96 protein-coding genes and 4 pseudogenes (2 of these 100 running past the window's edge) are annotated in these 115,343 nt (G+C 62.3%); 35 read left to right on the top strand and 65 right to left on the bottom strand.

Features of this window, described 5'->3' with window-relative positions; all coding sequences use genetic code 11:
* Together waaF and glnE are read right to left on the bottom strand one after the other, a co-directional pair.
* Nucleotides 1-795, bottom strand: partial view of a lipopolysaccharide heptosyltransferase II gene (waaF, locus tag G7009_RS07730; RefSeq protein WP_181129352.1) — the 5' portion only. Its footprint begins 255 nt before the window's first position; 795 of the gene's 1,050 nt are visible here — the first part of the coding sequence; it begins with the start codon at nt 793-795; the stop codon falls past the left edge of the window.
* A gap of 308 nt (nt 796-1,103) precedes the next feature.
* A complete protein-coding gene (glnE, locus tag G7009_RS07725; RefSeq protein WP_181129351.1) occupies nt 1,104-4,037 on the bottom strand; it encodes a bifunctional [glutamate--ammonia ligase]-adenylyl-L-tyrosine phosphorylase/[glutamate--ammonia-ligase] adenylyltransferase in 2,934 nt (977 codons plus the stop codon).
* Between the two features lie 382 nt (nt 4,038-4,419).
* On the opposite strand from glnE, the gene aceE reads away from it, so the two are divergent.
* From aceE to G7009_RS07700, 5 genes are all read left to right on the top strand, one after another.
* Nucleotides 4,420-7,065, top strand: coding sequence for a pyruvate dehydrogenase (acetyl-transferring), homodimeric type (gene aceE, locus G7009_RS07720; RefSeq protein ID WP_181129349.1), 2,646 nt, complete (start codon nt 4,420-4,422; stop codon nt 7,063-7,065).
* Between the two features lie 13 nt (nt 7,066-7,078).
* The gene (aceF, locus tag G7009_RS07715; RefSeq protein WP_181129347.1) at nt 7,079-8,719 is read left to right on the top strand and encodes a dihydrolipoyllysine-residue acetyltransferase; all 1,641 of its coding nucleotides are present in this window, start codon (nt 7,079-7,081) and stop codon (nt 8,717-8,719) included.
* Between the two features lie 306 nt (nt 8,720-9,025).
* Complete coding sequence (locus tag G7009_RS07710; protein WP_181129345.1) at nt 9,026-11,719, top strand: sensor domain-containing phosphodiesterase; 2,694 nt, start codon at nt 9,026-9,028, stop codon at nt 11,717-11,719.
* 890 nt (nt 11,720-12,609) lie between these two features.
* The gene (gene msrA, locus G7009_RS07705; RefSeq protein WP_181129343.1) at nt 12,610-13,275 is read left to right on the top strand and encodes a peptide-methionine (S)-S-oxide reductase MsrA; all 666 of its coding nucleotides are present in this window, start codon (nt 12,610-12,612) and stop codon (nt 13,273-13,275) included.
* A gap of 9 nt (nt 13,276-13,284) precedes the next feature.
* Nucleotides 13,285-13,908 (top strand): glutathione S-transferase, encoded by a 624-nt coding sequence (locus tag G7009_RS07700; protein ID WP_181129342.1) that lies wholly within the window; start codon nt 13,285-13,287, stop codon nt 13,906-13,908.
* 110 nt (nt 13,909-14,018) lie between these two features.
* Here G7009_RS07700 and G7009_RS07695 read toward each other — a convergent pair.
* The 3 genes and pseudogenes from G7009_RS07695 to rloA2 form a co-directional block, all read right to left on the bottom strand.
* Nucleotides 14,019-14,628, bottom strand: a pseudogene (locus G7009_RS07695) (inner membrane CreD family protein); the annotation flags it as partial.
* Nucleotides 14,623-14,835 (bottom strand): annotated as a pseudogene (locus G7009_RS07690) (response regulator); the annotation flags it as partial. The pseudogenes G7009_RS07690 and G7009_RS07695, both read right to left, overlap by 6 nt.
* Before the next feature lie 95 nt (nt 14,836-14,930).
* Entirely contained in the window at nt 14,931-15,431 is a 501-nt protein-coding gene (rloA2, locus tag G7009_RS07685; RefSeq protein ID WP_181129340.1) for a retropepsin-like aspartic peptidase RloA2, read from the bottom strand.
* Between the two features lie 179 nt (nt 15,432-15,610).
* On the opposite strand from rloA2, the gene G7009_RS07680 reads away from it, so the two are divergent.
* The 3 genes and pseudogenes from G7009_RS07680 to G7009_RS07670 all read left to right on the top strand — a co-directional run bounded on the left by G7009_RS07680 (nt 15,611) and on the right by G7009_RS07670 (nt 17,109).
* On the top strand, nt 15,611-16,498 hold the full coding sequence (locus tag G7009_RS07680) for an acyltransferase (protein WP_181129338.1): 888 nt from the start codon (nt 15,611-15,613) through the stop codon (nt 16,496-16,498).
* A 97-nt stretch (nt 16,499-16,595) separates the two neighbouring features.
* Nucleotides 16,596-16,832: a type II toxin-antitoxin system prevent-host-death family antitoxin gene (locus G7009_RS07675; protein ID WP_181129336.1), complete on the top strand. Its 237-nt coding sequence runs from the start codon at nt 16,596-16,598 to the stop codon at nt 16,830-16,832.
* Nucleotides 16,829-17,109, top strand: a pseudogene (locus tag G7009_RS07670) (type II toxin-antitoxin system RelE family toxin). The gene G7009_RS07675 and the pseudogene G7009_RS07670 overlap by 4 nt, the downstream one beginning before the upstream one ends.
* 8 nt (nt 17,110-17,117) lie before the next feature.
* On the opposite strand, the gene G7009_RS07665 reads toward G7009_RS07670, so the two are convergent.
* The 3 genes from G7009_RS07665 to G7009_RS07655 form a co-directional block, all read right to left on the bottom strand.
* Nucleotides 17,118-17,696: a DUF2780 domain-containing protein gene (locus G7009_RS07665; protein WP_181129334.1), complete on the bottom strand. Its 579-nt coding sequence runs from the start codon at nt 17,694-17,696 to the stop codon at nt 17,118-17,120.
* A 156-nt stretch (nt 17,697-17,852) separates the two neighbouring features.
* Nucleotides 17,853-18,143, bottom strand: a complete 291-nt coding sequence (locus G7009_RS07660) for a hypothetical protein (RefSeq protein WP_181129332.1) — start codon at nt 18,141-18,143, stop codon at nt 17,853-17,855.
* Between the two features lie 493 nt (nt 18,144-18,636).
* On the bottom strand, nt 18,637-19,650 hold the full coding sequence (locus G7009_RS07655; protein WP_181129330.1) for an RHS repeat-associated core domain-containing protein: 1,014 nt from the start codon (nt 19,648-19,650) through the stop codon (nt 18,637-18,639).
* A gap of 294 nt (nt 19,651-19,944) precedes the next feature.
* On the opposite strand from G7009_RS07655, the gene G7009_RS07650 reads away from it, so the two are divergent.
* Nucleotides 19,945-20,925, top strand: coding sequence for an RHS repeat-associated core domain-containing protein (locus tag G7009_RS07650; RefSeq protein WP_181129328.1), 981 nt, complete (start codon nt 19,945-19,947; stop codon nt 20,923-20,925).
* Nucleotides 20,926-21,183: 258 nt separating this feature from the next.
* Here the strand turns inward: G7009_RS07650 and fdhA are convergent, their stop codons facing one another.
* From fdhA to glyA, 7 genes are all read right to left on the bottom strand, one after another.
* Entirely contained in the window at nt 21,184-22,383 is a 1,200-nt protein-coding gene (gene fdhA, locus G7009_RS07645) for a formaldehyde dehydrogenase, glutathione-independent (protein ID WP_181129326.1), read from the bottom strand.
* A gap of 297 nt (nt 22,384-22,680) precedes the next feature.
* The gene (gene purU, locus G7009_RS07640) at nt 22,681-23,538 is read right to left on the bottom strand and encodes a formyltetrahydrofolate deformylase (protein WP_181129325.1); all 858 of its coding nucleotides are present in this window, start codon (nt 23,536-23,538) and stop codon (nt 22,681-22,683) included.
* A 10-nt stretch (nt 23,539-23,548) separates the two neighbouring features.
* Nucleotides 23,549-24,181, bottom strand: coding sequence for a sarcosine oxidase subunit gamma (locus G7009_RS07635; protein WP_181129323.1), 633 nt, complete (start codon nt 24,179-24,181; stop codon nt 23,549-23,551).
* Nucleotides 24,182-24,378: 197 nt separating this feature from the next.
* Nucleotides 24,379-27,396, bottom strand: coding sequence for a sarcosine oxidase subunit alpha (locus G7009_RS07630; protein WP_181129321.1), 3,018 nt, complete (start codon nt 27,394-27,396; stop codon nt 24,379-24,381).
* Nucleotides 27,393-27,725, bottom strand: coding sequence for a sarcosine oxidase subunit delta (locus tag G7009_RS07625; RefSeq protein WP_181129320.1), 333 nt, complete (start codon nt 27,723-27,725; stop codon nt 27,393-27,395). Before G7009_RS07625 ends, G7009_RS07630 begins: the two co-directional genes overlap by 4 nt.
* Before the next feature lie 14 nt (nt 27,726-27,739).
* The gene (locus G7009_RS07620) at nt 27,740-28,990 is read right to left on the bottom strand and encodes a sarcosine oxidase subunit beta (protein ID WP_181129319.1); all 1,251 of its coding nucleotides are present in this window, start codon (nt 28,988-28,990) and stop codon (nt 27,740-27,742) included.
* A gap of 15 nt (nt 28,991-29,005) precedes the next feature.
* The gene (glyA, locus tag G7009_RS07615) at nt 29,006-30,259 is read right to left on the bottom strand and encodes a serine hydroxymethyltransferase (protein WP_181129317.1); all 1,254 of its coding nucleotides are present in this window, start codon (nt 30,257-30,259) and stop codon (nt 29,006-29,008) included.
* A 339-nt stretch (nt 30,260-30,598) separates the two neighbouring features.
* Here glyA and G7009_RS07610 point away from each other — a divergent pair, with 339 nt between their 5' ends.
* A complete protein-coding gene (locus G7009_RS07610) occupies nt 30,599-31,639 on the top strand; it encodes a threonine aldolase family protein (protein ID WP_181129316.1) in 1,041 nt (346 codons plus the stop codon).
* Nucleotides 31,640-31,692: 53 nt separating this feature from the next.
* Here G7009_RS07610 and G7009_RS07605 read toward each other — a convergent pair whose 3' ends face one another.
* Nucleotides 31,693-31,995: a cell division protein ZapA gene (locus G7009_RS07605; protein WP_181129314.1), complete on the bottom strand. Its 303-nt coding sequence runs from the start codon at nt 31,993-31,995 to the stop codon at nt 31,693-31,695.
* Entirely contained in the window at nt 31,992-32,222 is a 231-nt protein-coding gene (locus tag G7009_RS07600; RefSeq protein ID WP_181129312.1) for a hypothetical protein, read from the bottom strand. The genes G7009_RS07605 and G7009_RS07600 overlap by 4 nt, the downstream gene beginning before the upstream one ends.
* A 518-nt stretch (nt 32,223-32,740) precedes the next feature.
* Here G7009_RS07600 and G7009_RS07595 point away from each other — a divergent pair.
* The gene (locus G7009_RS07595) at nt 32,741-34,366 is read left to right on the top strand and encodes a methyl-accepting chemotaxis protein (protein ID WP_181129311.1); all 1,626 of its coding nucleotides are present in this window, start codon (nt 32,741-32,743) and stop codon (nt 34,364-34,366) included.
* A 1-nt stretch (nt 34,367) separates the two neighbouring features.
* On the opposite strand, the gene gbcB is transcribed toward G7009_RS07595, so the two are convergent.
* A complete protein-coding gene (gene gbcB, locus G7009_RS07590; protein ID WP_181129309.1) occupies nt 34,368-35,468 on the bottom strand; it encodes a glycine-betaine demethylase subunit GbcB in 1,101 nt (366 codons plus the stop codon).
* Here gbcB and G7009_RS07585 point away from each other — a divergent pair.
* Both G7009_RS07585 and gbcA read left to right on the top strand, forming a co-directional pair.
* A complete protein-coding gene (locus G7009_RS07585) occupies nt 35,467-35,718 on the top strand; it encodes a hypothetical protein (RefSeq protein WP_258197889.1) in 252 nt (83 codons plus the stop codon). The two genes, gbcB and G7009_RS07585, sit on opposite strands and share 2 nt — an antisense overlap.
* 40 nt (nt 35,719-35,758) lie before the next feature.
* Nucleotides 35,759-37,051, top strand: a complete 1,293-nt coding sequence (gene gbcA, locus G7009_RS07580) for a glycine-betaine demethylase subunit GbcA (RefSeq protein ID WP_181129307.1) — start codon at nt 35,759-35,761, stop codon at nt 37,049-37,051.
* A gap of 50 nt (nt 37,052-37,101) precedes the next feature.
* Here gbcA and G7009_RS28180 read toward each other — a convergent pair whose 3' ends face one another.
* The 7 genes from G7009_RS28180 to G7009_RS07545 all read right to left on the bottom strand — a co-directional run bounded on the left by G7009_RS28180 (nt 37,102) and on the right by G7009_RS07545 (nt 45,879).
* A complete protein-coding gene (locus tag G7009_RS28180) occupies nt 37,102-37,863 on the bottom strand; it encodes an RHS repeat-associated core domain-containing protein (RefSeq protein WP_181129306.1) in 762 nt (253 codons plus the stop codon).
* A gap of 215 nt (nt 37,864-38,078) precedes the next feature.
* Nucleotides 38,079-38,849 (bottom strand): electron transfer flavoprotein subunit beta, encoded by a 771-nt coding sequence (gene etfB, locus G7009_RS07570; RefSeq protein ID WP_181129304.1) that lies wholly within the window; start codon nt 38,847-38,849, stop codon nt 38,079-38,081.
* Between the two features lie 10 nt (nt 38,850-38,859).
* Nucleotides 38,860-40,086, bottom strand: a complete 1,227-nt coding sequence (gene etfA / locus G7009_RS07565) for an electron transfer flavoprotein subunit alpha (RefSeq protein ID WP_181129303.1) — start codon at nt 40,084-40,086, stop codon at nt 38,860-38,862.
* The gene (gene dgcB / locus G7009_RS07560) at nt 40,086-42,041 is read right to left on the bottom strand and encodes a dimethylglycine demethylation protein DgcB (protein ID WP_181129302.1); all 1,956 of its coding nucleotides are present in this window, start codon (nt 42,039-42,041) and stop codon (nt 40,086-40,088) included. The genes etfA and dgcB overlap by 1 nt, the downstream gene beginning before the upstream one ends.
* A gap of 174 nt (nt 42,042-42,215) precedes the next feature.
* Complete coding sequence (gene dgcA / locus G7009_RS07555; RefSeq protein WP_181129300.1) at nt 42,216-44,276, bottom strand: dimethylglycine demethylation protein DgcA; 2,061 nt, start codon at nt 44,274-44,276, stop codon at nt 42,216-42,218.
* A 15-nt stretch (nt 44,277-44,291) separates the two neighbouring features.
* On the bottom strand, nt 44,292-44,822 hold the full coding sequence (locus G7009_RS07550; RefSeq protein WP_181129298.1) for a 4-vinyl reductase: 531 nt from the start codon (nt 44,820-44,822) through the stop codon (nt 44,292-44,294).
* Nucleotides 44,823-44,901: 79 nt separating this feature from the next.
* Entirely contained in the window at nt 44,902-45,879 is a 978-nt protein-coding gene (locus G7009_RS07545; RefSeq protein ID WP_181129297.1) for a dipeptidase, read from the bottom strand.
* 309 nt (nt 45,880-46,188) lie between these two features.
* Between G7009_RS07545 and G7009_RS07540 the strand changes: the two genes are divergently transcribed.
* Nucleotides 46,189-46,590 (top strand): lysozyme inhibitor LprI family protein, encoded by a 402-nt coding sequence (locus G7009_RS07540; RefSeq protein WP_181129295.1) that lies wholly within the window; start codon nt 46,189-46,191, stop codon nt 46,588-46,590.
* Between the two features lie 26 nt (nt 46,591-46,616).
* Nucleotides 46,617-47,036: a DUF3010 family protein gene (locus tag G7009_RS07535; protein WP_181129294.1), complete on the top strand. Its 420-nt coding sequence runs from the start codon at nt 46,617-46,619 to the stop codon at nt 47,034-47,036.
* Here G7009_RS07535 and G7009_RS07530 read toward each other — a convergent pair.
* Nucleotides 47,016-47,981 (bottom strand): GlxA family transcriptional regulator, encoded by a 966-nt coding sequence (locus G7009_RS07530; RefSeq protein ID WP_181129292.1) that lies wholly within the window; start codon nt 47,979-47,981, stop codon nt 47,016-47,018. The genes G7009_RS07535 and G7009_RS07530 overlap by 21 nt on opposite strands.
* Before the next feature lie 152 nt (nt 47,982-48,133).
* On the opposite strand from G7009_RS07530, the gene choX reads away from it, so the two are divergent.
* The 4 genes from choX to G7009_RS07510 all read left to right on the top strand — a co-directional run bounded on the left by choX (nt 48,134) and on the right by G7009_RS07510 (nt 51,549).
* A complete protein-coding gene (choX, locus tag G7009_RS07525) occupies nt 48,134-49,078 on the top strand; it encodes a choline ABC transporter substrate-binding protein (protein ID WP_181129290.1) in 945 nt (314 codons plus the stop codon).
* A gap of 118 nt (nt 49,079-49,196) precedes the next feature.
* A complete protein-coding gene (locus tag G7009_RS07520; RefSeq protein ID WP_181129288.1) occupies nt 49,197-50,081 on the top strand; it encodes a BKACE family enzyme in 885 nt (294 codons plus the stop codon).
* 18 nt (nt 50,082-50,099) lie between these two features.
* A complete protein-coding gene (locus G7009_RS07515; RefSeq protein ID WP_181129286.1) occupies nt 50,100-51,065 on the top strand; it encodes an L-carnitine dehydrogenase in 966 nt (321 codons plus the stop codon).
* Between the two features lie 10 nt (nt 51,066-51,075).
* On the top strand, nt 51,076-51,549 hold the full coding sequence (locus G7009_RS07510) for a thioesterase family protein (RefSeq protein ID WP_181129284.1): 474 nt from the start codon (nt 51,076-51,078) through the stop codon (nt 51,547-51,549).
* An 81-nt stretch (nt 51,550-51,630) separates the two neighbouring features.
* On the opposite strand, the pseudogene G7009_RS07505 reads toward G7009_RS07510, so the two are convergent.
* Together G7009_RS07505 and G7009_RS07500 are read right to left on the bottom strand one after the other, a co-directional pair.
* Nucleotides 51,631-51,819, bottom strand: a pseudogene (locus tag G7009_RS07505) (DUF3077 domain-containing protein); the annotation flags it as partial.
* A 111-nt stretch (nt 51,820-51,930) separates the two neighbouring features.
* On the bottom strand, nt 51,931-52,206 hold the full coding sequence (locus tag G7009_RS07500) for a hypothetical protein (protein ID WP_181129282.1): 276 nt from the start codon (nt 52,204-52,206) through the stop codon (nt 51,931-51,933).
* A gap of 968 nt (nt 52,207-53,174) precedes the next feature.
* On the opposite strand from G7009_RS07500, the gene ilvD reads away from it, so the two are divergent.
* The 3 genes from ilvD to G7009_RS07485 all read left to right on the top strand — a co-directional run bounded on the left by ilvD (nt 53,175) and on the right by G7009_RS07485 (nt 57,340).
* Nucleotides 53,175-55,016 (top strand): dihydroxy-acid dehydratase, encoded by a 1,842-nt coding sequence (ilvD, locus tag G7009_RS07495; RefSeq protein WP_181129281.1) that lies wholly within the window; start codon nt 53,175-53,177, stop codon nt 55,014-55,016.
* Between the two features lie 119 nt (nt 55,017-55,135).
* Entirely contained in the window at nt 55,136-55,504 is a 369-nt protein-coding gene (locus G7009_RS07490) for a hypothetical protein (protein ID WP_181129279.1), read from the top strand.
* 444 nt (nt 55,505-55,948) lie between these two features.
* Complete coding sequence (locus G7009_RS07485; protein WP_181129278.1) at nt 55,949-57,340, top strand: L-cystine transporter; 1,392 nt, start codon at nt 55,949-55,951, stop codon at nt 57,338-57,340.
* A 59-nt stretch (nt 57,341-57,399) separates the two neighbouring features.
* Here G7009_RS07485 and G7009_RS07480 read toward each other — a convergent pair whose 3' ends face one another.
* Nucleotides 57,400-57,918 carry a dihydrofolate reductase gene (locus G7009_RS07480; protein ID WP_181129277.1) on the bottom strand — a complete coding sequence of 173 codons (519 nt, stop codon included), beginning with the start codon at nt 57,916-57,918 and terminating at the stop codon, nt 57,400-57,402.
* 75 nt (nt 57,919-57,993) lie between these two features.
* On the opposite strand from G7009_RS07480, the gene G7009_RS07475 reads away from it, so the two are divergent.
* Together G7009_RS07475 and G7009_RS07470 are read left to right on the top strand one after the other, a co-directional pair.
* The gene (locus tag G7009_RS07475) at nt 57,994-59,373 is read left to right on the top strand and encodes a DUF2868 domain-containing protein (protein ID WP_181129276.1); all 1,380 of its coding nucleotides are present in this window, start codon (nt 57,994-57,996) and stop codon (nt 59,371-59,373) included.
* Nucleotides 59,366-60,730: a GTPase/DUF3482 domain-containing protein gene (locus tag G7009_RS07470; RefSeq protein ID WP_181129275.1), complete on the top strand. Its 1,365-nt coding sequence runs from the start codon at nt 59,366-59,368 to the stop codon at nt 60,728-60,730. The genes G7009_RS07475 and G7009_RS07470 overlap by 8 nt, the downstream gene beginning before the upstream one ends.
* A gap of 476 nt (nt 60,731-61,206) precedes the next feature.
* Here G7009_RS07470 and G7009_RS07465 read toward each other — a convergent pair whose 3' ends face one another.
* Nucleotides 61,207-63,453 carry a heavy metal translocating P-type ATPase gene (locus tag G7009_RS07465; RefSeq protein WP_181129274.1) on the bottom strand — a complete coding sequence of 749 codons (2,247 nt, stop codon included), beginning with the start codon at nt 63,451-63,453 and terminating at the stop codon, nt 61,207-61,209.
* A gap of 81 nt (nt 63,454-63,534) precedes the next feature.
* Here G7009_RS07465 and cadR point away from each other — a divergent pair, with 81 nt between their 5' ends.
* Complete coding sequence (gene cadR, locus G7009_RS07460) at nt 63,535-63,978, top strand: Cd(II)/Pb(II)-responsive transcriptional regulator (RefSeq protein WP_181129273.1); 444 nt, start codon at nt 63,535-63,537, stop codon at nt 63,976-63,978.
* Between the two features lie 451 nt (nt 63,979-64,429).
* Here cadR and G7009_RS07455 read toward each other — a convergent pair whose 3' ends face one another.
* Genes G7009_RS07455 through G7009_RS07445 form a run of 3 tightly spaced genes read right to left on the bottom strand, consistent with a single transcriptional unit; the run spans nt 64,430 to nt 67,057 of the window.
* Nucleotides 64,430-65,401 (bottom strand): thymidylate synthase, encoded by a 972-nt coding sequence (locus tag G7009_RS07455; RefSeq protein WP_181129272.1) that lies wholly within the window; start codon nt 65,399-65,401, stop codon nt 64,430-64,432.
* Between the two features lie 48 nt (nt 65,402-65,449).
* Nucleotides 65,450-66,259, bottom strand: coding sequence for a prolipoprotein diacylglyceryl transferase (lgt, locus tag G7009_RS07450; protein WP_181129271.1), 810 nt, complete (start codon nt 66,257-66,259; stop codon nt 65,450-65,452).
* A gap of 15 nt (nt 66,260-66,274) precedes the next feature.
* On the bottom strand, nt 66,275-67,057 hold the full coding sequence (locus tag G7009_RS07445; RefSeq protein WP_181129270.1) for a sulfite exporter TauE/SafE family protein: 783 nt from the start codon (nt 67,055-67,057) through the stop codon (nt 66,275-66,277).
* 132 nt (nt 67,058-67,189) lie between these two features.
* Between G7009_RS07445 and G7009_RS07440 the strand changes: the two genes are divergently transcribed.
* Entirely contained in the window at nt 67,190-67,936 is a 747-nt protein-coding gene (locus tag G7009_RS07440) for an NRDE family protein (protein WP_181129269.1), read from the top strand.
* A 30-nt stretch (nt 67,937-67,966) separates the two neighbouring features.
* Here G7009_RS07440 and ptsP read toward each other — a convergent pair whose 3' ends face one another.
* Both ptsP and G7009_RS07430 read right to left on the bottom strand, forming a co-directional pair.
* On the bottom strand, nt 67,967-70,246 hold the full coding sequence (ptsP, locus tag G7009_RS07435; RefSeq protein ID WP_181129268.1) for a phosphoenolpyruvate--protein phosphotransferase: 2,280 nt from the start codon (nt 70,244-70,246) through the stop codon (nt 67,967-67,969).
* A gap of 22 nt (nt 70,247-70,268) precedes the next feature.
* Nucleotides 70,269-70,748, bottom strand: coding sequence for an RNA pyrophosphohydrolase (locus G7009_RS07430; protein ID WP_181129267.1), 480 nt, complete (start codon nt 70,746-70,748; stop codon nt 70,269-70,271).
* Nucleotides 70,749-70,889: 141 nt separating this feature from the next.
* Between G7009_RS07430 and G7009_RS07425 the strand changes: the two genes are divergently transcribed.
* The gene (locus G7009_RS07425; protein WP_181129266.1) at nt 70,890-71,546 is read left to right on the top strand and encodes a histidinol-phosphatase; all 657 of its coding nucleotides are present in this window, start codon (nt 70,890-70,892) and stop codon (nt 71,544-71,546) included.
* Between the two features lie 32 nt (nt 71,547-71,578).
* On the opposite strand, the gene G7009_RS07420 is transcribed toward G7009_RS07425, so the two are convergent.
* Both G7009_RS07420 and ilvA read right to left on the bottom strand, forming a co-directional pair.
* Nucleotides 71,579-72,004: a DUF2269 domain-containing protein gene (locus G7009_RS07420; RefSeq protein ID WP_181129265.1), complete on the bottom strand. Its 426-nt coding sequence runs from the start codon at nt 72,002-72,004 to the stop codon at nt 71,579-71,581.
* 38 nt (nt 72,005-72,042) lie between these two features.
* Nucleotides 72,043-73,557, bottom strand: a complete 1,515-nt coding sequence (ilvA, locus tag G7009_RS07415; protein WP_181129264.1) for a threonine ammonia-lyase, biosynthetic — start codon at nt 73,555-73,557, stop codon at nt 72,043-72,045.
* 145 nt (nt 73,558-73,702) lie between these two features.
* Here ilvA and rpiA point away from each other — a divergent pair, with 145 nt between their 5' ends.
* The gene (rpiA, locus tag G7009_RS07410) at nt 73,703-74,374 is read left to right on the top strand and encodes a ribose-5-phosphate isomerase RpiA (protein WP_181129263.1); all 672 of its coding nucleotides are present in this window, start codon (nt 73,703-73,705) and stop codon (nt 74,372-74,374) included.
* A gap of 33 nt (nt 74,375-74,407) precedes the next feature.
* On the opposite strand, the gene G7009_RS07405 is transcribed toward rpiA, so the two are convergent.
* The 4 genes from G7009_RS07405 to G7009_RS07390 form a co-directional block, all read right to left on the bottom strand.
* A complete protein-coding gene (locus tag G7009_RS07405) occupies nt 74,408-75,319 on the bottom strand; it encodes an SdiA-regulated domain-containing protein (RefSeq protein ID WP_181129262.1) in 912 nt (303 codons plus the stop codon).
* Between the two features lie 89 nt (nt 75,320-75,408).
* The gene (locus tag G7009_RS07400) at nt 75,409-76,335 is read right to left on the bottom strand and encodes an SdiA-regulated domain-containing protein (RefSeq protein ID WP_181129261.1); all 927 of its coding nucleotides are present in this window, start codon (nt 76,333-76,335) and stop codon (nt 75,409-75,411) included.
* A 154-nt stretch (nt 76,336-76,489) separates the two neighbouring features.
* The gene (locus tag G7009_RS07395) at nt 76,490-77,155 is read right to left on the bottom strand and encodes a fumarylacetoacetate hydrolase family protein (RefSeq protein WP_181129260.1); all 666 of its coding nucleotides are present in this window, start codon (nt 77,153-77,155) and stop codon (nt 76,490-76,492) included.
* 29 nt (nt 77,156-77,184) lie between these two features.
* Nucleotides 77,185-78,582, bottom strand: coding sequence for an FAD-binding oxidoreductase (locus tag G7009_RS07390; RefSeq protein ID WP_181129259.1), 1,398 nt, complete (start codon nt 78,580-78,582; stop codon nt 77,185-77,187).
* Between the two features lie 172 nt (nt 78,583-78,754).
* Between G7009_RS07390 and serA the strand changes: the two genes are divergently transcribed.
* Together serA and G7009_RS07380 are read left to right on the top strand one after the other, a co-directional pair.
* Nucleotides 78,755-79,984: a phosphoglycerate dehydrogenase gene (serA, locus tag G7009_RS07385; RefSeq protein ID WP_181129258.1), complete on the top strand. Its 1,230-nt coding sequence runs from the start codon at nt 78,755-78,757 to the stop codon at nt 79,982-79,984.
* An 852-nt stretch (nt 79,985-80,836) separates the two neighbouring features.
* Nucleotides 80,837-81,337 (top strand): transporter substrate-binding domain-containing protein, encoded by a 501-nt coding sequence (locus G7009_RS07380; RefSeq protein WP_181129257.1) that lies wholly within the window; start codon nt 80,837-80,839, stop codon nt 81,335-81,337.
* 64 nt (nt 81,338-81,401) lie between these two features.
* Here G7009_RS07380 and G7009_RS07375 read toward each other — a convergent pair whose 3' ends face one another.
* Together G7009_RS07375 and G7009_RS07370 are read right to left on the bottom strand one after the other, a co-directional pair.
* Nucleotides 81,402-81,908: a DUF523 domain-containing protein gene (locus G7009_RS07375; protein ID WP_181129256.1), complete on the bottom strand. Its 507-nt coding sequence runs from the start codon at nt 81,906-81,908 to the stop codon at nt 81,402-81,404.
* Nucleotides 81,895-82,527 (bottom strand): 2OG-Fe(II) oxygenase, encoded by a 633-nt coding sequence (locus G7009_RS07370; RefSeq protein ID WP_181129500.1) that lies wholly within the window; start codon nt 82,525-82,527, stop codon nt 81,895-81,897. Before G7009_RS07370 ends, G7009_RS07375 begins: the two co-directional genes overlap by 14 nt.
* Nucleotides 82,528-82,641: 114 nt before the next feature.
* On the opposite strand from G7009_RS07370, the gene G7009_RS07365 reads away from it, so the two are divergent.
* The gene (locus G7009_RS07365) at nt 82,642-83,394 is read left to right on the top strand and encodes a DUF2059 domain-containing protein (RefSeq protein ID WP_181129255.1); all 753 of its coding nucleotides are present in this window, start codon (nt 82,642-82,644) and stop codon (nt 83,392-83,394) included.
* On the opposite strand, the gene G7009_RS07360 is transcribed toward G7009_RS07365, so the two are convergent.
* Nucleotides 83,395-84,321: an alpha/beta hydrolase gene (locus tag G7009_RS07360; protein ID WP_181129254.1), complete on the bottom strand. Its 927-nt coding sequence runs from the start codon at nt 84,319-84,321 to the stop codon at nt 83,395-83,397.
* A gap of 108 nt (nt 84,322-84,429) precedes the next feature.
* On the opposite strand from G7009_RS07360, the gene G7009_RS07355 reads away from it, so the two are divergent.
* On the top strand, nt 84,430-84,999 hold the full coding sequence (locus G7009_RS07355) for a DUF6436 domain-containing protein (RefSeq protein ID WP_181129253.1): 570 nt from the start codon (nt 84,430-84,432) through the stop codon (nt 84,997-84,999).
* Here G7009_RS07355 and G7009_RS07350 read toward each other — a convergent pair.
* Nucleotides 84,978-85,544 (bottom strand): sugar O-acetyltransferase, encoded by a 567-nt coding sequence (locus G7009_RS07350; RefSeq protein ID WP_181129252.1) that lies wholly within the window; start codon nt 85,542-85,544, stop codon nt 84,978-84,980. The two genes, G7009_RS07355 and G7009_RS07350, sit on opposite strands and share 22 nt — an antisense overlap.
* 85 nt (nt 85,545-85,629) lie before the next feature.
* On the opposite strand from G7009_RS07350, the gene G7009_RS07345 reads away from it, so the two are divergent.
* Complete coding sequence (locus G7009_RS07345; protein WP_181129251.1) at nt 85,630-87,996, top strand: penicillin acylase family protein; 2,367 nt, start codon at nt 85,630-85,632, stop codon at nt 87,994-87,996.
* Nucleotides 87,997-88,131: 135 nt separating this feature from the next.
* On the opposite strand, the gene G7009_RS07340 is transcribed toward G7009_RS07345, so the two are convergent.
* The 18 genes from G7009_RS07340 to G7009_RS07255 all read right to left on the bottom strand — a co-directional run bounded on the left by G7009_RS07340 (nt 88,132) and on the right by G7009_RS07255 (nt 109,883).
* Nucleotides 88,132-88,917 carry a MetQ/NlpA family ABC transporter substrate-binding protein gene (locus G7009_RS07340; protein ID WP_181129250.1) on the bottom strand — a complete coding sequence of 262 codons (786 nt, stop codon included), beginning with the start codon at nt 88,915-88,917 and terminating at the stop codon, nt 88,132-88,134.
* 186 nt (nt 88,918-89,103) lie between these two features.
* Nucleotides 89,104-89,925 (bottom strand): sigma 54-interacting transcriptional regulator, encoded by an 822-nt coding sequence (locus G7009_RS07335; protein ID WP_181129249.1) that lies wholly within the window; start codon nt 89,923-89,925, stop codon nt 89,104-89,106.
* Between the two features lie 65 nt (nt 89,926-89,990).
* Nucleotides 89,991-90,572, bottom strand: a complete 582-nt coding sequence (locus tag G7009_RS07330; protein WP_181129248.1) for an alpha/beta hydrolase — start codon at nt 90,570-90,572, stop codon at nt 89,991-89,993.
* A 178-nt stretch (nt 90,573-90,750) separates the two neighbouring features.
* A complete protein-coding gene (locus G7009_RS07325; protein WP_181129247.1) occupies nt 90,751-91,740 on the bottom strand; it encodes a sulfate/molybdate ABC transporter ATP-binding protein in 990 nt (329 codons plus the stop codon).
* Nucleotides 91,741-91,743: 3 nt separating this feature from the next.
* Nucleotides 91,744-92,616 (bottom strand): sulfate ABC transporter permease subunit CysW, encoded by an 873-nt coding sequence (gene cysW / locus G7009_RS07320; RefSeq protein ID WP_181129246.1) that lies wholly within the window; start codon nt 92,614-92,616, stop codon nt 91,744-91,746.
* A gap of 13 nt (nt 92,617-92,629) precedes the next feature.
* Nucleotides 92,630-93,448 (bottom strand): sulfate ABC transporter permease subunit CysT, encoded by an 819-nt coding sequence (gene cysT / locus G7009_RS07315; RefSeq protein WP_181129245.1) that lies wholly within the window; start codon nt 93,446-93,448, stop codon nt 92,630-92,632.
* 88 nt (nt 93,449-93,536) lie between these two features.
* Nucleotides 93,537-94,544: a sulfate ABC transporter substrate-binding protein gene (locus G7009_RS07310; protein WP_181129244.1), complete on the bottom strand. Its 1,008-nt coding sequence runs from the start codon at nt 94,542-94,544 to the stop codon at nt 93,537-93,539.
* A gap of 224 nt (nt 94,545-94,768) precedes the next feature.
* Nucleotides 94,769-94,951: a sulfur starvation response protein OscA gene (gene oscA, locus G7009_RS07305; protein WP_016712582.1), complete on the bottom strand. Its 183-nt coding sequence runs from the start codon at nt 94,949-94,951 to the stop codon at nt 94,769-94,771.
* 240 nt (nt 94,952-95,191) lie between these two features.
* Nucleotides 95,192-98,257, bottom strand: coding sequence for an efflux RND transporter permease subunit (locus tag G7009_RS07300; protein WP_181129243.1), 3,066 nt, complete (start codon nt 98,255-98,257; stop codon nt 95,192-95,194).
* Nucleotides 98,254-99,324 carry an efflux RND transporter periplasmic adaptor subunit gene (locus tag G7009_RS07295; protein ID WP_181129242.1) on the bottom strand — a complete coding sequence of 357 codons (1,071 nt, stop codon included), beginning with the start codon at nt 99,322-99,324 and terminating at the stop codon, nt 98,254-98,256. The genes G7009_RS07300 and G7009_RS07295 overlap by 4 nt, the downstream gene beginning before the upstream one ends.
* Nucleotides 99,321-100,409 (bottom strand): efflux RND transporter periplasmic adaptor subunit, encoded by a 1,089-nt coding sequence (locus tag G7009_RS07290; protein ID WP_181129241.1) that lies wholly within the window; start codon nt 100,407-100,409, stop codon nt 99,321-99,323. The genes G7009_RS07295 and G7009_RS07290 overlap by 4 nt, the downstream gene beginning before the upstream one ends.
* Nucleotides 100,410-101,590: 1,181 nt before the next feature.
* Nucleotides 101,591-102,484 carry an ABC transporter permease subunit gene (locus G7009_RS07285; RefSeq protein ID WP_181129240.1) on the bottom strand — a complete coding sequence of 298 codons (894 nt, stop codon included), beginning with the start codon at nt 102,482-102,484 and terminating at the stop codon, nt 101,591-101,593.
* The gene (locus G7009_RS07280; protein WP_181129499.1) at nt 102,481-103,362 is read right to left on the bottom strand and encodes an ABC transporter permease subunit; all 882 of its coding nucleotides are present in this window, start codon (nt 103,360-103,362) and stop codon (nt 102,481-102,483) included. Before G7009_RS07280 ends, G7009_RS07285 begins: the two co-directional genes overlap by 4 nt.
* 35 nt (nt 103,363-103,397) lie before the next feature.
* Nucleotides 103,398-104,540: a polyamine ABC transporter ATP-binding protein gene (potA, locus tag G7009_RS07275; RefSeq protein ID WP_181129239.1), complete on the bottom strand. Its 1,143-nt coding sequence runs from the start codon at nt 104,538-104,540 to the stop codon at nt 103,398-103,400.
* A gap of 55 nt (nt 104,541-104,595) precedes the next feature.
* A complete protein-coding gene (locus G7009_RS07270) occupies nt 104,596-105,690 on the bottom strand; it encodes a polyamine ABC transporter substrate-binding protein (RefSeq protein WP_181129238.1) in 1,095 nt (364 codons plus the stop codon).
* A 158-nt stretch (nt 105,691-105,848) separates the two neighbouring features.
* Nucleotides 105,849-106,946, bottom strand: coding sequence for a polyamine ABC transporter substrate-binding protein (locus tag G7009_RS07265; RefSeq protein WP_181129237.1), 1,098 nt, complete (start codon nt 106,944-106,946; stop codon nt 105,849-105,851).
* Between the two features lie 168 nt (nt 106,947-107,114).
* Nucleotides 107,115-108,476, bottom strand: a complete 1,362-nt coding sequence (locus tag G7009_RS07260) for an aspartate aminotransferase family protein (RefSeq protein WP_181129236.1) — start codon at nt 108,474-108,476, stop codon at nt 107,115-107,117.
* 48 nt (nt 108,477-108,524) lie between these two features.
* Complete coding sequence (locus G7009_RS07255; RefSeq protein ID WP_181129235.1) at nt 108,525-109,883, bottom strand: glutamine synthetase family protein; 1,359 nt, start codon at nt 109,881-109,883, stop codon at nt 108,525-108,527.
* A gap of 668 nt (nt 109,884-110,551) precedes the next feature.
* Here G7009_RS07255 and G7009_RS07250 point away from each other — a divergent pair.
* Nucleotides 110,552-111,928 carry a glutamine synthetase family protein gene (locus G7009_RS07250; protein WP_181129234.1) on the top strand — a complete coding sequence of 459 codons (1,377 nt, stop codon included), beginning with the start codon at nt 110,552-110,554 and terminating at the stop codon, nt 111,926-111,928.
* A gap of 559 nt (nt 111,929-112,487) precedes the next feature.
* Here the strand turns inward: G7009_RS07250 and argA are convergent.
* Both argA and argE read right to left on the bottom strand, forming a co-directional pair.
* Nucleotides 112,488-113,786 carry an amino-acid N-acetyltransferase gene (argA, locus tag G7009_RS07245; protein WP_181129233.1) on the bottom strand — a complete coding sequence of 433 codons (1,299 nt, stop codon included), beginning with the start codon at nt 113,784-113,786 and terminating at the stop codon, nt 112,488-112,490.
* Between the two features lie 115 nt (nt 113,787-113,901).
* Entirely contained in the window at nt 113,902-115,059 is a 1,158-nt protein-coding gene (argE, locus tag G7009_RS07240; RefSeq protein ID WP_181129232.1) for an acetylornithine deacetylase, read from the bottom strand.
* Between the two features lie 126 nt (nt 115,060-115,185).
* Here argE and G7009_RS07235 point away from each other — a divergent pair, with 126 nt between their 5' ends.
* Nucleotides 115,186-115,343, top strand: partial view of a CYTH domain-containing protein gene (locus G7009_RS07235; RefSeq protein WP_181129231.1) — the 5' end (the start) only. It continues 1,222 nt past the right edge of the window; the window shows 158 of its 1,380 coding nt (coding positions 1-158); its start codon is at nt 115,186-115,188; the stop codon falls past the right edge of the window.

Genomic DNA, 115,343 nt, shown 5'->3' with positions numbered 1-115,343 from the left:
ACCGGAATCGTTGGACACCACCGCATCGGCGCAGGACAGCAGGTCGATAGCCTCGGCCAGCGAGGTTTCGCCACTGAGATTGGTGGCCTCTTCACGCAACCCGGGGATCAGCCGCTCACGAATCGTTTCGCCGCCGGGATGATCGTTCTTCGAACCGAACAGCCAGACCTGCCAACCTTCGCGGATCTTTGTCTCCGCGACCTGGGCATAGTGCTCGGCAGGCCAGCGCTTGGCCTCCCCAAACTCGGCGCCGGGGCAAAGCGCCAGCACCGGACGATCGAGCGCAAGGCCGAACTTGGCCAGGGCCGCATCACGACTTTCGGCTTCGATCCGCAGGCTCGGCCGAGGATAGGGCGTCGGCAGCTCGGCACCGGGCTCGTACGCCAGTGCCATGAACCGCTCGATCATCAAGGGATAGCGCGCCTTGTCCAGCGTGCGTACATCGTTGAGCAGGACATAGCGCATCTCGCCGCGCCAGCCGGTGCGTCTGGGGATGCCGGCGAAGAATGGTACCAGGGTCGATTTCAGCGAGTTGGGCAACAGGATCGCCTGGTCGTACTGGCCCGCCAGGGACCTGCCGATGCGCCGACGGGACGCCAGGTCCAGCACGCCATGGCCGAGCGGGAAGCTCAAGGCCTGGCGCACTTCGGGCATGCGTTCGAGGATCGGCCGGCTCCACTCGGGTGCCAGCACATCGATCACGCACGCGGGGTGACGCTGCTTCAGGCACTGGAACAGGGTCTGCGCCATCACCATGTCGCCCACCCAGCTGGGCCCAATGATCAGAATTCTCATGCTTTATCCAGAAACGATCGAGGAGGCTGCAGTCAGTTAAGCCAATGGGGCCGCTTTGCGGCCCTTCGCGGGCAAGCCCGCTCCCACAGAAAGTGCGCAGTTCCTGAGTCCAGCGCTCAACTGTGGGAGCGGGCTTGCCCGCGAAGGGCTGCGAAGCAGCCCCAATGCAGACGGTGTGGCTTAACTGACCTGCAGACTGCCTGAACAGCCTGGCCTCCCCTCTTTATATTCAGGCTATAGGTCGACAAGTGTACGCCACTCGGGCACGACTGTGGCCGCGCAGGCTCCCACCGCCCGCAATGACCGGCTCAATCGAGCCCGAGCTGCGCCCAGATACGCCGTACCTCGCGCCGCTCGTCGCCAAGCTGCGCGGCATCGATGACCCCTGCCTGCTTCTGCAACGCCTGGCGATGCGAGGCCGAGCGAAAGGACTTGTACACTTCACGCAGCAGGATCGCATCGCTGGCGGGCATCAGACCGGCTTCCTCGAGCCCTTCGAGGATACGAATGTTGTCGGTGTAACGCAGCAACGCCGGGTGGTCGTGGGCCCAGGCCAAAGCCGCGTATTGCACCATAAATTCGATATCGACGATACCACCGGCATCCTGCTTGATATCGAACGGCATGCCCGGTTCGAAGGCATTGGCGGCAGTGCCCGCGGCGGTGATCCTGGTGCCGAGGCTGGCGCGCATCTTCGCGCGCATCTCGCTGACCTCGGCGCGCAGCTTCGACAAGTCGCGCGCCTGCCCGAGGACCCGCGCCCTCACACCCTCGAACGCCGCGGCTACCTGCTTGCAGCCTACCAATACCCGCGCCCGTACCAGTGCCTGATGTTCCCAGGTCCAGGCTTCGTTCTGCTGGTAGCGCTCGAAGGCTCCCAGCGAGCTGACCAGCAGCCCCGAGGCCCCCGATGGCCGCAGACGCATGTCCACGTCGTAGAGCTGGCCGGAGTTGGTCTGAGTGGTCAGCAGGTGAATGATGCGCTGGCCCAGCCGCGTGAAGAACTGCGCGCTGTCGATGGGCTTGGCGCCATCGGTCTCCGACTGCAGGTCGCCATCGTGGATGAACACCAGGTCCAGGTCCGAGCCATGTCCCAGCTCGATCCCTCCGACCTTGCCGTAGCCGACGATGACGAACGCCGGATCGCACAGGCTGCCATCGCTGCGCCTGGGCTGGCCGTGACGTGCCACGGACTGCCGCCAGGCCAGGGCCAGCACTTGGTCGAGGATGGCCTCGGCGAGCCAGGTCAGATAGTCGCTGACCTTCATCAACGGCAGGTTGCCGGTGATCTCCGACGCGGCTACCCGCAGGCTGTGCGCCAGCTTGAAGTGGCGTAGGGCTTCCATCTGCTGCTCGAGATCGTCCTCGGGAATTCGCGTGAGCCGCTCGCGCAACTCATTGGCAAGCTCGGGCGCCAGCGGCGGGCTGAACAGGCGTCCCTCGTTGAGCAGTTCATCGAGCAGCAGCGGGAAGCGCGTGATCTGCTCGGCGATCCAGGGGCTGGCCGCGCACAACGTCAGCAGGCGACGCAAGGCCCCGGGGTTTTCGGTCAGCAGCACGAGGTAAGCGGAGCGGCGCGCCACGGCCTCGACCAACGGCAGGACTCGCTCCAGCACCAGGTCCGGATCGGCGTGTTCGACCGCCTGGGCCAGCAGACGCGGAATGAAGGCGTCCAGGCGCTCGCGACCGATACGCTGCATCGAGCGCAACGCTGGCGTGGCACGCAGCCCCGCCAGGCGTCGCAAGGCTTCGGCAGGCTGACGCAGGCCGGCTTCCTGCAGTTGTCGACAGGCAGCTTCCTCGTCCTGGGCCTGTTCCCATAAAGGCGACCACTCACCGCCCACCACCAGCTCGCCTTCACCCTCGTCTTCATCCGGGTCGGCAATGACCTGGCGGAAATGCCAATCGATGCGCGTACGCCACTGCATCAGTTGGTCATGAAAGGCCTGCCAATCGCCGAAGCCGAGGATATAGGCCACGCGAGCCTGATCGAGCTCGTCATCGGGCAGCATCTGGGTCTGCCGATCGGCGATCGCCTGGATCGCATGTTCGGTATAGCGCAGGAATTCATAGCCTTCGCGCAGCTCGGCAATCACCGCCGGTGGTAGATAGCCCTGCCCCTCCAGCGTGGCCAGGACCTTGAGCAAGGGCCGCTGCTGCAGGCTCAGGTCACGTCCACCATGGATCAGCTGGAAGGCCTGGGCGATGAACTCCACCTCACGAATGCCGCCGGCACCGAGCTTGATGTTTTCCGCCATGCCCTTGCGCCGCACCTCCTGCTGGATCAGCTGCTTCATGGTGCGCAACGCCTCGATGGCCGAGAAGTCCAGGTAGCGTCGATAGACGAATGGCCGCAGCAGGTCTTGCAGCTGCGCGCCGGCCACCTGATCACCGGCCACCACCCGCGCCTTGATCATGGCGTAGCGTTCCCAGTCCCGGCCCTGATCCTGGTAATACTGTTCCAGGGCATTGAAGCTCAGCACCAGCGCACCGGCCGACCCATACGGGCGCAGGCGCATGTCGACACGGAAGACGAAGCCGTCGACGGTGACCGGGTCCAGTGCCTTGATCAGACGTTGGCCGAGGCGCGTGAAGAATTCCTGATTGTCGAGCGCGCGCTTGACGCCTTCGGTTTCACCGCCTTCGGGGAAAGCGAAGATCAGGTCGATGTCCGAGGACAGGTTGAGCTCCACCGCGCCCAGCTTGCCCATCCCCAGGACCACCATGTGCTGCGGCTGCCCGCTGCGGTTGCCGATCGGCGTGCCGAACTGTTTGCAGTGCCGTGGATATAACCAATGGTAGGCCTGGTCGATGGCCGCGTCCGCCAGGTCGGAGAGGTCTCGACAGGTTTCGCGCAGATCGGCCCGGCGCGTGATGTCCCGCCAGATGATCCGCACCTGCTGGCGATTGCGCTCGCGGCGCAGGTTACGCGCCAGTTCGTCCTCGGTTTCGGCCGCCTCGACCGCGCAGGCCACCTGAGCACACAGCTGGCCAGGCGCGAAGGATGCATCCAGATCGCCACGACCGATCAGCTCGAACAGCACCGCCGGTTCACGCAGGGCCTGTTCGAGGACGAAGTCACTGGCGGCGGCAACCTGTTCGAACTCATGAAGGAAAGCAGGGCTCCAACGCTCGAGCCGTAGCTCGGGATGGGCCGCAAGCGCCTCGCTCAGAGACTGCAGGTTGCGAGCGACCAGTGGTTCGAGGGCGGCAGGCAGGTCGAGCGGCAAAGGCAGGCGCATGGGCTATCCTTGATCGGCGTGAAAGTGGAGGTATGGACCGTCGACAAGAAGCCGAACATTCGTCGAACTGTCGTACAAAAGTGGGAAATAGCTGAAAAATCAGATTTACTGGTATGAATCCTCTACAAACCTCAACGGCATAACAGTTTTTCACTAACAGTATCGTTTTTCCTCACAAGCCGGAAAGCAGCCAAAAGCCGCTTTCATGTAGTTTTACTACTGCCCTCGCGGAGCAAAAGCATGAAATGCCGCGACATTTGTAGTAAAACTACACAACGCCGGAGCACCTTCCGGCAATCCAAGAATTCATGACGTCTGCCCATAAGGCCAGTCGCAAACTCAGGCTTCCGATTCTGGTTGCCTTTCCGCCCTGGAGCAAGCCATGCAAGACCTCGATCCTATCGAAACCCAGGAATGGCTGGATGCCTTGGACTCGGTCATCGATAAAGAAGGCGAAGACCGCGCTCATTACCTGATGACCCGCATGGGCGAGCTGGCCACCCGCAGTGGCTCTCAGCTGCCGTATGCGATCACCACGCCATACCGCAACACCATCCCTGTCACCCACGAAGCACGCATGCCTGGCGACCTGTTCATGGAACGCCGCATTCGCTCGATGGTGCGTTGGAATGCCCTGGCCATGGTCATGCGCACCAACCTGAAGGATTCGGACCTGGGCGGCCACATTTCGAGCTTCGCCTCCAGTGCCACCCTGTATGACATCGGCTTCAACTACTTCTTCCAGGCACCGACCGAAGAACACGGCGGCGACCTGATCTTCTATCAAGGCCATGCCTCCCCAGGCGTCTACGCCCGCGCCTTCATGGAAGGTCGCATCAGCGAAGACCAGATGAACAACTTCCGCCAGGAAGTGGACGGTCAGGGCCTCTCGTCCTACCCGCACCCGTGGCTGATGCCCGACTTCTGGCAGTTCCCGACCGTCTCGATGGGCCTGGGCCCGATCCAGGCGATCTACCAGGCTCGCTTCATGAAGTACCTGGAAGCGCGCGGCTTCATCCCGGCCGGCAAGCAGAAAGTCTGGTGCTTCATGGGCGACGGCGAGTGCGACGAGCCCGAATCCCTGGGCGCGATCTCCCTGGCCGGCCGCGAGAAGCTGGACAACCTGATCTTCGTCATCAACTGCAACCTGCAGCGCCTCGACGGCCCGGTTCGCGGCAACGGCAAGATCATCCAGGAACTCGAAGGCGTGTTCCGTGGCGGTGGCTGGAACGTCAACAAGGTGGTGTGGGGCCGTTTCTGGGACCCACTGCTGGCCAAGGACATCAACGGCGCCCTGCAACGCCGCATGGACGAAGTCATCGACGGCGAGTACCAGAACTACAAAGCCAAGGACGGCGCGTTCGTCCGTGAGCACTTCTTCAATACCCCAGAGCTCAAGGCCATGGTCGAAGACCTGTCCGACGACGAGATCTGGAAGCTCAACCGTGGCGGTCACGACCCGTACAAGGTCTATGCGGCCTACCACCAGGCGGTCAACCACAAGGAACAGCCTACCGTCATCCTGGCCAAGACCATCAAGGGTTACGGTACCGGTGCCGGCGAAGCCAAGAACACCGCGCACAACACCAAGAAGGTCGACGTCGACAGCCTGCGCAAATTCCGCGACCGTTTCGACATTCCGGTCAAGGACGATCAGCTGGAAAACCTGCCGTTCTTCCGTCCGGAAGAAGGCAGCGCCGAAGCGCGCTATCTGTCCGAGCGCCGTGCCGCGCTGGGTGGCTTCGTGCCGCAGCGCCGCGCCAAGAGCATCAGCATCCCGACTCCGTCGCTGGAAACCTTGAAAGCGATCCTGGACGGCTCGGGCGACCGTGAGATCTCCACCACCATGGCCTTCGTGCGCATCCTGGCGCAGCTGGTCAAGGACAAGGAAATCGGCCAGCGCATCGTTCCGATCATCCCGGACGAAGCCCGTACCTTCGGTATGGAAGGCATGTTCCGCCAGCTGGGCATCTACTCCTCCGTAGGCCAGCTGTACGAGCCGGTCGACAAGGACCAGGTGATGTTCTACCGCGAGGACAAGAAGGGTCAGATCCTCGAGGAAGGCATCAACGAAGCCGGCGCCATGTCGTCGTTCATCGCCGCCGGTACCTCGTACTCGAACCACAACCAGCCGATGCTGCCGTTCTACATCTTCTACTCGATGTTCGGCTTCCAACGTATCGGCGACCTGGCCTGGGCCGCGGGCGACAGCCGCACCCGTGGCTTCCTGATCGGCGGTACCGCCGGCCGCACCACCCTCAACGGTGAAGGCCTGCAGCACGAAGACGGTCACAGCCACCTGCTGGCCGCGACCATCCCGAACTGCCGCACCTTTGATCCTACCTACGGCTACGAGCTGGCGGTGATCATCCAGGACGGCATGAAGAAGATGACCGAGGAGCAACAGGACGTCTTCTACTACATCACCGTGATGAACGAGTCCTACCAGCAGCCAGCCATGCCGGCCGGTGTCGAGGAAGGCATCATCAAGGGCATGTACCTGCTCGAGGAAGATACCCGCGCGGCGGCACACCACGTACAGCTGATGGGCTCCGGCACCATCCTGCGTGAAGTCCGTGAAGCGGCGAAGATCCTGCGTGACGAGTTCAACGTCGGCGCCGACGTCTGGAGCGTCACCAGCTTCAACGAGCTGCGTCGCGACGGCCTGGCCGTGGAACGCGCCAACCGCCTCAAGCCTGGCCAGAAGCCACAGCAGACCTACGTCGAGCAGTGCCTGAGCGGTCGCAAGGGTCCGGTCATCGCATCCACCGACTACATGAAGCTGTTCGCCGAACAGATTCGCCAGTGGGTTCCAAGCAAAGAGTTCAAGGTCCTGGGTACCGATGGTTTCGGTCGCAGCGACAGCCGCAAGAAGCTGCGTCACTTCTTCGAAGTCGACCGCCACTTCGTCGTGCTGGCTGCCCTGGAAGCCTTGGCCGACCGTGGCGAGATCGAACCCAAGGTCGTGGCCGATGCCATCACCAAGTTCGGTATCGACCCGGACAAGCGCAACCCACTGGACTGCTGAGGAGTATTTTTAAGTGAGCGAACTCATTCGCGTACCTGACATCGGCAGCGGTGAAGGTGAAGTCATCGAGCTGTTCGTCAAGGTCGGCGACCGTATCGAAGCCGACCAGAGCCTGCTGACCCTGGAGTCCGACAAGGCCTCCATGGAGATCCCGGCCCCCAAGGCCGGCGTGGTCAAGTCCCTGAAGGTGAAGCTGGGCGACACCCTCAAGGAAGGCGACGAACTGCTGGAACTGGAAGTCGAGGGCGCCGCGGCGTCCGAGGCTCCGGCCCCGGCTGCCCCGGCTGCCGAGGAAAAACCTGCCGCCGCGCCTGCGCCGGCAGAAGCCGCGCCAGCCCCTGCCGCTGCGCCGGTGGCCGCCAGCGTCCAGGACATCCACGTTCCGGATATCGGTTCGTCGGGCAAGGCCAAGATCATCGAAGTGCTGGTCAAGGCTGGTGACACCGTCGAAGCCGACCAGTCGCTGATCACCCTGGAGTCCGACAAGGCCTCCATGGAGATCCCTTCGCCCGCCGCTGGCGTGGTCGAGGAAGTGATTGTCAAACTGGACGACGAAGTCGGCACCGGTGACCTGATCCTCAAGCTGAAGGTCGCGGGCGCCGCGCCTGCCGCCGCTCCGGCCCCAGCCCCTGCCGCCGAGTCGGCGCCTGCCAAGGCCGAGACCGCGCCTGCCGCCACCCCGGCTGCGGCACCCGCTTCGGCTCCGGCTGCGGCCACCGCTCCAGCAGCCGGCAGCAACGCCAAGGTCCATGCCGGCCCGGCCGTGCGTCAGCTGGCCCGTGAGTTCGGCGTCGACCTGGGTGCCGTCGCAGCCAGCGGCCCGCACGGTCGTATCCTCAAGGAAGACGTGCAGGTCTACGTCAAGGCCATGATGCAGAAGGCCAAGGAAGCTCCAGCCGCCGGTGCGACCGGTGGCGCGGGCATCCCGCCGATCCCTGTGGTCGACTTCAGCCGCTTCGGCGAAGTCGAGGAAGTCGCGCTGACCCGCCTGATGCAGGTCGGTGCCGCCAACCTGCACCGCAGCTGGCTCAACGTGCCGCACGTCACCCAGTTCGACTCCGCCGACATCACCGAGCTGGAAGCTTTCCGCGTTGCGCAGAAAGCCGTGGCCGAGAAGGCCGGCGTCAAGCTGACCGTGCTGCCGCTGCTGCTCAAGGCCTGTGCGCACCTGCTCAAGGAGCTGCCGGACTTCAACAGTTCGCTGGCCCCGAGCGGCAAGGCCATCATCCGCAAGAAGTACGTGAACATCGGCTTTGCCGTGGACACTCCGGATGGGCTGCTGGTCCCCGTGATCAAGAACGTCGACCAGAAGAGCCTGCTGCAGCTGGCTGGCGAAGCGGCGGCCCTGGCCGAGAAAGCGCGTACCAAGAAGCTGGCGGCCGACGACATGCAAGGCGCCTGCTTCACCATCTCCAGCCTCGGCCACATCGGCGGCACCGGTTTCACGCCGATCGTCAATGCGCCTGAAGTGGCGATCCTGGGCGTCTCCAAGGCGACCATGCAGCCGGTCTGGGACGGCAAGGCCTTCCAGCCCAAGCTGATGCTGCCTCTGTCGCTGTCCTACGATCACCGCGTGATCAATGGCGCAGCCGCCGCGCGCTTCACCAAGCGCCTGGGCGATCTGCTGACGGATATCCGTACGATGCTGCTGTAATGCTGCACCCTGCCTCCCTTGCGCAGGGAGGCAGGTACCTCTTTCGAGCCACGCTCGTACCTCAACCCCGCCCAACTGGCGGGGCTTTTTTTTGGGCATTTCACGGGTTTTCGCAGAACTGGAAAACCAGACACTGATCACCCGCCCCATTCTTGACCTACAGATTCCAGCCTTCCGGCCGATAACATGATCACATCTGGCCAGCACTGGTGCTTGTCAGGCCAAAGGACATGATGCAACCTTGCGTGAATGCCTCGCTACCGCGTATGCGGCCTGCGCCCACCGCCTTCTTCAAGCGAGCCTTCGATGAAAAGCCAACCCGATGCCAGCAGCCGCGTGGTAGCCGAGGTCGTGACGCAGCTGCCTGTGCCTTCACGGCTCGGCATGCTGCGCTTCGAGCGCTTGAACGAGCCCAACTGGGCCATGCTCTATCTCGATCCGGGTTGCGAACGGCAACTCGGCCTGCCCGCGGCCGAGCTTTGCGCTCTCATCGGTTCGCCCTATGCAAGCCTCATGGAACCCGAGGCGCGTTACCGTCTGCACGATGAAATCCAGCTGCAGCTGGCGCAACGCCCGTATTACCGCGTTCGCTATACCCTGCATGTCGGTCCCATGCCCATGCGCATGCTGGAAATCGGCGAAGCCTACAAACAACACAACAGGCAGTTGTTACGCGGCTACCTGGCGATTCTCGACGACCAGCAAGGCGAGGATCCAGACCCCACTGCCAGTGACCTCGAGACGCGCAACAATCGACTGCAGATCGCCCTCGAGCTCAACCAACGTGCCCAGCAGGAGCAGCTCGAGCACCTGGAACGAGTACGCGCGCAGCAGGACCTGATCCTGCGGCTGGCCCGACAGCGCTACAGCGCCAGCAATTCGTTGTCCGAGGCTGCCGAGCTGATCACTCGTAGCGCGTGCGAGATCTATCGGCTCGACTGCGCCAGCATCTGGCACCTGCAGGACCAGCGTCTCGAGCCGATCGCTGCCTGGCATCGCAACCTCCAGCAATACCAACTGCCCAACCCGATCGACGCCAGCCGCTTTCCCGACTACCTGGATGCCTTGCACGCCAGTCGTGCCATCGACGCCCATAACGCCAGCCATGACCCTCGAACGCGCGACCTGGCCGACAGCCTGTTCGTCACCGAAAACAACGCCATGCTCGACGCCAGCATCCGCGTGGACGGCCAGGTGATCGGCGTCCTGTGCCTGGAGCAGACCGGAGCGCCGCGGGCCTGGCAGTCCGACGAGATCGCTTTCGCCGGCGAGCTGGCCGACCAGTTCGCCCAAGTCATCACCAGCCACAACCGCCGCGCGGCCGCCAGTGCCCTGCACCTGTTCCAGCGCGCCGTAGAGCAGAGCGCCAGCGCTTTCCTGCTGGTCAATTGCGATGGCGTAGTCGAGTACGTGAACCCCAGCTTCACGGCCATCACCCAGTACAGCACCGAGGAGGTCCAGGGCCGTCACCTGGCCGACCTGCCTGCCCTGGAGAACCTCAGCGAACTGCTGTTCGATTCGCCCTCCAGTCTGGCGATGGGTAACAGCTGGCAGGGCGAGTTCAAGAGCAGGCGCAAGAGCTTGGAACCCTACTGGGGGCAGTTGTCGATTTCCAAGGTCTACGGCGACAACCGTGAGTTGACCCACTACATCGGCATCTACGAAGACATCACCCAAAGCAAGCTTGCCCAGCAGCGCATCGAGCGCCTGGCCTACACCGACAACCTGACCAGCCTGGGCAACCGCCCGGCATTCATCCGCAGCCTCGACGAACGCTTTTCCGGCAACGACCAAAAGCCTATCTGCCTGCTGCTGGTGGATATCGACAACTTCAAGCGGATCAACGACAGCCTCGGCCACCATACCGGCGACAAGCTGTTGATCAGCCTGGCCCGACGGCTGCGCAACAGCCTCAATGCCGAAGGCAGCCTGGCACGCTTTGCCAGTAACGAATTTGCCGTGCTGCTCGATGACACGCTGCCCGAAGACGGCCAACTGATCGCCCAGCAATTGCTACAGACGCTCGACAAGCCGATGTTCGTCGACAATCAGCTGATCAACGTCACCGCTTCGGTCGGCCTGGCCTGCGCGCCCTTGCACGGTCGTGACCCTCAGACGCTGATGAAGAACGCCGGGCTGGCCTTGCACAAGGCAAAGGCCAACGGCAAGCATCAGGTCCAGGTGTTCACGGAAGTGCTCAATGCCGAGGCCAGCTACAAGCTGTTCGTCGAGAACAACCTGCGCCGCGCCCTGACCCAGAATGAACTGGAAGTCTTCTACCAGCCCAAGGTCTGCCTGCGCAGCGGTCGCCTGCTTGGCCTCGAAGCACTGCTGCGCTGGAACCACCCCGAACGCGGGATGATCCGTCCCGACCAGTTCATCAGCGTGGCCGAAGAGACCGGCCTGATCATTCCCATCGGCAAGTGGGTGGTGCGCCAGGCCTGTCGCATGAACCAGGTGTTGCACGAGGCTGGGATGAGCGGCCTGCAGGTCGCCATCAATCTCTCGCCCAAGCAGTTCTCCGACCCCGAGCTGGTGTCTTCGATCGGCACGATCATCAAGGAAGAAGGCCTGCCCGCGAACCTGCTGGAGCTGGAACTGACCGAAGGCCTGCTGCTCGAAGCGACCGAGGATACCCACCGTCAACTCGACGAGCTCAAGCAGTTGGGGCTGACGCTGGCCATGGATGACTTCGGCACCGGTTATTCGTCGCTCAGCTACCTGAAGAAATTCCCGATCGACATCCTCAAGATCGATCGCAGCTTCATCAACGAGATCCCGGACAACCAGGACGACATGGAAATCACCTCGGCGGTGGTGGCCATGGCCCACAACCTCAAGCTCAAGGTGGTGGCCGAAGGGATCGAGACCGTCGCGCAACTGGCGTTCCTGCGTCGTCACCGCTGTGACGTGGGCCAGGGTTACCTGTTCGACCGGCCGATCCCTGGACGGGAGCTGGTCGAAAAGCTCAAGCGCTATCCGCGCGGACCGATAGCCTGACAGCGGCGCCCAAGTCGGGCACTATTAGCGACAGCGTCGGCCCATTTGTCTCCCACAAGGACAGAGCTGAACCCTGTGGACGGCAGCGTCGGTCTGATTCGCGGGTAAACCCGCTCCCACAAGAGCGGGGCCGAACCTGTGGACGGCAGCATCGGTCTGATTCGCGGGTAAACTCGCTCCCATAAGGGCGGGGCCGAATCTGTGGACGGCAGCATCGGTCTGATTCGCGGGTAAACTCGCTCCACAAGGGCGGTGCCGAACCTGTGGACGGCAGCGTCGGTCTGATTCGCGGGTAAACCCGCTCCCACAAGAGCGGTGCCGAACCTGTGGACGGCAGCGTCGGTCTGATTCGCGGGTAAACCCGCTCCCACAAGAGCGGTGCCGAACCTGTGGACGGCAGCATCGGTCTGATTCGCGGGTAAACCCGCTCCCACAAGGGCGGGGCCGAACCTGTGGACGGCAGCGTCGGTCTGATTCGCGGTAAACCCGCTCCCACAAGGGCGGTGCTGAACCTGTGGACAGCAGCATCGGTCTGATTCGCGGGTAAACCCGCTCCCACAAGGGCGGTGCCGAACCTGTGGACAGCAGCATCGGTCTGATTCGCGGGTAAACCCGCTCCCACAAGGGCGGGGCCGAACCTGTGGACGGCAGCGTCGGACTGATTCGCGGGTAAACCCGCTCCACAAGGGCGGTGCTGAACCTGTGGACGGCAGCGTCGGTCTGATTCGCGGGTAAACCCGCTCCCACAAGGGCGGTGCCGAATCTGTGGACGGCAGCGTCGGTCTGATTTGCGGGTAAACTCGCTCCACAAGAGCGGGGCCGAACCTGTGGGAGCGGGTTTACCCGCGAAGGGCCTCCACCCATATCGACTAGAAAACAGAGGAACCGCCATGGTGATGCGTTCGGAAATCCTGGTGAACAAAAACGTCCTGCCTACCGCGGAACAGGCCCTGCCTGGCCGCGAGACGCCGATGACCCTGCCTGAGAAGCACTTCGTCTTCGAAGACACGCCGTTGCTCGGCCCCTTCTTCGACAACGTCGACTTCGCCATCTTCGGCCTCGGCTGCTTCTGGGGCGCCGAGCGTCGCTTCTGGCAGCGCGAGGGCGTAGTCAGCACAGTGGTCGGCTATGCCGGTGGTTTCACACCCAACCCCACCTACGAAGAAGTCTGCTCGGGCCTTACCGGCCACACCGAAGTGGTGCTGGTGGTATTCGACAAGGACAAGCTCAGTTACGACGAGTTGCTGACCATGTTCTGGGAGCTGCACAACCCGACCCAGGGCATGCGCCAGGGCAACGATATCGGCACCCAGTACCGCTCGGTGATCTACTGCACCAACCCTGAACAACTGGAGCAGGCCGAGGCCAGCAAGGCGGCCTACCAGGCGGAACTCGACAAGGCCGGCTTCGGCCAGATCACTACGGAGATCGACCAGGCGCCGACCGTCTACTTCGCCGAGGCTTACCACCAGCAGTACCTGGCCAAGAACCCGGAAGGCTACTGTGGCATCGGCGGCACCGGTGTCTGCATGCCACCAAGCCTGCAAGGCAACTGAGGACGCGCCATGACGACGATGACCTTGTTCCATTCGCCGCTGTCACCCTTCGTGCGCAAGGTCATGGTGTTGCTGCACGAGACAGGACAGCAGGATCGGGTGGCCTTGCAGGCCGTCAATATCAGCCCGGTCACGGGCGACGACCAGCTCGACCTGGACAACCCGATCGGCAAGATCCCGGCCCTGCGCCTGCAGGACGGTACCGTCCTCCACGACAGCCGGGTGATCTGCGAGTACCTGGACCAGCAGCACGTCGGCAATCCGCTGATCCCCCGCGAGGGTTCCGCGCGCTGGCGCCGCCTGACCCTGGCCTCGCAGGCCGATGCCATCATGGATTCCGCAGTATCGAGTCGCTATGAAAGCTTCCTGCGTCCCGAAGACAAGCGCTGGGACGGCTGGCTGGAGGCACAAGCCGGGAAGATCCGTCGGTCGCTGGCCAACCTCGAGCAAGAGCACCTGGCCGAGCTGACATCGGTGTTCGATATTGCCGCCATCGGCGTGGCCTGCGCCCTGGGCTATCTCGATCTGCGTCAGCCGGCGTTCGGCTGGCGAGAGCGACAGCCCGGGCTCGCCGCCTGGTACGCCGAGGTATCCAAGCGGCCGTCGCTGGCCGCGACGGCGCCGATGGCCTGATCGGCCCTGATCGCGGCAGGCTCCCTCTACGGAGAGAAGCCTGCCCGCGATTCGACGAACAACGACCTTATCCGCCACGCCAGCCACCTGCCCGCTTCCCGAATCTTCCCTTATTGGCCCCTTCCCACCCGTGCCCAGTCCAGCCGGCGAGTCAGCACCATGAACACCCCGAGCAGCCCGAAGCACAACAGCGAGCCCATCAGCAGGGCATAGTCCTCGGCGCTGAGCAGCCCATAGAGCATGGCGTAGAGCACCGACAACCCGGCGGCGAAGCCGATGCCGATGCCGATGCCGATGCCGATGCCGATGCCGATGCCGCGCCCAGGATTGCGCAGCACATGGCCGAGGGAGAAGCCGATCAGCAGCACGCACGCGGCCGCGGACAGACCATAAGCCAGGCCGAAGCCCAGGTGCTCCGACAACGACAGCAACAACAGGTAGAAAAACGCCAAGGCCACACCCACCTGGGTGTATTGCACCGGGTGCACGCTGAGATTCTTCAGCACTTCGAAGAGGAAGAAGCCGGCGAACGTCAGGGCGATGAACAGCAACGCATATTTGATGGCCCGCTCGCTTTTCAGGTACTGGTCGACCGGGTCGAGGAAGCTGACCCCAAACGCCCGCCCGCGAAACGCATCGCACTGCCCGTCAATGGCGCACTGTCTCAAGGCATCCTCCAGGTTGGTGGCAAAAAAACGAGGTCTGCCAGTGAGCGCTGAAACGGCGTAGTTGACGGCAGGTCTCGAAGCCGCTGATATCAGGCAGACCAATGTCGAGGATCACCAGGTCCGCCGGGCGCAGGCGCTGTCGCTCCAGGGCTACACCACCGAGGGTCACCCATTCGGTGCTGTGGCCATCGGCCTGCAGGGCGTAGATCAGGGTATCGGCAATGGCGGCTTCGTCTTCGACGATAAGAATATGCGGCATGCTGAGCTTCGAGCCTCAAGCGCAAGCTTCCCGTGGAAGCGGATCGCGTGAAACCACACTGAATCGCTCGCTCTTGCAGCTTGCTGCCGATCGAGTCAGCAGCCTGGCTTGCCCGCGGTGTAGCGCTTGGCCGGGTTCACCGCGGCCTTGAACTCGCGCAACGCCTTGGCGCCAATCAGCAGCGGGTAATTGAAGCTGCTGCGGTCGGTGAGGTTGACCTCGACAGTACGCTTCTCGTCGCCCAGGCACAGCTCCAGATCGACCACCGGGCGCTTGGCCATTTCGGCGCCTTCACCGTCGTCGTCCTCGTCGGCGCGGTTCTTGATCTTGCTGATGCGCGCCACCTTGTGCTCATAGACCTTGTCGCCGGCACCCTGGGTGGCGAGGCGGAAACGCACCCACTCCTCCCCGTCGCGGGTAAAGCGCTCGATGTCCTTGGCCGACAGGGAGGCGGTGAGTGCGCCGGTGTCCATCTTCGCCTTGAAGGTTTCGCCAATCTCCGGCAAGCCGATGTATTCGTAGCGTCCATAGAGGGTCGGGTCAGCGGCCATGACCGGCATGGCCAACAACGACAGCAGGGCGAGCAGTGGCTTCACAAGATAGCTTCCTTAAATGGGGACAGTGGTTAGACTGCGGGGGCTGGATAGGTTCGCCGCGAGCGCTGTCCCACATAACATGAAACATTTGACCGGCCCACTCGGCCATCCATGTTTGGCGTAGGACCAAGCCCTCATTATCATTGCCAATTGTTTATTTCCGACAACAAGAGTGTTTTATGCGTCGCCTGCTGACCGGCATCTTCGTGGCCTTCCTGCTGCTGCTCAACACCCTGGTGATGATCGGCCCGCTGTTGATCTTCGCCCTGCTCAAACTGGTGCTCCCTGGCAGATACCGCGACCGCGCCTCCGCGGCGGTGATGTGGATCGCCGAGAGCTGGGCCGAAATCGACAAACTGATCTTCGCCCTGTGCATACCCACTCAGTGGGATATCCGCGGCGTGGGCAACCTGCGCAAGGACACCTCCTACCTGGTGGTGAGCAACCACCAGACCTGGGTCGACATCCCTGCGCTGATCGAAAGCCTCAACCGTCGCACGCCCTTCTTCAAGTTCTTCCTCAAGAAAGAGCTGATCTGGGTGCCGCTGCTGGGCCTGGCCTGGTGGGGCCTGGATTACCCCTTCATGAAGCGCTACAGCAAGGCCTTCCTGGAGAAGAATCAACACCTCAAGGGCCAGGACCTGGAGATCACCAAGGCCGCCTGCGAGCTGTACAAGCGCCAGCCGGTGACCGTGGTCAACTATCTGGAAGGCACGCGATTTACCGAGGCCAAGCGCCGCGCACAGCAATCGCCCTTCCGCCACCTGCTCAAACCCAAGGCCGGCGGCGTGGCCTTCGTGCTCGCGGCCATGGGCGAACAGCTCGATGCCCTGCTCGACGTCACCATCGTCTATCCCGGCGACAAGGCACCCGGATTCTGGGCCCTGCTCAATGGCAGCATCTCGCGAGTCATCGTGGATATTCAGGTGCGCGAGCTGGCACCGGCGCTATGGGCCGGTGACTACGAGAACGACCCTGTGTTTCGTCAGACCGTACAGACCTGGGTGAACCAGCTGTGGCACGAAAAGGATGAGCGGATCGATGTGTTACGCAAAGAAGCACGCTGAGTTCCGAAGCCTTTAAGGGCCAGATGACGTCCTAAGTCGTTGCTTGTGTCAGTTCCAAATTAAGACCAAAATATAGATCTTAATTGAGGACTTTATAGTGCAACGTATTTTTGCGGATGTCGTCGTCAGTGTGTCCGAACTCAAGAAAAACCCCTCTAGCGTACTTGCCAGCGCGGACGGCATGCCGGTTGCGGTGCTTAACCACAACCGCGTAATAGGGTACATGGTTCCTGCCGCGCTTTATGAAGCGATGATTGAGCGACTGGACGACCTCGAGCTCGTCGAGATCGCAAAGGCGCGATCAGTTGGGGGGTGTGCCGGTAAATCTGGATGACCTATAAACTCGAGTTCCATCCAGCTGCGTCGAGGGAATGGGAGAAGCTGGCCACACGGTTCGCGAACAAATCAAGAAAAAGCTCCGAGATCGTCTTGAAACTCCCCGAGTGCAAAGCGACGCGCTGCGGGATCTGGACGACCACTACAAGATCAAGCTGAAGGCCTCAGGTTATCGACTTGTTTATCGTGTAGAGGACGACCGGGTTGTAGTGGTAGTCGTTTCCGTAGGTAAAAGAGAGCGAAGCAAAGCGTACGAAATGGCCCGCAAACGCTAATCTGGCCGTCATATCGATGGCACAGTGGTCGTGGTTGCCGGCGTTCCCCAAAGACTTCCCAGGCTCTGCAGCAATGAGCCACCGATGCCCTGCTGACCCAGATACTGCAGTATCAGCGGGGCGAATTGCCCGATCATCCCCGTATCCATGCCCAGCGCGCTGAACGCGCTATTGAGGTCATTGCGGTCTTCGACATTGCCCAGGACGCTGCTCAGCGCCGACTGGCTGTTACCCTGCTTTCCCAGCAGTTCACCGATACCGTTCAATCCGCCGAGGGCATTGGCGCCGGAGATCATGTCCAGGCCCGGTACCGCCTTGGTCAATTGTTCAAAATCGGCATCGCTCAGGTTGTTTCGCGCCAGCCCCAGCATGGCGCCCGCCCCGCCCACCGCCTGTTCCGGAGTGACCTTGAGCTCGCTGCCCAGGGTGTTGAGCAGATTGGCCGAAGCCGCTGGCGCCTGCACTGCCGCGCCCTGCCCATTCTGGTTCTGTATCGCGGAAACGGCGTTGGCCGCATCGTTCAGATTGAAGGCGAACGCCGGGCTCGCAGCCAGGGTCATGAGGGTTGCCAGGGTAAGAGCTTTCATCGGTAAGACCTCGTCGGCCGGACGGCCAGGGAAACGAGAAGTTGGACTGGGTAGGCGGGGGAATGTTCCGGGATGGACATCGCCGTTGCCATCCGTCCATCGGTCGAGCTACCCATGGATGGGCGGTCGGAGATGCCAGGCCCGGAACACCTCGGCTCAGTCTCGCGCTGTCTTCCAGGTGGCGGGCTCCAGAGCGTCCGCCAATGCATCGGCCTGTCCCCAGGCGAGCGGCAGGGCCTGAAGGCTGGTGGCCAGAAGGTCAAGGACGTCTTCATCGTCGGTGGCATCGAAAGCGCGGTGGCCATCGTTGTAGGCGAAACGCAGGTAGTGACAGAGGTTTCTGAGGGTGCTTTCGAAGGGGACGGTGCCGTCGTAGATGGCTCGGGCCAGGGTCTTGCCGGCAGGTGAATCGAATGCGAGGGGTGGGTCGGGGACGATTTCTTTCATGGGATCTCCTGATTGCGCTGACGTTGCGCTCCTTCGTTTCCACACGAAGGGTGGCAGCTGTACGCGGGGTGGAAAACCGGGTGCAGTCAGGAAAACCCGGCAGGCACAAAGCCTCTCGCGTACAGCCGCCAAACGACAAATCCTGCATGCAACACCTGGTTTCCACGCCCGATCACTGAAATATCAGTGACCTAGGGAGCCTAGTGGGACTGGTTTCCGAGGGCAATCAGAAGGGAGTCGACAGAGTGCGTAGGATATTTCTTGAGGCCAGAGATGACCAGTAAAAATGTGTAGGAAAGAACTCCAATCTCAAGGGAAATGACGAGCTCTCGTCATCACAACCAGGAGCCAAAAACAGTCTTTGCCCAAAGAGCTGCACGTATAAAGCGGCAGATCTCGGCGGCTGGCCACTGATCTGATGATAATAAATCGCCACCCCAATTATTCCAAGGCAGGCCTGCTAGGCGCGGCGGTCCTAATTAAGAGAAACGCCCTAGACACCCTTGCGGAAATTATTTATCCAAAAGGCAATACTTTGCTGCTCATCCATAAACCTATTAAAGTTTGAGGTTACGTCTGCCACTTCAACACGCTCGAATCTCAGCGAAGAATGTACGACCCTGGGTATCTTTAACTGCGGAATGTTCGATTGCTTGACGACGCCTCTCGTGGAACTGGCATGAGCCAACTCAAAATTACCGGTATAGACGGCGAGCACAGCGCCTTCTTTTTGCTTATTTGCGTACTCGCTTGCATTCTCGAATGTATTGGTTATAAAGAAGGAATCACCCTTGCTCTTGCTGCGAACACCTTTTCTCATGATAGCGCGTTCAGCGCTCTTGCTGGTTCCGTGGAAGCCAAGGAAGTGTCGTCCATTTTCTTGGTTGTATTGAACCCTGGAGCTCAATAACGCTGAGGGCTCGGTGGTCTTCGAATTTTTTCTGCTGCCAAACAGGCTTCTCAATCTTTTGAAAGTACCACCTAATGGATAGTGCCCTGACGGATCGTTGTAGTTGATCGGATTCCCCAGACAATAGGCATATGCGTTCAGCCCTCCCTCCCCAAATGGACTCCAATCGTCTGGACTTTTAAATCGCATTAGCACGGAGCTAAAAGCTCGATAGCCATGACCGAGCAGTTGACAGCCAGTTATTTCATCCAGCGACTGCCCATTGAACCCCAACAGACTGTGCATGCTATCAGCGGATGCGCTGTAGCCATACGGCGTATATGACAGCTTAATAAAGGCAGCATCATATATATTCAGCACAGACAGCATTCGATCATGAGCAAGCAAACTCGTATCAACTACGCCATCCCGAACGCGGCATTGCGCCAGCACTTCAGATTCATGCCGAAAAATACAATACGGCGCCAAGTCTTTTATTACAGCATACAGTAACTTGTTCTGGTAAAAATGTTTAGCATTGGACGGCTGCCGTGTGCACGGGCGAGCGACGGGGCTCTCATGCTTGGGATCAATCGAGGTTTCATGCGAGATGGGCATCGAAAGCTCCTTGATTTAACAGTGACTTAAATGTCCACTGTCTACGAAATTGCCAATACTGCCTACTAGCAAAAATGCTAGGCCTCGCGCTTCGAAGCCTAAGATGTGGTCGACACTGACGCTCTCCGAATTCCCCAAATACGGGTATCGCTTCGGCTGTGTCCGTCATTCTGCTTTTTAAGGTAGAAGGGTTCATTGGTAGGTGCATCTGTCATTTCTACCAGTTGTAAGCTCGGTCGCATCGGAGATACTGCTTTTCAGATTTTGCTATTTTCGAACGGGGAAATAGAAGCGATGAAGCCTGAAAACAGTAACCTATATTTCTATCAGGGCGACAAACTCGTCACCGTCAAACAAGGCATACACACCCGCACCCTACTGCGTACTCCTCACATGCTCCTCGCCGAACAGCACACTGGCGTCGAACGAAAGACAGGTCTGCTGTCAACCGACGACAAGGGCTCGGCGCTGCAGGTACAGGCCGAAGATGTTGAAGAATCGCACACATACTCGGCCTATGGACATGATTCGAAATTACCTTCGATAAACTCGACCCCCGGTTTCAACGGAGAGCTCTTCGACCCATTCATGGGCACCTACCAACTTGGCCTGGGGTATCGTACCTATGATCCCGGTCTCATGCGTTTTCAATCACCAGACAGCCTCAGCCCTTTTGGAGCGGGCGGCATCAATGGTTATGCATACTGCACAGGCGACCCAATTAACAACATTGACCCAACTGGCCATGCCTTCGTACATCTGAAAAACGGTCAAACGCTGAGCGTGAGCAAGAATTCGGCGGTAGCGCTTCCACATAGATTTAAGCCTTCTAACCTCAAACGTACCACTTCACACGCCAGTGCTTTGAAACCGGAGTCGCCCCGCTATTCTCCTCCACCGACCCGCCCAGACTACTTCGAAAAAATTGGCGAGCCTGATATTTTTGAATCAATCATAAGCAACCTCCCGCACCAAGACGCCATCGCATTCGCCAATGCTTCATCAACAATCGAAAATTACGTAAGACCGATGCTGGATCGATACATAATGAAGGTAGCTGAAAACGGAGCGACTATGGGTGCCGCGAGAGCTGGCGTGCTTCCTGGGGTACCTAAAATTTTTAGCCAAAGCCTAGATCTGGACCGGCCAGAGTTTCTAAATGACATAAGCCGCATACAACAACTTGGCGGCCCTGCAAATATTTTGAGATTGCTAAGACTGGACCGTGTCAGTCAGGTGCGCCGTGGCAGTGGGGATAGCCTCATGGGGGATTGAAGTTAAAACAGCTGACTTTTCCACTCTCATAACCGCTAATCACACGCGGCTTTTGTCCACTCAAACGGATGCCGGGTTTTATGGAGTATTGGGACTTGCATGACGCGACCAATTGCGTAGCGAGTTGAAACGTCGTCGTCCATCCAAGGGGTGTACTACCGCAAATGCCAGGTATTTAAGCCTGTACCATCGAGGCGCTAATCCAACCTACAGGGCTCACGAAAAAGCCCCTCAAAAAAGGGGCTTCTTCAGAAAAGCTTACGCCGCACTGAACGTCTTATGCGGATCGATCACAAACTTCTTCGGCACCCCGGCATCGAACTCGCCATATCCTTCCGGCGCCTGATCCAGGCTGATCACCTGCACGCCTACGATTTCGGCGATATTGATCCGATCCCACATGATCGCCTGCATCAGCTGGCGGTTGTATTTCATGGTCGGCGTCTGGCCGGTATGGAAGCTGTGCGACTTCGCCCAGCCCAGGCCGAAGCGGATGCTCAACGCGCCTATCTTCGCGGCGGCATCGACAGCACCCGGGTCTTCGGTCACGTACAGGCCGGGGATGCCGATCTTGCCGGCCACACGGGTCACCTGCATCAGCGAGTTGAGCACCGTTGCCGGTGCTTCGTGCTTGGCACCTTCGTGGCCATGGCCGCGAGCCTCGAAGCCTACGGCGTCGACGGCACAATCCACTTCCGGCTCGCCCAGCAGGTCGGCGATCTGCTCATGCAGCGGAGTGTCCTTGGACAGGTCGACCACTTCGAACCCTTGGGCCTTGGCATGCGCCAGTCGCGCGGGGTTCAGATCGCCGACGATCACCACGGCGGCGCCCAGCAGGCGGGCGGAAGCGGCGGCGGCCAGACCGACCGGGCCGGCACCCGCGACATACACGGTGCTGCCTGGCCCGACGCCCGCGGTGACGGCGCCGTGGTAGCCGGTCGGCAGAATGTCGGAGAGGCAGGTGAGATCGCGGATCTTTTCCATCGCCTTGTCGCGATCGGGCAGCTTGAGCAGGTTGAAGTCGGCATACGGCACCAGTACGTACTCGGCCTGGCCACCAGTCCAGTCACCCATGTCGACGTAGCCGTAGGCGCCGCCCGGCCGCGCCGGGTTGACGGTCAGGCAGACGCCGGTGTGCTGTTCCTTGCAGGAGCGGCAACGACCGCAGGCGACGTTGAACGGCACCGACACCAGGTCGCCGATCTGCAGGTGCTCGACGTCGCGCCCCTTCTCGATGATCTCACCGGTGATCTCGTGCCCCAGGACCAGACCGACCTGGGCGGTAGTGCGGCCCCGGACCATGTGCTGGTCCGAACCGCAGATGTTGGTCGAGACCACCTTGAGGATCACGCCATGCTCGATCTTCTTGCCGCGAGGATCCTGCATCTTCGGATAGTCGATCTTCTGCACCTCGACCTTGCCAGCGCCGAGATACACCACTCCACGATTGCCAGACATGCTCTTACCTCGCTTGATTTGTAGTTATGCAGCGGTGGTTGAAGCGCCGCCATCCATGGGCGGCATTTGGTACTGGAATGCTGTGAATTGTGGCCTTGTCGCAGGCCAGGACGCAGACTGATTACGACAGTGGCGTGCCGCATTGCGGCAGGCTGTTCGCGGTTGCCGCACGAGGCTGCCTTGTGACCCATTCGCGGGCAAGCCCGCTCCCACAGGTGCCGCGACAATTCTGGAGAATGTCACCTTACCTGTGGGAGCGGGCTTGCCCACGAATGGGTTGCAAGGCAGCCCCGCTGGTCAGAGCACCACGGTCCGGTTGGCGTTGAGAAACACCCGCCGCTCGATGTGATACCCCACCGCCCGCGCCAGGGTCAGGCACTCGATGTCTCGTCCCTTGGCGATCAGGTCTTCGGGATAATCGCTGTGATCGACCACTTCCACGCCCTGGGCGATGATCGGCCCTTCGTCCAGGTCGTTGTTGATGTAGTGCGCGGTGGCACCCACCAGCTTCACGCCCTTGTTGTAGGCCTGGTGATAGGGCTTGGCACCCTTGAAGCCTGGCAGCAGCGAGTGATGGATATTGATCGCCCAGCCATCCAGACGGCGACACAGCTCGGGCGACAACACTTGCATGTAGCGGGCAAGGATCACCAGCTCGGCGCCGGTCTCCTCGATGACCTGAAGGACCTTGCGCTCCTGGGACGGCTTGTCCTTGGGATCGAGGGAGAAATGGTGATAGGGAATATTGTGCCAGTGCGCAAGCGGCTCCAGATCGGGGTGATTGGAAATCACCGCCACCACGTCCATGCCCAACTGCCCGATCCGCTGCCGGTAGAGCAGGTCGTTGAGGCAATGGTCGGCCTTGGACACCATGATCACCACCTTGGGACGGTGATTCGGCGCGGTCAGCTCGAAGGCCATGCCGAAGGTCTCGCTACGCTCCTGCAGCGCCTGGCGGAACCCTTGCTCATCGAAATCCTGCGGCTGGCGGAATTCGATGCGGATGAAGAAGCGACCGGACAACCGGTCATCGAAGGAATGGTGCTCCGTGACATAACACTGCTGCTCGAAGAGAAAGCGTGTCAGCACGTCGACGCTGCCGAGCAAACTCGGACAATCGGCGGTAAGGATCCAGGTGTCCGGTGCTCGGCTCATGGCGTTTCTCCTAGGCTTCGATGCTCAGGCCGTATTCGGCCGAGGCGTCCTGCAACCACAGCCACCAGTAATCGGAGAAGCTGCGGCGGATGACCAGCTCCCAGGTGTCTTCGGACGTGCGGCGGATCACCAGCTGCGACTTGGCGAACACGGTACCGACCGCCTTGCCGACCGGGAAGTTGTTCGGATGCACGTCATAGCTGGTGGACTTCATCAGCACTTCGCGGACCTTGGGGCCGCGCAGCTCGAGCAGGGTCTGGCCGCCGCTCATGTTGACCACCTGGATATGCTGCCCCTCCAGGGCAGCGCGCAGTTTCTGCTCGACCTCGAGCTCCTGACCACCGGGGACGATCAGCAGGTACTCGTCCGGGCCGATCCATTGCAGCGAGGTATCGCCACGGGCAACCACGGTCAGGGCAACCGGCAGCTCCAGGCCCAGGGCCTTGTGTACGCCGCTGGCGAATGCCGGATCATGGCCGTCGCCGCGCAGGGTGAGGTGACCGAGGAATTTCTTCTCGCGCAGGGTGACCCCGGCGTTCTGGCGACCTTTGCCGATCAGGCTTGCCAGGTCGGCATGGTGCAGCGGCGACTCGGCCTTGACGTCGGCGCTGGGGTTCTGCTGATAGACGTTGATAACGCTCATTTGTTACCTGCCTTGAATTCTGTTGTCGGTAAGACCAGAGGTCAGATGCAATGCCCGGATGCCAACTGCGGTCCTGTGGGAGCGGGCTTGTCCCGCGAAGAGGGCGGTGAAGCCACCATCGCGTTCGCGGGACAAGTCGCAGCGGCGAACTGCCGCTCCCACAGGGTTTGCATTCCAGGCAGACCTGTCGGAGGGTCTTAAACGTTCTGCCGCTCACCCTTCGGATCGAAGAACACGGCAGAAACGATCTCTGCCTCGATCACACTGCCATCCACCTGAGGCGAGTAGACACGCTCGCCCATGCGCTTGAGGCCGCCTTTGACCACACCCATCGCGAAGGAATAGCCCAGCGAGTTGGCGGCGTAGCTGGAGGTCACGTGACCGACCATGTCCATCGGGATCGGCTGCTTCGGATCGAAGACCAGCTGGGCGCCTTCGGGCAGCCACTTGGTCGGATCGACAGGCTTGAGGCCGACCAGCTGCTTGCGGTTCTCGCGCACGCAGTCCTCGCGGTTCATGCCGCGCAGGCCGATCCAGGAGAACGGCTTGTTGCGGCCGACGCACCAGCTCATGTTGAGGTCGTCCGGGGTCATCGAGCCGTCGGTATCCTGGCCGACGATGATGAAGCCCTTCTCGGCACGCAGCACGTGCATGGTCTCGGTGCCATACGGAGTCAGGTTGTATTGCTTGCCCGCCTCGACGATCTTCTCCAGCACACCCATGCCGTAGTTGGCCTGGATGTTGACCTCGTAGGACAGCTCGCCGGTGAACGAGATACGGAACACCCGCGCCGGCACGCCGGCCACCAGCCCTTCCTTCCAGGTCATGAACGGGAAGGCGTCCTTGTCCAGGTCGATGTCGGTGACTTCGCTGAGCAGCTTGCGGCTGTTCGGGCCGGACAGGGTCAGGGTGGCCCAATGGTCGGTGACCGAGGTGAAGAACACCTTCATGTCGGGCCATTCGGTCTGGTGGTACAGCTCCAGCCACTGCAGGACGCGCGCCGCGCCGCCGGTGGTGGTGGTCATGATGAAGTGGTTGTCGCCGACGCAGGCGGTCACGCCGTCGTCGAAGACCATGCCGTCTTCCTTGCACATCAGGCCATAGCGAGCCTTGCCCACGTCGAGCTTGGTCCAGGCGTTGGTGTAGACGCGGTTGAGGAACTCGCGCGCATCCGGGCCCTGGATATCGATCTTGCCCAGGGTCGAGGCATCGAGCAGGCCGACGCTGTCACGCACCGCCTTGCACTCGCGGGCCACGGCGGCGTGGATGTCTTCGCCGGCTTTGGGGAAGTACCACGGACGCTTCCACTGGCCGACATCTTCGAACTCGGCGCCCTTCTTCACGTGCCAGGCATGCAGAGCGGTAAAGCGCACAGGCTCGAACAGGTGACCGCAATGCCGCCCGGCGACCGCACCGAAGGTGATCGGCGTGTAGTTAGGGCGGAACATGGTGGTGCCCATCTGGGGGATGGTGATGCCCATCGAGCGAGCGGCGATGGCCAGGCCGTTGATGTTGCCCAGCTTGCCCTGGTCGGTCCCGAAGCCCAGCGCGGTATAGCGCTTGACGTGCTCGACCGACTCGAAACCTTCGCGGGTGGCCAGTTCGATACCGGCGGCGGTGACGTCGTTCTGCTGATCGACGAACTGTTTCGGCGCACGGTTGGTGGATTTGTCATGCGGCACCTGGAACAGCGCCACGGTGGCCTCCTCCTTGCGTGCCACGGTTTTCGGCAAGGTGCCGGTGGTGGCCTTGAACCCGGCCTCGCTGGCCGCGCGCACGCCGCCTTCGAAACCATCGGCCAGGGCGTCACCCAACGGGTACACACCGTTGATCCCACCGACGCAGACACGCTTCTGCGGAGCATCGCCAGGCACGAAGCCGAGGATGTCTTCACGCCACACAGGCCGGCCGCCCAGGTGCGAAGCCAGGTGCACGACCGGGCTGTAGCCACCGGAGGTCGCCACCAGGTCGCACTCCAGCCATTCGCCGGGGCTGCTGACCTTGTGCGCGGCAATATCGATCGCAGCGACACGGGCGGCGGTGACGTGCTTGGTGCCACGGCTTTCGAGCACGGCACTGGAAGTCAGAATGCGAATACCCTTGGCACGCGCTTCCTCGACCAGCGAGCCACGCGGGTTGTGGCGGGCGTCGGCGATCGCGATCACTTGCAGGCCGGCGTCATGCCAGTCCAGCGCGGTGCGATAGGCGTGGTCGTTGTTGGTCGACAGCACCAGCTTGCGACCGGGTGCCACGCCATAGCGGCGAACATAGGTCGAGACGGCGCCGGCGACCATATTGCCCGGGACATCGTTGTTGCCGTAGACCAGCGGGCGTTCGTGGGCGCCGGGGGCGAGCACCACGCGCTTGGCACGTACACGGTGGATGCGCTGACGAACCTGGCCCAAGGGGGCATGGTCGCCGAGGTGATCGGTCAGCCGCTCGTGGATGGTCAGGAAGTTGTGGTCGTGGTAACCGTTGACGGTGGCCCGCGGCAACAAGGTAACTTCCGGCAGGCTCTCGAGCTCGGCGACGACCGAAGCGACCCAATCGGCGGCAGGCTTGCCGTCGAGGGTTTCGCGGCTGTCGAGCAGGCTGCCACCGAACTCTTCCTGTTCGTCGGCGAGGATCACGCGGGCACCGCTGCGACCGGCGGCCAGGGCCGCGGCCAGTCCCGCGGGGCCGGCGCCGACCACCAGCACGTCGCAATGCTGGTTCATGTAGTCGTAGGTATCAGGATCGTTCTGCAGGGGCGCGCGACCGAGACCGGCAGCCTTGCGGATGTACTTCTCGTAGGTCATCCAGAAGGACTTGGGGTACATGAAGGTCTTGTAGTAGAACCCCGGCGGCATCATGCTGCCGCCGACCTTGCCGATGATCCCCATCACGTCGTTGTTGACGTTCGGCCAGCCATTGGTGCTGGTCGCGACCAGGCCCGAATACAGTGCCTGCTGGGTGGCGCGCACGTTCGGCACCTGGGTGGCTTCGGTGGCGCCGATCTGCAGGATGGCATTGGGCTCCTCGGCACCGGCGGCGATGATGCCGCGAGGACGCGAGTACTTGAAGCTGCGGCCGACGATGTCCACACCGTTGGCCAGCAGGGCCGCGGCCAGGCTGTCACCCTCGTAACCCTGATAGGTCTTGCCATTGAAGGTGAAGTTCAGGACCTTGCTGCGATCGATGCGACCGCCGCTGGAGAGGCGATAGGTCTGGCTCATACTTTTTCCTCCTGACCTGTTTTGGTCAACTGCATGGACGGTTGCTTGCCAGCAGCTACCTGCGGCTTCTCGCCGATCTTGTAGGTTTCCAGAATCTCGTAGGTCACGGTGTCGCGGGTCGCGTTGAAGTACTGCCGGCACCCGGCAACGTGATCCCACAGTTCGTGGTGGATGCCTCGCGGATTGTCACGGAAGAAAATGTACTCGCCCCACTCGGGGTCGGTGCACGAGGCAGGGTCCAGCGGCCGGGCGATATGCGCCTGGCCCGCGCAGTGGAACTCTTCTTCGGAGCGCAACTCGCCGCAATGGGGACAGAAGATATGCAACATGAGGAATTCTCCTGTTAGTGGGCGACAGCGGCGGCGCCGTGTTCGTCGATGAGTGCGCCGTGGTGGAAGCGCTCGATGGAAAAAGGTTCGGCCAGCGGGTGCATTTCGCCCTTGGCCAGGCTGGCGGCAAAGACGTTGCCCGAACCTGGCGTGGCCTTGAAGCCGCCGGTACCCCAGCCGCAGTTGAAGAACATGTTCTTCACCGGGGTCTTGGAGATGATCGGGCAGGCGTCCGGCGTGGTGTCGACGATGCCGCCCCACTGACGGTTCATGCGCACCCGCGACAGGATCGGGAACATCTCGACGATCGCTTGCAGGGTGTGCTCGATGATCGGGTAGCCACCGCGCTGGCCGTAGCCGACGAAGCCGTCGATACCGGCACCGATGACCAGGTCGCCCTTGTCCGACTGGCTGATGTAGCCGTGCACGGCGTTGGACATGATGACGCTGTCGATGATCGGCTTGATCGGCTCGGAAACCAGAGCCTGCAACGGATGCGACTCGAGTGGCAGGCGGAAGCCGGCCAGGCGGGCCATGTGCCCGGAGTTACCGGCCGTGACCACGCCGACGCGCTTGGCGCCGATGAAGCCCTTGTTGGTCTCGACCCCGATGACCGCGCCATTCTCCTTGCGAAAGCCGATGACTTCGGTCTGCTGGATCAAGTCGACACCCAGGGCGTCGGCTGCACGAGCATAGCCCCAGGCCACGGCATCGTGACGCGCGACACCGCCGCGACGCTGCACGGTGGCTCCCAGGATCGGGTAGCGCGTGTTCTTGGAGCAGTCCAGGTACGGAACTTCCGCGGCCACTTGCTCGGTGTTGAGCAGTTCGCCGTCGATGCCGTTGAGGCGGTTGGCGTTGACCCGACGCTCGGAGTCGCGGATGTCCTGCAGGGTGTGGCAGAGGTTGTAGACGCCACGCTGGGAGAACATCACGTTGTAGTTGATGTCCTGGGACAGCCCTTCCCACAGCTTCATGGCGTGCTCGTACAGCTTGGCCGATTCGTCCCAGAGGTAGTTGGAGCGCACGATGGTCGTGTTACGGGCGGTGTTGCCACCCCCCAGCCAGCCCTTCTCGACCACGGCCACGTTGGTGATGCCGTGTTCCTTGGCCAGGTAGTAGGCCGTGGCCAGGCCATGGCCGCCACCGCCGACGATGACGATGTCGTAGACTTTCTTCGGCGTCGGCGTGCGCCACATGCGCTGCCAGTTTTCATGATGGCTGAGGGAGTGTTTGAGAAGGCCGAAGCCTGAAAAGCGTTTCATGACTGTCTACTCCACTCAGCGGTAAACCGGGAAATCTGCGCACAGGGCCGAGACGTTCTTCGCCACGTCAGCCTCGACATCGGCGTCGCCGAGGTTGTCGAGGATGTCGCAGATCCAACCGGCCAGCGCGACGCACTGGGCAATCTTGAACCCGCGGGTGGTGACCGCCGGGGTGCCGATGCGCAGGCCGGAGGTGACGAACGGCGACTGCGGGTCGTTCGGTACGGCGTTCTTGTTGACGGTGATGTGGGCGCGACCCAGCGCGGCGTCCGCGTCCTTGCCCGTCAGACCCTGGCGGATCAGGCTGAACAGGAACAAGTGGTTGTCGGTACCGCCGGAGATCACGTCGTAGCCGCGCTCGATGAAGACCTGGGCCATGGCCTGGGCATTGTCGATGACCTGCTTCTGGTAGCCCTTGAAGCCAGGCTCCAGCGCTTCCTTGAAGCACACCGCCTTGCCAGCGATCACGTGCATCAGCGGACCGCCCTGGGCACCGGGGAACACCGCAGCGTTGAGCTTCTTCTCGATCTCGGGGTTGGACTTGGCCAGGATCAGGCCGCCACGTGGACCGCGCAGGGTCTTGTGGGTAGTGGTGGTGACGATATCGGCGTACGGCAGCGGGTTCGGGTACAGCCCGGCAGCCACCAGACCGGCCACGTGAGCCATGTCGACGAACAGGTAGGCACCCACCTTGTCGGCGATCTCGCGAAAGCGTGGGAAGTCCAGGGTCTTGGAGTAGGCGCTGAAGCCGGCGACGATCATCTTCGGCTTGTGTTCCACGGCCAGGCGCTCGACTTCGTCGTAGTCGATCAGGCCGGTTTCGGTGTTGATGCCATACTGCACGGCATTGTACAGCTTGCCCGAGGACGACACCTTGGCGCCGTGGGTCAGGTGACCGCCATGCGCCAGGCTCATGCCGAGGATGGTGTCGCCAGCCTGCAGCAGGGCCAGGTAGACGGCGCTGTTGGCCGACGAGCCGGAATGCGGCTGGACGTTGGCGTAGTCGGCACCGAACAGCTGCTTGGCGCGATCGATGGCCAACTGCTCGACCTTGTCGACATGCTCGCAGCCACCGTAGTAGCGCTTGCCCGGATAGCCTTCGGCGTATTTGTTGGTGAGGCCGCTGCCTTGGGCCTGCATGACGCGCTTGCTGGTGTAGTTTTCGGAAGCGATCAGTTCGATGTGATCTTCCTGGCGCTGTTCCTCGGCATTCATCGCAGCCAGCAGTGCGTCGTCGTAACCCTGGATCTGGTCTTGCTTGCTGAACATTCTGTATCTCCCGGCAGCGATCATTTTTTTGTCTGTAGAGTTCAATGACCCTTTGTGGCGATGGTATGACTGGCGCGGGGGACCCAGATGCCTGCGCACGCCTTGCAATGGCGCGTTTACGACATTGGTTCGTCAGCGTGCGGAGCACGCCGTACGGTGGGGGTGCAGAGCAGGCATCCGGGTGTTTGGGCAGGCGGTCTCGAGCCGCGCCGGACTGGGGCTCCACCCATGCCCGTCGGGCTTGCGAAAGTGGCCTGCTCACGTGGCCTCGCGGTTGTATAGGCAACCTGCCGAACGATGGTTTAGAGTGCTGCTTCGCGTCGCTCACAGGACAGTGTCATGACAGATAGAAGCCAACAATTCGCCAGCGACAATTATTCCGGTATCTGCCCGGAAGCCTGGGCGGCGATGGAGAAAGCCAACCAGGGACATGATCGCGCCTACGGCGACGATCAATGGACGCAGCGTGCCGCCGATCATTTCCGCAAGCTGTTCGAGACCGACTGCGAGGTCTTCTTCGCCTTCAATGGCACCGCGGCCAACTCGCTGGCCCTGGCCTCGCTGTGCCAGAGCTACCACAGCGTCATCTGCTCGGAAACGGCCCACGTCGAGACCGACGAGTGCGGTGCCCCGGAGTTCTTCTCCAACGGCTCCAAGCTGCTGACCGCCGCCAGCGTCAATGGCAAGCTGACCGCGCAATCCATTCGTGACGTGGCGCTCAAGCGCCAGGACATCCACTACCCCAAGCCACGGGTGGTCACCATCACCCAGGCCACGGAAGTCGGCACGACCTATCGCCCTGATGAACTGAAAGCCATCAGCACGACGTGCAAGGAGCTGGGCCTGAACCTGCACATGGATGGCGCGCGGTTCAGCAATGCCTGCGCGTTCCTGGGCTGCACGCCCGCCGAGCTGACCTGGAAAGCCGGAGTCGATGTGCTGTGCTTCGGCGGGACCAAGAACGGCATGGCGGTGGGCGAGGCGATCCTGTTCTTCAACCATGACCTGGCCGCCGACTTCGACTATCGCTGCAAGCAGGCGGGTCAACTGGCTTCGAAGATGCGCTTCCTGTCGGCACCCTGGGTCGGGTTGCTGGAAGACGGCGCCTGGCAGCGCCATGGGGCCCACGCGAACCAATGCGCGCAATTGCTCGCCAACCTGGTGAGTGACATCCCTGGCGTCGAGCTGATGTTCCCGGTGGAGGCCAACGGCGTCTTTCTGCAGATGTCGGAGGCGGCGCTCGAGGCGCTACGCAACAAGGGCTGGCGCTTCTATACCTTTATTGGCAGCGGGGGCGCGCGTTTCATGTGCTCGTGGGATACCGAGCAGGCGCGGGTCCGCGAGCTGGCGGCGGACATCCGGGCCGTCATGGGCGCGTGAGGAACATGCGATGAAGGGGCTGCATGACAGCCCCTCCGACCCGTCGAAGCGGCTCAGTGTTCCGCGATGGTCCGGGTGATGGCGTCGACCGTGGCAGTCACTTTCGCTTCATAGCGCTCGAGCGTCTGCTGGTGCTCGTCCTGCAGTTCGACCTGCCGGGAGCACAGGTTCAGCGCCGCCAGCACCAGCAGCTTGTCGCCGATCAGGGTCGGATACAGGCGCTTGGTGTCTGCCAGGGAGGCGTTGAGCATCTGGACCGCCTTGGCCAGGGTCTGCTCCTGGCCTTCGGGCGCCTTGATCGAATAGTCGCTGCCAAGGATCGACACGACATTGATCGGCTGCGCTTGCAAGGTCATGCGCTGACGGCGCCTGCGCTGGCGCGATCGACGATGGCCTGGATGCGCGCGGCGGCGGCGCCCTGCTTCTCTTCCTGTTCCATCAGGCTCAATTGCAGGCTGTCGTTTTCTTCACGGGCTTGAGCCAATGCCTGGCTGAGCTGCGCGTGCTGCTCGGTCAGTTGGGTGTTCTTGTGCATCAGGTCGGCGACCAGTTGCTCGAGTTGATTCAGGGATGCTTCCAACATGGGCTTGTCTCGGTTGTTGCAAGGGGCGAACACGATAAAGAAAACCGCGCGCCCCCGCCATTAAATATCGGTAACTGGCCTTGAGCCTGGGCACATTGACCGGTCTGGGCGAGTCTTGTTCCGGCGTGGAGCCGCCGCCTGTCAGGAATGTAGACGGTCGTGGCCAATGCCGGTCGGTTAAGTGCTCGATTTTCACATGCTGAAGCTTTGCCTTTGGCTTCTAAATCTCCTGTGAGGCTCATGGCCTCGTCGCGGGGCAAGCCCGCTCATCACCGGTTCGCGCTTCCTGGTGGTGAGCGGGCTTGTCCCACGACGAGGCCATGAGCCTCACAAGAGATTTAGAAGCCGAAAATAAGCTTCAGCATTGAAAATCGAGCATTTTCCTTAACTGACTGGCACTAGGCCATGCCCGATATTTTCAATCGACCCTCAAGACTGGCCAGTCGCGACCGATAGGCATGTATGTGTTGTCTCCTCGCATGGATTGCGCGTCCCTTCCTACTCTCCGGATTCCTTCCATGTCCTTTCGCAACATAAACATCGCCCCACGCGCACTCCTGGGGTTCGCCTTGATCGGCGCGCTGATGCTTGGCCTCGGTGTCTTCTCGCTGATTCAGATGGGCCATATCCGCCAGGCTGGCGTGGCCATCGAAACGATCAGCCTGCCTAGCATCAAGACCCTCGATGAACTGACCACCTTGACCCTGCGCATGCGCACCCTCTCCTACCGTCTGCTGCTCAATCGCGAACCTGAGACGCAGCAAGACACCTTACGCCTGCTCGATGAACGCAACGTGCAGATCGACAAGGCCCGCCAGGCCTATCAAGCGCTGGTCGAAGAGCCCGGCGAGCAAGCAACCTTCGATCAATACGGCCAACTGCTTGCCCAATACCGTCAGCTCGAATCGCGCATGCGTACCTTGAGCCAGACAGGGCAGCTGGATGAGCTGCACGAGCTGATCAACCGTGACCTGTTGAACAACTCCGAGCAGATCAACCAGGTGATGGATGCCTTGGTCCGCTTCAATACCGATCAGACTCGCAAGACCAACCAGGCCGCCGCCGACCAGTACGGTAGCGCCTCTACCCTGGTGATCGGGCTGCTCGTGGCCGCCACTGTGCTGACTTTGCTCTGCGCGTTCGTGCTGACACGCAGCATCGTCGGGCCGATCAACGAAGCCCTGCAAGCCGCCGAGCAGATTGCCGAAGGCGACCTGACCCACGATATCCGTGCACTGGGCACCGACGAAGCGGCGCGTCTGCTGCGGGCCATGGCCACGATGCAGGACAAGCTGCGCGATACCGTGCAACTGATCTCGGGCTCGGCCACCCAGCTCGCCTCCGCGGCCGAAGAGCTCAACAGCGTCACGGACGAGAGCGCCCGCGGCCTGCAGCAGCAGAACAACGAGATCGAGCAGGCCGCTACCGCCGTTACCGAGATGACCAGCGCGGTCGAGGAAGTCGCGCGCAACGCCGTCAGCACGTCGGAAGCGTCCAGCGATGCCAGCCGCTCCGCCAGTGACGGTCGTGACCTGGTCATGGAAACCGTCGGCGCCATCGAGCGCATGAGCAGCGACGTACAGGCGACTGCGGGGCTGATCGTCAATCTGGCGGAACAGTCACGCGATATCGGCAAGGTGCTCGACGTGATTCGCGGCTTGGCCGACCAGACCAACCTGCTGGCCCTCAATGCCGCCATCGAGGCTGCGCGCGCGGGCGAGGCGGGCCGTGGTTTCGCCGTGGTGGCCGACGAGGTTCGCGCCCTGGCCCATCGCACCCAGCAGTCGACCAGCGAGATCGAACGGATGATCGTCAGCATCCAGGGCGGCACCGAAAAGGCGGTGGACTCCATGCGCACCAGCACCGAGCGAGCCGAGTCGACCCTGAACATCGCCCGTGGCGCGGGCCTGGCGCTGGACACCATCACCACCGCCGTGGCCCAGATCAATGAGCGCAACCTGGTAATCGCCAGCGCCGCGGAGGAGCAGGCCCAGGTCGCCCGCGAGGTGGATCGCAACCTGGTGAACATCAACGATCTGTCGGTACAGACCGCGACAGGCGCTCACCAGACCAGCGCCGCCAGCACCGAGCTGTCACGCCTGGCAGTGGACCTCAGCGGCCTGGTATCGCGCTTCCGGGTCTGAATCAGTATTCGATGCGCACGTCGCCCTTGGGCACGCTGCAGCACGACAGGATATAGCCTTCGGCGACATCTTCATCGGTGATGCCGCCGTTGTGCTCCATGTCCACCTCTCCACCCAGCTTGAGCACCTTGCAGGTGCCGCAGATGCCCATGCCGCAGGCCTTGGGAATCAGCAGGCCGACCTTGGCCGCCGCGGCGTGCACGGTTTCACCCGGGACGACGCGGATACTCTTGTCGCTGCCGACGAACTCCACCAGGTTGAGATCGGCCGTGGCCACTTCCGGTGCATCGGCGGCCTGCTCGGCATGTTCCACGGCATCGGCCTTGGCTTCCGGTGGCGTCGCGCCGAACGACTCCTCGTGGTAGCGGCTCATGTCGAAGCCCGCGCTTTCGAGCAGCCGCTTGACCGCCACCATGTACGGCGTCGGCCCGCAACAGAACACTTCGCGCTCCATGAAATCAGGCGTGATCAGTTCGAGCAGCTTATGGTTCAGGTAACCCCGGTAACCGGCCCACGGCTCGCCCAGACCATGTTTCTCGCAAATGATGTGCAAGCCGAAATTGGGAATCCGCGAGGCCATCTGCTCCAGTTCGCGGTGATAGATGATGTCCTTGGGCGAGCGGGCGCTGTGGACGAAGACCATGTCGACATTGGCATTGGTGTCATAGAACCAGCGGGCCATCGACATGACCGGCGTGATACCGACGCCGCCACTGAGGTAGAGCACCTTCGGCGCAGGGAAGTCGATGGCGTTGAACAGCCCGACCGGCCCGTGCACGGCCAGCTCCTGGCCTTCGTGCAGGGTGTCGTGCAGCCAATTGGACACCTTGCCCCCCGGCACGCGCTTGATGGTCACCGAGAAGCTGTAGGGCACCGACGGGGCGCTGGAGATGGTATAGGAACGCATCACCGGCTGGCCTTCGATTTCCAGCTCCAGGGTCACGAACTGCCCCGGCTTGAAGAAGAACATGATCGGTTGGTCGGCCATGAAACAGAAGGTGCGCACGTCCCAAGTTTCCTGGATGACCTTGACGCAACGCACGATATGGCGGCCATTGGCCCAGGTCTGGGTCGTGACCGGATTGAGGAAGGGATTGGACATGCTCGTCTCCAACGGCCGATGGCGGCTTGATGAGCAGATGATGCGCAAGTCCGGGGCCGCGTACATTCCCATCCACGACATCGGCGTGCTTATCGCGACCAGCCTTGAAGGCCAAGGGCTGGCGCGTCGGAATCGGATTCGGCCATGTCGTCCATGGATATGGTTCCCCACGGCGCCGGACGCACACTCCACCGCACCTGATCACAGCTTTTTTCCTGCAACAGCCCTGCGCCACCACAAGAACGATTAGCCACTTTCCGTCGGCCGCGAAGGCCATGAGGATCACTACGATGGACGTCACCGCAACCCTTAGCCTGGGCGATCCACTGGAACCTGCACGCGCGGCCACCGCCGAGATGCTGCAGAACCGCGAGCGCACCTTTTCGTTGCCGCAACCCTTCTATACCGACGAGCGCCTGTTCCAGATCGACATGCAGGAGATCTTCCACAAGGAGTGGTTGATCGCCGGCATGATTTGCGAGATTCCGGCCAAGGGCAATTTCCTGACCCTGCAGATCGGCAAGAACCCGATCATCGTGATCCGTGGCGCCGAAGGCCAGGTGCATGCCTTCCACAACGTCTGCCGTCACCGTGGTTCGCGCCTGTGCACCAGCGACAAGGGCAAGGTCGCCAAGCTGGTCTGCCCCTATCACCAGTGGACCTACGAGCTCGACGGTCGCCTGCTGTTCGCGGGCACCGAGATGGGCGCCGACTTCGACATGAAGCAGTACGGCCTCAAGCCGGTCAACGTGAAGACCGCGGGCGGCTACATCTTCATCAGCCTGGCCGAGAACCCACCTGCGATCGATGAGTTCCTGTCGACCCTGGCCCATTACATGGAGCCCTACGACATGGACAACACCAAGGTGGCGGTACAGACCACCCTGATGGAAAAGGCCAACTGGAAGCTGGTGCTGGAAAACAACCGCGAGTGCTATCACTGCAACGCCTCGCACCCGGAGCTGCTCAAGACCTTGCTGGAGTGGGACGACGTCACCGACCCGCGCGCCGACCAGGCGTTCAAGGACCACGTCGCCGCGTCCGCCGCCGCCTGGGATGCCGAAAAGATCCCGTATGCGCACGCCAGCTTCGGCCTGCGCAACCGCATCGTGCGCATGCCGCTGCTCAAGGGCACGGTGTCGATGACCCTGGACGGCAAGCAGGCCGTGCAGAAACTCATGGGCCGCATCAAGAACCCCGACCTGGGCTCGATGCGCATCCTGCACCTGCCGCATTCCTGGAACCACTGCATGGGCGATCACATCATCGTCTTCACGGTATGGCCGATCAGTGCCCAGGAGACCATGGTGACCACCAAGTGGATCGTGCACAAGGACGCGGTCGAAGGGGTCGACTACGATCCTGAGCGGATGCGCAAGGTATGGGATGCCACCAACGACCAGGACCGTCGCCTGGCCGAAGAGAACCAGCGCGGGATCAACTCCACGGCCTACCAGCCGGGACCCTACTCCAAGACCTACGAGTTTGGCGTGGTGAACTTCATCGATTGGTACAGCCAGCGGTTGCTTAACAATCTAGGCGCGGGGCCGGCGCCGTACCTGAAGGAAGTGAAAGCGCAGTAGAAACAGGATCGTTGCTCCATGCCACAACGGGAACCGGCTGTGGCATGGATTCATACGGATGTTTCCCTGATAGACCCAGAACGCGAAAGTCCCGATCTGAAACGAGCGTTATCCAGGCTGACCGGATAGCGTCGAGGCACTGGCTCGGCCCCCAGGCTATACAGCTCATACGCCGACATACCTGTGGCAACCGTTGCAAAGGCCGTATCCACCCACCCTAGAATGTTCGAATCAGCGCCCACCAACCGTCCGGTCGCCGTACCGATACTCATGGCCGCACTGACGGTACCCACCAACGCGACGGCCTTGTCTTTGGCGCTCCACCTGGAAACAGCGTTCTCAGGGGTTCCAAAGGTGACCTCTCCCGCCCGGCTCGCGGCATTCCCTGCACTCAGCGTGAAATCTCGCTCCAGTTTGTAGTTGCGATAGCCCTTTACTGCGCTTATCCCAAGATTGATAAGCCCGGCCACAATACTGCGAACTGGGAAGATCCAGCTTGGGAACCGCCCTGTGGGATCGGAAAAGTTGACAGGATCCCCAAGACAATAAGCATAGGCATTAAGTCCGCCCTTTCCGAAAGGGCTCAGGCGATCCGCCGAATGGAAGCGCAGCAGCCTCGGGTTGTAGAACCGTAATCCATTGCCTAGAGGGTAGCAGCCGGTAAACGGGTCACATACCTCGCCCGCAAATGCCTGCATAGGGCCTTGTGTGCGAGGTGAACCACCATAGGCCGTATAGGCGCGTCCGGGAAAGGGATCGCCACCCAAGACCGACTGTTGCCGGTCGGTCTGAAGCAGATAAACGTTTGCCATGCATCCAGGCCCGAAAGTTCGACGAGGCTTGAATCTAGCAACGTATTCGCCTGCGCAAAACTGACAAAATTACCAGGCTTCGATTCGATCAGGCGCCGCACAAGCCCTTCGGACCTGAACTTGGTCGAGGCCGGCTACTACCTGTAGGATGGATTTGCTTCGACCAATTGCACACCGGCCCGCTCTGCCTCCTTGTCAAAGAGGCGGATCGCTTCTCAGCGTATTACGCCTTCTTCCACCAACAGTTTCAAAATTGCCTCGGCGCCCTCCTGTGGCGAAACCTCCTTGAGCACCTTGCCGCCTCCCCCACTGGCCTTGGCCGTGGCGGCCTTCATGCGATCGGCGCCGCTCTTGGCCTTGATCACCTTGAGGCGCTTGGGCCGCGGGCGAGCCGGTTGCAGTTCGGCGCCGGTCAGCAGCTCGTCTTGCGTGACCATGACGTTGCGCGCCGCGAGTACACCGCGGCGTGCCGGACCGAAAGCGCTCTGGCGCGGCTTGGGCGCGGCGTTATCCACGGTCGCCAAGAGCGGCAGGCGAACCTTCAGGCGCCGCCGCTGGCCACGAGGCAAGGCCTGGAGCACCTGGGCGGTGCCGTTCTCGATCGACTCGACCTCGGCCAGCCCCACGATCAACGGCCAACCCAGTCTCTCGGCCAGCAGGAACGGCAGCATTCCCGATCCTTCACCCGTTTCGGCCTGACTGCCGGTCAGTACCAATTGGGCGCCGGCGTCGCGCAGGTAGTCGCCCAGCACACCCAGCACATCCGCGCCGGCCGGCTGCTCCAGCACATCCAGGTGATCCAGACCCATACCCAGATAAGCACGCAGAGCCTCTTCCCGCGGGTCGCCCGCGTGTACCACCTGCAAGTGCTGCCCGGCCAACTGCAAGCCCAGCTCCACGGCGCGCGCGTCCTGCTCCGCCCGTCGAGTACGACCCGAACCTGGGTGCGCGCCGATGGAAACCAGGCTGATGACTTTCGTATTCATGCTCATGCCCCTATGCCGCTTCGCGCTGGGCGCCTTTGCGATAGTTTTCCACGGCCTCGATCAGCGCCTGGAGAATCGCCGTACTGTCCCCGATCACCGACAGATCGGCACGTTTGATCATGTCGCAGCCCGGATCCATGTTCACTGCCACGACCTTGTCGCAGGCACCAATGCCCTGCAGGTGCTGGATCGCACCCGAAATACCCACGGCCATGTAGACCCGCGCGGTGACCCAGGTGCCGGTGGCGCCGACCTGGCGATGACGCGGCATGAAACCATCGTCCACGGCGACCCGCGACGCGCCTTCGGTCGCGCCCAGGGCCACGGTGGCGCGGTGGAACAAGTCCCAGTCCTTGACGCCGTTACCACCGGAGACAATGAATTCGGACTCGGCCATGGCGATGGCCGCCGGATCCACGGCAACCGGGCCGAGATCGTCGATCCTCGGCAGGCTGCGCGCCACGGGCACGGACAGTTCCACCGGCAGCGCCTCGTGGCGGGTTTCACTGACCGGCTCGGCACATTCGGCGCTAGCCAATATCAAGCGTGGCAAATCGCGGTGCAGGTCCTGCTGGCCGGCACCGGCGCGACCGATGCACTGGTTGTCCTTGACCTGCCAGACGCGCGTGGCCGGCCGCTCGCCCAAGGCGGCGCCCAGTCGACGGCCCACCTCGCCGCCCCCAGTGCGGCTGTCAGGCAGCAGCCAATGCCGCGGAGCGAATTGGTGATCGACGGCGCGCAGGCCCTGGATCAACTGCTCGGGTGCATAGCCACGGTACTCATCACCGTCGATCAGCAGCAGACGATCAACACCGGCGGCCGCAAAGTTGCTCTCCTTGTGCTCGCCGAAAACGATCGCCAGCACGGCACCCTCGCTGCCGGCCAGGGAGCGTGCGAGGCCTAGCAGGTCGCGGTCATGGCTACCCAGGCGCCCACCGACCATGTCGGGGACCACCGCAATGTAGAACGCCGGGTCCGCCACCTGGTGCAACGGCAGTTGCACTTCGGTGGTGGCGCTACGCCTGGACACCGTCGTGGTGCCGTGCTGGGCCCCACTGCGGTCGATGCGCTTGATCCCGTTCGGACCGATGAAACCGACCGCGTGGACATTCTTGCGGATGACGCCGCCAGGCCCCATCCAGTTGCTCTGTTGCGTCTGCATCGCCGCGTGCAGCGGATGCAGGCGATTGCGGGCGATCCACTCGGCGCGGGGATCGCGGCGGACGATATCGCTCATCAGTGCACCTCCGCGGGTTTACGACGGGCCGGCTGTACCTTGACGGCAGGCGAGCCGGCCTCTTCTTCGAGCAAGGCATCGGCGACCAGCTCGGCCAGATCCTTGATCAAGGGACGGGGCTCGACCACCCCCTCGAGCATCGCCGTGCATTGTGGGCAACCCACGGCGACCAGTTCGGCCTCGGTCTCGCGGATGTCCTCCATGCGCATGTCCGGAATCCGCTGCTTGCCGGGGATGTCGGTGATCGGCGCGCCACCGCCGCCGCCACAGCAGCGCGAGCGGAAGCCCGAGCGCTGCATCTCCCTGACCTTGATGCCCAAGGCGCGCAGCACCTCGCGCGGTGCCTCGTACTCGCCGTTGTAGCGGCCCAGGTAGCAGGGGTCGTGGTAGGTCACGCTGCCGCCCTTGTGCTGGCCGAGATTAAGCTTGCTGGCGGCGATCAGCTCGGCGATGTAGGTACTGTGGTGCTGAACCTGGTACATGCCGCCGAGCGCGCCGTATTCGTTCTTGAGCACATGGAAGCTGTGCGGGTCACAGGTGACGATGCGCTTGAAGGCATAGTTGCCGAGCGTCTGGATATTGCGCAGAGCCAGTTGCTGGAAGGTCGCCTCGTCGCCCAGACGGCGAGCCACGTCACCACTGTCGCGCTCTTCCAGGCCAAGCACGGCGAAGTCCACGCCAGAGGCCTTGAGCACTTTGACGAAGGCCCGCAGGGTGCGCTGGTTGCGCATGTCGAAGGCGCCATCGCCGACCCAGAACAGCACGTCGGTCGCCTTCGCCTCGGACAGCAGCGTGAGGTTCAGGTCGGCCGCCCAGTTCATCCGGCCACCGGGCGCGAAGCCGCCTGGGTTGTCGGTCGCGATCAGGTTGTCGAGCACCTCGGCGCCCTTGTTCGGGGTCGCGCCCTTCTCCAGGGTCAGGTGGCGGCGCATGTCGACGATGGCATCGACGTGTTCGATCATCATCGGGCATTCTTCGACGCAGGCCCGGCACGTGGTGCACGACCACAGTGTTTCGGCATCGACCAGGCCGTTGACGATCGGCTGGTGCGGATTGCCGCCATGCTCGCCGATCGGTTTGCCGGGGTACGAGCTGCCGGCGAAACGGGCATCGGTACCACCGGCCAGGCCGATGACCATGTCCTGGATCAGCTTCTTCGGGTTCAGCGGCTGGCCGGCGGCGAAGGCCGGGCACATGGCCTCGCACTTGCCGCACTGCACGCAGGCGTCGAAGCCGAGCAACTGGTTCCAGGTGAAGTCCTTGGGTTTTTCCACGCCCAGGGGCGCGCTGCGGTCTTCCAGATCCAGTGGCTTGAGGCCGGTGGAGCGACCGCCGCCGAAACGTTCGGCGCGGCGGTGCCAGGCCAGGTGCAGGGCGCCGGCGAAGGCGTGCTTCATCGGGCCGCCCCAGGTCATGCCGAGGAACATCTCCGAGACGCCCCAGACCACGCCCAGGCCCAGCAGCGCAACCAGGATCCAGCCGCCCGTGCCTTCAGGCAGGATGCCCGCCACCGGCAAGGTGGCGATGAAGAAGGTGGCGGCGAATACCAGCAAGCTTTTCGGCAGGCGCATCCAGGGGCCCTTGGACAGCCGCGCAGGCGGATTCAGGCGGCGCTTGTAGACGAACAGGGCACCGCCGAACATCAGCACCGTGGCCACCAGCAGGGCATAGCCGAGGATCTGGTTGTGCAGGCCGAAACCGTGCACCAGGATCGCCAGGAGCGCCGACAGGACGAAGCCCCCCGCCGTGGCCACGTGGGTATTGGACATGTATTTGTCGCGTCCCACCACATGGTGCAGGTCGACCAGGTAGCGGCGCGGCATGGCCAGCAGGCCGCCGATCAGATCGACCTTGGAGGGCCTGCCCTGGCGCCACAGGCGCACGCGGCGCAAGGCACCGAGCACCGCCAGGCCCAAGGCGGTGAACAGCAGGACGGGTAGCAGGGTGTTCAACATGGGAGACTCCCACAGACAGCGGTTGCAAGGGGTGCACCGAGCCCGAGCTCCGGCACCAGCTCCTGTGGGAGCGGGCTTGCTCGCGAATACTTCAGCCCGAACAATGCTGTTGCCTGATCGGACGCATTCGCGGGCAAGCCCGCTCCCACAGGGACGGCGTTCATGCCGGGGTGATCAGAAATCCTTGCATAGGCGCAAGGCGTCGTAGATCGCCGCATGAGTGTTGCGCTGGGCCACGCAGTCGCCGATGCGGAACAGCAGATAGCCATCGTCCGCCTCGCTCAGGCATGGCTGCGGCTTGATCGCGAACAGCGCCTCGACATCGATCTGGCCCTTGTTGCGCGAGCCTTCCTTGAGCGCGTAGTACAGCGCCTCGTCGGGCCGCACGCCGTTCTCGATCACCACCTGGTCGACCACGCGTTCTTCCTTGGCGCCGGTGTATTCGTTCTCGAGCACCGCCACCAGCTTGTCCCCCTCGCGGTAGACCTTCTCCAGCATCAGGTCACCGGTCATGATCACTTCCTTGGGATACATGCTGCGGTAGTAGGTCGGGAACGAGGTACCACCGATGGCCACGCCCGGCTTGATGTCGTCGGTGACGATCTCGACCTGGCTGCCCTTGTCGGCGATGTAGTCTGCCACCGACATACCGGTGAACTCGCAGATGGTGTCGTAGACCAGCACGTTCTTGCCTGGCGCGACCTTGCCGTCCAGCATGTCCCAACTGCTGACCACCAGCCCTTCGGCGGCGCCCCAGTGCTCGTTCTGCTCGACGAAGGGGTGTCCGCCCACGGCAAGCACGATTACATCGGGGCGCAGGTCCTGGATAGTCGGCACATCCGCGGCGGTGCCCAGGCGCAAATCGACTTTCAGGCGAGCCAGCTCCAGCTGATACCAGCGGGTAATGCCGGCGATCTGATCACGCTGCGGCGCCTTGGCGGCGATGGTGATCTGCCCGCCGATCTGCTCCTTCTTCTCAAACAGGGTCACGTCGTGGCCGCGCTCGGCGGCAACGCGCGCCGCTTCCATCCCGGCGGGGCCGGCACCGACCACCACCACCTTGCGCTTGACCCCGGTGGTCTTCTCGATGATGTGCGGCACTCCCATGTACTCACGGGACGTCGCGGCGTTCTGGATGCACAGCACATCCAGTCCCTGGTACTGCCGGTCGATGCAATAGTTGGCACCGACGCACTGCTTGATCTGGTCGATCTGGCCCATCTTGATCTTTGCGATCAGGTGCGGATCGGCGATATGGGCACGGGTCATGCCGACCATGTCCACGTAACCGCCCTCGAGGATGCGCTGGGCCTGGTTCGGGTCCTTGATGTTCTGGGCGTGCAGCACCGGGACCTTGACCACTTCCTTGATGCCCGCCGCCAGGTGCAGGAACGGTTCCGGCGGGTAGCTCATGTTCGGGATGACGTTGGCCAGGGTGTTGTGGGTGTCGCACCCCGAGCCGATCACGCCGAAGAAGTCGAGCATGCCGGTAGCGTCGTAGTACTGGGCGATCTCCTTCATGTCTTCATGGCTGAGACCGTCCGGGTGGAACTCGTCGCCACAGATGCGCATGCCCACGCAGAAGTCGTCACCGACTTCGGCGCGCACGGCCTTGAGCACTTCCAGGCCGAACTTCATGCGCCCTTCGAAGGTGCCGCCCCATTCGTCGGTACGCTTGTTGACCCGTGGGCTCCAGAACTGGTCGATCATGTGCTGGTGCACGGCGGACAGCTCGACGCCATCGAGCCCGCCTTCCTTGGCTCGGCGCGCTGCTTGCGCGTAGTTGCCGATGACCCGCCAGATCTCTTCGACCTCGATGGTCTTGCAGGTCGCGCGATGCACGGGTTCACGGATGCCCGACGGCGACATCAGGGTCGGCCAGTTGAAGCCGTCCCAGCGCGAACGCCGACCCATGTGGGTAATCTGGATCATGATCTTGGCGCCATGCTTGTGCATGGCGTCGGCCAGGTTCTGGAAGTGCGGGATGATCCGGTCGGTCGACAGGTTCACCGACGCCCACCACTCTTGCGGGCTGTCGATGGCCACCACGGACGAGCCCCCGCAGATCGCCAGGCCGATGCCGCCCTTGGCCTTCTCTTCGTAGTACTTCACGTAGCGCTCGGTGGTCATGCCACCGTCGGTGGCGTAGACCTCGGCGTGCGCCGTGCTGAGCACGCGGTTGCGGACGGTCAGCTTGCCGATCTGGATCGGCTGGAACATTGCTTCGAATGCCATGACGGAACCTCCGGCTTACAGCGGCTTGACGATGAACAGGCCGTCGTCGTGACCTTCTTCCGAACCACCATGGACCTGCTCGGCTTTGGTCCGGATCGAACTGCCACGGGCTGCCAGGATCTGGTCCATGGCACCGGCGAACCAGCCGGTGAACATGTAGTCGACCTTGCGACCGACCTTGCCGTACACGTACACGAATGCCGAGTGCTCGAGCCTGACGCTGGCGGTGCCTTTGTCGAGGTCGATGTCCTGGATCTTGAACAGCCCCCAACCGCGCTGGGACAGGCGCTTCATGTAGTGCTCGAACACCGCCACGCCTTCCAGGCCATGGCACTCGGCTTCCTTCTCGCACCAGTGCCAGGCGGACTTGTAGCCGGCCTTGTAGAGGATCTCGGCGTAGGCTTCGGCGCCCAGCACCTCCTCGATGCCCATGTGGTTGTTGACGAAGAAATGGCGCGGCACATACAGCATCGGCAGGGCGTCGCTGGTCCAGATACCGGTCTCGCTGTCGACTTCGATAGGTAATTGCGGAGCGATCTTGGCCATGGAAACTGAACTCCAGAAATATTTTTGTTAAGTGACCCCGGTGCCGATGGACCAGGGCTGGACAGGCTTGGAGAGCGGCTTACTCGCCCCACACATCCTTGAGCACGTTCACCCAGTTCTCGCCCATGATCTTGCGCACCACACGCTCGGAGTGGCCGCGCTTGAGCAGTGTCTCGGTGAGGTTGGGGAATTCGCCCACGGTACGAATACCCAGCGGGTTGATGATCTTGCCGAAGTTGGTCAGGCGGCGGGCGTAGCCCTTGTCGTGGGTCAGGTATTCGAAGAACTCCTGGCCGTGACCCTGGGTGAAATCGGTACCGATCCCGATCGCATCCTCGCCGACGATGTTCATGGTGTACTCGATGGCCTCGGCGTAGTCGTCGATGGTCGAATCGATGCCCTTGGCCAGGAACGGCGCGAACATGGTCACGCCGACGAAACCGCCGTGGTCGGCGATGAACTTCAACTCTTCGTCGGATTTGTTGCGCGGGTGGTCCTTCAGGCCCAGGGGCAGGCAATGGGAATAGCAGACCGGCTTCTTCGATTCGAGGATGACTTCCTCGGACGTCTTGGAACCGACGTGGGACAGGTCGCACATGATGCCGACGCGGTTCATTTCGGCGACGATCTCGCGGCCGAACCCGGACAGCCCGCCGTCACGCTCGTAACAGCCGGTGCCCACCAGGTTCTGGGTGTTGTAGCACATCTGCACGATGCCCACGCCCAACTGCTTGAAGATCTCCACGTAGGCGATCTGGTCCTCGAACGCATGGGCGTTCTGGAAGCCGAAGAGGATGCCGGTCTTGCCCAGCTCCTTGGCCTTGCGGATGTCGGCGGTGGTGCGCACCGGCATGACCAGGTCGCTGTTCTCGCGGATCAGCTTCTGGCTGGCGGCAATATTGTCGACGGTCGCCTTGAAGCCTTCCCAGACCGACACCGTGCAGTTGGCTGCGGTGAGGCCGCCCTTGCGCATGTCCTCGAACAGCTCGCGGTTCCATTTGGCAATGATCAGACCGTCGATGACGATGCTGTCGGCGTGTAGTTCGGCTGGGCTCATCAGGCGTGTCCCCTTTATCGACTTGGGCCGCGCCGAATCTTGTGTCGGCGCTTTGGGGCCAGCATATGCCTGAGCGGCCGACGAGCCGGATGCAAAAACGACAGGCGAATCTCCGAAAGCGTCAAAGGGCCAATCCGTTGCGATAGCAGGCATCTTCGGGATGCGAGTCACTCTCGCTGGCGCGTGGAGTTATCCATGCGCGACACGCCTGCGCGCCGTTGATGACATTTTTTTCAGGTGGCTACCGCTTGGTGTGTCCCTGAGCGAGAATCGCCCCGCGATATCAGCACCCACTCCCGGAGATCACCGATGAAATCAATGGCATGGCTGGTTCTGCTGGCACTGGCCTCCGGCGCGCAGGCAGGCGAAGAAGAAAGCACCCCGTGCGACAACGTCGAGACCGATTCGCAGGCCTACGCCTGTGCCGCGTTCAACCGACAGGTCGCCGAGCGCGAGCTGAAGATTGCGTATGATGAGCTGGTGCAACGCATCACCGACCAGTATGCCGATGACCCAGACCAGGCTTCCGGGCTCACGGCACGGCTGCAAACCGCCGAGCAGCTCTGGACACAGTTGCGCGAGGCCGACTGCAAGGTCGAGACGTATGCCCAAGGCACCGGCGGCAAGGCCTACGAAGCGGCCTGGAATACCTGCCTGGCCCAGCGCAGCGATGACCGCTCCGAATACCTGCAATCGCTCGGTCAGCAATGACACCCGCCCACTGAACGCGAGGTTCCATGAATATTTGCGGTATCGAGATCAAAGGCAGCGAGCTGATGCTCGCAGTAGTCACCCTTGAAGAAGGCCTGCCCCGCCACGTCCTGCCGGCGATCAAGAAGCTCGGCCTGGAGGACGACGAGGACGCAGGCCAGGTCAAGGCCTTCGCCCGCCAGATCCAGGCGTTGGTGCGCGAACACCACATCGACAAGGTGGCGATCAAGAAGCGCGGCAAGAAGGGTGAGTTCGCCGGTGGCCCGGTGACCTTCAAGCTCGAGGGCATCCTGCAGCTGCTCGAAGGCTGCGAGGTGCAACTGCTTTCACCGCAAACCCTCGGCGCGCAGGTGCGCAAGCACGCCATCGAGCCGCCCGCGTCACTGCACAAGTATCAGCACGAGGCCTACAAGAGCGCCTGCGCGCTACTGTTCAAAGGCCGTTGAAACGCTCGTTGGCACCCGCCGGTCTTGCCGCGGGCAACGCTCGAAGCGCGCTCGGTAGCAGCGGGTGAAGTAGGACGCCGACTCGAAACCGCAGGCCAGGCTCACATCCAGCACGCTCATGTCGGTCTGACGCAGCAGCTGGCGCGCCTTGTCCAGGCGCAGGCGCAGGTAGAAGCCGCTCGGGGTGTCGCGCAGATAAAGGCGAAACAATCGCTCCAGCTGCCGCCGCGTGACCTGCACGCTGTCGGCCAGCACCTGCGTATTGAGCAACTGCTCGGTATTGCCTTCCATCTCGCCGATCACCCGCGCCAGCTTCTTGTTGCTGATGTTGTAGCGCGCGGCGATCTGCATCCGCTGATGATCCTGGCGCGGACGGATACGGCCGAGCACGAACTGTTCGGAGACCTGCACCGCCAGCTCGCTGCCGTGCGCCTGGGCGATCAGGTCGAGCATCAGGTCGATCGACGCCGTGCCGCCCGCGCAGGTGATTCGCCGCCGGTCGATCTCGAACAGCTCCTGGGTCACTTCCAGGCGGGGATAGCTTTCCTTGAAGGCCTCCAGCGCCTCCCAGTGCACGGTCGCCCGGTGGCCGTCGAGGAGCCCAGCCTCTGCCAGCACCACGGCACCGGTGTCGATGCCGCCGAGTATCACGCCGTCATGGTCGAGACGGCGCAGGCTCTGTTGCAAGGCCGAGGTGAAAGCGGCCAGGGGCTCGAAACCGGCCACTACCAGCAGCATGCGCCCTCTTTCCACCGCGCCCAACGCTGCATCGGCGTTCACCGACATGCCATTGCTGGCCTGCACCGGCCCGCCATCGAGGCTCAGCACGCGCCAGCGGTACAGGCTGGCATGAAAGCGGTTGGCCACCCGCAGCGGCTCGAGCGCCGAAATGAAACCCATCGCGGAAAAGCCGGGCAGCAGAAGAAAGTGGATCGCGTCGGACATCGCCTGGGCATCCTCGAAGAGACTGGTCGCTTGAGTGCTAGTCTGGGTCGCCAGCGTGCGATTTTCCACTGCGTCGGCCGCGTATCTTAGGCAGCACGGTCCGCAGAGGCCGCTCACCATAACAAGAACGTACTGCCGTTGGAGGAGCCACCATGCACAGCTTGATCCGCCGCAGCGTGCTGACGCTAGTCATCAGCGCCACCCTCAGTACTCCCCTGCTCGCCGCCGAGCCCGCGGTCTGCAAGAACGTTCGTCTCGGCGTGGTCAACTGGACCGACGTGATCGCTACTAGCGCCATGGCCCAGCTGCTGTTCGACGGCCTGGGTTACCAGACCAAGCAGACCAGCGCCTCGCAGCAGATCATCTTCGCCGGCATTCGCGACCAGCGCCTGGACATGTTCCTGGGCTACTGGAACCCGATCATGACCAAGACCATCACGCCGTTCGTCGATGCCAAACAGGTCAAGGTGCTCGACAAGCCGAGCCTCGAAGACGCGCGGGCAACCCTGGCGGTGCCCAGATACCTGGCCGACAAGGGTCTGAAAAGCTTCGCTGACATCCACAAGTTCGAGAAGGAGCTGGGCGGCAAGATCTACGCCATCGAGCCAGGCTCGGGCGCCAACACGCAGATCAAGGCGATGATCGCCAAGAACCAGTTCGGCCTGGGCAAGTTCCAGCTGGTCGAATCCAGCGAAGCCGGCATGCTCGCCGCGGTCGACCGGGCCGTGCGGCGCAAGCAAGCGGTGGTGTTCTTCGGCTGGGCGCCGCACCCGATGAACGTCAACATCGACATGGTCTACCTGGGTGACAGCCAGGACGCTCTCGGCCCCGAAGAAGGGCGCGCCACGGTGTGGACGGTGACCGCCCCGGACTATGCCGAACGCTGCCCCAATGCTCACCGCCTGCTGGCCAACCTGAACTTCAACGCCGAGGACGAGAGCCGCATGATGCAGCCGCTGCTCGACCACAAGGACCCACTCGACTCCGCTCGCCAGTGGCTCGAGGACCATCCGGAGGACAAGGCGCGCTGGCTCGAAGGGGTAACCACCTTCGACGGCAAGCCGGCTGCCGACAACCTCAAGCTCACCGCCAACTGACCGTCCCGGCTATGAAATAGACACTCGCCCAGGGTTCGTTACCGGACCCTGTGGGAGCGGGCTTGCCCGCGAAGCGAACACCGCCGATCTCCCAGACATGTTTCCAAGGATGTGTGCCATGAACCACGACGTCATCATCACCTGCGCCCTGACCGGCGCCGGCGATACTGCCAGCAAGAGCCACCTGGTACCCGTGACCCCACGACAGATCGCCGCCGCCGCCGTCGAGGCGGCCAAGGCTGGCGCCACCGTGGTCCACTGCCACGTCCGCGACCCGCAGTCCGGCCGCTTCAGCCGCGACGTCAGCCTCTATCGAGAAGTCATGGAGCGCATCCGCGAGGCCGACATCGACATCATCGTCAACCTCACCGCAGGCATGGGCGGAGACCTGGAAATCGGCGCAGGCGAGACGCCGATGGAATTCGGCCCCGGCACCGACCTGATCGGTCCGCTGGAGCGCCTGGCCCATGTCGAAGCCTTGCTGCCAGAAATCTGCACCCTCGATTGCGGCACCCTCAATTTTGGCGATGGCAACAGTATCTATGTGTCTACCCCCAGCCAGCTGCGCGCCGGCGCAAGGCGCATCACCGAGCTTGGCGTAAAGGCAGAGCTTGAGATCTTCGACACCGGCCACCTGTGGTTCGCCAAGCAGATGATCAAGGAAGGCCTGCTGCACGACCCGCTGTTCCAGCTGTGCCTGGGTATCCCCTGGGGCGCGCCGGCCGACACCGCCACCATGAAGGCCATGGTCGACAACCTCCCCCTCGACGCAACCTGGGCCGGCTTCGGCATCGGCCGCATGCAAATGCCCATGGCGGCACAGGCGGTGTTGCTCGGCGGCAACGTGCGGGTCGGCCTGGAAGACAACCTCTATCTGGACAAGGGCGTCCTGGCCAGCAACGGCCAGTTGGTCGAGCGCGCGGTGGAGATCGTCAGCCGCCTCGGTGCCCGCGTCCTCACCCCGGCCGAGGGTCGCGAAAAAATGAACCTCAAGCGCCGCTGAAACCTTCAGGAGCTCGACATGCCCTTCATCACCAAGATCAAGACCTTCGCCGCGCTTGGCAGTGGCGTCATCGGCAGCGGCTGGGTCGCCCGCGCCCTCGCCCATGGCCTGGATGTGATCGCCTGGGACCCGGCGCCCGGCGCCGAGCAGGCCCTGCGCACTCGTGTCGCCAACGCTTGGTCAGCCCTGGAGAAACAGGGCCTGGCGCCCGGTGCGACGCAGGATCGACTGCGCTTCGTGGACACTGTCGAAGCCTGCGTGCGCGAGGCCGACTTCATCCAGGAAAGCGCCCCGGAACGCCTGGACCTCAAGCTGGATCTGCACGCGAGGATCAGCGCCGCGGCAAGGCCCGACGCCATCATCGCCAGCAGTACGTCGGGCCTGCTGCCCAGCGAGTTCTACGAGTCCGCCACTCACCCTGAACGCTGCGTGGTGGGCCATCCCTTCAACCCTGTCTACCTGTTGCCGCTGGTGGAAATCGTCGGCGGCAAGCGCACCGCGCCCGAAGCCATCGAGGCGGCGAAAGTCATCTATGCCGCCCTCGGCATGCGCCCCTTGCATGTCCGCAAGGAAGTCCCCGGCTTCATCGCCGACCGCCTGCTCGAAGCGCTCTGGCGCGAGGCGCTGCACCTGATCAATGACGGCGTGGCCACCACCGGCGAGATCGATGACGCGATCCGCTTCGGTGCCGGCCTGCGCTGGTCGTTCATGGGCACCTTCCTGACCTACACCCTGGCCGGTGGCGATGCCGGCATGCGTCACTTCATGCAGCAGTTCGGTCCGGCCCTGCAATTGCCCTGGACCTACCTGCCAGCGCCGCAGCTCACCGACCGGCTGATCGACGAAGTGGTCGAAGGGACTCGCGAACAGCAGGGCGAACGCAGCATCGCCGCGCTGGAGCGCTACCGTGATGACACGCTGCTGGCGGTCATGGCCGCGGTGAAGGACAGCAAAGCCCGCCACGGCATGTCCTTTGGCGATTGAGGTGATAGCGATGCCGGCACTGATGACCTACCGCGCGTCGATCCAGGAAGACTGGGTCGACTACAACGGGCATTTGCGCGATGCGTTCTACCTGCTGATCTTCAGCTACGCCACCGATGCGCTGATGGAGCGCATCGGCCTGGACGCCGACACCCGTGGCCAGAGTGGCACCTCGCTATTTACCCTGGAGGCGCACATCAACTACCTGCATGAGGTGAAGCTCGGCACGGAGGTGTGGGTGCAGACGCAGATCCTGGGCTTCGATCGCAAGCGGCTGCACCTGTACCACAGCCTCCACCGGACGGGGTTCGAAGAGCCCCTGGCGGCCAGTGAACAGATGCTGCTGCACGTGGATCTGGCAGGACCGAGGTCGACGCCGTTCAGTGCGCCGAGCATCCAGCGCTTGCGGGAGTTGAAGGAGCAACAGCAAGACCTGCCGCCCGCCGCTTGTATCGGGCGGGTGATAGGGCTGCCAGTGGCCTGAAGCAGGCCGACACTGCACTGCACTGCACCGCCTCGCTCCAGCCTTCTCCTGAGAGACTGGAGCGAGGTGGCACTGCACGCTCTAGCCTTTCAGACCGCCCTCTTCTCGCTCGACTCGCATCCTTCCTACTTCCACATCCGCGAGGATCGCCTTGGCAAGGCCGCTCAGGTAATAGGCGGCCCAGATCATGTGGCCATCTTCATCGACAACGCCGGCGAGCTTGTGTATGCACCCCATCAGGGTCGAAGCCTGTTCCAGCGCATAGTCAAATGGACACCTGGGTTGATGCGGAACAGCTCCATCGGCGGGTCCAGGGTCCTGATGAAACCCGTTATGCCGACCGTCTTGGCTCTCTGGGCCTTTGGAGCTTCGTTCATGCCATCACTCTTGACGCTCAGAGGCCTGCAGCTTGGCAAGGGCATGCTCGATCAGCGCCTTGGCCGTTTCGGCCGAACGCAGTACATCGGCCAGCATGCTCGGTCTCGGCTCGTTGGCATGGCGATAGCCGTCAGTGGTCTCGAAGATATCGCTTAGCAGCTCGCTGGCGTAGGCCAGGGAGTCCGAAGGCGTCAGGCTGCAGTGGATAGTGAGATACGGGGCGCGGATGATCTTGCGGGGGGGTGGTGGCGCGCGGAGGATCGGAGACGATCTTTTCATGGCGAAACTCCTAGGTCGAACAGGAGCTGTCCCCATTCCCTCTCACAGGATTGGGTGGCAGCCATACGCGGGGTGAGAGACCGGAGACCTAGGAACCCGGCCAGACCGAAGTCTGCCCGCGCACGGCTGCCATGACAAAGCTGCCATCAGGTCTAGAAGCGGGCTCTCACACCCGATCGCCGACATGACGACCCCAGGAAACTAGACTGATGAACCTTTCCTACAACACGGAAAGGTCTGCAGAGCGCGTGGGATACTTCCCAAAGTCTAGAACTCTGAAATTTTTCGAGGCCGTCAGGCCGCTATGGATGATGAAGTACCGGGTGCTACTGAACTTGCGAAGGATGAAACCCGCTCCCACTCCGCAGGAGATTCTATGGCGCATGCGAAGCTCTCTTACAGGGTCCATGCACACCTGAGAAACTGGGTATAACACCGATGTTCTGGCTTACACGGCATCCGGCAGGAGCTGGCTTGCCGGGACGCCGGACCGCCTGCGATCGAGCCCTTTGGGCTCGCCTGGTAATAAAGAACTCTCACCTGGCACGGTAGTGATGGTTATATCGAGCGCAGCCAATCTGCGTATCCACAACCACCGAGGTGGTAGAAGCTACAGCATTGCCAGGCGAGCCCTTTGGGCTCGATCGCAGGCGGTCCGGCGTCCCGGCAAGCCAGCTCCTACAAAGGACCAGGTCGCGCCACAGGCATCGAGTAAATGCCGGGCGCGCAAAATCAGGCACTCGGCCCGCCAGCCATCTATAACGTCATTCCTTCCTCGCGTCAGGGGTGTAGAATCGGCCTATTCATCGCCAGACATCCCCCGGCGGGTTTATGAGCTCTGGCCGAGCATGCGGCGATCCCGCGGTGTTTCGGCCTCATCCGTGCCAGCGGCAACCGGCCTTCGGCACAAAGGACAAGAGAAGCTCACTCCCCTTTTTGTGACCTGATTCAGCCGCCAGGAGTGCTTCATGCCTGATTACCGTTCCAAGACTTCCACCCATGGCCGCAACATGGCCGGCGCCCGTGCCCTGTGGCGTGCCACCGGGATGAAGGATGACGACTTCAAGAAGCCGATCATCGCCATCGCCAACTCGTTCACCCAGTTCGTACCCGGCCATGTGCACCTGAAGGACCTGGGCCAGCTGGTCGCCCGCGAGATCGAACGCGCCGGTGGCGTGGCCAAGGAATTCAACACCATCGCGGTCGATGACGGCATCGCCATGGGCCACGACGGCATGCTCTATTCGCTGCCGAGCCGCGAGATCATCGCCGATGCCGTGGAGTACATGGTCAACGCCCATTGCGCCGATGCCATCGTCTGCATCTCCAACTGCGACAAGATCACCCCCGGCATGCTGATGGCCGCGTTGCGCCTGAACATCCCGGTGATCTTCGTCTCCGGCGGCCCGATGGAAGCCGGCAAGACCAAGCTGGCCAGCCATGGCCTGGACCTGGTCGACGCCATGGTCATCGCCGCCGACTCCAGCGCGTCCGACGAGAAGGTCGCCGAATACGAGCGCAGCGCCTGCCCTACCTGCGGCTCCTGCTCCGGCATGTTCACGGCCAACTCGATGAACTGCCTGACCGAAGCCCTGGGCCTGGCACTGCCGGGCAACGGTTCGACCCTGGCCACCCACAGCGACCGCGAACAGCTGTTCCTGCAGGCCGGCCGCACCATCGTCGAGCTGTGCAAGCGCTACTACGGCGACAACGACACCAGCGTGCTGCCGCGCAGCATCGCCAACTTCAAGGCGTTCGAGAACGCCATGATGCTCGACATCGCCATGGGCGGCTCGACCAACACCATCCTGCACCTGCTGGCCGCCGCTCAGGAAGGCGAGATCGAGTTCGACCTGCGCGACATCGATCGCCTGTCGCGCAAGGTGCCGCAGCTGTGCAAGGTCGCGCCGAACATCCAGAAGTACCACATGGAAGACGTGCACCGCGCCGGTGGCATCTTCAGCATCCTCGGCTCGCTGGCCCGCGGCGGCCTGCTGCATACCGACCTGCCGACCGTGCACAGCCCGAGCATGGAGGAAGCGATCGCCAAGTGGGACATCACCCAGACCGACGACCCTGCCGTGCACGAGTTCTTCAAGGCAGGCCCGGCGGGTATCCCGACCCAGACCGCGTTCAGCCAGTCGACCCGCTGGGACACCCTGGACGACGACCGCGCCAACGGCTGCATCCGCAGCTTCGAGCATGCCTATTCGCAGGAAGGTGGCCTGGCCGTGCTGTACGGCAACATCGCCATGGACGGTTGCGTGGTGAAGACCGCCGGCGTCGACGAGTCGATCCATGTGTTCGAAGGCAACGCGAAGATCTTCGAAAGCCAGGACAGCGCCGTACGCGGCATCCTTGCCGACGAGGTCAAGGCCGGTGACATCGTGATCATTCGCTACGAGGGCCCGAAAGGTGGCCCGGGCATGCAGGAAATGCTCTACCCGACTTCGTACCTGAAGTCCAAGGGCCTGGGCAAGGCCTGCGCGCTGTTGACCGATGGCCGTTTCTCCGGCGGCACTTCGGGCCTGTCGATCGGCCACGCCTCGCCCGAGGCGGCCGCCGGCGGCGCGATCGGCCTGGTGCGCGATGGCGACAAGGTCCTGATCGACATTCCCAATCGTTCGATCAACCTGCTGGTCAGCGACGAGGAGCTGTCGCATCGCCGTATCGAGCAGGACAAGAAAGGCTGGAAACCGGTCGAGGCACGTCCTCGCAAGGTCACCACTGCCCTCAAGGCCTACGCCCTGCTGGCGACCAGTGCCGACAAGGGTGCGGTGCGCAACAAGGCCATGCTCGAGGGTCTGTAGGACCGTTCTGAAACACCGAACCGGCGCCTTGTGCGCCGGTTTTTTGTGCGCGGCTTCACAGCTCTGGCAGGACGTCCGTCTCACACTGCAGGTTGGAATTCCTACAGTGAGTAGACCCGATGAACAGGCTCACCAAGCTTTTTACAACTGCTACGGTTTGCAATTTCCTCGCGGTGCCGTCAATTCAAGCCGAGAATAGGCTGCGCTTCCAAGGCATGATCATCGATATCTGCACCACGGCCTGGCAGGCCGATCGAGGCAGGCTGGAAATCAGCGATTGTCCTGGATCGACGGGTAATAGCCTCGATGCACAAGCAAGGATCCCTCGCCTGACTATTGAATCCGCCGGTTCAAGTCTTGCCGCACCCAACTTGAAAGCCATGCATGCGCAAGCCGAGCGCAACCCGTCCTGGTCTTACAAAATAGTCGACGTCCAAGGCCATGAGATCGAAGCGGGTGTTTACGTCATCACGATCCATACACCTTGAAAGCCGGGCGGGCAAAGCTGATCGGGCCGCCTGGCTAAGCCAACCGTTCAATGCCAGTCAGTTGAGGAAAATATTCGATCTTTACATGCCAAAGCTTATTGGGTGGCGCTCGAAATTTTTGGATGCTGATACCTCATCGCGGGACAAGCCCGCTCGCCACCGAGGCGCGGTACATTCCCAGTGGCGAGCGGGCTTGTCCCGCGATGAGGCCATCAGCATCAAAGAATATTTTGAAAGCCGAAAGAAAAAGCTTCAGCACGTGAAGATCAATTTTCCTCCTTGACTGACTGGCATTGGGCCAACCGCTGCGTTTGCGCCTCGCAGGCGTCCAGAGTCATCTAGCCAAATTCCATTTGGTTCTAGGTCCGTGGGTTTTCACCCTGTTAGCATTTCGCTCCAGATCGCGTGAAAGCGATGCCCTGTTCGCTTTATCTTGGAGCTTGAATGAACCTGCCGTTGTCACTCAACCTGCTGGCGTTCCTGGCCTTGTTGCTAGGCCTGGCGCAGACTCGCCATACCGACTGGAGCCTGGCGAAGAAAGTCTTGCTGGGCCTGGTCCTCGGCGTGCTGTTCGGCGCCGCGCTGCACGCCATCCATGGCGCTGGCAGCGCAACGCTGAAAGCGACCATCAGCTGGCTCGACCTGGTCGGCAATGGCTATGTCCAACTCCTGCAGATGATCGTCATCCCGTTGGTCTTCGCTTCGATTCTCGCCGCGGTGGCGCGGCTGCACAACGCCTCCTCGCTCGGTCGTATCAGCGTACTGAGCATCGGCACCTTGCTGCTGACCACCGCCATCGCCGCGCTGATCGGCATTGCCCTGACCAACCTGTTCGGGCTTACCGCCCAAGGGCTGGTCGCGGGAGCTCAGGAAACCGCCCGTCTGCAGGCGATCCACAGCGACTACGCCGGCAAGGTCGCCGATCTCAACATTCCGCAACTGCTGTTATCGTTCCTCCCCAGCAACCCCGTGGGCGACCTGGCGCGGGCCAAGCCGACGTCGATCATCAGCGTGGTGATCTTCGCAGTATTCCTGGGGCTTGCCGCCTTGCAACTGATCAAGGATGACGTCGAAAAGGGCCAACGTGCCCTGTCGGCCATCGATGTCCTGCAGGCCTGGGTGATGCGTCTGGTGCGCCTGGTGATGAAGCTCACTCCCTACGGCGTACTGGCCTTGATGGCCAAGGTCGTGGCCAGTTCCAACCTCGAGGACATCCTCAAACTGGGCAGCTTCGTGATGGTTTCCTACCTCGGCCTGGCGCTGATGTTCATGGTCCACGGAGCCATCCTCGCAGCCACTGGCGTCAGCCCGCTGCGTTTCTTTCGCAAGGTCTGGCCGGTGCTGACCTTCGCCTTCACCAGCCGCTCCAGCGCAGCCAGCATCCCGCTGAATATCGAGGCCCAGACGCAACGCTTGGGCATACCCCAGTCGATCGCCAGTTTCTCTGCCTCCTTCGGTACGACTATCGGCCAGAACGGTTGCGCCGGTCTCTATCCAGCCATGCTTGCCGTGATGGTGGCGCCAGCGGTAGGCATCGATACATTCGATCCTCTCTGGATCGCGACCCTGGTCGCCATCGTCACCCTGAGCTCGGCGGGCGTCGCGGGTGTCGGCGGCGGCGCGACCTTCGCGGCGCTGATCGTGCTGCCCGCCATGGGCCTGCCGGTGGAACTGGTCGCGTTGCTCATCTCGGTGGAGCCGCTGATCGACATGGGGCGTACGGCCTTGAACGTGAGCGGGTCGATGACCGCCGGGGTAGTGACCAGCCAGTTGCTCAAGCAGACTGACCATGAGGTGCTGCAAGCCGATAGACATGCCCAGTTGAGCCAGTCCTGAAGGACTTCGATCGTCTCGCGGGGCGCCGCAATGGCGCTCCTGCTACCGCATAGAGCGCTTCAGCGCTTGTCCCAGACCTCGAAGCGGTGCGCGGGCTTGCCATCCTCGGCTGCCTGCGGCTGGCACGAAGTGCGTTGCCACCGGGCCTGATCGAACTCGGGAAACCAAGCGTCTCCCTCTGGCTCGAGTTCGACTCGGGTCAGGTACATGCGGCTGACCAGGCCGCGTTCAAGGGCTTGACCATAAAGCTGCGCGCCGCCGATCAGCATGAGCTCATCGACACCCTGCTCTTTTGCCCACTGCTGCGCACGCAGTAGGGCCGCTTCGAGCGAGTCGAAGACCTCCGCACCTTCCAGTTGCAAGCCCTCCTGGCGACTGACCACCAGGTTCAGCCGTCCCGGTAGCGGCCGACCCAGCGAGTCCCAGGTCTTGCGGCCCATGATGATCGGCTTGCCCAGGGTTGTCGCCTTGAAGTATTTGAAATCCCCCGGCAGGTGCCAGGGCATGCTGTTGTCGATGCCGATCACGCGGTTCTCGGCGAGGGCCGCGATCAGGCTTAAGGGAAGTGATGTCGTCATGCCCGCGAGGATAGCAAAGGCCGCGGTGCGGTGCCTGGGTTATGCTGTGGGCTGACTTGTTCGACGGAAGCCCCTGTGACTGGACTGACTCAACTCGACAAGCGCTGGCTCACCGAAGCGGTGCGTCTGCGCGAGGAACATGCCGGCCCGCTGGAAGATCAGGAAGCCAACCGCCGTGCCCGCCAGCAAGGAGGCGATCTGGCTGACCGGATCGAGTCGCGAGCGCTGTGGCTGGCCGAGCGCGATGGCATGAGCGCCGCGCTCAGGCATTGGAAGCAAGGCGCGCGCCTGGCATTGCTGGCGCTTGCCGTCATGGCACTGTTCAGTGGCGCCGGCCTGGCCTTTGCGGCGCTCGGCGACGGACAACGCCCGGTCAATGTGTTCTGGGCACTGGGCAGCCTGCTGGGCTTGAACCTTCTGCTCCTGCTTGGCTGGGCGGCAGGCCTGGTTCTCGTCAATGAAAACGGCACCGGGCTCGGCCGTTTGTGGCTGTGGTTGAGCGAGCGCTTCGCCCGCGATGCCAAGGCCGCGCACCTGGCGCCCGCCCTGCTCGTACTCTTGCAACGTCAGCGGCTCGATCGCTGGCTACTGGGTCTGCTGGTCCATGCGCTCTGGCTGCTGGCGCTCTCCACCGCGCTGGTCATGCTGCTGGCGCTGCTGGCCACGCGGCGCTACGGCTTTGTCTGGGAAACGACCCTGCTTGGGGCCGGACCCTTCATCGACCTGACCCAGACCCTGGGCAGCCTGCCCTCGCTGCTGGGTTTCGTCACGCCCGACGAGGCCATGATCCGCGCCAGTGGCGCCTCCGGGCCTGTGCTCGAAACGGCGCGTCAGGCCTGGGCCAGCTGGTTGTTGGGCGTGGTCCTGGTGTATGGCTTGCTACCGCGTCTGTTGCTGGCCTTGCTGTGCCTGGGCCGTTGGCGCCGAGGCCGCCAGCGGCTTGTCCTGGATACGGGCTTGCCGGGCTATAGCCAGTTGCGCGATGTACTGATGCCCAGCAGCGAGCGTATCGGCGTGCAGGATCCCGCCCCGGACGCGCTGCCGTCGGTCATGACCGGACAATCCGGCGACGCGAACCATGGCGCCGTGCTCGTGGGGCTGGAGCTGGACGACCAGCGCCCTTGGCCACCGCAGATTCCCCCGAGCGTGAGCGACGCGGGTGTGCTGGACAGCCGCGAATCGCGCAACAGGCTACTGGAACAGTTAAGCCGGTTCCCTCCCGCGCGCCTGGCCATCGCCTGCGACCCACGTCGTTCGCCAGACCGCGGCAGCCTGGCGCTGCTTGCCGAGCTGGCACGCAACGCCGGCGCCACACGTGTCTGGTTGCTGGGGGCGGTGCCCGGGCAAGCATTGGACGCCGCGCGCCTCGGTGACTGGCGTCACGCCCTCGATCGACTGGGGTTGGTCCACGTCGATGCCGCCCCCGTGGACTGGCTGGAGCATGGCCATGACTGAGCCCCTCAAACTGGCCGTCGTCGGCCATACCAACGTAGGCAAGACGTCGCTGCTGCGCACACTGACTCGCGATGTAGGTTTCGGTGAAGTGTCCCACCGTCCCAGCACTACCCGGCATGTGGAAGGTGCACGCCTGTCGGTCGACGGCGAGCCATTGCTGGAGCTCTATGACACCCCTGGCCTGGAGGATGCCATCGCTCTGCTCGATCATCTGGAGCGTCTCGAGCGGCCGGGTGAGCGACTGGATGGCCCGGCCCGCCTGGAGCGCTTCCTGCAAGGCAGCGAGGCCCGCCAGCGATTCGAGCAGGAAGCCAAGGTGCTGCGTCAGTTGCTGTCCAGCAATGCGGGGCTCTATGTGATCGACGCTCGCGAGCCCGTGCTGGCCAAGTACCGCGATGAACTGGAAGTGCTCGCCGGCTGCGGCAGGCCCTTGCTGCCTGTGCTCAACTTCGTCGCCAGCAGCCAGCATCGCGAGCCCGAGTGGCGTGATGCCCTGGCCCGGCTGGGGTTGCACGCGCTGGTGCGCTTCGACAGCGTCGCACCGCCGCAGGATGGCGAGCGTCGTCTCTATGAAAGCCTGGCCCTGCTGCTGGAAAACGCCCGCCCCGCCCTGCAGCGACTGATCGATGATCAACAGGCGCAGCGTCTGGCGCGCCAGCGCAGCGGCAAGCGTCTGATCGCCGAGTTGCTTCTCGATTGTGCCGCCTGTCGGCGCAGTGTCGAGTCCGAGCCTGTTGCCGAAGCCAAGGCTATCGAAGCCCTGCGCCAGGACGTGCGCCAGCGGGAACAGCGTTGTGTCGAAGCCCTGCTCAAGCTGTACGCCTTCCGCCGCGAGGATGCCCGCCCCGGTGACCTGCCGCTGCTCGACGGACGCTGGGGCGATGACCTGTTCAATCCCGAGACACTCAAACTGATGGGTGTACGACTAGGCAGTGGCGTAGCCGCGGGTGCGGCGGCCGGGGCCGGTGTCGACCTGCTGGTGGGCGGCCTCACCTTGGGCGCGGCCGCCCTCGCTGGGGCTCTGGCTGGCGGCGCATTGCAAACCGCGCGCAATTACGGCTCGCGATTGATGGGCAAGTTCAAGGGCCAGCGCGAACTGACTGTCGACGACGGCGTGCTGCGCCTGCTCGCCTTGCGCCAGCAGCAATTGATGCAGGCTCTGGACAGCCGCGGACATGCCGCGCAAGAGAGCATCCAGTTGCCCGAACCGCAGGATCAGGCCTGGCGCAAGGGCAAGCTGCCCGAGGCATTGAGCAAGGCACGCGCGCATCCGCAGTGGTCATCGCTCAATCCAGGCGCCCGGCTGAACCAGGCGGAGCGGCAGGAGCAGCTGGAGGGGCTTGTGGCGCAGCTTTAGAGGATGCCTGATCTTGAAGCGTTCTTGAGCTCGTGGGGCATCGGGAATGCCCAGCACTTCAGCTTGCCCACTGCCTTTGATCAAGAACATTCATTTTTTAGTGCCATGCTTTTATTCTCTCTCAAGCCTTTTATGAAGCTTATGGCCTGTTCGCGGGTCAAGCCCGCTCACCACAAGGTGTGTGCGCAAGGTGGCGAGCGGGCTTGACCCGCGACAGGCCATAAACTTCACAGGAGATTTCAGCAGCTGAAGAGCCTGGGCATTTGCAATGCTTTTCATTAACTGAGGAGCATCGGATCAAGCCGCAATACCGAACCACTCGATGCTGCGCGTACGGCGCTCGATCCGAGAGCATCAAACCATCCAAACGGCATGTACCTAGCTGCTATTACCTTAAGTAGCGCCTATGGCTGGGCCGCTCGGATACAAGGCGATCGTCTGCTTTTCCAACGTTGAGTGGCAGAAGACCAGTCCTCCTACTTGCGCAGCAACCGCAACCCATTGAAGACGACCAGCAGACTGACCCCCATATCGGCGAAAACCGCCATCCACATGGTCGCCATCCCGGCAAAGGTAATCCCCAGAAAAACCGCCTTGATCACCAGCGCCAGAACGATGTTCTGCGTCAGTATCGCCGCGCTCTGACGCGACAGCCTGATAAAGGCGGGGATTTTCCGCAGGTCGTCGTCCATGAGCGCCACGTCGGCGGTCTCGATGGCAGTGTCACTGCCCGCCGCCGCCATGGCGAAGCCGATCTCCGCGCGCGCCAGGGCCGGTGCGTCGTTGATGCCGTCACCCACCATGCCGACTCGATGCCCCTGGGCATAAAGCCGCTCGATACTGTGCAGCTTGTCCTCCGGCAGCAGGTTGCCCTCGGCCTGATCAATGCCGACCTGGGCGGCGATAGCGTTGGCCGTATGGGGATTGTCGCCTGTCAGCATCAGGGTCTTGATGCCTAGCTCATGCAATTCGGCGATCGCCTGGCGGCTACTGTCCTTGACCGTATCAGCCACGGCAAACAGCGCCAGTGGTCCGGCGCTGCCTAGCAACAGCACGACGGTCTTGCCCTGGCGCTCCAGTGCATCGAGCTCGGCTTCGAGCCGTGGCGAGCAAAGCCCAAGCTCTTCGACGAGGCGATGGTTGCCCAGGTGGTAGGTCTGGCCATCGATCGTGCCACGTACCCCTCGACCTGCGAGGGCCGCGAAGTCGTCGACATCGTTCGGCACCACTCCCTGAGTTGCGGCAAATTGTGCCACCGCACGCGATACCGGATGGTCCGAGCGCTCGGCCAGGCCCGCGGCCAGCCGCTGCGCGCTGTCCTCGAACGTGGGGTCCAGCAGCTTGAAATCCGTCTGGACAGGCTTGCCATGGGTCAGCGTTCCGGTCTTGTCCAAGGCCAGGAAGTCGAGCTTGCGCCCTCCTTCGAGATACACCCCGCCCTTGATCAGGATGCCCTTGCGCGCCGCAGCCGCAAGGCCGCTGACAATGGTTACCGGCGTCGAGATCACCAAGGCGCAAGGGCATGCCACGACCAGCAGCACCAGTGCCCGGTAGATCCAATCGAACCAGGCGCCGGCAAGAAACAGCGGTGGAATGATCGCAATGGCCAGTGACGCGGCAAAGACGGCCGGCGTATAGATGCGCGAGAACCGGTCCACGAAACGCTGGGTCGGCGCCCGCACGCCCTGAGCCTCCTCGACCGCCTTGATGATACGCGCCAGTGTCGATTGACCGGCCAGCGCCGTTACACGGTACTCGAGTGAGCCCGCCTGGTTGATCGTGCCCGCGAACAGTCGATCTCCAGGGCCTTTCTCGATCGGCAGGCTTTCGCCAGTGATCGGCGCCTGATCGACACTGGACTGCCCGCTCACTACCTCGCCATCCAGCCCGATACGCTCGCCCGGACGTACGCGCACGCTGGCATCGAGGGCGACCTCGCGGACCTCGACCTCCCGCCATTGGCCATCAGCCTGACGCACTGTCGCCATTTCCGGACTGAGCTGCATCAGTCCACCGATGGCATGACGCGCCCGGTCCAGGGAACGCGCTTCGATGAGCTCCGCCAGGGTGAACAGCACCATGACCATGGCCGCTTCCGGCCATTGGCCGATCAGCACGGCGCCCGTGACGGCGATACTCATCAGCGCATTGATGTTCAGATTACGATTCTTGAGAGCGATCCAGCCTTTCTTGTAGGTGCCAAGGCCACAGCCGACGATGGCGGCAAACGCCAGGCCGGCCACTACCCACTCCGGCGCCAGGGAAGTGAAGTGGATGATTTCGGCGACAACCGCAGCCAGCGCGGACAGCCCCAAGGGCCACCAACGGGTGGCACCGACCGATGGTGCCTGTGCAGAATCGTCGGCCCCCTCGTCGATTGGCTCGGCGTGCATGCCGAGGCTGTCGATGGCCCGTTCGATCTCGGCTGTTTCTTCGAGCGTGTGGCGCACGCCCAGCACCCTATTGATAAGGTTGAACTCAAGCTGCTCGATACCCGCCAGCTTGCCCAGCTTGTCCTGGATCAGGCTCTGCTCGGTCGGGCAATCCATGGCCTGGATACGAAAACGGCTGAGCCTGGCACCGCTGCTCGTCGATTCGCTCGTCCGTACGACGGCAGGGGCTGAAGCGGTGGAGCAACAACTGTGGGCATGTCCGGCATGAGAGTGCTCATGTTCACCGTGGGCATGGTCGTGGGCATGGTCGTGGCTGACAGGCTGGTTCATGGGTTCGTCCTTAAGTGAGCCTGTTGCCAAGTGAACACCCTGTAGCCACTATAGGGTCAAGTCATCCATTCGGAATAGCTCATGAAGATCGGAGAACTTGCGAAGATCACCGACTGCGCCGTGGAGACCATTCGCTACTACGAGCGCGAAGGACTGCTTCCCGAGCCCGCGCGTAGCGAAGGTAATTACCGGCTCTATACCCAGGCTCATGTCGAGCGGCTGACGTTCATTCGCAATTGCCGCACCTTGGACATGACGCTCGAAGAGATCCGCCGCCTGCTGCGTCTACGGGACAGCCCAGAGGCCGAGTGCGAAAGCGTCAATGCCCTGATCGATGAGCATATCGAGCATGTCCAGGCCCGGATCGACGGCCTGCAGGCCTTGCAGGCGCAACTGCTGGAGCTGCGCCAGCATTGTCACGCGCAGGAGCTGCAGTGCTCGATCCTGCAGCATCTGGAAGTGAACGGCGCAGTCACCGTGCCGGAGACGGAGCATTCGCATGTGGGGCGAAGTCACGGGCATTGAGGCGTGGGCGGGACGTAGTGTCGATTCTGAGATGATATCGTCATGGCCGGCCTCTGGCGCCTGTGGTGGCGGCTCGGGGATGGCGTAACGTCGACATGTTCAGGGCTTGGGAACGCCTCCGAGATTGGTTTTCCCGCGTCTAGCGTGGTGATTTTCAGAGTTTCATTGCCAGGCGAGTCCTACGGACTCGATCGCGGGGCAAGCCCGCTCGCCACCGGAAGCACGTCTTTGCATCTCAACTTGTGGCGAGCGGGCTTGCCCCGCGATCGAGGCCGAAAGGGCTCGCCTGGCAATATAATCGCCCAACGCGCCTGAAATTCGCGGCCACACAAAGCTCCGAGGCCCAGCTTTCATAGGGTTGGCAATGAGCTGACGATGATCACTGACATGAAAATGGCTTTGTACCCGGCAATGGGCACGACAGAAAAACCATCGTGCCCCGCCAGCCCCATCACACCGCCATCGGTGCCGTCATCGGTGCGTGGTGCTCATACCCTTCCAGACTGAAATCACTCGGCTCGATCTGCTCCAGCCACTGCGGTTCGTACACCCCCGTCTTGGCGAAATCCGGCACTCGATCACTGATGACCAGCTTCGGCGCGGGCAACGGCTCGCGCTTGAGCTGCTCGTTGAGCATGTCCAGGTGATTCTCGTACACATGCGCATCGCCAATGAAATAGGTAAACCAGCGCGGCGTGTAGCCCGTCAATCGGGCGAACAGCGACAGCAGCGCGGCACCTTCGGTCAGGTTGAAGGGCGTGCCCAGCCCCAGATCATTCGAGCGAATGTACAAGGTCAGGGACAGTTCGCGAGTCTGTGCATTGGGATGGAACTGGTACAGCAAATGGCACGGCGGCAGCGCCATTTCATCCAGCTGGGCGCAGTTCCAGCCGTGGAACAGGATGCGACGGCTGCCCGGATCATTGACGATGGTGTCCAGGCACTGACGCACTTGGTCGATGGCCTTGTACAGGACAACGAAAGGCTCGCCACCCTCTTCATCCTCGGCAATCCTGCGGAAACCTTGCTGCTCGGCCACCGCAATGGCGGCGGGATTGGACAACGGAATGCGCTTGTAACCCGGCCACTGGCGCCACTGCACGCCGTAGATCTCGCCGAGGTCGTCATGCCCTTGGCGGAACGGGTTGGCCAGCCACTGGGTATTTTCGTTGGCGTTCTGGTCCCAGACCTTGCAGCCGAGCTCCCGGAACTCACCGGCATTTCTGACGCCGCGAAGGAAGCCGACCATCTCGCCGATCGCCGACTTGAACGCCAGTTTGCGCGTGGTGATGGCCGGGAAGCCTTTTTGCAGGTCGAAACGCAGCATCGCGCCCGGCAGGCTGATGGTACGGATGCCGGTGCGGTTTTCCTGGAGGGTGCCGTTCTCGATGACGTCGCGGACCAGTTCTAGATACTGTTTCATGGCTTACCTGTAGCGAGGACGGCAGGGGGATCGCCCCTGCCGTGGGAATCAGACGGCGGGTGTGGCCGTGGGCTTGCGATTATAGGCCCACCAGATCAGGCCGAGTCCGCCCAATATCATCGGCAGGCACAGCAACTGACCCATGGTCAGCCAGCCAAAGGCGATATAACCGAGCTGGGCATCGGGCACCCGAACGAATTCGACGATGAAGCGGAAGATACCGTAGAACAGCGCGAACATGCCCGATACGGCCATGGTCGGCCGCGGTTTGCGCGAGAACATCCAGAGGATCAGGAACAGGGCGACCCCTTCCAGCGCGAACTGGTAGAGCTGCGACGGGTGGCGCGGCAACTGCGCCGGATCGCTGAACGGCGGAAAGACCATGGCCCACGGCACGTCCGTCGCCTTGCCCCACAACTCGGCATTGATGAAGTTGCCGATGCGCCCCGCGCCCAGGCCGATCGGCACCATGGGCGCGACGAAGTCCATGAGTTCGAAGAACGACTTGTTGTTGCGCTTGCCGAACCACAAGGCCGCCAGCATCACACCGATGAAACCGCCATGGAACGACATGCCGCCCTTCCACACTTCGAGGATCAGGGTCGGATTGCTCAGATAGGCATGCAGGTCGTAGAACAGCACATACCCTAGCCGTCCGCCGACGATCACGCCCATGGACAGCCAGAACACCAGGTCGGAGAGTTTTTCACGGGACCAGGTCGGGTCGAAGCGGTGCAAGCGGCGCGAAGCGAGCAGCCAGGCACCCCCGATGCCGATCAGGTACATCAAGCCGTACCAGTGGATTTTCAGCGGCCCGATGGCCAGGGCCACGGGGTCGATCTGCGGGTAAGGCAGCATGTTGTTTCCTCTCGTTTAAAGCAGAAAGCTCAGGCCGACGCAGAACAGCAGCGCGGCGAACAGGCGTTTGAGCAGCCGTGGCGACAATCGGTGCGCCAGGCGTGCGCCATAGCGGGCAAAAAACATGCTGGTCAGGGCAATTCCCAGCAAGGCTGGCAGGTAGACATAGCCGAAGCTGTGCGCCGGCAGGTGTGCCTCGTTCCAGCCCAGCACCATGAAACCCAGCGCACTGGCGATGGCGATCGGCAGGCCGCAGGCCGACGAAGTCGCCACCGCCTTCTGCATGGGCAGGCTGCGCGAGATCAGGAACGGCACGGTCAGCGAGCCGCCGCCGATGCCGAAGATCGCCGACGCCCAACCGATCACGCCGCCTACGGCAGTGAGCATCGGCCTACCCGGAATGCCACGGCTGGCCTTGGGCTTGAAGTCCGCGGCCATCTGCGCGGCGATGACCAGGGCGAACACGCCGATGATCTTCTGCAGTATCGGACCTTGGATCAGCGACGCGGTCTTGGCCCCTACCGCGGCACCGACAAGGATCCCCACGGTCATCCAGGCGAAGATCGGCCATTGCACCGCGCCCAGGCGATGGTGCTCGCGCACGGCGTTGATCGAGGTGAAGACGATGGTTGCCAACGAAGTCCCGACCGCCAGGTGGGTCAGTACCGAGGGATCGAACCCTTGCAGGGTAAACGTGAACACCAGTACGGGGACGATGATGATGCCGCCACCCACGCCGAACAGCCCGGCCAGCACTCCGGCACAGGCCCCCAATAGCAGATAGAGTGCGAAAGCCATGAGTCTTCCCCCGTCAAAAACGATGCGGCATGGTAACGGAAGCGAGCCTCAAGCCTCTAGTGAAGAGTCTTTCAGATGATGGATAGCGATCGCGGCAGTAGGTACAGTAGGTCAAATCACGGAGGCCAACCTATGTGCTTGATCGTATTCGCCTGGCGGCCCGGACATGAACTGCCGCTGATCGTGGCCGCCAATCGCGACGAGTTCTACGCCCGCCCTACCCAACCCCTGGCGGAGTGGGAGGATGCACCGGGCGTCCATGCCGGACGCGACCTCGAGGCTGGAGGCACCTGGTTGGGAATCGGCCCGCGTGGACGTTTCGCCGCCCTGACCAATATCCGTGATCCGCAACAGCCACAGGGCCTGCGCTCGCGAGGCGAACTGGTCGCGGCCTACCTGGGTGGAGAACTGGAGGTCGATGCGTACCTGGATCAGGTGGCGAGCAAGCGCAGCGAATACTCCGGTTTCAACCTACTGGCAGGCGACAGCCACTGCCTGGCCTACCTGAGCGCGCGCGAGGGCACGCCGCGCAGGTTGCAGACCGGTGTATACGGGCTGTCCAACGCCGGGCTCGACACGCCCTGGCCAAAATTGCTCAAGGCGCGGGCTGGCCTGCAGGACGCATTGCCCAACTCGGATCCGCAACGGTTGCTCGAGCTGCTCGCCGATACCGACCAGGCGCCCGAAACCGCGCTTCCGCAGACAGGCGTGGGCCTTTCCACAGAACGATTGCTGTCGAGTGTATTCATCAGCAGCCAGAACTACGGCACGCGCGCGAGCACGGTATTGATCGTCGACGCGCAAGGGCGACGGCGATTGCTGGAACGCAGTTTCGGGCCTTTCGGAGGGCATCTGGGCGAGGTGACGATCGAGGCCTAGACGCCGGCCTGTCGGCGGCGCCTCTCCTGTTCAGAGCTTCTTGTCGGCGCCGGGCCCGATCATGCGCGCCAACCCCAGGTTCTTCAGGGCGAGCTGCAAGCCGCTGTGGATCACTTGCGGGTTGTCCTGGGCCATGGCCTCGCCGAGCAGCTCCCGCGCCTTGCCCATATTGATCTGACGAAGCATCCACTTGACCTTCGGCAGGTTGGTGGCGTTCATCGACAAGCTGTCGAAACCCATGGCCATCAGTAATACCGCAGCGGCGGGATCACCGGCCATCTCTCCGCAGATACTCACCGGCCTGCCTTCGAGATGGGCATCGCGGACCACGTTCTGCAAGGCCTGCAGCACGGCTGGATGCAGGTAATCGTAGAGATCGGCGACACGCGGGTTGTTGCGATCGACCGCCAGCAGGTACTGGGTCAGGTCGTTCGAGCCTACCGAGAGGAAGTCTACCTGCCTGGCCAGTTCGCGAGTCTGATAGACGGCAGCGGGAATCTCGACCATGACCCCTACCGGCGGCATGGGCACATCGGTGCCTTCGTCGCGGACTTCACCCCAGGCCCGATGGATCAGGTGCAAGGCCTCTTCCAGCTCATGGATACCGGAGATCATCGGCAAGAGGATGCGCAGGTTGTTCAAGCCTTCGCTGGCCTTGAGCATGGCGCGGGTCTGCACCAGGAAGATTTCCGGGTGGTCGAGCGTGACACGGATACCGCGCCAGCCGAGGAAGGGGTTCTCTTCCTTGATCGGGAAATAGGACAACGCCTTGTCGCCGCCGATATCGAGGGTGCGCATGGTCACGGGCAGCGGATGGAAGGCCGCCAACTGCTCACGATAGATCGCCAACTGTTCCTTTTCGCTGGGGAAGCGCTGGTTGATCATGAAAGGGACTTCGGTGCGGTACAGCCCTACCCCCTCGGCGCCACGTTGCTGGGCGCGGGCGACATCGGCCAGCAGGCCGGTGTTGACCCACAGCGGCATGCGATGACCGTCCGGGGTGATGCAGGGCAGCTCGCGCAACGCGTCCAGACCCTGGGCCAGCTGGCGCTCCTCCTCCACCACTTCGCTGTACTGCTTGCGCAGCACCTCGCTGGGGTTGGTGAAGACCTCGCCCTTGTAGCCATCGACGATCATCTCGATGCCGTCGACCTTCGAGTACGGCAGATCGACCAGGCCCATCACCGTCGGGATACCCATGGCCCGAGCCAGGATGGCCACGTGCGAGTTGCCCGAACCCAGCACCGAGAGCAGCCCGACCAGCTTGCCTTCCGGCACCTCGCCGAGCATCGCCGGAGTGAGTTCCTCGCTGACCAGGATGGTGTTGTCCGGATACACCAAGGTCTGCTGGCGGGCTTCCTGAAGATAGGCCAGCAAGCGCCGCCCCAGGTCCTTGACGTCCGACGCGCGCTCGCGCAGGTAGGCGTCATCCATCAGTTCGAAGCGGCTGACATGCTCGCCCACTACCTGGCGCAAGGACCCCTGGGCCCACTGGCCGGTCTTGATGACAGCCACCACTTCACCGCCGAGCGCGGCATCTTCGAGCATCATCAGGTAGACGTCGAATAGCGCGCGCTCCTCCGGACGCAGTTGCGTGGCGAGCTTGGCCGACAGCTTTCGCATGTCGTCGCGCACGCCTTCGAGAGCCGTGTTGAACAGCTTGAGCTCGGCCTGGATGTCATCAACGGTCTTGTCGGGGACCACGTCGAGATCGGCCGGCGGCAGCATGACCACGGCCTTGCCGACCGCCGCGCCCGGAGAGCCCGGAACGCCCACGAAACGCGCTTCCTGGATACCCTTGCCCTGACGACCGAGACCGCGAATCGAACCTGTGGCCTCGGCATGGGCGATGACGCCGGCGAGCTGGGCGCTCATGGTCACCAGGAAGGCTTCCTCACCTTCATCGAACTGGCGACGCTCCTTCTGCTGGATCACCAATACACCGACCACGCGACGGTGATGGATGATCGGCGTGCCCAGGAAAGATGCAAAGCGCTCCTCGCCCGTTTCGGCGAAGTAGCGGTAACGGGGGTGATCGGCGGCATTCTCCAGGTTCAGCGGCTCTTCGCGTGTCCCGACAAGGCCGACCAGACCTTCGTTGGGGGCCATGCTGACCTTGCCGATCGAGCGCTTGTTCAGCCCCTCGGAGGCCATCAGGACGAACCGGTTGGTTTCCGGATCGAGCAGATAGACCGAACAGACCTGGCTGCCCATCGCCTCCTTGACGCGCAAGACAATGATACCCAACGCCGTCTTGAGATCTTTGGCGGAGTTCACTTCCTGGACGATCTTGCGCAGCGTATTGAGCATGGCTCGGGGTCGAACTCCGTCGTCAGTCGCGCGTCAGCAGGCGCGGGGCAAGCTCTTTTAAGGCGCGCCGGTACACTTCGCGCTTGAATGTCACCACCTGGCCCAATGGATACCAATAGCTGACCCAGCGCCAGCCGTCGAACTCGGGCTTGCCGGTCAGGTCCATACGTACCCGCTGCTCGTTGGTCACCAGACGCAGCAGGAACCACTTCTGCTTCTGGCCGATGCACAGCGGCTGGCTGTGCGTGCGTACCAACCGCTGCGGCAAACGATAACGCAACCAGCCACGCGTGCAGGCAAGAATTTCCACATCCTGGCGTTCCAGCCCAACCTCTTCATTCAGCTCGCGGTACAGGGCGTCTTCCGGCGTTTCGTCAGGGTTGATCCCTCCCTGGGGAAACTGCCAGGCGTCCTGGTTGATCCGTCGAGCCCATAGCACCTGCCCGGCATCATTCGTGAGAATGATCCCGACATTGGGGCGAAAACCATCCGGGTCGATCACGGCAGCAACCTCGCAAACGCATGTTCGGGCATTGTTCCACAAAGCCTGCGAGCGCAGCAACGCGCCCGCCATGCTTATGTGCAGCGAGATGAGAACTCCGTATTCTGCACAGCTTCCCTAGAGCTTCTGCGAGTGACTGCGATGCGCCTGGCTTTATTCGATCTGGACAATACCCTCCTCGGTGGCGACAGCGACCATGCCTGGGGCGACTACCTCTGCGAGCGCGGGATCCTCGATCCGGTCGCCTACAAGCGCCGCAACGACGCCTTCTACGATGACTACCTCGACGGCACGCTCGACCTGCAGGCCTACCTGGCCTTTTCCATGGAGATCCTCGCCGCCACCGAGCCGAACCAGCTCGACCAGTGGCACCAGGCATTCATGCGCGACTGCATCGAACCGATCATCCTGCCCAAGGCCTTGGCCCTGCTGCAAAAGCACCGTGACGCAGGCGACAAGCTAGTGATCATTACCGCCACCAATCGCTTCGTCACCGCGCCGATCGCCCGTCGCCTGGGTGTCACCACCCTGCTGGCTACCGAATGCGAGATGCAGGATGGACGCTACACCGGTCGCAGTACCGATATACCGTGTTTTCGTGAAGGCAAGGTGACGCGCCTGCGGCGCTGGATGCTGGAGAACGGCCATGACCTGGAAGACAGTTGGTTCTACAGCGACTCGATGAACGATCTGCCGCTGCTCGAGCAAGTAGCGCACCCGGTGGCCGTCGACCCGGACCCCAGGCTCGAGGCCGAAGCCGAACGCAGGGGCTGGGAGGTCATGTCGCTGCGTGACTGAAACGAGCGAGGGCGAGGTGCGGTCTGTCTCGCCTAGACCGGTTTGGCGCCCATCAGCCCGGCGATGGACACGAAGCACAGGGCACTGACCAATGCCAGCGCCAGAGTCGGGCGCAACCCCTCGACCGGCCCGTGGCGCAACCGATTCAGGCGTACCAGCAACCACCAGAAGCAAAAGGCGCCAAGGGTGTACAGCAAGCCGGATACCAGGATCCAGGTCTGCCCCAATGGCCAGCCGATCAGATGGGCCAGCCACCAGCCGGTGAACGGCATGCTGACCAGGCATACGCCCATCACTATCCAGACGAACAGCAGGGGGCGACGCAGAAGTTGCCCATAGACGTGGCCGTCGCCCTGACGCCGCGCACGCCAGGTCCATGCCGCCAGCCCGAGCGCGCTGCCGAGCAGCACGACGGTGGCTAGGATGTGCACGGTCTTGAGGGTAGTGAGGTAGTCCATGTCATCGCATCCTGGAGCGGTTAGCCAAGCGTAGTCGCTTAGCCCAGGAACAGCCGGTAGGCCGGATTCTCGGTCTCGTCCCAGTAGGGGTAGCCGATCTTGGCCAATGCCGCCGGCACCAGGTGGCGTTCGTCATCCGGCACTTGCAGGCCGGCGACCACCCGTCCGTCGGCCGCCCCGTGATTGCGGTAGTGGAACATCGAGATGTTCCAGCGTCCGCCCAACTTGTTGAGGAAGTTGAACAGCGCGCCCGGCCGCTCGGGAAACTCGAAACGCAGGACCATCTCGTCGCTGACTCCCGCCGAATGGCCACCCACCATATGCCGGATATGCAGCTTGGCCAGTTCGTTGTCGGTCAGATCCGTCACCGGGAAGCCCTGCTCGATCAGTTGCCTGACCAGCTCGGAACGCGGGTCCCTTTCCGGATGCGTCTGCACGCCGACGAAGATATGCGCCTCGCCTGCCGCGTGATAGCGGTAGTTGAATTCGGTGATCTGCCGCTTGCCGATGGCTTCGCAGAACGCCTTGAAACTGCCCGGCCGTTCCGGGATGGTCACGGCAATAATGGCCTCGCGCCCTTCTCCCAGCTCGGCACGCTCGGCCACATGGCGCAAGCGGTCGAAGTTGACGTTGGCGCCGGAGTCGATCGCCACCAGGGTCTGGCCGGTCACGCCATGGCGCTCGACGTACTTCTTGATGCCAGCCACGCCCAACGCACCGGCGGGTTCGGTGATCGAGCGGGTATCGTCATAGATATCCTTGATCGCAGCGCAGATTTCATCGGTGCTGACGGTCAGCACCTCATCCACATGATACTTGCAGATATCGAAGGTATGCTGGCCGATCTGCGCCACAGCGACACCGTCGGCGAATAGCCCGACCTGTGGCAGCACGACCCGCTCGCCGGCTGCCATGGCCGCTTGCAGGCAATTGGAATCGTCCGGCTCCACGCCGATCACCTTGATCTCCGGGCGCAGGTATTTGACGTAGGCAGCGATACCGGCGATCAGACCACCGCCCCCGACCGGCACGAAGATCGCATCCAGGCGACCCGGATGCTGACGCAGGATTTCCATGGCCACGGTGCCCTGCCCGGCGATGGTGTGCGGATCGTCGTAGGGATGGATGTAGACGAAGCCTTTTTCGTCGACCAGCTTCAAGGAATACGCCAGCGCCTCGGGGAACGAATCACCGTGCAGCAGCACCTTGCCCCCGCGCGAGCGTACGCCTTCGACCTTGATCTCCGGGGTCGTCTTGGGCATCACGATGGTGGCCTTGATCCCCAGCTCGCGTGCCGCCAATGCCAGCCCCTGGGCATGGTTGCCCGCCGAGGCGGTGACCACGCCGCGGGCCAGTTCTTCCTTGCTCAGCTGCGCCAGCTTGTTGTACGCCCCGCGGATCTTGAAGGAAAACACCGGTTGCAAGTCCTCGCGCTTGAGCAGGACCTGGTTGCCCAGACGCTGGCTCAGTTGTCCGGCGCTGTGCAACGGGGTTTCGACCGCAACGTCGTAGACGCGCGAGGTGAGGATCTTCTTGACGTACTGTTCGAGCATCGGGAAAACATCACTGGGCCGCGGGACAAGGGCTGCGAGTCTACCCCAGCGCCCGGTCGGGCGACCACAGCAAAACCGCGGTTTTACCGGCGCTTGCCGCTATAATGGTCGACCTTCGTAACTCCCTGCCCCTTCCGGAGCCCGCATGACCCAGGACCAACTCAAACAGGCTGTCGCCCAGGCCGCTGTCGACTTCATTCTGCCCAAGCTGGACGTCAAGAGCGTCGTCGGCGTGGGCACCGGGTCCACAGCGAACTTCTTCATCGACGCCCTGGCCCAGCACAAGACGGCCTTCGACGGCGCGGTGGCGAGCTCCGAGGCTACTGCTTCGCGTCTCAAGGGCCATGGCATCCCGGTATACGAGCTCAATGCCGTCAGCGAGCTGGAGTTCTACGTGGACGGCGCGGACGAGAGCGATGAACGTCTGCACCTGGTCAAGGGCGGCGGTGCGGCCCTGACGCGCGAGAAGATCGTCGCCGCGGTGGCCAAGACCTTTATCTGCATCGCCGACGCCAGCAAGCTGGTACCTGTCCTAGGCGCCTTCCCGCTGCCCGTGGAAGTGATCCCGATGGCGCGCAGCCACGTGGCGCGCCAGTTGGTCAAGCTGGGCGGTGATCCGGTCTACCGTGAAGGCGTGGTGACCGACAACGGCAACGTCATCCTGGATGTACACAACCTGCAGATCGTCGATCCGGTCGCCCTGGAAGCTCAGATCAACGCTATCGTCGGCGTGGTCACCAACGGCCTGTTCGCGGCACGGCCCGCGGACCTGCTGTTGCTGGGCACCGCCGAAGGCGTCAAGACCCTCAAGGTCTGACCCGCAGACGCCTCGGCGTCCCCAGGCAACCGGTCACTCCACCGGTTGCCTGAACACATAGAACAGATTCGGCTCACTGACCAGGTAGAGCGTGCCCGCTTCATCCATGGCAATCCCTTCCGCCTGCGGCACGGTCTTGCGCAGGCCGTGGAAACCCTTGAGCAGCGAAAGCGTGCTCAGCGGTCGTCCTTTCACATCCAGTTCCACGACCAGTCTCGACTCGTCCGACAACGCCAGCAGATGCCCGCTGCGTTCGTCGAACTGCAAGCTGGAGAGATCACGCACGAACAGCCGCGAGTCGCGCTTGCTGTCCTGCACCACATGCACGGCGTAAGGCTGCTCGGGGTTCACGTGAGGAAAGCCATGCACCTCGTAGATCAGCAAGGGGTCGCGTTCCTTGGCCACGAACAGGCGCTTGCCCGTCGAATCGTAGGCCAGGCCTTCGAAGCCTTTGTTACCGTTCAGGCCGATGCCCAGGCTGAGTTGTTCGGCCTCCCCGGCATTCAGAACCTGAGTGTCCTCCTTCAGTTGAACGCGGATCAGACGCTGCTGGCGTTCGTCAGTGATGACGAATGAATCGGGACCGACGTACTCCACCGCTTCCGGATCACCAAAGCCGATCAATGGCACGCGCCTGAGAATACGTCCGTCCAATGACAGTTCGATCAGCTCGGGGCGTGCGTTGGTGACGGTGAACAGTGTCTTGCGGTCGGGATCGTAGGTCAGGGCCGAGATATCATCGTCCAGCCCTTCGACCGGTTGCCTTTCGACGACCACCCGATAGCGATCCAGCCCTATGCTGTATTCGGCGGGGCTCCACCAGGTCTTGAGGTTGAACCATCCGCGCTCGAACAGGCGAAATTCCTGCCCGACGACGCCGGCGAGCAGCAGTGCGCACAGAAACGGAACAAGAACGAAAGGCAGGCGAAGCAGACGATGACGCATTGAACGGACTCGGCTTGTGGATAGGCAATCTAACCACGGATAGCTGAAGTAAAGCTTAATGCCATCATCTGGAAAACCCGATAGTGCAGTCAGTTTTTCCGAAAACGGTAGAAGAGGTTCGGTTCGCTGACCATATAGAGGTTGCCTTGGTCATCCATGGCCACCCCTTCGGCTCTTGGTATGGTGTCGCGCAGGCCGTTGAAGCCCCCCAGGAGCGTCATGAAGCTGATCTGCTCACCCTTCTCGTCCAGCTCCAGGAGCATGTTTGAGTCCGCCGACAGGACCAGCAGATGCCCCGTACGAGGATCGACGCCCACGGCAGACAGGTTGCGCAGGTCAAGCTCGGCGCCTGGCAATACCTGCTTCACGCCTGTCAACGGACCACGTCCGTCGTGGTTCCAGACAAAGAGGCGTGGCGGACGCTCTTCACCAATGACGATGCGCTGAAGCGCAGGGTCCCAGGCAACACCTTCGAAACCCTTGTTGCTGTTTTCGGACTCGCCCAGGTCATGACTCTGGAAATCGGCGCGATTGAGCGAAGTCGTGCCGGCGTCGATCTTGACCACTGTCAGGTCGTGGCTGCGCTCATCGACGATCGCCAGTTGCCCATCCTCGAGTACCGCGACACCTTCGGGGTTGTTCCAGCCCACCAGCGGTATCTTGCGCAAGACATCGCCATCCAGGCTCAACTCGACCAGAAACGGATTCTTGCCCATCACGGCAAACAGGCTGCGGGTCTGCGGGCTGAAGGCCACATCGGAGGCTTCATCGTCCGCCATGCCCGGCAACACCTTGGCGTCGATATCCACCTGATAGTCCGGCAGCCAGACGCTCTCGACCTTGTCGGCATGGCTTTCCAGCCCCTCTTGGATCCACAGCAGGCCACGATCGTCCCAGTGCATGGCCATCGAGACGCCACAGCCGACTATAACTGCCGCGGCGAGCCAGGTCGGCCAGCGCAGAAACACGCGCGACTTGCGCGCAGGGGGGTTGGAGGCACTGGAAGAGACAGCCATGAGCAGAGATTTCCTGAAGTCTTGCCGATTTCACCGCATGCCAGCGGCATGGAGAGTCATCCGGCACATTATCCGGATCGCGTGTGAAAAAAACGGCAAAACTGCCAGGCGGCAAATCGAACGATGACAGTGCGTGGCTGTCATCATTCTCGTTTCAGAGTACGCGGCCTTCGAAGCGGCTCGCGCCGGGTAGTTCGAGCACCAGCTCATCGCCCGGGTTCAGGGGGCCGACGCCAGCAGGCGTACCGGTCAGGATCACATCGCCCGGCTGCAGGGTGAAATGCGCGGCAATGTGCTGGATGATCGGCACGATAGGGTTGAGCATCATCGCGCTGTTGCCGTCCTGGCGAACCTCGTCATTGATGGTCAGGCGGATACCGATGTCGGTCGGCTCCTCGAAGAAGCCGGCGGAGACGAACGGTGGCAGCACGCACGCCCCGTCGAAGCACTTGGACAGCTCCCACGGCAGGCCCTTTTCCTTGAGCTTGGCCTGGACATCGCGCAAGGTCAGGTCCAGTGCCGGGGCGAAGCCGGAAATCGCGTCGCGCACTTCTTCTTCAGTGGGGTGAGTCGACAGTGGCTTGCCCAGCAACACGGCGATTTCCGCTTCGTAATGCACGGCGCCACGATCAACCGGGATCTTGAACCCACCTGTCAGCGGCACCACGCAACTGCCCGGCTTGATGAACAGCAGCGGCTCGGTTGGAATGGGGTTGTCCAGCTCCCTGGCATGCTCGGCATAGTTGCGGCCTATGCACACCACCTTGCCCAGGGGAAAGTGAATGCGGGTACCGTCCAGGTATTGATGCTGATAGCTCATTGCCGACTCCTGCGCGTTGGGTTCTGCTTTCAATCGGGAGCGAAGATCTTACCCGGATTCATGATGCCGTTTGGATCGAAAACCGCCTTGATCGCTTTCATGCAGGCAATCTCTTCGGGCGAACGGCTATAGCCCAGGTAATCGCGCTTGGTCATGCCGACGCCATGCTCGGCCGAGATCGAACCGTCGTAGCGCTGGACGATCTGGAAGACCCATTGATTGACCTTGGCGCAGGTTGCGAAGAACGTCTCCTTGTCCAGGTCATCGGGCTTGAGGATGTTCAGGTGCAGGTTGCCGTCACCGATATGGCCGTACCAGACGACCTCGAAGTGCGGGTAGTGCTCGCCCACGATGGCGTCGATTTCCCGCAGAAAGGCCGGCACCTTGGAAACGGTGACCGAGATGTCGTTCTTGTACGGCGTCCAGTGCGAGATGGTTTCAGAGATGTACTCCCGCAGTTTCCACAGATTGCGCAGCTGGGTCTCGCTCTGGCTCATCACGCCATCGAGCACCCAGCCTTCCTCGACGCACTGCTCGAAGGTCGCCAGGGCAGTGTCGGCCACTTCCTCGTTGACGGCCTCGAACTCCAGAAGCGCATAGAAGGGGCAATCGGTCGCGAAGGGCGCGGGGACATCGCCCCGCGCGAGCACCTTGGCCAGGGCCTTGTCGGAGAAGAATTCGAACGCGGTCAGGTCCAGCTTGCCCTGGAATGCATGCAACACGGGCATGATCGAATCGAAATCCGGCGTACCCAGCACCATGGCCGTAAGATTGCGGGGCGTGCGGTCCAGGCGCATGGTCGCTTCCACCACGAAGCCCAGCGTGCCCTCGGCGCCGATGAACAATTGGCGTAGATCGTAGCCGGTGGCGTTCTTGATCAGGTTCTTGTTGAGCTCCAGCAGCTCGCCCTTGCCGGTGACGACCTTGAGGCCGGCAACCCAATTGCGAGTCATGCCATAGCGAATGACCTTGATGCCACCTGCATTGGTGCCGATGTTGCCGCCGATCTGGCTGGAACCGGAGGATGCGAAGTCGACCGGGTAGTAGAGCCCATGCTCTTCGGCGAACGCTTGCAACTGCCGGGTAACGACACCCGGCTCGCAGACGACGGTGCGATCGAAGGCATTGAAATCGAGGATGCGGTTCATGTAGTCGAAGGACACCACGACCTCGCCATTGGCCGCCACCGCGCCCGCGGACAAGCCGGTGCGCCCGCCCGAGGGCACCAGCGCCACGCGGTGGCGGTTGGCCCAGAGGACGATGGCCTGCAGCTGTTCGGCGGACTTGGGGAAGACAATGGCCAGGGGCGCGGGAGGGAACTGGCGGGTCCAATCCTTGCCATAGGCGTCGAGAGAGGCCGGGTCGGTGAGCAGCTTGCCAGGGTCGACCAGCGTCACCAGTTCATCAAGTACGGCAGCATGCGTCATAGGTTGAACTCTCGAACCATTCATAGTCACCCTGAGCAGTCTTCACCTGTCTCGAACAGCTCAGTCTGTGTCGCGTATGGTAGCATGGCCCTCCCGCTGTTCGTGCTAAGGCCGACGCCGCGCCGCTTCACTTCCCTGCCATTTCATATCTCCGGGACACAGGTTTACGCAGATGAGCAAGACTTCTCTCGACAAGAGCAAGATCAGGTTCCTTCTTCTCGAAGGCGTCCACCAGAACGCAGTGGATACCCTCAAGGCTGCCGGGTACACCAACATCGAGTACCACAAGGGTTCCCTGCCGGAAGCCGAGCTGAAGGAAAAGATCGCCGAGGCCCACTTCATCGGCATTCGCTCTCGCACCCAGCTGACCGATGAAGTTTTCGGCTGTGCGAAGAAGCTGGTCGCCGTCGGCTGCTTCTGCATCGGCACCAACCAGGTCGACCTGAACGCCGCTCGCGAACGCGGTATCGCCGTGTTCAACGCGCCTTACTCCAACACCCGTTCGGTCGCCGAACTGGTACTGGCCGAGGCCATTCTGCTGCTGCGCGGCATCCCGGAGAAGAACGCCTCCTGCCACCGTGGCGGCTGGATCAAGAGCGCGGCCAATTCTTTCGAGATTCGTGGCAAGAAGCTCGGCATCGTCGGCTACGGCTCCATCGGCACGCAGCTGTCCGTGCTGGCCGAGAGCCTGGGCATGCAGGTGTACTTCTATGACACGCTGACCAAGCTGCCATTGGGCAACGCCACCCAGGTCGGCAGCCTGAACGAGCTGCTGGGCCTGGCCGATATCGTCTCGCTGCACGTTCCCGAACTGCCTTCCACCCAGTGGATGATCGGCGAGAAGGAAATCCGCGCGATGAAGAAAGGCGCGATCCTGATCAACGCCGCGCGCGGTACCGTGGTCGAGCTCGATCACCTGGCCAATGCCATCAAGGACCAGCACCTGATCGGCGCCGCCATCGACGTCTTCCCGGTAGAGCCACGCTCCAACGACGAAGAGTTCGAAAGCCCGCTGCGCGGCCTCGACAACGTCATCCTGACCCCGCATATCGGCGGCTCCACTGCCGAGGCCCAGGCCAACATCGGCCTGGAAGTGGCAGAGAAGCTGGTCAAGTACAGCGACAACGGTACTTCGGTATCCTCGGTCAACTTCCCGGAAGTGGCCCTGCCGGCGCACCCGGGCAAGCACCGCCTGCTGCACATTCACGAAAACATCCCTGGCGTACTCAGCGAGATCAACAAGGTCTTTGCCGAGAACGGGATCAACATCTCCGGTCAGTTCCTGCAGACCGACGAGAAAGTGGGCTACGTGGTCATCGACGTTGACGCCGAGTATTCGGATCTGGCCCAAGAAAAACTGCAGCACGTGAAGGGCACTATCCGTTCCCGCGTCCTTTTCTGAGCCGTTACTGCGCAGCGAAGGGAGGCCAATGGCCTGAGGCCGATCAGTTGAGCCATCTCGCTTGACCTTTGGCTGCAAGAAATCGAAATCCGATGCCTGAACTGGCATCGGATTTTTTTATGCGTCTCGCTCGGGCACCGGAACCGACCCACACTATTGCCTTCATTCCCAACTCAATCGGTGATGAGCATGGAATGCCAGGTACGACTCGCAAACAGCGAGGATGCACCCGCGATCAGTCGGATAGTGGTCACTGCTTTGCGAACAACGAACGCTCAGGATTACCGAGCGCACCATCATCATGGAAAAAGCAGTGGTAGAAAGTGATCTCAGGTAGACGAAGGTGATTTTCCCATGAGCTACAGACAAAAGGCAGCCATCGGGCTAATGCCAGCCAGCCAAGAAAAGCGTTCGATTTTCAAATGCTGAAGCTCGCTTGGCAGCTCTTGAGCTTTTCATGATGCTAACGGCCTCAATCGCGGGGCAAGCCCACTCGCTACTGGTGCGCGGTGTAGCCAAGACACAATCCCGGTGGCGAACGGGCTTGTCCCGCGATGAGGCCGTCAGCTTCACAGAAGATTCCAGAAGCCGAAGGCCAAGCTCCAGCATTTGAATCAAATGATATTTTCTAGCTGACTGGCATCAGGCCGTCGCCGACCTTTTCGTTGATACCTCAGATCATGTGCACGAACACGTGCGACTACGCCTTCGGCGACTAGTGTCGAAGCAAGAAAAATCGCGTCCCAGCCCAAACATCGGCACGGACTTGAGGTCATAGCCTCGCTTGACCGGAGCGTGGGATAAAAAAGCCTCGGCAAGTGCCACTCATCTGCCGAACAAGAAGGGGCAATCATGCGTTTGACCACTGGCCTGCTACTAGCCGTCCTCATCAGCCCATGGGCTCAAGCCGAGCTGATCGACGAAGTCAACGACCGAGGGGAGCTGCGCATCGCCGTTCTGGCGGATACACCCCCCTACACCTTCAAGAAGGACGAGCACCTGACCGGCTTCGAAATCGAGCTGGGCCAGGCTCTGGCGCAAGAGCTGGATGTGCGTGCCGAATTCATCGAAACCCCTGCCCAGGAGCTCCTGCCGGGTGTGGAAAACGGCAAGTACGATATCGCCTTGAATCAGTCCAACGCTGAACAGGCGTCACAGGCACCGCTCGACACCAGCCATCCCTACAGCCGACAGTCGTTGGTAATTCCTTTCCAGAAAGACAACCCGGCGTTCGAAAGCGCGCTCAACAACGCGCTGCAGCGGATCATGGATGACGGTCGCCTGGCGGCCATGGAACGCAAGTGGCTGGAAAATCCGGTGCAACAGGTCGCTGGAGAACAACTCGCACCTTAGCGTTTGGATGGCATCATCGCGGGCTTGCCGGAATGCCGGACCACCCGCGACGAGGCCATGAGCTTCATAAGGATTCCAGGCTCATCAGCGCACGCTGCGCCTCTTCCAGTTCGAGTTCGCTGAAGACCTGAATGCCTTCGCGCCGCAACATCGCGGCGGCCACTCCTTCGCCGGGCACTTTCACGCCATTGAAGCTGCCGTCATATGTCAGGCGATTGCCGCAGGATGGGCTACCGGACTTGAGGATCGCCACCCGGATGCCATGTCGGCGCACCAGCGCCAAGGCTTGCCTGGCGCCGCACAGAAAAGCCTCGCTGACATCCTCGCCATCGACTGTGACCACGCACGCCTTTCCCTCGATCACCGCAAGGCCCTGCCCGCCAGGAATCTCCGCGGGCGGTCGTGGCGTAGGCAGGCCGCCAGCGACCTCTGGACACAGCGCCACCACCCGCCCCTCGACCTGCCAGCGCCGCAGCAGGTCCGGATGGCCACTGGCGCGCCCGTCATAGCGCACCGGCCGCCCCAGCAGGCAGGCGCTGACCAGGACCTTGGGGTACTCAGAAAGGATCATTGCCACGGCGCCGAAACCAGCCCGTCAAGGACAGGCGATCCCGACGTGCCGGCAAGACTTCGTGGGGAATGTCGCCCGACAGGAATACCGCCAGGCACCCTGCTTCAGGTTGCACGTCGTGCTCGACGCCGTCCGGCAGGCTCATGCGCAACTGCCCGCCTTCCTCCGGCGCCCACCCCTCGTTGAGGTAGATGATCGCCGATACCATGCGCCGGTCATCGTCGCGAAAACGGTCGACATGTCGGCGATAGAACGCACCCGGCGGATACAGGGCAAAGTGGCACTCGAAATCCTCCAGCCCCAGGAACAGGCCGCGATTGAGCGACAGTCGCAGGCTGTCCATGATCTCGAGATAGAGGTCGCAGGTTTCGGATTCGCCCTGTTCCAGCCACTGGATGCGATCGCCCCGGACATTCTCGCGCACCTCCTGGGCGGCGCCACGGCCCACGCCGGCAGGGCTCAGCTCGCCTTGCGCGGCACGCAGGCGGCATTCGTCCGCCAGGGCCTGGACCAGGCCGTCGGGCAAGACCAATTGCTGTTGCGACCAGCCACGGGTGGCCAGGTCATCGACAATCAGGGACAGCGATGGGTGATCAGGAGAGATGTGCATGCCGCGCATAGTATCCATTAGCCTTGAAAACCGACAGCGCCGCCTGGCTGAGATGATGCACAGGCGTCTCGACAAAGGCCAGCCGCGCCACGGACAATAGCGACCTGCCGACAGGAGTCCTGAATGCGCCGTTTGTTTTCCTTGCTGCTGATGATGATCTGCACCATGCCTGTCTGGGCAGACAGTCTCGACCAGCTCTATCGAGCCGCGGGCTGGCCGGACCAGCGCGCCCACTTCACCGACGCGGTCAGTGCCGCGCAGCAGCGCTATCGCAGCAGCCTGCCGCCCGCGGTCTATCAGGCCCTGATCAATAACAGCAACCAACGCTTCCAGGCCGAGGCGATGGATCGCCGTGCCCAGGCGCAATTGCGCGCGAAGTTGCCGAACCCCTCCCCCGCGTTGAGCTTCTTCCAGTCGCCCGTGGGGCGCAAGGTGGTTGCCGCCGAGTTGCTCGCCACGCGCAAGGACCAGTTGGCCAAGAACGCCCAGGGCCTGCCGAAGATCCAGGCCAGCGACAACCGGCTACTGGTCATCGGCCACCTGGCCCAGGCGCTGCCCGCCCGCGAGGCGGGTGCCGAGGTAAGCCTGGCCATCGCCGGTGTCGCCGCCGACAGCCTCAGCTCGATGATTCCCGGTCTGTTCGGCGGCGGTCAGGCGCAAGGAATGCTGGAAGGCCAGCGCCAGCGCCTGATGCAGCAGATCGGTGACGACCTGAGCAACACCCTGCTCTACGTCTATCGCGATCTGTCCGATGCGGAACTCGAAGAGTTCGCCACGTTCGCCGAGTCGAGCGATGGCAAGGTCTACTACGAGGCTGCCCTGGCGGCGATCCGGGCGGGATTGGCGGTCGGCCAGAGTGCCAATGACCTGCGCTGATCAGCGCAGGTGCTGGCCGATGAAATCGAAGTAACGCCAGCGGATGTCAGGCAACTCGTTCGCCAGGTGATGCCGAGCCTCGGGCAACAGCAGGATGCGCGGTTCGGCGAACTTCGCTTGCAGTACCTTGAGGTTATAGGGCCAGTCCACCGTGCCATCCGCCTGCCCTTGTATGATCAACGGCCGCCGTTGGCTCGTTGGCGCTGCCTCGATGCGCTTGACCCAAGCCACCAGCGCGCCGACCCAGGCCGTCGGCAGTCGCCGCGGTTGCAACGGATCGGCCTCGAGGAATGGCAGGAAAGCCGGATCGTTGCTGTTCTCGGTAAAGCGCCGCTCGATACCGTCGACGAAATGTCGCAGCACGCCATAGCTGAGCCTGGACCAGTGCCACGCCCGCGGCCTGACCAGCGGCGCCAGCAGGATCACCTCCCCATCCGCCGGGCTACGCTCGCCCTGGTGCAGCAGGTGATCGATCAGGATCGCGCCGCCGGTGCTCTGTCCGCAGAGATGCCAGGGATGAGGCAGCGCCAGCAGCCGCGCCTGTTCGAACAAGGCCTGCAGGACCTGCTGGTACACGTCGAAATCATCGATGCTGGCCCGCGCACCACTGGACAGTCCATGCCCCGGCAGATCACAGCTGATCACCGCATAGCCCTGTTCCAGCCCCCATTCGATCACATGCCGGTAAAGACCCATGTGATCGTAGAAACCGTGCATCACGAACAGCGTCGCCACGGGTCGAGGCGGTAACCAGACCTGACCCACCAGGTCGAAATCGGCGATCGCCAAGCCGCCCATCCAGCTTTCGCCCGGCAGGTCGAGGCCATAGTAACGCTGGTAGGCACAGGACTGAGGGCAAGGCAGCTGACGCGCCGCCAGCGCGGGCAGGCTGGCGCGCAGCAGGTCTGGGTGGAAGGTCACAGGCATCGAAGCCGTCCAAAGCGATTGTCGATCTGCGATATTCAGCTGTCGGTCGCGTCATGGCAAGCTGGGCGGCCTTGCACCGAGCTGCACTCACCGTTCGATGGACCTGCCATGCCAGATCGCTCAGCCCGCCGATGGATCACTGTCTTGCTGTCACTGCTCTGCGCCGCTCTTCTCTGGTGGGCGTATGTCGGTTTCCAGGACCGCTATCTACGACCCTTCGACAATCAGGCGCAACTCTTCGCCGGCGACACCCTGCGCTTGCCACCCGAGCTCGCCGGCCCCGGCCCCGTTCGCGTCGTGCACTTCTGGGATCCGGCCTGCCCTTGCAACGTCGGTAACCAGCAGCACCTGAGCGAACTGATCGAGCGATTCGCCGACAAGGGCGTGACCTTTCATGTAGTCCGCAAGCGAGGAAGCCACGGACAGTTGCCTGCCAACCTGAGCGCCCTCCAGCCGCTGGACGGGCTTCTTGGCGATGAGCAGGTACCCGCCAGTCCAGCTGTCGCCATCTGGGACCGTGATGGCAAGCTGGCCTACCTTGGTCCCTACAGCGAAGGTGCCGTGTGCAATTCGGGCAACAGTTTCGTCGAGCCGATTCTCGAGGCGCTCATCCAGGGGCGCCAGGTACGCGCGTCCAATACCCTGGCGCTGGGGTGTTATTGCACTTGGGCCGACTGACGCACCCGCGCCGGGTTGCCCACCACCACCGCCCCCGCCGGCACATCCCGCGTCACCACGCTGCCGGCGCCCACTACCGCGTTGTCGCCGATGGTGACGCCCGGCAGGATGATCGCTCCTCCCCCGATCCACACGTTGTTGCCGATGGTCACCGGCCGCCCGCTTTCCAGGCCGGTACGCCGCACTTCGGGGTCCATGGGATGGTCGGCGGTGTAGATCTGTACCGAGGGTGCGATCTGGCAGTCATCGCCGATGCGCACGGGCAGTACGTCGAGGATCACGCAGTTGAAGTTGATGAAGGTATTGGCACCGATGCTGATGTTCCAGCCGTAGTCGCAGTGGAACGGCGAGCGGATCACCGTGCCCTCGCCTACCGTGGCGAAATGCTCGCTCAACAGTTCATGTCGCTGCGCCGTGGGCAGGTCGGCACTGGCATTGTAGCGTTGCATCCAGTGGCGGTTGGCCAACTCGTCCGCCTGCAGCTCCGGACAACCTGCGTGATAGAGCTGGCCACTGAGCATCTTCTGTTTTTCGCTGAGGGACATGATCACTCCTTCCGAGACTATTCTGAGTTCGCGAACCCGGTGAGGATCGGACCACGGTTCGCGTCCGAATGCACAAGGAGTGATGATGAAACGCATGCTGTCTTTCCTGGCCATCGCCCTGGCTCTGGCCGCTGGCACAGGCTACTGGTACGTGCAAGGCAAGCAGCCACAGCGCGAAGGCGAGGTGGCCCTGGCGGGCTTGCAGGCCGCGGTGAGCATCCGCTACGACGCGCGGGGCGTCCCGCACATACAGGCGCTAAACGAGCCAGACATGTACCGCGCCCTGGGCTATGTGCACGCCCAGGACCGTCTGTTCCAGATGGAGATCATGCGTCGTCTGGCGCGGGGCGAGCTGGCCGAGGTGCTGGGCAAGCAGCTGCTGCCCACCGACATCCTGTTCCGCAGCCTGCGGATCCGCGAACAGGCCGAGCTCATGGTCCGGCGCCAGGACCGCCAGGCGCCTGCCTGGCTGGCGCTGCAAGCCTATCTGCAAGGCGTCAATGACTGGCAGGACAGCCATCCAAGCCCCATCGAGTTCGATGTACTGGGCATCCCACGTCGGCCTTTCACTGCCCAGGACACCCTGAGCATCGCCGGCTACCTGGCCTACAGCTTCGCCGCGGGATTCCGCACCGATCCCGCGCTGACCTATATCCGCGACCAGCTGGGCGCCGAGTACCTGGCCATCTTCGACCTCGACTGGCAGCCCGAGGGGGCCCTGCATGCCGCTCCCGCCCTGAGCGGCAAGGACTGGCGCAGCCTCGAGCACCTGGCCCGGCTCAGCGAAACGGCACTGGACGCCGCTGCCATACCCCAGTTCGAAGGCAGCAATGCCTGGGTCGTCGCCGGCAATCGAACCGCCAGCGGCAAACCCTTGCTGGCCGGGGACCCTCATATCAGCTTCGCCGTGCCGGCGGTCTGGTACGAGGCCGAGCTGTCGGCACCGGGCTTCCATCTCCATGGCTATCACCAGGCACTCAATCCCTTTGCCTTGCTGGGCAACAACCGGGAGTTCGGCTGGAGCCTGACCATGTTCCAGAACGATGACGTCGACCTGATCGCCGAGCGTGTCGACCCGGCGCACCCCGATCAGGTCCTGATCGAGGGCCAATGGCATGCCCTGGAGGTCGTCGAGCAACGGATCGCGGTGAAGGACGAGGCATCGGTGAAGCTGGCCCTACGCCGCTCGCCCCATGGCCCGATCGTCAACGATGTGCTTGGCGATACGGCAGGCACTACACCGATCGCGTTGTGGTGGGCATTCCTGGAGTCCGAAAACCCCATACTCGAAGGGTTCTACCAGCTCAATCGGGCGCAGACGCTGACGAGGATGCGCGAGGCCGCCGCGCATATCCATGCGCCAGGACTCAACCTGGTGTGGGCCAACGCCCAGGGCGATATCGGTTGGTGGGCGGCGGCGCGCCTGCCGATTCGCGCGCAGGGCGTCGACCCGGCGTTCATCCTCGATGGCAGTGGCGCACAGGCGGACAAGCTCGGTTTCCGGCCTTTCAGTGCCAACCCGCAACAGGAAAATCCACCTCGCGGCTATATCGTCTCCGCCAACTTCCAGCCGCCCGCTGCCGTGCCCGTACCCGGTTACTACAACCTGGCGGACCGAGGTCGCCAGCTCGATCGACACCTGGCCGACCCCGAGGTGCGCTGGGACCTTCGCAACAGTCAGGCCCTGCAACTGGAGACCCGCAGCGATTACGGCCCACGAACCCTGGCGCCGCTGTTGCCTATCCTGCGCAGCATTGCCGAAGGCGACGAGGAACAGGAACTGGTGACTCGACTGGCGGCCTGGCGGGGCGATTATCCGCTGGACTCGACCGCCGCTACGCTGTTCAACCAATTCCTTTACGAACTGGCCCATGGCGCCTTGCACGATGAACTGGGTGATACCTGGTTCCCGGTGCTCCTCGGCACCCGCGCCATCGACGCCGCACTGCCACGCCTGGCGGCGGATGCCGAGTCGCCCTGGTGGCACCGACATGGCGGCAGTGAACACAGCGATCGTACTCAGGTCGTGCGCCAGGCCTGGCGGCGCAGCCTTGCCCATCTACGCGCCACTCTCGGTGACGCGCCCTCCGCATGGCAGTGGGGCAAGGCACATACGCTCACCCACAACCACCCGCTGGGGCTCAGGAAGCCTCTGAACCTGCTGTTCAACATCGGCCCCTTCGCCGCGCCCGGCACCCACGAAGCACCGAACAACCTGTCTGCGAAGATCGGTCCCGCGCCGTGGCCGGTCACCTACGGCCCTTCGACGCGTCGCCTGATCGACTTCGCCGATCCTGAGCGGTCCTTGACCATCAACCCGGTCGGACAAAGCGGCGTGCTGTTCGACAGTCACTATGCCGACCAGGCCGAGGATTACATCGAGGGACGTTACAGGGAGGTGGGCATGGGCGGGGCATCGTCACAGGGCGTGTTGCAGCTGGTGCCGAGGTAGTTGGCGAGCTCCCCGCTTGATCAAGGCGATCCTTGAGCGGCTCCTGCAAGGATGGCGCTCAAGCCTTCAACCAGCCATCACGAAAACGCCGACGCAAAGGCGTCGGCGTTCATCACATCAGGCAGTTACCGCGAATCAGAACGCCGGCAGTACCGCGCCGCTGTATTTCTTCTCGATGAAGGCTTTCACTTCCGGGCTGGTCAGCGCCTTGGCCAGTTTCTGGATCGCTTCGCTGTCCTTGTTGTCAGGTCGGGCGACGAGGAAGTTCACGTAAGGCGAGTCGCTGCCTTCGATCACCAGGGCATCCTTGGCCGGGTTGAGACCCGCTTCCAGGGCGTAGTTGGTGTTGATCATGTCCAGGTCGACCTGATCCAGCACACGCGGCAGCATGGCCGACTCGAGCTCGCGGAACTTCAGGTTCTTCGGGTTCTCGGCGATGTCTTTCGGCGTGGCCAGGGCGTTCTTCGGATCCTTCAAGGTGATCAGGCCGGCCTTCTGCAGCAGGATCAGCGCGCGGCCACTGTTGCTACCCTCGTTGGGAATGGCCACGGTCGCGCCATCCTTGAGTTCGTCCAGGCTTTTCACCTTCTTGGAATAGCCACCGAAAGGTTCGACGTGGACGCCGACCACGGTTTCCAGGTGGGTCCCCTTGCCTTCGTTGAAGCTCTTCAGGTACGGAAGGGTCTGGAAGTAGTTGGCGTCCAGGCGCTTCTGGTCGACCTGCACGTTCGGCTGAACATAGTCGGTGAAGACCTTGATCTGCAGGTCGATACCTTCCTTGGCCAAGGTCGGCTTGATCAGCTCAAGGATCTCGGCATGGGGTACGGGCGTTGCAGCCACTACCAGCTTTTCGGCCGCCTGGGTAAAACCGGCAACCGATAGAGCAGCGGCCAGAGCAGTCATCAACAGCGCTTTTTTCATGATGATCCTTGATATCGAGCATGCCATCGCAGGATGGCGGAGTAAGGTGCCAACCGATGGCGGTGGCGTAGGCGGACGATACCGGGATTTTTTATGCTGGAACAATATCTTTTGATTAGCCACTTATGCATAAAAGTTAGGTTTACAGCGATATTTCCAGCTGTTGGACAAGCTTCGCGGGATGTCTCATACGCCAAGGCTCAAATGCTCCAACTGGATCTCCTCTCCGGTGCTCACCAGCAAGGCAAAATGTATGACGTTTTCCAACTCTCGGGTATTGCCAGGCCATTTGTAGACTTCCAAGGCCCGTTGCGCGTCCAGGCTGATCAGCGGAACCGGTCGATCAAGACGTGCGCTATAGATCCCGACGAAGTATTCGGCCAAAGGCAGTATGTCGCCTACCCGCTCGCGCAGGGCCGGCAGATAGAGCCCACCTTCGCGCAGATAGTGATACAAACGCTCATTGAAACGTCCGGCACTCACCACCAGGGCCAGATCGATACTGGACGCCGCTACCAATCGCACATCCACAGGCTGCGGCTGGCTGGCGCCGACGCGGGTCACCTCGCGATTTTCCAGCGCGGCCAGCAACTTGCCCTGAATGCGCAAGGGCAGATCGGCGATCTCGTCCAGATACAGAGTGCCGCCATTGGCCGAACCGAACCACCCGGCGCGGCTACTCGCCGTGCCACCCTGCGTACCGGCACTGTAACCAAACAGCTCGGCATCGGCGTAAGTGGGGCTGATGGCGGCACAGTTCACCGAGACGAACAGCCCCGCGCGGTCACTGGCGCGATGGATCTGCCGCGCCAGCAACTCCTTGCCGGTACCGGTCTCGCCGCGAATCAGCACCGGCACAAGTTGCGGTGCCAGATGCTCGAGAGCCTGGCGCAGTTGCTGCGAGCGAGGATCGACGAACACCAGAGCCTTGGCGCGGATGCTCAACGGACTCTTGTCCAGTTCAGGGAAGGTCAGCAAAGGCTGACCGAAGGTCGCTTGGTAACTCATGACGAACTCCCGCCCGGCCATCGTCGGCCCAGGCGTCTATGCATACGGATGGCGGAACGACCGGTTCAGGCGCGGCGCAGGGCTCGCTGCTCGATACGGCCCTGCAGACGGTAGAGATAAGCGAAGCCTTGCTCCCAGCGCTCATGCCCGGACTTGACGTTGATGTGCCCGGCATTGGCCAGCAGCCCTACGTCAGCTCCCCAGCTCTGGGCCAGGTACAGCGCGCGCGGCACGTTGATGGCCTGATCGTTATCGGAGCTCACCACCTGGCTGGGAAACGGCAATGCCTGCAGCGGAATGGGCGCGAAGTTGCGCAAGACAGGCGAGCAGTTCGGCCGTTCGACATCGGCCGGCGCTACCAGCAATGCGCCACGGACACGACGCAACAGCACAGGATCGGCCTGCCGGGCCCAGTGGGCGACCGTGATGCACCCCAGGCTGTGAGCGATCAGGATCACTGGCGATCGATCGGCGTCGATGGCCTGATCGAGCGCCTGCACCCAATCCTCGCGCTGAGGCGTCAGCCAGTCGTGCTGCTCTACTCGCGCACCGTTCGGCAGGGTGCGCTGCCAGTGACTTTGCCAATGGTTGTCTGGCGATCCTTGCCAACCCGGCACAATCAGGTAACGAATGGTCTCATTGCGCATGGGGACGCCTCCTGAGGTTTGCATACTTCAGGGCCAGTATAAGGAGGCAGTTATATTCGTAAAGGAATAAGAAGATATTTATTAATATCTTAAAGCTATATATGTGCTTACCGTATAGATGCCAGACCAGACGCAAAACCGCCGCTCGAGACGGCGGCGGCATGTGGGACCTGGTGATCTAGAAGTCCTTGATCTTTTGCCAGACCTTCGGCTTGAAGAACAGCGTCTCGCCTCGCGCCAGGCCGGTGAGGCTGTCATGGTCCTTGACCACCTCGGCCTCGATCAGATCGCTCTGCCCCTCGACTTTCAGCGTCACTCGGGTCGTCGCGCCCAATGGGCGAATATCACGCACCTGCGCGGCATGATGGCCTTCTATTTCATGGCGCGACAACGACACTTCATGCGGACGGAACAGCACATGCTGGTCTTCGCTCAGGCTCAGACGATTGGAGTCGCCCAGGAAGTGATAGACGAAGTCGTTGGCTGGCTGCTCGTACACCTCGCCGGGCGAGCCGATCTGCTCGATCACCCCTTTGTTCATCACCACGATGCGATCGGCAACCTCCATGGCTTCCTCCTGATCGTGTGTAACGAACACCGAGGTCAGGTTGATATCCTCGTGCAACCGAGCCAGCCAGCGGCGCAGTTCCTTGCGCACCTTGGCATCGAGCGCGCCGAACGGTTCGTCCAGCAACAGCACCTTGGGTTCCACCGCCAGCGCGCGTGCCAGGGCGATACGTTGACGCTGCCCACCGGACAGCTGCTCCGGGTAGCGATCGGCGAGCCAGTCGAGCTGGACCATGTTCAGCAGCTCATGGACCTTGGCGGCGATCTGGGTTTCGTTCGGACGCTCGCCCTTGGGTTTCATGCGCAGGCCGAAGGCGACGTTGTCGAACACGCTCATGTGTCGGAACAGCGCATAGTGCTGGAACACGAAACCGACATTGCGATCGCGCACATCGTGGCCGGACACATCCTCGCCGTGAAACACGATGCTGCCCTGATCAGGCGTTTCCAGGCCGGCGATGATGCGCAGCAGCGTGGTCTTGCCGCAGCCGGACGGACCGAGCAAGGCCACCAGCTCGCCGCTCTGGATATCCAGATTGATGCCGTTCAGGGCCTGGAAGGTATTGAATCGCTTGCTGACGCTACGAACTTCGATCGACATGAATTATTCCTCCGCCGCGGCGTTGCGCAGACGGTTGATTCGGGATTCGCTCCACTGCTTGAGCAGCAGGATGAACAGCGCAAGGATCAGCAACAGGCTGGCCACGCTGAAGGCCGCGACATGGTTGTACTCGTTGTAGAGGATTTCGACGTGCAGCGGCAAGGTATTGGTGACCCCGCGGATATGCCCGGACACGACCGATACCGCACCGAACTCGCCCATGGCCCGGGCCGTGCAGAGCACCACGCCGTAGATCAGACCCCATTTGATGTTGGGGACCGTGACGTGCCAGAACATCTGCCAGCCATTGGCGCCCAGCAGGCGCGCGGCTTCCTCTTCCTGGGTGCCCTGCTCCTGCATCAGCGGGATCAGTTCGCGCGCGACGAAAGGCACGGTGACGAAGATGGTCGCCAGGACGATACCCGGCAGCGCGAAGACGATCTGGATATCTCGATCCTGCAACCACGGCCCCAGCAGGCCCTGGGCGCCGAACATCAAGATGTAGACCAGGCCGGCGATGACCGGGGAGACCGAGAACGGCAGGTCGATCAGCGTGACCAGGATGCTCTTGCCGCGGAAATCGTATTTGCTGACACACCAGGCGGCGCAGACGCCGAATAGCAGGTTCAGCGGCACCGAGATGGCCACGGCCAGCAGGGTCAACTTCAAGGCGGCCAAGGCATCGGCCTCGAAAATCGCCTCGAAGAAGGTGCCCACGCCCATTTTCAGGGCCTGGGAAACCACGATGACCAGGGGCAGCAGCAGGAACAGCGCGAACACCAACCATGCCAGGGCGATCAATACGCGGCGAGAAGTGGCGCTGCCACGTCGGGCGGCGTTGACTGCGGCCGCCGCGTTCAAGGATGAGGAAGACATGACCCGGACTCCTTCAAGGGGTTTCGATACGCCGCTGCAGCAAGTTGATCAGCAGCAGCAGGATGAAGGAAACCACCAGCATCAGCACGCCGATGGCGGTGGCGCCGGTGTAGTCGTATTGGTCGAGCTTGACCATGATCAGCAACGGCAGGATCTCGGTCTTCATCGGCATGTTGCCGGCGATGAAGATCACCGAACCATACTCGCCGACACCGCGGGCGAAGGCCAGGGCGAAGCCGGTCAGCCAGGCCGGCAGCAACGCCGGCGCCAGCACATGGCGGAACACTTGCAGCGGCTTGGCCCCCAGGCAGGCGGCGGCCTCCTCGACTTCACGAGGGATATCCGCCAGCACCGGCTGCACGGTACGCACCACGAACGGCAAAGTGACGAAGGTCAGCGCCAGGGTAATGCCCAGCGGCGTGTAGGCGATCTTGAAACCCAGGTCGGTGGCGAACTGACCGACCCAGCCCGCTGGCGCATACAGCGCGGTCAGGGCAATGCCGGCCACCGCGGTAGGCAGGGCGAACGGCAGATCGATCATGGCATCGATGATCTTGCGCCCCGGGAAGGTGTAGCGCACCAGCACCCAGGCCAGCAAGGTACCGATCACACCGTTGATGAGCGCGGCGAACAGGGCGGTACCGAAACTCAGCTTGAGGGCGGCGAGCACCCGTGGCGCGCTGATGATGTTCCAGAACTGCTCCCAGGTGAGCTGCGCGGCATGCACGAACATGGCCGCCAGCGGAATCAGCACGATCAGGCTGAGGTACACCAAGGTGTAGCCTAATGTCAGCCCGAAGCCGGGTATGACGGGGGAAATACGACGTGACATAAAGGTCCCTGGTTGAACGCACGAAGCCCGGGACGCGTCCCGGGCCGTTGCAGGCTACTGAAGGGTGTTGCCTAGGTAATGCACGGCTTCACTGGGGTGTGTAGATCTGGTCGAACACGCCACCATCATTAAAGAACTTGGGTTGCGCAGTTTTCCATCCGCCGAAGTCCTTGTCGATGGTCACCAGGTCGAGTGTCGGGAACTGCTTGCCGAATTCGGCGGCGACCTTCTCGTCACGCGGACGGTAGAAGTTCTCGGCGGCGATCTTCTGCGCGGCCGGGCTGTACAGATGCTTGAGGTACTCGGTAGCGATCTCGGTGTTGCCCTTCTTTTCGGCATTCTTGTCGACCACGGCCACCGGCGGCTCGGCGAGGATCGACAGCGACGGCACGACGATCTCGAACTTGTCGTTGCCGCCGTCTTCCTTCAAGGCGAGGAAGGCTTCGTTTTCCCAGGCCAGCAGGACATCGCCCTGGCCGTTGTTGACGAAGGTGATGGTCGAGCCACGGGCGCCGGTATCCAGCACCGGGACATGCTTGAACAGCTGCTGCACATAGTCCTTGGCCTTTTCTTCGCTGCCGCCGGTCTTGAGTCCATAAGCCCAGGCCGCCAGGAAGTTCCAGCGCGCGCCGCCGGAGGTCTTCGGATTCGGGGTGATGACCGAGACGTCCTGCTTGATCAGGTCGCCCCAATCCTTGATCTGCTTGGGATTGCCCTTGCGTACCAGGAACACGATGGTCGAGGTGTAAGGCGTGCTGGCGTCCGGGAGACGCTTCTGCCAGTCCTCGGGCAGGGTCTTGCCGAGCTTGGCGACCTCGTCGATGTCACCGGCCAGGGCCAGGGTGACCACGTCGGCGCGCAGGCCATCGATGACCGCGCGGCCCTGTTTGCCCGAACCGCCGTGCGATTGCTGGATCTTCACCTTGTCATCGGGGTGGCTGGTTTGCCAGTGCTTGATGAATTCGGCGTTGTACTGCTGGTACAGCTCACGGGTCGGATCGTACGACACGTTCAGCAATTCGTAGTCCTTGGCGATGGCGGAACCGGCAAAGACGGCACTGGCCAGAGCGGCGAGCGCATAACGGCGGATGGACATGGTGAAGCTCCCGATGGCAGATTTTTTTCTAGTTGGAAGAGGGTGAGTCTCAGAGCTGTGGCATTCGGTTAAGTTTTTGTTGGCTGCACCGGCCTTATCGCGGGACGAGCCCGCTCGCCACCGAGAATGTGCCTTCGTTGCACCGCATACCGGGGGTGAGCGGGCTCGCCCCGCGATGAGGCCAGTCCGAGCGCTACAAGATTCAGATGGACAACGTCAGCCTCTCAGCCAGCCTTGTTCCCAGGCTGCTGCAGACGAAACTTCTCCTTGCGTTCGATCTGCACGACCTGGGCGTTGTGCACCGTGATCTCCACCGCGCCGAAGCGGAGATCGCGCAATGCGCTTTGAATCTCACGCAGAATGGTGGCTTCGTCCTGTCCATCGATACTACGCAGAGATGCGCTCATGTCCGTTCTCCTGTGAATGAGGGGTCGCGCAAGCAGGAAGGTTTGCGCCTGGCGTGAGGGGATATTAATGAGACTTGTATATTCTTAAAAATAATGTTTAAGAATGTTTATATATCTTTTTGTTGTATAAGAAAAAAGCCAGGGATGGCCCCCTGACCATCCCATCCTCAAGCGCCATCGACACTGCCTGATCCCAAGCCCGTAGACGGCTCGGGAACCTGGCAATGCGATCACCTGCTCTCAGGACCGAGCTTCCCGCGCATCGCCTTCCGGCTCGCGAATCTTGTACCAGGCGACATACAGCGCTGGGAGGAACAGCAGGGTCAGGAGCGTGGCGCTGATGATCCCGCCGATCATCGCGTAAGCCATGGGGCCCCAGAACACCTCGCGGGCGATGGGGATCATGCCCAGGCTGGCCGCGGCGGCTGTCAGCAGGATCGGACGCCGACGATGATTGGTCGCCTCCATCACCGAATCCCATGGGGAATACCCCTGCGCCTCGAACGCGTCGATCTGGGTCACCAGGATCACCGAGTTGCGGATGATGATACCGATCAGCGCCAGGATCCCGAGGATCGCCACGAAGCCCATGGGAGTGCCCGTGGGAATCAGCGCCACGACGACCCCGATGAGCCCCAGCGGCGCCACGCTGGCCACCAGGAACATCTTCTGCACGCTGTGCAGCTGGATCATCAGGAAGGTGGCCATGAGGAACAGCATCAGCGGAAGCACCTTGGCGATCGGCCCCTGGGCCTTGCCGCTCTCCTCCACCGTACCGCCGGTCGCGACTTCATAGCCCACTGGCAACTTGCCGGCGAACTCCTCGATCTTGGGCTTGAGCTGGGCCACCAGGTCGGTGGACTGCGTGTCGCCGTTGACCGAGGCCTTGATGGTGATGGTCGGCTTGCGGTCGCGGCGCCACACCAGAGGCTGCTCCAGCTCATAGCGCAAGGTGGCGAAGGCCAGTAGCGGAATGGACGCTCCGCTCGGGCTGACGATCTGCAGGTTCTGCAGCGTCTCGGGCGAGCCGCGCTCGCTGTCCTCGGCGCGCGCGACCACGTTGACCAGGTAGATATTGTCGTTAACCTGGGTTACCGGCGAGCCGCTGACGATGCTGTTCATCACGTTGGCGACGTCTTCGGACGACAGCCCGAGCTGGCGCGCCTTGTCCTGGGCGATCTCGACCCGCAGGACCTTTCCGGGCTCGTTCCAGTCGTAGATCATCTCGCCGATGTTCGGGTTGCCATCGAGCAGGGTGGCCAGCTCGGTGGCATGCTTGCGCACCTGGTCGATGTCCTTGCCGCTGACCCGGTACTGGATCGGTCGCCCGACCGGCGGGCCCATTTCCAGCGACTGCACGTTGATGCCGATACCGACGAAGTCCTTGCGCAGCCGCTCCTTCAAGCGACCGATCAACTCGCCGCGCGACTCCAGGCCTTTGCTGACCACGATCAACTGGGCGTAGTACGGGTTCTGCAGCTGCTGATCGAGCGGCAGGTAGAAGCGCACCGCGCCCTGGCCGATATAGGTGCTCCAGTGCTCGATGTCCGGGTCATCCTTGAGTGTCGCCTCCAGGCGGTCGACCACTTTGCGTGTCTCTTCGATCGAGGCATTCTGCGGCAGGTTAAGGTCGACCAGGATTTCCGGCCGGTCGGACGAGGGGAAGAACTGGTTCTGTACGAAGCGCATGCTGAATACCGCCAGGGCAAACAGCAGGACGGTACCGATGATGGTCAGCCAGCGATGGCGCATGCACCATTGCAGGCTGCTCTCGAAGGCACGGCCTATCCGGCCTGGGCCTTCATCGTGAGCCTTGACCTTGCTGCTGAGAAGATGCACGCCCAGTACCGGCGCGAAGAACACCGCGACCACCCAGGACACCAGCAAGGCCACGGCAATGACCGCGAACAGCGTGAAGGTGTACTCGCCGGCGGAACTGGCGTTGAGTCCGATAGGCACAAAGCCGGCCACCGTCACCAGGGTACCGGTCAGCATCGGGAACGCGGTGGAGGTGTAGGCGAATGTCGCGGCCTGCTCCTTGCTCTCGCCCATCTCCAGCCGCGTGACCATCATTTCCACGGTGATCATGGCATCGTCCACCAGCAGCCCGAGGGCGATGATCAGCGCGCCCAGGGAAATCCGCTGCATGGTGATGCCGCTGTATTCCATGAACACGAAGACCATGGCCAACACCAGCGGGATCGAGCAGGCCACCACCAGACCGGCGCGAAAGCCCAGACTGACGAAACTCACCAACAGGACGATCACCACGGCTTCGAACAGCGCGCTGGTAAAACCGCCCACCGCCTTCTCTACCACGACAGCCTGATCGGATACGGTATGCACGCCGACACCGACCGGCAGCTCGCCGATGATGCTGTCCATCTTCGCCTTGAGCTGACCACCGAACTCCTGGATGTTGCCGCCCTTCTTCATGCCGATCGCCAGGCCGAGCGCGGTCTGGCCGTTGTAGCGGAACATCGGCGCGGGAGGATCGGCATAGCCGCGCTCGATCCTGGCAATATCGGCCAGTCGGAAGAACCGGTCGTTGATGCGCAGGTTGACGGCCTCCAGGTCTTTTTCCGAGCTGAACTGCCCCGTGGTGCGTACTGTGATGCGCTCGGGACCTGCTTCGATCACGCCTGCCGGTGTCACCGCGTTCTGTGACTGCAACGCCTGCAGGACCTGCCGCTGGTCGATACCCAGGGCAGCCAGCTTGCGGGTCGAGAAATTAAGGTAAAGCACCTCGTCCTGCAGGCCGATCATTTCCACCTTGCCCAGGTTGGGGACCTCGCGCAGCTCGGCACGCACCTGTTCGACGTAGTCGCGCAGCTGGCGCAAGGTCAGGCCGTCAGCGGTAAAGGCGTAGATCGAGCCGAACACATCGCCGAACTCGTCATTGAACCCTGGGCCCTGGAGGCCTTGGGGGAAATCGCCGCGGATATCCTCGATCTTCTTGCGCACCTGATACCAGATCTGCGGGATGTCCTCGGCCTGGGTCGTGTCGCGCAGGTAGACGAAGACCGTGGACTCGCCCGGACGCGTGTAGCTTTTCACGTAGTCGAGCGAGTCGAGTTCCTCGAGCTTCTTCTCGATGCGATCGGTCACCTGGTAAAGCGTTTCATCCTGGGTCGCGCCCGGCCAGCGAGTCTGGATGACCATGGTCTTGATGGTGAAGGACGGGTCCTCCTCGCGCCCTAGGTTCATGTAGGAGATCACGCCCATCAACAGACCGACGAACATCAGGTACCAGACGAAGGATTGGTGCTTGAGCGCCCAGTCCGAGAGGTTGAAGCTTCCTTTCATCGTGGGTCTTCCTCGTCGACGATGACCTTCTGCCCCTGCTCGAGGCTGTTCACTCCGGCCGTGACCACCCGCTCGCCGGGTTGCACGCCCGAGGCGAGGATGATGCTGTCGGCTGTCCGTTCGATCAGGGTCACGTCACGGGTCGCCACGGTTTTCTGTTGTGTATCGACCACCCATACCTGCGTCTTGCCGTCACGCGCCAGCAACGCGGTCAGCGGCAACTGGAAGCGCGGCGAGACGGCGGAGGTCAGGGTGACACTGATCGCCGTCCCCAGATGGAAGGCATCGGGCGTGGTGGCCAGCGTCAGGCGCGCGCGCCGGGTGCGGGTGGCGGCGTCGGCCTGAGGCTCCAGCTCGCGCAAGGTTGCCGTGGTACTGATACGGGAATCCAGTTGCGAGGCCACGGTGAAGGTCAGCTCGGGTGTCAGCCGTTCGGCCACGCCAGTGGGCAGATCGATCACCGCCTCCTTGATATCCGGTCGAGCCAAGGTAACGACCGCCTCGCCAGCGCCTACCGTCTGCCCTGCCTCGGCCTGCCAGGCGGTGACGATCGCCGGATGATCGCTGTGCAGTTCGCTGTAACCCAGCTGGTCTCGGGCCTGACTGACGGCGGCACGTGCCTGTTCGAGGGATGCGCCAGTGGTCTTTAGGTCGGTCTGGGCGATGTCCAGCCCGGCCTGGGCCCCGACACCACGGTCATACAGCTGCTGCTGGCGACGTGCGTTGGCCTGGGCGTTGATCCATTGGGCCTGGATCCTGGCAAGGTCGCCCTCGGCGGCGCGCAGCTGGTTCTGCTGATCGGTCGGATCGAGGGTGGCCAAGGTATCGCCGGCCTTCACCCGGTCGCCAACATCCACCCAGCGCCGAGCGATGCGCCCGGAGACCCGGAAACCCAGGGTGCTTTCGTAGCGAGCCTGAATACTGCCGGCAAAACGACCAAGCTGCGATTCCATCTGCGGCTCGACTGTCATCGACAGCACGGGTCGCACCGGCTTCGGCTTTTCTTCATCACCGCCGCAGCCCGCCAGCAGCACACTGGCGGCGAGTACAAGCATCAGGCGCTTCATAGCGCACCCCCGCCGCTGTTGCCGGTCACTTTTTCCACGTGCATGCCGGGATGCAGCAGCTGCCCGCCGGAGACCACCACCTCCTCGCCGCCTTGCAGACCCTCGCTTACCACGATCTTGCCCGTCAGGTAGCGCGAGACCTGGACCTTGCGCAATTCGACCTTGTCGCCCTCGCCCACGATCCACACCGCCGGCTCGTGCAATGCCTTGGTCAACGCCGACCAGGGCAGCTCGATACTCGGGTGGCCTTCGGCATTTGCCGTAGCCGTCACCGGCGAGCCCAGCTGCATGGCGGCGGGGACATCCTGCAAGGCTACCTTCACCTGCACCGTGCCGCTTTCGGCCGAGACCGTGGGCGTGATTTCCCGCACTCGGCCCTGGGCCTGGACCTTAGGGTTGTCGAGCAGGCTGACCATCACTTGCCTGTCGCTGCGCGGAGCCCCGAGCAGGGACTCGTAGACATTGAACACCGCGTCGCGCTCGCCATCGCGTGCCAGGGTGAAGATCGGCATGGTCGCCTGCACGACCTGGCCCACTTCGGCCTGTCGCGCCGTGATCACCCCGTCTGCCTCGGACACCAGCGCGGTGTAGCTCAATTGTTCCCGGGCACTGGCCAATTGTGCCTGCGCCGCCTTCAGGGCGCTCTGGCTACCGCGCAGCGCGGCTTGCGCCGAGTCGTATTCGCTGCGGCTGGTATAGCCCTTGGGGAGCAGCTTCTGCTGCCGCACAAAGGCCGCGCTCGTCTGGCTGACCCGCGCCTGCTCGGCGAACACCGCGGCCTTGGCCGAGTCGACATTGTTCTGCAGGTCCTTGGGATCGAGCCGCGCCAGCACCTGGCGAGCTTTGACATGGTCACCGACATCGACCTCACGGGAGATGATCTTGCCACCCACGCGGAACGACAGGTCGGTCTGTACACGTGCCTGTATATCGCCGGTCAGTGTCACTTCTGCGGCAAAGTCGCGAGACTCGACACGCAACACCTCTACCCTGGGCAGTTGCGGGCTGGCTACTTCCTTTTCGCAGCCTGACAGCACGGCCAGAAGCCCCAGGCAAACGACCATCGATGGACGCACTACCGTCATGCAGGCTCCTTGCTTGTGACAGTGGTAATGAGGGATGCGACCTGAAAGCGAGGATGAGGGTTCCGTAGAGGGGAGCGATACAGGGTGCGGAGGCGTTTGCAGCGCTGTATTTGGCACAAAAGCGCGGTGGCCGTGGGGTTGTCGGTATTGGGCTGGCTCTGTGGCTTCCACGACTATCGAGTCGTTTGGTCATCCTGTATTGCCAGGCGAGGCCTTCGGCCTCGATCGCGGGACAAGCCCGCTCGCCACTGAGTGCTTGTCTTCGCTACACCGCATACCGTTGCCAGGCGAGGCCTTCGGCCTCGATCGCGGGGCAAGCCCGCTCGCCACTGAGTGCTTGTCTTCGCTACATCGCATACCGGTGGCCAGGCGAGGCCTTCGGCCTCGATCGCGGGGCAAGCCCGCTCACCACCAAGTGCTTGTCTTCGCTACACCGCATACCGGTTGCCAGGCGAGTCCTTCGGCCTCGATCGCGGGGCAAGCCCGCTCACCACCAAGTGCTTGTCTTCGCTACACCGCATACCGGTTGCCAGGCGAGTCCTTCGGCCTCGATCGCGGGGCAAGCCCGCTCGCCACCAAGTGCTTGTCTTCGCTACACCACATACCGTTGCCAGGCGAGGCCTTCGGCCTCGATCGCGGGATAAGCCCACTCACCACCAAGCGCTTGTCTTCGCTACACCGCATACCGGTGGCCAGGCGAGGCCTTCGGCCTCGATCGCGGGGCAAGCCCGCTCACCACCGAGTGCTTGTCTTCGCTACACCGCATACCGGTGGCCAGGCGAGGCCTTCGGCCTCGATCGCGGGGCAAGCCCGCTCGCCACCGAGTGCTTGTCTTCGCTACATCGCATACCGTTGGCCAGGCGAGGCCTTCGGCCTCGATCGCGGGGCAAGCCCGCTCACCACCAAGCGCTTGTCTTCGCTACACCGCATACCGATGGCCAGGCGAGGCCTTCGGCCTCGATCGCGGGGCAAGCCCGCTCACCACCAAGCGCTTGTCTTCGCTACACCGCATACCGATGGCCAGGCGAGGCCGAAGGACTCGCCTGGCAATACAGGCTGACCAAACGACTCGGTAGCCGTGGATACGCATGGCTTGTACAGGTCAAGAATGCCGCGTCGGCCTTGAAAGACCGCGCAGAAAGGATAACCACCACGGACAGACGCCCGCGGTGGTCGAAGGGTCAGACCGGCGTCGAGGCTGCCGCCGGACGTTTGCCCTCGGGCTGCTTCCAGTTGCCGGCGGCGCTTTCCTCGATCGCCTGCTGGATCGCACGACGACGGCGCATCTCGGCACGGCGGCTGAAGAACCAGACCATGAAGGTGACCAAGGATACCGACAGCAGGATCAGGCTGGCCACGGCGTTGATCTCAGGCTTCACACCCAGGCGCACGGCGGAGAACACCTCCATCGGCAAGGTGGTCGACCCCGGGCCGGACACGAAACTGGCCAATACCAGATCGTCCAGCGACAAGGCGAAGGACATCATGCCGCCCGCCGCCAGCGATGGCGCGATCATCGGGATGGTAATCAGGAAGAACACTTTCCACGGTCGCGCCCCCAGGTCCATGGCGGCCTCTTCGATGGACAGGTCCAGTTCGCGCAGGCGCGCCGAGACCACGACCGCCACGTAGGCGGCACAGAAGGTGGTGTGGGCGATCCAGATGGTGACGATGCCACGCTCCTGCGGCCAGCCGATCATCTGCGCCATGGCCACGAACAGCAGCAACAGCGACAGACCCGTGATCACCTCGGGCATGACCAGAGGCGCGGTGACCAGGCCACCGAACAGGGTCCGGCCCTTGAAGCGCGTCACTCGGGTCAGCACGAAGGCCGCCAGGGTGCCCAGCGCTACAGCGGCGATCGCGGTGTACAGGGCGATCTCTAGCGAGCGCATCACCGAGCCCATCAGTTGGCTGTTGTCGAGCAGGCCGACGTACCACTTCACCGACCAGCCCCCCCAGACCGTCACCAGCTTGGAGGCGTTGAACGAATAGATGACGAGGATCACCATCGGCAGGTAGATGAACAGCAAGCCCAGGACCAGCATCAGCTTGGAGAAACCGAAACGTTTCATGCCCTGTCCTCCATCTCTTTGGCCTGGCTACGGTTGAACAGCAGGATGGGCACGATCAGGATCGCCAGCATCACCACCGCCAGCGCGGATGCTACCGGCCAGTCACGGTTGTTGAAGAATTCCTGCCACAGCACTTTACCGATCATCAGGGTTTCCGGGCCGCCAAGCAGTTCAGGAATCACGAACTCGCCGACCACCGGGATGAACACCAGCATGCAGCCGGCGACGATGCCGTTCTTCGACAGCGGCACGGTGATCTTCCAGAAGCTGTTGAACGTGCTGGAACCCAGGTCAGACGCGGCTTCGAGCAAGGTCTGGTCGTGCTTGACCAGGTTTGCGAAGAGCGGAAGGATCATGAACGGCAGGTATGAGTAGACCACGCCGATGTAGACCGCCAGGTTGGTATTGAGGATCTGCAAGGGTTGGTCGATCAGTCCTAGCCACATCAAGAAGCTGTTGAGCAGACCGTTATTGCTGAGAATGCCCATCCAGGCATAGACGCGGATCAGGATCGCCGTCCAGGTCGGCATCATGATCAGCAACAGCAGGACGGTCTGGATGTCCTTGCGGGCATTGGCGATGGCGTACGCCATCGGGTAGCCGATCACCAGGCACAGCACGGTACTGACGAACGCCATCTTCAACGAGCCCAGATAGGCCGAGATGTAGAGCTCGTCTTCGGTCAACAGGCCATAGTTGGCCAGGTTGAGGATCAGCTGGATCTTGTCTTCGACATAGGTGTAGATCTCGGTGTAAGGCGGGATCGCGACGTCGGCTTCGGCGAAGCTGATCTTCAGGACGATGAAGAACGGCAGCATGAAGAACAGGAACAGCCAGATGAACGGCACGCCGATCACCACGTGCCGTCCCTCCGGCACCAGGCGCTGGAAGGCTCGCTTGAGCTTGCGGACTTTCATGAACGCAATACCACGCCGCTGTCGTCTTCCCACCAGACGTATACCTGGTCACCCCAGGTAGGCCTGGCACCCTGGCGCTCGGCGTTGGCCACGAACGACTGGACGATCTTGCCGCTCGGCAGCTCGACGTAGAACACCGAATGGCCACCCAGGTAGGCGATGTCGTGGACCTTGCCGCGCGACCAGTTGTATTCGTAGGCAGGCTGCTCGGTGGTGACCAGCAGTTTCTCCGGACGCAGCGCGTAGGTGATGCTCTTGTCCTCGACCGAGGTGGTGACACCGTGGCCGACGAAGATGCTGCGCTCGAGCTCGGGGCTGGCGATCAGCGCATGGCCTTCGGCATCGTCGACCACCTCACCTTCGAACAGGTTGACGTTACCGATGAACTCGCAGACCAGGCGGCTGGTAGGGGTCTCGTACACATCGACCGGACTGCCGATCTGGGCGATCCAGCCCAGGTGCATGATGGCGATCCGCTGGGCCATGGTCATGGCCTCTTCCTGGTCGTGGGTGACCATTACGCAGGTCACACCGACCCGCTCGATGATCTCGACCAATTCCAGCTGCATCTGCGAACGCAGTTTCTTGTCCAGTGCCCCCATCGGCTCGTCGAGCAACAGCAGCTTGGGCCGTTTGGCCAGCGAGCGCGCCAGGGCAACCCGCTGGCGCTGGCCACCGGAGAGCTGATGCGGCTTGCGCTTGGCGTACTGGGTCATGTGCACCAGCTTGAGCATTTCGGCTACGCGAGCCTCGATCTCGGCCTTGGGCATCCTGTCCTGCTGCAGGCCGAAGGCGATGTTCTGCGCGACGGTCATGTGCGGGAACAGCGCATAGGACTGGAACATCATGTTGATCGGCCGCTCGTAGGGCGGCATGTCGGTGATGTCGACGCCATCGAGGAAGATGCGTCCCTCGGTAGGGCGCTCGAAACCGGCAAGCATGCGCAGCAAGGTCGACTTGCCCGACCCCGACCCGCCCAGCAGCGCGAAGATCTCGCCCTTGCGGATTTCCAGGGACACATCGTCCACGGCCACGGTTTCATCGAACTTCTTCGTGACCCGCTCGATCTTGACCAGCACCTGCTTAAGCTGCTGGCCCTCCTCGAGGGTTTTCTTATAGGCACCGGAGGCAACTGCCATGAGTGAAACTCCCAACAAGATTTATGAGCCCGCCCCTGCCGGCGGGCCTGAATAGTTACTTGCCCGACTTGATCTTGGTCCAGCTACGGGTCATCAGGCGCTGAATCTTGGGCGGCAACTCCGAGTTGACGAACGTTTTATCCAGCACGGCTTGCGGTGGGTATACCGCGGGGTCGGTCCTTACGGCCTGGTCCATCAGGTCGCCAGCCTTGGGGTTGGGGTTGGCGTAACCGACGTAATCACTGACCTGAGCGATCACCTCGGGTTTCAGCAGATAATTGATGAAGGCATGGGCCTGCTTGGCGTTGCTGGCATCCTTGGGGATCGCCAAGAGGTCGAACCAGAGGTTGCCGCCTTCCTTGGGGATGGCATAGGCCAGGTTCACACCCTTGCCGGCTTCTTCCGCACGCGCCTTGGCCTGGAATACGTCGCCGGAGAAACCGGCGGCCACGCAGATGTCGCCATTGGCCAGGTCGGAGATGTACTTGGACGAGTGGAAGTAGGTCACGTAGGGACGTACGGCGAGAAGCTTCTTCTCCGCGGCCTGATAATCCTTGGGGTTGGTGCTGTTGGGATCGAGGCCCATGTAGTTGAGCACCGCCGGCAGCATTTCGTCTCCCGAGTCGAGGAAGGCCACGCCGCATTGCGAAAGCTTCTTGATGTTTTCCGGCTCGAACAGCATGGCCCAGGAGTCGATGGTGTCGACGCCCAGCACAGCCTTGACCTTGTCGACGTTATAGCCGATGCCGTTGGTGCCCCACAGATAGGGCACGGCGTACAGGTTGCCCGGGTCGTTCTTCTCGAGGCGCTTCATCAGTGCCGGATCGAGGTTTGCATAATTGGGCAGCAGGCTGCGGTCGATCTTCTGGAACGCGCCCGCCTTGATCTGCTTGCCGAGGAAATGGTTGGAGGGCACGACCACGTCGTAGCCGGTGCGACCGGCCAGCAGCTTGCCTTCCAGGGTTTCGTTGGAATCGAAGACGTCATACAACGGCTTGATGCCGGTGTCTTTCTCGAAATCCGCGAGGGTGGAAGAACCGATGTAGTCCGACCAGTTGTAGATGTGCACCGTGGGCGCCGCTTGGACGCTGATGGCCAACGTCAAACCCGCTCCAGCCAGCATGGCCTTGCGAAATACGGAAATAGACAAGTGGTGGTCCTCACAATTGTGCCCGTGATGGCGACAGGTGGCTGCCGCACACGCAAAACCGGCGCGCAACTTACCTTCGCTGCCTCGATGTCGCAAACGAATTTGCCAAACAGACCCTCTGGGCCGGCAGTCTCAGGCCCAGAGGGTTCACGCCGGCGTTACTTGCCCGACTTGATCTTGGTCCAGCTGCGGGTGATCAGACGCAGGGTGCCTGCATCCAGGTCGCTGATCGCATACAGCTGTTTCTTCACTTCGTCCGATGGGTAGATGCTCGGATCGCTGGTGATTTCCTTGTCCACCAGTGGAGTGGCTGTCTTGTTGCCATTGGGGAAGCGCACGGCGTTGGTGATCTCGGCCATGATCTCCGGCTGCATCAGGAAATCCATGAACTTGTAGGCGGCTTCGACGTTTTCGGCGTCCCTTGGAATGGCAACCATGTCATAGAAGGTACCGGCGCCTTCCTTCGGAATGCTGTAGGCGAGCTTGACCTTGTCGCCGGCCTCGTGGGCACGTGCCTTGGACTGTTCCAGGTCGCCCGAGTAGCCGACGGCGACGCAGATATTGCCGTTGGCCAGATCGGAGATGTATTTGGACGAGTGGAAGTAGGCAACGGATGGACGGACCTTCATGAACAGCTCTTCGGCCGCCTTCAGGTCAGCCTTGTCCTTGCTGTTGGTCGGCTTGCCCAGGTAGTGCAGCGCCGCCGGAATCATTTCGGTCGGTGCGTCGAGGAAGCTTACGCCGCAGCTCTTGAGCTTCTCGATATTCTCCGGCTTGAAGACCACGTCCCAGGAATCGATCTTGTCGATGCCCAGCGCGGCCTTGACCTTTTCCGGGTTGTAACCGATGCCGATGGAACCCCACATGTACGGGAAGGCGTGCTTGTTACCCGGGTCGCTGGCGTCGCCAACGGCCTTGAGCAGGTCGGTGTCGAGGTTCTTCCATTTCGGCAGCTTGGACTGATCCAGCTCCTGGTAGACGCCCGCCTTGATCTGCTTGGCCAGGAAGTTGTTCGAGGGCACGACGATGTCGTAGCCCGACTTGCCCGCGAGCAGCTTGGCTTCGAGTGTCTCGTTGCTGTCGAAGACGTCATAGACGACCTTGATGCCCGATTGCTTCTCGAACTTGGCGATGGTGTCAGGGGCGATATAGTCCGACCAGTTGTAGACGTGCAGGACCTCGTCCTTCGCCTGAACAGCAGTGGCCATCATGCCCATCAGGGCAGTGGCCAGCAACGTCTTGCCAAATTTCTTCATGCGTAAAGCTCCTGGAGTTTTCTTAAGCCTTCTGTTGAGCAGTCGGGCCCCACGGTACACGCGCCGGGCGACTGGAACAGTCGCTAGTCTGGCAAGTTACAAGGCGCTCTTTCAAGGAAAGCGCGCCGTGATAGCCGCTTAATGTCACCACGCTATCCTAGCAGGCGGTCAATTGATCGCTTCCAGGGTCAGGTCCAGGCATTTACGGGCCTTTTCCACCAACTCGTCGATCTCTTCACGCGTGATCACCAGCGGTGGCGCGATGATCATCGTGTCGCCCACGGCGCGCATCACCAGGCCGTTCTCGAAGCAGAACTGCCGGCAGATCATGCCTACGCCCTTGCCTTCATGACGGCTGCGACTCTGCTTGTCCTTGACCAGCTCGATGGCGCCAAGCAGGCCCAGGCCCCGAACCTCTCCCACCAAAGGATGCTGTTCGAGCTCGCGAAGTCGTTTCTGCAAATAGGGTGCCGTTTCCATCTTCGCCCGCTCGACGATCTTCTCGTCGCGCAGGATGCGCAGGTTTTCCAGGCCGACCGCCGCAGCCACCGGATGGCCGGAATAGGTGAAGCCGTGGTTGAAGTCGCCACCTTCGCTGAGCACCTTGGCCACGCGATCACGCACGATCACGCCGCCCATGGGGATATACCCAGAGGTCAGGCCCTTGGCGATGGTCATCAGGTCCGGTTCGAGATCGTAATAGTCGGAGCCGAACCACTCGCCGGTACGACCGAAGCCGCAGATGACCTCGTCGGCGACGAACAGAATGTCGTAGCGAGCCAGAATCTCTTTGATCTTCGGCCAGTAGGTGTCAGGCGGGATGATCACCCCGCCGGCACCCTGGATCGGTTCGGCGATGAACGCCGCGATCTGGTCCTCGCCGACTTCGAGAATCTTCTTCTCCAACTGCTCGGCGGCCCAGACACCGAACTCATCGGGCGTCATGTCACCGCCTTCGCCGAACCAGTAAGGCTGAGGGATATGCACGATACCCGGGATCGGCAGACCGCCCTGCTCGTGCATGCCGCTCATGCCGCCCAGGCTGGCGCCGGCCACGGTAGAGCCGTGATAACCGTTGACTCGGCCGATGATTACCTGCTTTTCAGGCTTGCCCTTGAGCGTCCAGTAGTGACGGACCATGCGCAGCACGGTGTCGTTGCCTTCGGAACCCGAGCTGGTGAAGAACACATGGCTCATGCCCTTGGGCGCGATCTCGGTGATGGCCTTGGCCAGCTCCAGCGCTGGAGGATGAGCGGTCTGGAAGAACAGGTTGTAATAAGGCAGCTCGCGCATCTGCTTTTCTGCCGCCCGCACCAGTTCTTCACGGCCATAGCCGACTGCCACGCACCACAGGCCGGCCATGCCGTCGAGGATCTTGTGGCCTTCGCTGTCCCACAAATGCACGCCTTGGGCCTTGGTGATGATACGTGGACCCTTTTCCTTCAACTGCTTGTAGTCGCTGAAGGGCGCCAGGTGATGGTCTCCACTCAAGGTTTGCCATTCACGGGTTTGCGGGTTGTTGACGCTCATGTGCTTCTCCGTTGTCCGACAGCCGCGTTCGCGCGACTCCAGGGTTGATCAGACTGCAAACAGCAGGAACTCGCGCTCCCAGGAGCTGATTACACGTTTGAAGTTTTCGTGTTCGGCACGCTTGGTGGCCACGTAGCCGGCAATGAATTTCCGGCCAAGGTATTTCTCCAGGGCCTGGCAGTTCTCCATACGCTCCAAGGCGTCCTCGATGGTCAGGGGCAAGCGCAGGTTGCGGCGTTCGTAGCCACGTCCCTGTACCGGCGCGCTGGCTTCGATGCCTTCGACCATGCCGATGTAGCCGCACAGCAGGCTGGCCGCGATGGCCAGGTAAGGGTTGGCGTCCGCGCCCGGCAGGCGGTTCTCGACACGGCGGTTCTGCGGGCCGGCATCCGGCACACGCAGGCCGACGGTGCGGTTTTCTTCACCCCACTCGACATTCACCGGTGCCGAGGTATCCGGCAGGAAACGGCGGAACGAGTTGACGTTGGGCGCGAACAGCGGCAGTACCACGGGGATGTACTTCTGCAGGCCACCGATGTGATGCAGGAACAGTTCACTCATGCTGCCATCTTCGTTGGAGAAGATGTTCTTGCCGGTCTGAACGTCGATGATGCTCTGGTGCAGGTGCATGGCGCTGCCGGGCTCACCGGTCATGGGCTTGGCCATGAAGGTCGCGGCGACGTTGTGCTTGAGCGCCGCCTCGCGCATGGTGCGCTTGAAGATCAGGATCTGATCGGCCAGGTGCAGGGCATTGCCGTGACGGAAGTTGATCTCCATCTGCGCGGTGCCGTCTTCGTGGATCAGGGTATCGAGGTCCAGGTTCTGCAGTTCGCACCAGTCGTAGACATCTTCGAAGAGCGGGTCGAATTCGTTCGCCGCCTCGATGGAGAAGGACTGACGGCCCGTTTCAGGGCGCCCGGAGCGTCCGACGGGCGGCTGCAGCGGGAAATCGGGGTCTTCGCAACGCTTGGTCAGGTAGAACTCCATCTCCGGCGCCACGATCGGTTGCCAGCCTTTCTCGGCGTAGAGCTTGAGCACCTTCTTGAGCACGTTGCGCGGCGACAGCTCGACAGGGTTGCCCTTCTTGTCGTAGGTGTCGTGAATCACCTGGGCAGTGGGTTCGATCGCCCAGGGCACCAGAAACACTGCGTTTTCGTCGGGACGGCAGATCATGTCGATGTCGGCCGGATCGAGCAGTTCGTAATAGATGTCGTCGTCGACGTAGTCGCCGGTCACGGTCTGCAGCAATACGCTCTCGGGCAGGCGCATGCCCTTTTCGGCGATGAACTTGTTGGTCGGCGAAATCTTGCCGCGGGTGATGCCCGTCAAGTCGCTGATGAGGCATTCGACTTCGGTGATCTTGTGCTCTTTCAACCAATCGGTGAGCTGGTCGAGGTTGTTACTCATAAATACCTCAGGAGGTAATTTGACCCGGCTGGCGAAAGCCGGGCGCTGCGGACGCCTGGCGTCGGTCGGTTTTGGTCATGTATGACCGGGAGGGCCTGGACAGACCCTCGCAGTAATTCTGGATCGTGCTCATGACGAAAGCAAAGCGCCCCACGCGCAATGGCGATGGATCCACGTCAACGGGGCGATTCTTGGGTGAAACAGGAGGGCAGGATGAAGCGAAGGCGTGCAGTAAACCGCTACGGAATGAGAAGGCAAACTGCTGACCGTCAATTATTGTGGCCAGTGTGTCGGGGCTTGGAGCGAGCTGCCCGAATGCCATGCGGCGAGCAGGAAAATGGCCGGGCTGATCAAGGCGGACGGTGCTTTCAGGTAGCGGCAGGCGAAACATGCAACCCCCGGTATTATTACTGTTATGGGTTGTTGCCGAGCTTAGCCTTGTTCATTTTTTTACACAACACCTCTGTAAAAAATACCATACGGCCAAGCAGAGTCGCCTACAGTAAGAGAGCCGCTGGGCATGCTGACGCCCTAAATTGCGGCAAAAATGCCGCTTGCATGCCGTTTTAGGGCATCATGAGGCTCGCTTGACTTAGTGACTGCTTTCCGTTTGACTGAGCTTGCGATCCTCGTTTGATTGATATTTTTAACAACAAAGGTGTTGCATCATGTCGGTACCCCCGCGTGCCGTTCAGCTTAACGAAGCGAACGCGTTCCTTAAGGAACATCCTGAGGTTCTCTACGTTGACCTTCTGATTGCAGATATGAATGGTGTGGTGCGCGGCAAGCGCATCGAGCGCACCAGCCTCCACAAGGTTTACGAGAAAGGCATCAACCTGCCTGCCTCCCTCTTTGCCCTGGACATCAACGGCTCGACCGTAGAGAGCACGGGTCTGGGCCTGGACATCGGCGATGCTGACCGCATCTGCTATCCGATCCCGGACACCCTGTGCAACGAGCCTTGGCAGAAGCGCCCGACCGCGCAGCTGCTGATGACCATGCACGAAATCGAAGGCACCCCGTTCTTCGCCGACCCGCGTGAAGTCCTGCGTCAGGTAGTGAGCAAGTTCGATGACCTGGGCCTGACCATCTGCGCAGCCTTCGAGCTCGAGTTCTACCTGATCGACCAGGAGAACGTGAATGGCCGTCCGCAGCCGCCACGCTCGCCGATCTCGGGAAAGCGTCCGCAATCGACCCAGGTCTACCTGATCGATGACCTGGACGAATACGCCGACTGCCTCCAGGACATTCTCGAAGGTGCCAAGGAACAGGGCATTCCGGCCGATGCCATCGTCAAGGAAAGTGCTCCGGCCCAGTTCGAAGTCAACCTGCACCACGTCCCTGATCCGCTCAAGGCCTGCGACTATGCAGTGCTGCTCAAGCGCCTGATCAAGAACATCGCCTACGACCATGAGATGGACACCACCTTCATGGCCAAGCCCTATCCGGGCCAGGCGGGCAATGGCCTGCATGTACATATTTCCGTGCTGGACAAGGATGGTCACAACATCTTCACCAGCGAGGATCCCGAGCAGAACGCCGCGTTACGCAACGCGATCGGCGGTGTGCTCGAGACCCTGCCCGCCTCCATGGCCTTCCTTTGCCCGAACGTGAACTCCTACCGTCGCTTCGGCGCGCAGTTCTACGTGCCGAACGCACCAAGCTGGGGCCTGGACAACCGTACCGTGGCCCTGCGCGTTCCGACCGGCACGCCGGACGCCGTACGCCTCGAGCATCGCGTGGCGGGAGCGGACGCCAACCCGTACCTGATGATGGCGGCGGTCCTGGCGGGCGTTCACCATGGTCTGACCAACAAGATCGACCCGGGTACGCCGATCGAGGGCAACTCCTACGAACAGCTGGAGCAGAGCCTGCCGAACAACCTGCGCGATGCGCTGCGCACGCTGGACGACAGCGAGATCCTCAACAAGTACATCGATCCGAAGTACATCGACATCTTCGTCGCGTGCAAGGAGAGTGAGCTGGAGGAGTTCGAGCACTCGATCTCGGACCTTGAGTACAACTGGTATCTGCATACCGTGTAACTGGTATCTGCATATCGTGTAAATGAAAACGCCGTCATGATCGACGGCGTTTTTGTTTGGGTTGCGAGATGTTGTCTCTGGTGCGCCATGGTTACCGGGCGTAGGTCTTGAGTGCATAGTGCTCTTTAGATCGAGCGCCGCTTGCGCTGCGCTTCGCGGGCAAGCCCGCTCCCACAAAAGCACGCCCGATCAGTGGGAGCGGGTTACCACACAAGCAGCGCCCGACCGGTGGGAGCGGGTTACCACACAAGCACGCCCGACCGGCGGGAGCGGGTTCCCACACAAGCAGCGCCCGACCGGTGGGAGCGGGTTCCCACACAAGCAGCGCTCGACCGGCGGGAGCGGGTTTCCACACAAGTAGCGCCCGACCAGTGGGAGCGGGTTCCCACACAAGCAGCGCCCGACCGGCGGAAGCGGGTTTCCACACAAGCAGCGCCCGACCAGTGGGAGCGGGCTTGCCCGCGAAGCGCAGCGCAAGCGGCGCTCGATCTAAAGAACGCTACACCATCCAAGACATGCACCCGACGATAATCACACTCCCGTCGTTTCTCCCAGAAGCTCAGATACCCTTCTCGAAGATCTTCGAATTACGCTGGTAGTTGTACAGCGAAGCCCGCGCCGCCGGTAGACGCTCCACTCCGCTAGGAACGAAACCACGCTCGCGGAACCAGTGCGCGGTACGCGTCGTGAGCACGAACAGGGTGTTCAACCCCAGCTGTCGCGCACGGCTTTCGATACGCTCCAAAAGGTCATCCCCTCGCCCACCGTGACGATACTCCGGATTGACCGCCAGGCACGCCAGCTCACCCGCCTCGGACTCGGCAATCGGGTAAAGCGCGGCACAGGCGATGATCATCCCATCGCGCTCGACCACGCTGAACTGCTCGATCTCGCGCTCCAGCACCTCGCGTGAGCGGCGCACCAGGATGCCTTGTTCCTCGAGCGGGCTGATCAGCTCGAGCAAACCGCCGACGTCCTCGATCGTGGCTTCCCGAACAATCTCGAACTGCTCCTGCGCCACCAGTGTGCCCCCGCCATCGCGGGTGAACAGCTCGGTGAGCAGCGCTCCATTTTCGGCGTAGCTGACGATATGACTGCGGGCGACACCGCCCTTGCAGGCCTGCGCGGCGGCATCCAGCAGTTCGCCCTGGTAGTCGCTGCCCAGACGCGCCAGGTGCGCTGGCACCTGCTGGGGGCGCAACTCACGTACCAGCTTGCCGTTTTCGTCCATCAGCCCGGATTCGGCGCCGAACAGCAGCAGCTTGTCGGCGCCCAGGTCGATCGCGGCGCGCGTGGCCACGTCTTCACAGGCCAGGTTGAAGATCTCGCCGGTCGGGGAATACCCCAAGGATGACAAGAGCACGATGGATCGCTCGTCGAGCAGACGATTGATACCCCGGCGATCGACTCGGCGTACCTCGCCGGTATGGTGATAGTCCACCCCTTCAAGCACACCCAGCGGCCGCGCGGTCACCAGGTTGCCGGAGGCGACGCGCAGGCGCGAACCCTGCATCGGCGAGGCGGCCATGTCCATCGACAGGCGTGCCTCGATGGCGATACGCAAATGGCCCACCGCGTCGATCACGCAATCCAGGGTCGCAGCGTCGGTAATGCGCATGCCGCGATGGTAATGCGGCGTCAGCCCGCGGGCAGCCAGGCGGCTTTCGATCTGCGGCCGCGAGCCGTGGACCAGCACCAGCCTCACGCCGAGACTGTGCAGCAGCACCAGGTCATGGACGATATTGCCGAAGTTGGGGTGCTCGACCCCATCGCCGGGCAACATGACCACGAAAGTGCAATCGCGGTGGGCGTTGATATAAGGGGAAGCATGACGCAGCCAATTGACGTATTCGGGCATGAACAGGGCCTGTAGGGAAAATGGACAAGAACGGAAAGGCTCACAGCGCTCGAAGGGTTATCGTCGGAGCAGGCTTGGCGTCACGGCAACCTCCTTGGGTGATAGACGGTTGGGTTCAGCGGCTGATTGGCGAACCGAGGCAGTAATGCTGGATCAATTCACGCAATAGACGCACGGTTGGCTCGATGCGTGACATTTCCAGATACTCGTCGGGCTGGTGGGCACAAGCGATGTCACCCGGACCCAGCACCAGAGTCTCGCAGCCGAGACGCTGAAAATAAGGGGCTTCGGTACCGAAGGCCACGGCTTCGGCGCGATGTCCGGTGAGACGTTCGGCCAGTTGCACAAGTTCGGCATCGCCATCCTGCTCGAAAGGCGGCACATCAGGGAACAGCGGCGCGTAGTCGATCCGAACCTCATGCCGCTCGGCCAGCGGCGTGAGTTTATGACGAATGGCGTCTCGTAATTGTTCGGGGTCCATGCCTGGCAGCGGGCGCAGGTCGAATTCCAGGGAGCACTGGCCGCAAATGCGGTTGGGGTTGTCGCCACCATGAATGCAACCGAAGTTGAGGGTGGGCGAAGGCACACCGAACTGCGGATTGCGATAGACCTGCTGCCATTCCCGGCGTAGCCCCATCAGCTCGGCCATCACCGCGTGCATGGCTTCCAGGGCGCTGCGTCCCAGGCTCGGGTCCGACGAATGGCCGCTACGGCCGAGAATCTCGATGCGATCCATCAGGATGCCCTTGTGCATGCGAATCGGCTTGAGCCCCGTCGGCTCGCCGATGACCGCCGCACGACCCAGGGGCCTACCGGCCTCGGCGAGCGCACGGGCACCCGACATCGAGCTTTCTTCGTCGCAGGTCGCCAGGATCAGCAGGGGCTGCTTGAAATCATGCTCGAGCAACGGCCTGACAGCCTCGATGACCAGCGCAAAGAAGCCCTTCATGTCACAACTGCCCAAGCCGATCCAGCGACCGTCCGCCTCGGTGAGCTTGAGGGGATCGCTTTTCCATAGCTGCGGGTCGTAGGGCACCGTATCGCTGTGACCGGCCAGCACCAGGCCACCAGGCCCGCTGCCGCGGCTGGCCAGGAGGTTGAACTTGCCCGGCGTCACCTGCTGGACTTCACAGGCGAATCCGAGATCGCCCAGCCAGCCGGCCAACAAATCGATCACCGTGCGGTTGGACTGGTCCAGCGAAGGCTGGGTACAACTGACCGAAGGCGCGGCGATCAGGGCGGCGAACTGGTCTTTAAGCGACGGCAGCGGCATGCGCGTTCTCCTCGAGGTCGTTGCCCATCATAGGACCTTACGGCACCGGGAATAAACCGTTGGCGGCCGACTCCTGTACACTGGGCTGCCTAGACGCACCGTCCTTCGAGCCTGGATCACCCAGCGATGCACAAAGAAACCGAACTCAAACTCCGCGCCAGCCGCGAGACCCTAGCCGCCCTGCGCGAGCACCCTCTGCTGAAGAAGCGCAACAAGTCCGGCTGGCAGACCCGCGAGCTGCTCAATCAGTACTTCGACACCCCTGAACGCGACCTGTCGGCCGC

Source organism: Pseudomonas capeferrum, from assembly GCF_013523055.1.
Taxonomy (GTDB): Bacteria; Pseudomonadota; Gammaproteobacteria; order Pseudomonadales; family Pseudomonadaceae; genus Aquipseudomonas; species Aquipseudomonas capeferrum_A.
Note: the sequence above shows the minus strand (reverse complement) of the source record. Positions and strands in the feature narration are given on the sequence as shown.

Bases quoted from the DNA above. Each gene is read 5' to 3' on its own strand.
- G7009_RS07665 (WP_181129334.1), bottom strand. From the start codon at position 17,696: ATGAAAGCTCTTACCCTGGCAACCCTCATGACCCTGGCTGCGAGCCCG.
- G7009_RS07405 (WP_181129262.1), bottom strand. From the start codon at position 75,319: ATGCGTCATCGTCTGCTTCGCCTGCCTTTCGTTCTTGTTCCGTTTCTG.
- G7009_RS07290 (WP_181129241.1), bottom strand. From the start codon at position 100,409: ATGACGGTAGTGCGTCCATCGATGGTCGTTTGCCTGGGGCTTCTGGCC.
- dgcB (WP_181129302.1), bottom strand. From the start codon at position 42,041: ATGTTGAACACCCTGCTACCCGTCCTGCTGTTCACCGCCTTGGGCCTG.
- purU (WP_181129325.1), bottom strand. From the start codon at position 23,538: ATGAGCCGAGCACCGGACACCTGGATCCTTACCGCCGATTGTCCGAGT.
- G7009_RS28180 (WP_181129306.1), bottom strand. From the start codon at position 37,863: ATGGCAAACGTTTATCTGCTTCAGACCGACCGGCAACAGTCGGTCTTG.
- G7009_RS07480 (WP_181129277.1), bottom strand. From the start codon at position 57,918: ATGACGACATCACTTCCCTTAAGCCTGATCGCGGCCCTCGCCGAGAAC.
- cysW (WP_181129246.1), bottom strand. From the start codon at position 92,616: ATGTCTTCCTCATCCTTGAACGCGGCGGCCGCAGTCAACGCCGCCCGA.
- G7009_RS07340 (WP_181129250.1), bottom strand. From the start codon at position 88,917: ATGAAAAAAGCGCTGTTGATGACTGCTCTGGCCGCTGCTCTATCGGTT.
- msrA (WP_181129343.1), top strand. From the start codon at position 12,610: ATGGTGATGCGTTCGGAAATCCTGGTGAACAAAAACGTCCTGCCTACC.
- G7009_RS07490 (WP_181129279.1), top strand. From the start codon at position 55,136: ATGAACAGGCTCACCAAGCTTTTTACAACTGCTACGGTTTGCAATTTC.
- G7009_RS07710 (WP_181129345.1), top strand. From the start codon at position 9,026: ATGAAAAGCCAACCCGATGCCAGCAGCCGCGTGGTAGCCGAGGTCGTG.
- G7009_RS07515 (WP_181129286.1), top strand. From the start codon at position 50,100: ATGCCCTTCATCACCAAGATCAAGACCTTCGCCGCGCTTGGCAGTGGC.
- argA (WP_181129233.1), bottom strand. From the start codon at position 113,786: ATGCCCGAATACGTCAATTGGCTGCGTCATGCTTCCCCTTATATCAAC.
- fdhA (WP_181129326.1), bottom strand. From the start codon at position 22,383: ATGTCTGGCAATCGTGGAGTGGTGTATCTCGGCGCTGGCAAGGTCGAG.
- G7009_RS07355 (WP_181129253.1), top strand. From the start codon at position 84,430: ATGCCAGATCGCTCAGCCCGCCGATGGATCACTGTCTTGCTGTCACTG.
- G7009_RS07635 (WP_181129323.1), bottom strand. From the start codon at position 24,181: ATGAGCGTTATCAACGTCTATCAGCAGAACCCCAGCGCCGACGTCAAG.
- ptsP (WP_181129268.1), bottom strand. From the start codon at position 70,246: ATGCTCAATACGCTGCGCAAGATCGTCCAGGAAGTGAACTCCGCCAAA.
- G7009_RS07330 (WP_181129248.1), bottom strand. From the start codon at position 90,572: ATGCGCAATGAGACCATTCGTTACCTGATTGTGCCGGGTTGGCAAGGA.
- G7009_RS07605 (WP_181129314.1), bottom strand. From the start codon at position 31,995: ATGACCTTGCAAGCGCAGCCGATCAATGTCGTGTCGATCCTTGGCAGC.
- G7009_RS07265 (WP_181129237.1), bottom strand. From the start codon at position 106,946: ATGAAGAAATTTGGCAAGACGTTGCTGGCCACTGCCCTGATGGGCATG.
- G7009_RS07420 (WP_181129265.1), bottom strand. From the start codon at position 72,004: ATGGACTACCTCACTACCCTCAAGACCGTGCACATCCTAGCCACCGTC.
- G7009_RS07390 (WP_181129259.1), bottom strand. From the start codon at position 78,582: ATGACGCATGCTGCCGTACTTGATGAACTGGTGACGCTGGTCGACCCT.
- G7009_RS07250 (WP_181129234.1), top strand. From the start codon at position 110,552: ATGTCGGTACCCCCGCGTGCCGTTCAGCTTAACGAAGCGAACGCGTTC.
- G7009_RS07400 (WP_181129261.1), bottom strand. From the start codon at position 76,335: ATGGCTGTCTCTTCCAGTGCCTCCAACCCCCCTGCGCGCAAGTCGCGC.
- G7009_RS07455 (WP_181129272.1), bottom strand. From the start codon at position 65,401: ATGAAACAGTATCTAGAACTGGTCCGCGACGTCATCGAGAACGGCACC.
- dgcA (WP_181129300.1), bottom strand. From the start codon at position 44,276: ATGGCATTCGAAGCAATGTTCCAGCCGATCCAGATCGGCAAGCTGACC.
- G7009_RS07255 (WP_181129235.1), bottom strand. From the start codon at position 109,883: ATGAGTAACAACCTCGACCAGCTCACCGATTGGTTGAAAGAGCACAAG.
- G7009_RS07285 (WP_181129240.1), bottom strand. From the start codon at position 102,484: ATGAAACGTTTCGGTTTCTCCAAGCTGATGCTGGTCCTGGGCTTGCTG.
- G7009_RS07660 (WP_181129332.1), bottom strand. From the start codon at position 18,143: ATGAAAGAAATCGTCCCCGACCCACCCCTCGCATTCGATTCACCTGCC.
- aceE (WP_181129349.1), top strand. From the start codon at position 4,420: ATGCAAGACCTCGATCCTATCGAAACCCAGGAATGGCTGGATGCCTTG.
- G7009_RS07485 (WP_181129278.1), top strand. From the start codon at position 55,949: ATGAACCTGCCGTTGTCACTCAACCTGCTGGCGTTCCTGGCCTTGTTG.
- oscA (WP_016712582.1), bottom strand. From the start codon at position 94,951: ATGAGCGCATCTCTGCGTAGTATCGATGGACAGGACGAAGCCACCATT.
- G7009_RS07260 (WP_181129236.1), bottom strand. From the start codon at position 108,476: ATGAGCGTCAACAACCCGCAAACCCGTGAATGGCAAACCTTGAGTGGA.
- rpiA (WP_181129263.1), top strand. From the start codon at position 73,703: ATGACCCAGGACCAACTCAAACAGGCTGTCGCCCAGGCCGCTGTCGAC.
- ilvD (WP_181129281.1), top strand. From the start codon at position 53,175: ATGCCTGATTACCGTTCCAAGACTTCCACCCATGGCCGCAACATGGCC.
- G7009_RS07445 (WP_181129270.1), bottom strand. From the start codon at position 67,057: ATGGCTTTCGCACTCTATCTGCTATTGGGGGCCTGTGCCGGAGTGCTG.
- G7009_RS07425 (WP_181129266.1), top strand. From the start codon at position 70,890: ATGCGCCTGGCTTTATTCGATCTGGACAATACCCTCCTCGGTGGCGAC.
- G7009_RS07510 (WP_181129284.1), top strand. From the start codon at position 51,076: ATGCCGGCACTGATGACCTACCGCGCGTCGATCCAGGAAGACTGGGTC.
- G7009_RS07535 (WP_181129294.1), top strand. From the start codon at position 46,617: ATGAATATTTGCGGTATCGAGATCAAAGGCAGCGAGCTGATGCTCGCA.
- choX (WP_181129290.1), top strand. From the start codon at position 48,134: ATGCACAGCTTGATCCGCCGCAGCGTGCTGACGCTAGTCATCAGCGCC.
- G7009_RS07650 (WP_181129328.1), top strand. From the start codon at position 19,945: ATGAAGCCTGAAAACAGTAACCTATATTTCTATCAGGGCGACAAACTC.
- G7009_RS07610 (WP_181129316.1), top strand. From the start codon at position 30,599: ATGACAGATAGAAGCCAACAATTCGCCAGCGACAATTATTCCGGTATC.
- G7009_RS07595 (WP_181129311.1), top strand. From the start codon at position 32,741: ATGTCCTTTCGCAACATAAACATCGCCCCACGCGCACTCCTGGGGTTC.
- G7009_RS07295 (WP_181129242.1), bottom strand. From the start codon at position 99,324: ATGAAGCGCCTGATGCTTGTACTCGCCGCCAGTGTGCTGCTGGCGGGC.
- G7009_RS07520 (WP_181129288.1), top strand. From the start codon at position 49,197: ATGAACCACGACGTCATCATCACCTGCGCCCTGACCGGCGCCGGCGAT.
- G7009_RS07625 (WP_181129320.1), bottom strand. From the start codon at position 27,725: ATGTTGCATATCTTCTGTCCCCATTGCGGCGAGTTGCGCTCCGAAGAA.
- G7009_RS07310 (WP_181129244.1), bottom strand. From the start codon at position 94,544: ATGTCCATCCGCCGTTATGCGCTCGCCGCTCTGGCCAGTGCCGTCTTT.
- G7009_RS07300 (WP_181129243.1), bottom strand. From the start codon at position 98,257: ATGAAAGGAAGCTTCAACCTCTCGGACTGGGCGCTCAAGCACCAATCC.
- G7009_RS07365 (WP_181129255.1), top strand. From the start codon at position 82,642: ATGCGCCGTTTGTTTTCCTTGCTGCTGATGATGATCTGCACCATGCCT.
- G7009_RS07325 (WP_181129247.1), bottom strand. From the start codon at position 91,740: ATGTCGATCGAAGTTCGTAGCGTCAGCAAGCGATTCAATACCTTCCAG.
- cysT (WP_181129245.1), bottom strand. From the start codon at position 93,448: ATGTCACGTCGTATTTCCCCCGTCATACCCGGCTTCGGGCTGACATTA.
- G7009_RS07550 (WP_181129298.1), bottom strand. From the start codon at position 44,822: ATGGCCAAGATCGCTCCGCAATTACCTATCGAAGTCGACAGCGAGACC.
- G7009_RS07600 (WP_181129312.1), bottom strand. From the start codon at position 32,222: ATGTTGGAAGCATCCCTGAATCAACTCGAGCAACTGGTCGCCGACCTG.
- G7009_RS07470 (WP_181129275.1), top strand. From the start codon at position 59,366: ATGACTGAGCCCCTCAAACTGGCCGTCGTCGGCCATACCAACGTAGGC.
- argE (WP_181129232.1), bottom strand. From the start codon at position 115,059: ATGCCGCTGCCGTCGCTTAAAGACCAGTTCGCCGCCCTGATCGCCGCG.
- G7009_RS07500 (WP_181129282.1), bottom strand. From the start codon at position 52,206: ATGAAAAGATCGTCTCCGATCCTCCGCGCGCCACCACCCCCCCGCAAG.
- G7009_RS07630 (WP_181129321.1), bottom strand. From the start codon at position 27,396: ATGAGCCAGACCTATCGCCTCTCCAGCGGCGGTCGCATCGATCGCAGC.
- ilvA (WP_181129264.1), bottom strand. From the start codon at position 73,557: ATGCTCGAACAGTACGTCAAGAAGATCCTCACCTCGCGCGTCTACGAC.
- G7009_RS07680 (WP_181129338.1), top strand. From the start codon at position 15,611: ATGCGTCGCCTGCTGACCGGCATCTTCGTGGCCTTCCTGCTGCTGCTC.
- G7009_RS07375 (WP_181129256.1), bottom strand. From the start codon at position 81,908: ATGATCCTTTCTGAGTACCCCAAGGTCCTGGTCAGCGCCTGCCTGCTG.
- G7009_RS07545 (WP_181129297.1), bottom strand. From the start codon at position 45,879: ATGAGCCCAGCCGAACTACACGCCGACAGCATCGTCATCGACGGTCTG.
- G7009_RS07380 (WP_181129257.1), top strand. From the start codon at position 80,837: ATGCGTTTGACCACTGGCCTGCTACTAGCCGTCCTCATCAGCCCATGG.
- etfB (WP_181129304.1), bottom strand. From the start codon at position 38,849: ATGAATACGAAAGTCATCAGCCTGGTTTCCATCGGCGCGCACCCAGGT.
- G7009_RS07700 (WP_181129342.1), top strand. From the start codon at position 13,285: ATGACGACGATGACCTTGTTCCATTCGCCGCTGTCACCCTTCGTGCGC.
- G7009_RS07345 (WP_181129251.1), top strand. From the start codon at position 85,630: ATGAAACGCATGCTGTCTTTCCTGGCCATCGCCCTGGCTCTGGCCGCT.
- lgt (WP_181129271.1), bottom strand. From the start codon at position 66,259: ATGCTGCCTTACCCGCAGATCGACCCCGTGGCCCTGGCCATCGGGCCG.
- gbcB (WP_181129309.1), bottom strand. From the start codon at position 35,468: ATGTCCAATCCCTTCCTCAATCCGGTCACGACCCAGACCTGGGCCAAT.
- G7009_RS07335 (WP_181129249.1), bottom strand. From the start codon at position 89,925: ATGAGTTACCAAGCGACCTTCGGTCAGCCTTTGCTGACCTTCCCTGAA.
- etfA (WP_181129303.1), bottom strand. From the start codon at position 40,086: ATGAGCGATATCGTCCGCCGCGATCCCCGCGCCGAGTGGATCGCCCGC.
- G7009_RS07350 (WP_181129252.1), bottom strand. From the start codon at position 85,544: ATGTCCCTCAGCGAAAAACAGAAGATGCTCAGTGGCCAGCTCTATCAC.
- G7009_RS07465 (WP_181129274.1), bottom strand. From the start codon at position 63,453: ATGAACCAGCCTGTCAGCCACGACCATGCCCACGACCATGCCCACGGT.
- G7009_RS07360 (WP_181129254.1), bottom strand. From the start codon at position 84,321: ATGCCTGTGACCTTCCACCCAGACCTGCTGCGCGCCAGCCTGCCCGCG.
- gbcA (WP_181129307.1), top strand. From the start codon at position 35,759: ATGGACGTCACCGCAACCCTTAGCCTGGGCGATCCACTGGAACCTGCA.
- G7009_RS07655 (WP_181129330.1), bottom strand. From the start codon at position 19,650: ATGCCCATCTCGCATGAAACCTCGATTGATCCCAAGCATGAGAGCCCC.
- serA (WP_181129258.1), top strand. From the start codon at position 78,755: ATGAGCAAGACTTCTCTCGACAAGAGCAAGATCAGGTTCCTTCTTCTC.
- cadR (WP_181129273.1), top strand. From the start codon at position 63,535: ATGAAGATCGGAGAACTTGCGAAGATCACCGACTGCGCCGTGGAGACC.
- glyA (WP_181129317.1), bottom strand. From the start codon at position 30,259: ATGTTCAGCAAGCAAGACCAGATCCAGGGTTACGACGACGCACTGCTG.
- G7009_RS07620 (WP_181129319.1), bottom strand. From the start codon at position 28,990: ATGAAACGCTTTTCAGGCTTCGGCCTTCTCAAACACTCCCTCAGCCAT.
- glnE (WP_181129351.1), bottom strand. From the start codon at position 4,037: ATGCGCCTGCCTTTGCCGCTCGACCTGCCTGCCGCCCTCGAACCACTG.
- G7009_RS07585 (WP_258197889.1), top strand. From the start codon at position 35,467: ATGCTCGTCTCCAACGGCCGATGGCGGCTTGATGAGCAGATGATGCGC.
- potA (WP_181129239.1), bottom strand. From the start codon at position 104,540: ATGGCAGTTGCCTCCGGTGCCTATAAGAAAACCCTCGAGGAGGGCCAG.
- G7009_RS07530 (WP_181129292.1), bottom strand. From the start codon at position 47,981: ATGTCCGACGCGATCCACTTTCTTCTGCTGCCCGGCTTTTCCGCGATG.
- G7009_RS07395 (WP_181129260.1), bottom strand. From the start codon at position 77,155: ATGAGCTATCAGCATCAATACCTGGACGGTACCCGCATTCACTTTCCC.
- G7009_RS07440 (WP_181129269.1), top strand. From the start codon at position 67,190: ATGTGCTTGATCGTATTCGCCTGGCGGCCCGGACATGAACTGCCGCTG.
- G7009_RS07540 (WP_181129295.1), top strand. From the start codon at position 46,189: ATGAAATCAATGGCATGGCTGGTTCTGCTGGCACTGGCCTCCGGCGCG.
- G7009_RS07370 (WP_181129500.1), bottom strand. From the start codon at position 82,527: ATGCGCGGCATGCACATCTCTCCTGATCACCCATCGCTGTCCCTGATT.